The sequence below is a fragment of the Pantoea sp. MBLJ3 genome, from assembly GCF_000816655.1.
Classification (GTDB): domain Bacteria; phylum Pseudomonadota; class Gammaproteobacteria; order Enterobacterales; family Enterobacteriaceae; genus Pantoea; species Pantoea eucalypti.
The window spans coordinates 1-115,343 of sequence record NZ_JSUT01000010.1 but is presented as its reverse complement, the minus strand read 5'-3'; the positions used below and the strand labels follow the sequence as shown (position 1 = coordinate 115,343).

At 55.4% G+C, this 115,343-nt stretch carries 107 protein-coding genes, 3 tRNA genes and 1 other RNA gene (1 of these 111 running past the window's edge); 41 read left to right on the top strand and 70 right to left on the bottom strand.

Annotated features, from left to right (window positions below; all coding sequences use genetic code 11):
* The 5 genes in view from garR to NP77_RS15330 are tightly spaced (at most 45 nt apart) and all read right to left on the bottom strand, a layout consistent with a single transcriptional unit that may run on beyond the window.
* On the bottom strand, positions 1-521 hold the 5' portion of the coding sequence (gene garR, locus NP77_RS15350; protein WP_003854621.1) for a 2-hydroxy-3-oxopropionate reductase. Its footprint begins 364 nt before the window's first position; the window shows 521 of its 885 coding nt (coding positions 1-521); it begins with the start codon at positions 519-521; its stop codon lies off the left edge, out of view.
* 19 nt (positions 522-540) lie between these two features.
* Positions 541-1,311 carry a 2-dehydro-3-deoxyglucarate aldolase gene (gene garL, locus NP77_RS15345; protein WP_003854622.1) on the bottom strand — a complete coding sequence of 257 codons (771 nt, stop codon included), beginning with the start codon at positions 1,309-1,311 and terminating at the stop codon, positions 541-543.
* Positions 1,312-1,356: 45 nt separating this feature from the next.
* Complete coding sequence (gene gudD, locus NP77_RS15340) at positions 1,357-2,688, bottom strand: glucarate dehydratase (RefSeq protein WP_039660767.1); 1,332 nt, start codon at positions 2,686-2,688, stop codon at positions 1,357-1,359.
* A gap of 10 nt (positions 2,689-2,698) precedes the next feature.
* A complete protein-coding gene (locus NP77_RS15335; RefSeq protein WP_008927116.1) occupies positions 2,699-4,045 on the bottom strand; it encodes an enolase C-terminal domain-like protein in 1,347 nt (448 codons plus the stop codon).
* Positions 4,042-5,403, bottom strand: a complete 1,362-nt coding sequence (locus NP77_RS15330) for an MFS transporter (RefSeq protein ID WP_003854623.1) — start codon at positions 5,401-5,403, stop codon at positions 4,042-4,044. Before NP77_RS15330 ends, NP77_RS15335 begins: the two co-directional genes overlap by 4 nt.
* A 574-nt stretch (positions 5,404-5,977) precedes the next feature.
* Here NP77_RS15330 and garD point away from each other — a divergent pair.
* Positions 5,978-7,537, top strand: coding sequence for a galactarate dehydratase (gene garD, locus NP77_RS15325; protein WP_039660765.1), 1,560 nt, complete (start codon positions 5,978-5,980; stop codon positions 7,535-7,537).
* 67 nt (positions 7,538-7,604) lie between these two features.
* Here the strand turns inward: garD and NP77_RS15320 are convergent, their stop codons facing one another.
* The 4 genes from NP77_RS15320 to syd all read right to left on the bottom strand — a co-directional run bounded on the left by NP77_RS15320 (position 7,605) and on the right by syd (position 10,308).
* Positions 7,605-8,051: a flavodoxin gene (locus tag NP77_RS15320; protein ID WP_033763211.1), complete on the bottom strand. Its 447-nt coding sequence runs from the start codon at positions 8,049-8,051 to the stop codon at positions 7,605-7,607.
* Between the two features lie 12 nt (positions 8,052-8,063).
* Complete coding sequence (gene truC, locus NP77_RS15315; RefSeq protein WP_033763214.1) at positions 8,064-8,843, bottom strand: tRNA pseudouridine(65) synthase TruC; 780 nt, start codon at positions 8,841-8,843, stop codon at positions 8,064-8,066.
* Positions 8,843-9,172, bottom strand: coding sequence for a YqcC family protein (locus tag NP77_RS15310; protein ID WP_003854625.1), 330 nt, complete (start codon positions 9,170-9,172; stop codon positions 8,843-8,845). The genes truC and NP77_RS15310 overlap by 1 nt, the downstream gene beginning before the upstream one ends.
* Positions 9,173-9,759: 587 nt before the next feature.
* Positions 9,760-10,308: a SecY-interacting protein gene (gene syd, locus NP77_RS15305; protein ID WP_033743633.1), complete on the bottom strand. Its 549-nt coding sequence runs from the start codon at positions 10,306-10,308 to the stop codon at positions 9,760-9,762.
* Positions 10,309-10,370: 62 nt separating this feature from the next.
* On the opposite strand from syd, the gene queF reads away from it, so the two are divergent.
* The 3 genes from queF (at position 10,371) to xni (ending at position 13,540) form a co-directional block, all read left to right on the top strand.
* Entirely contained in the window at positions 10,371-11,216 is an 846-nt protein-coding gene (gene queF, locus NP77_RS15300; protein ID WP_003854628.1) for an NADPH-dependent 7-cyano-7-deazaguanine reductase QueF, read from the top strand.
* Positions 11,217-11,385: 169 nt separating this feature from the next.
* Complete coding sequence (gene ppnN / locus NP77_RS15295; RefSeq protein WP_003854629.1) at positions 11,386-12,750, top strand: nucleotide 5'-monophosphate nucleosidase PpnN; 1,365 nt, start codon at positions 11,386-11,388, stop codon at positions 12,748-12,750.
* 34 nt (positions 12,751-12,784) lie between these two features.
* Entirely contained in the window at positions 12,785-13,540 is a 756-nt protein-coding gene (gene xni / locus NP77_RS15290; RefSeq protein WP_003854630.1) for a flap endonuclease Xni, read from the top strand.
* Between the two features lie 24 nt (positions 13,541-13,564).
* Here the strand turns inward: xni and rlmM are convergent, their stop codons facing one another.
* From rlmM to NP77_RS15270, 4 genes are all read right to left on the bottom strand, one after another.
* Positions 13,565-14,665, bottom strand: coding sequence for a 23S rRNA (cytidine(2498)-2'-O)-methyltransferase RlmM (rlmM, locus tag NP77_RS15285; protein ID WP_003854631.1), 1,101 nt, complete (start codon positions 14,663-14,665; stop codon positions 13,565-13,567).
* Complete coding sequence (locus tag NP77_RS15280; protein WP_003854633.1) at positions 14,658-15,053, bottom strand: DUF423 domain-containing protein; 396 nt, start codon at positions 15,051-15,053, stop codon at positions 14,658-14,660. Before NP77_RS15280 ends, rlmM begins: the two co-directional genes overlap by 8 nt.
* A 50-nt stretch (positions 15,054-15,103) precedes the next feature.
* Positions 15,104-16,021: a transcriptional regulator GcvA gene (locus NP77_RS15275; protein WP_003854641.1), complete on the bottom strand. Its 918-nt coding sequence runs from the start codon at positions 16,019-16,021 to the stop codon at positions 15,104-15,106.
* Positions 16,022-16,356: 335 nt separating this feature from the next.
* Positions 16,357-16,578 carry a YgdI/YgdR family lipoprotein gene (locus NP77_RS15270; protein WP_003854643.1) on the bottom strand — a complete coding sequence of 74 codons (222 nt, stop codon included), beginning with the start codon at positions 16,576-16,578 and terminating at the stop codon, positions 16,357-16,359.
* Positions 16,579-16,787: 209 nt separating this feature from the next.
* On the opposite strand from NP77_RS15270, the gene csdA reads away from it, so the two are divergent.
* Positions 16,788-17,996 (top strand): cysteine desulfurase CsdA, encoded by a 1,209-nt coding sequence (gene csdA, locus NP77_RS15265; RefSeq protein WP_039660763.1) that lies wholly within the window; start codon positions 16,788-16,790, stop codon positions 17,994-17,996.
* 2 nt (positions 17,997-17,998) lie between these two features.
* The gene (csdE, locus tag NP77_RS15260; RefSeq protein ID WP_039660761.1) at positions 17,999-18,454 is read left to right on the top strand and encodes a cysteine desulfurase sulfur acceptor subunit CsdE; all 456 of its coding nucleotides are present in this window, start codon (positions 17,999-18,001) and stop codon (positions 18,452-18,454) included.
* Here the strand turns inward: csdE and tcdA are convergent.
* Entirely contained in the window at positions 18,433-19,245 is an 813-nt protein-coding gene (gene tcdA, locus NP77_RS15255; RefSeq protein WP_003854645.1) for a tRNA cyclic N6-threonylcarbamoyladenosine(37) synthase TcdA, read from the bottom strand. The genes csdE and tcdA overlap by 22 nt on opposite strands.
* A gap of 48 nt (positions 19,246-19,293) precedes the next feature.
* On the bottom strand, positions 19,294-20,442 hold the full coding sequence (mltA, locus tag NP77_RS15250; protein ID WP_003854646.1) for a murein transglycosylase A: 1,149 nt from the start codon (positions 20,440-20,442) through the stop codon (positions 19,294-19,296).
* 203 nt (positions 20,443-20,645) lie between these two features.
* On the opposite strand from mltA, the gene NP77_RS15245 reads away from it, so the two are divergent.
* From NP77_RS15245 to NP77_RS15235, 3 genes are all read left to right on the top strand, one after another.
* A tRNA-Met gene (locus NP77_RS15245) sits at positions 20,646-20,722 on the top strand.
* Between the two features lie 65 nt (positions 20,723-20,787).
* Positions 20,788-20,864 (top strand) — tRNA-Met (locus NP77_RS15240).
* Positions 20,865-20,918: 54 nt separating this feature from the next.
* A tRNA-Met gene (locus NP77_RS15235) sits at positions 20,919-20,995 on the top strand.
* Between the two features lie 111 nt (positions 20,996-21,106).
* Here the strand turns inward: NP77_RS15235 and amiC are convergent.
* On the bottom strand, positions 21,107-22,351 hold the full coding sequence (gene amiC / locus NP77_RS15230) for an N-acetylmuramoyl-L-alanine amidase AmiC (RefSeq protein ID WP_039660759.1): 1,245 nt from the start codon (positions 22,349-22,351) through the stop codon (positions 21,107-21,109).
* 232 nt (positions 22,352-22,583) lie between these two features.
* On the opposite strand from amiC, the gene argA reads away from it, so the two are divergent.
* Positions 22,584-23,912, top strand: coding sequence for an amino-acid N-acetyltransferase (gene argA, locus NP77_RS15225; RefSeq protein ID WP_003853937.1), 1,329 nt, complete (start codon positions 22,584-22,586; stop codon positions 23,910-23,912).
* A 49-nt stretch (positions 23,913-23,961) separates the two neighbouring features.
* Here argA and recD read toward each other — a convergent pair whose 3' ends face one another.
* The 12 genes from recD to rppH all read right to left on the bottom strand — a co-directional run bounded on the left by recD (position 23,962) and on the right by rppH (position 42,286).
* The gene (recD, locus tag NP77_RS15220; RefSeq protein ID WP_039660757.1) at positions 23,962-25,803 is read right to left on the bottom strand and encodes an exodeoxyribonuclease V subunit alpha; all 1,842 of its coding nucleotides are present in this window, start codon (positions 25,801-25,803) and stop codon (positions 23,962-23,964) included.
* Positions 25,800-29,339, bottom strand: coding sequence for an exodeoxyribonuclease V subunit beta (gene recB / locus NP77_RS15215; protein ID WP_039660756.1), 3,540 nt, complete (start codon positions 29,337-29,339; stop codon positions 25,800-25,802). Before recB ends, recD begins: the two co-directional genes overlap by 4 nt.
* Positions 29,336-32,227: a pitrilysin gene (ptrA, locus tag NP77_RS15210; protein ID WP_008925650.1), complete on the bottom strand. Its 2,892-nt coding sequence runs from the start codon at positions 32,225-32,227 to the stop codon at positions 29,336-29,338. The genes recB and ptrA overlap by 4 nt, the downstream gene beginning before the upstream one ends.
* A gap of 106 nt (positions 32,228-32,333) precedes the next feature.
* On the bottom strand, positions 32,334-35,711 hold the full coding sequence (gene recC, locus NP77_RS15205) for an exodeoxyribonuclease V subunit gamma (protein ID WP_039660754.1): 3,378 nt from the start codon (positions 35,709-35,711) through the stop codon (positions 32,334-32,336).
* 101 nt (positions 35,712-35,812) lie between these two features.
* Positions 35,813-36,148: a prepilin-type N-terminal cleavage/methylation domain-containing protein gene (locus NP77_RS15200; protein WP_008925652.1), complete on the bottom strand. Its 336-nt coding sequence runs from the start codon at positions 36,146-36,148 to the stop codon at positions 35,813-35,815.
* Positions 36,099-36,503 (bottom strand): DUF2509 family protein, encoded by a 405-nt coding sequence (locus NP77_RS15195; RefSeq protein WP_033743127.1) that lies wholly within the window; start codon positions 36,501-36,503, stop codon positions 36,099-36,101. The genes NP77_RS15200 and NP77_RS15195 overlap by 50 nt, the downstream gene beginning before the upstream one ends.
* The gene (locus NP77_RS15190) at positions 36,500-37,033 is read right to left on the bottom strand and encodes a prepilin peptidase-dependent protein (protein WP_033763051.1); all 534 of its coding nucleotides are present in this window, start codon (positions 37,031-37,033) and stop codon (positions 36,500-36,502) included. The genes NP77_RS15195 and NP77_RS15190 overlap by 4 nt, the downstream gene beginning before the upstream one ends.
* Positions 37,024-37,494: a prepilin-type N-terminal cleavage/methylation domain-containing protein gene (locus NP77_RS15185; protein WP_003853948.1), complete on the bottom strand. Its 471-nt coding sequence runs from the start codon at positions 37,492-37,494 to the stop codon at positions 37,024-37,026. The genes NP77_RS15190 and NP77_RS15185 overlap by 10 nt, the downstream gene beginning before the upstream one ends.
* A gap of 190 nt (positions 37,495-37,684) precedes the next feature.
* Positions 37,685-38,479 carry a thymidylate synthase gene (thyA, locus tag NP77_RS15180; RefSeq protein ID WP_008925655.1) on the bottom strand — a complete coding sequence of 265 codons (795 nt, stop codon included), beginning with the start codon at positions 38,477-38,479 and terminating at the stop codon, positions 37,685-37,687.
* A complete protein-coding gene (lgt, locus tag NP77_RS15175) occupies positions 38,476-39,357 on the bottom strand; it encodes a prolipoprotein diacylglyceryl transferase (protein WP_003853950.1) in 882 nt (293 codons plus the stop codon). The genes thyA and lgt overlap by 4 nt, the downstream gene beginning before the upstream one ends.
* A 142-nt stretch (positions 39,358-39,499) precedes the next feature.
* On the bottom strand, positions 39,500-41,746 hold the full coding sequence (gene ptsP, locus NP77_RS15170; RefSeq protein WP_003853951.1) for a phosphoenolpyruvate--protein phosphotransferase: 2,247 nt from the start codon (positions 41,744-41,746) through the stop codon (positions 39,500-39,502).
* 12 nt (positions 41,747-41,758) lie between these two features.
* A complete protein-coding gene (gene rppH / locus NP77_RS15165) occupies positions 41,759-42,286 on the bottom strand; it encodes an RNA pyrophosphohydrolase (protein ID WP_003853952.1) in 528 nt (175 codons plus the stop codon).
* Between the two features lie 684 nt (positions 42,287-42,970).
* Between rppH and mutH the strand changes: the two genes are divergently transcribed.
* The 4 genes from mutH (at position 42,971) to NP77_RS15145 (ending at position 45,976) form a co-directional block, all read left to right on the top strand.
* Entirely contained in the window at positions 42,971-43,648 is a 678-nt protein-coding gene (gene mutH, locus NP77_RS15160) for a DNA mismatch repair endonuclease MutH (RefSeq protein ID WP_008925657.1), read from the top strand.
* Positions 43,649-43,747: 99 nt separating this feature from the next.
* Positions 43,748-44,458 carry a TerC family protein gene (locus NP77_RS15155; RefSeq protein ID WP_003853954.1) on the top strand — a complete coding sequence of 237 codons (711 nt, stop codon included), beginning with the start codon at positions 43,748-43,750 and terminating at the stop codon, positions 44,456-44,458.
* Between the two features lie 118 nt (positions 44,459-44,576).
* Positions 44,577-44,795: a YgdI/YgdR family lipoprotein gene (locus tag NP77_RS15150; RefSeq protein ID WP_003853956.1), complete on the top strand. Its 219-nt coding sequence runs from the start codon at positions 44,577-44,579 to the stop codon at positions 44,793-44,795.
* A 140-nt stretch (positions 44,796-44,935) separates the two neighbouring features.
* Positions 44,936-45,976 (top strand): NADP(H)-dependent aldo-keto reductase, encoded by a 1,041-nt coding sequence (locus tag NP77_RS15145; RefSeq protein ID WP_003853957.1) that lies wholly within the window; start codon positions 44,936-44,938, stop codon positions 45,974-45,976.
* 40 nt (positions 45,977-46,016) lie between these two features.
* Here the strand turns inward: NP77_RS15145 and NP77_RS15140 are convergent, their stop codons facing one another.
* From NP77_RS15140 to NP77_RS15120, 5 genes are all read right to left on the bottom strand, one after another.
* Positions 46,017-46,469: a GNAT family N-acetyltransferase gene (locus NP77_RS15140; protein ID WP_039660750.1), complete on the bottom strand. Its 453-nt coding sequence runs from the start codon at positions 46,467-46,469 to the stop codon at positions 46,017-46,019.
* Positions 46,466-47,239: an FCD domain-containing protein gene (locus NP77_RS15135; protein ID WP_003853961.1), complete on the bottom strand. Its 774-nt coding sequence runs from the start codon at positions 47,237-47,239 to the stop codon at positions 46,466-46,468. The genes NP77_RS15140 and NP77_RS15135 overlap by 4 nt, the downstream gene beginning before the upstream one ends.
* 96 nt (positions 47,240-47,335) lie before the next feature.
* Positions 47,336-47,653, bottom strand: coding sequence for a PTS sugar transporter subunit IIB (locus tag NP77_RS15130; protein WP_003853964.1), 318 nt, complete (start codon positions 47,651-47,653; stop codon positions 47,336-47,338).
* A gap of 15 nt (positions 47,654-47,668) precedes the next feature.
* Complete coding sequence (locus tag NP77_RS15125; protein ID WP_039660749.1) at positions 47,669-49,096, bottom strand: glycoside hydrolase family 1 protein; 1,428 nt, start codon at positions 49,094-49,096, stop codon at positions 47,669-47,671.
* Complete coding sequence (locus NP77_RS15120; protein ID WP_003853969.1) at positions 49,093-50,442, bottom strand: PTS sugar transporter subunit IIC; 1,350 nt, start codon at positions 50,440-50,442, stop codon at positions 49,093-49,095. Before NP77_RS15120 ends, NP77_RS15125 begins: the two co-directional genes overlap by 4 nt.
* Before the next feature lie 178 nt (positions 50,443-50,620).
* On the opposite strand from NP77_RS15120, the gene NP77_RS15115 reads away from it, so the two are divergent.
* Positions 50,621-50,929: a PTS lactose/cellobiose transporter subunit IIA gene (locus NP77_RS15115; protein ID WP_003853971.1), complete on the top strand. Its 309-nt coding sequence runs from the start codon at positions 50,621-50,623 to the stop codon at positions 50,927-50,929.
* Between the two features lie 32 nt (positions 50,930-50,961).
* Here the strand turns inward: NP77_RS15115 and lysA are convergent, their stop codons facing one another.
* Positions 50,962-52,218, bottom strand: coding sequence for a diaminopimelate decarboxylase (gene lysA / locus NP77_RS15110; protein WP_039660748.1), 1,257 nt, complete (start codon positions 52,216-52,218; stop codon positions 50,962-50,964).
* Between the two features lie 102 nt (positions 52,219-52,320).
* On the opposite strand from lysA, the gene NP77_RS15105 reads away from it, so the two are divergent.
* Positions 52,321-53,241 carry a LysR family transcriptional regulator gene (locus tag NP77_RS15105; RefSeq protein ID WP_039660797.1) on the top strand — a complete coding sequence of 307 codons (921 nt, stop codon included), beginning with the start codon at positions 52,321-52,323 and terminating at the stop codon, positions 53,239-53,241.
* Here NP77_RS15105 and NP77_RS15100 read toward each other — a convergent pair.
* Positions 53,238-54,401 (bottom strand): MFS transporter, encoded by a 1,164-nt coding sequence (locus tag NP77_RS15100; RefSeq protein WP_003853977.1) that lies wholly within the window; start codon positions 54,399-54,401, stop codon positions 53,238-53,240. The genes NP77_RS15105 and NP77_RS15100 overlap by 4 nt on opposite strands.
* Positions 54,402-54,761: 360 nt before the next feature.
* Here NP77_RS15100 and NP77_RS15095 point away from each other — a divergent pair, with 360 nt between their 5' ends.
* Entirely contained in the window at positions 54,762-55,388 is a 627-nt protein-coding gene (locus tag NP77_RS15095; RefSeq protein ID WP_039660745.1) for a serine protease, read from the top strand.
* A gap of 304 nt (positions 55,389-55,692) precedes the next feature.
* On the opposite strand, the gene lysS is transcribed toward NP77_RS15095, so the two are convergent.
* The 5 genes from lysS to xerD form a co-directional block, all read right to left on the bottom strand.
* Positions 55,693-57,213: a lysine--tRNA ligase gene (lysS, locus tag NP77_RS15090; protein WP_003852896.1), complete on the bottom strand. Its 1,521-nt coding sequence runs from the start codon at positions 57,211-57,213 to the stop codon at positions 55,693-55,695.
* A 2-nt stretch (positions 57,214-57,215) separates the two neighbouring features.
* A protein-coding gene (prfB, locus tag NP77_RS15085) for a peptide chain release factor 2 (protein WP_099257461.1) occupies positions 57,216-58,314 on the bottom strand; the annotation gives its coding sequence in 2 pieces (ribosomal slippage) (positions 57,216-58,238 and positions 58,240-58,314; 1,098 coding nt in all).
* A 231-nt stretch (positions 58,315-58,545) separates the two neighbouring features.
* On the bottom strand, positions 58,546-60,282 hold the full coding sequence (gene recJ, locus NP77_RS15080) for a single-stranded-DNA-specific exonuclease RecJ (RefSeq protein WP_039660743.1): 1,737 nt from the start codon (positions 60,280-60,282) through the stop codon (positions 58,546-58,548).
* 3 nt (positions 60,283-60,285) lie between these two features.
* Positions 60,286-60,999, bottom strand: a complete 714-nt coding sequence (gene dsbC, locus NP77_RS15075; protein WP_003852889.1) for a bifunctional protein-disulfide isomerase/oxidoreductase DsbC — start codon at positions 60,997-60,999, stop codon at positions 60,286-60,288.
* A gap of 21 nt (positions 61,000-61,020) precedes the next feature.
* The gene (xerD, locus tag NP77_RS15070) at positions 61,021-61,914 is read right to left on the bottom strand and encodes a site-specific tyrosine recombinase XerD (RefSeq protein WP_003852887.1); all 894 of its coding nucleotides are present in this window, start codon (positions 61,912-61,914) and stop codon (positions 61,021-61,023) included.
* A 102-nt stretch (positions 61,915-62,016) separates the two neighbouring features.
* Here xerD and fldB point away from each other — a divergent pair, with 102 nt between their 5' ends.
* On the top strand, positions 62,017-62,535 hold the full coding sequence (gene fldB / locus NP77_RS15065; protein ID WP_003852885.1) for a flavodoxin FldB: 519 nt from the start codon (positions 62,017-62,019) through the stop codon (positions 62,533-62,535).
* Between the two features lie 78 nt (positions 62,536-62,613).
* Here fldB and NP77_RS15060 read toward each other — a convergent pair whose 3' ends face one another.
* Complete coding sequence (locus NP77_RS15060; protein ID WP_039660742.1) at positions 62,614-63,024, bottom strand: protein YgfX; 411 nt, start codon at positions 63,022-63,024, stop codon at positions 62,614-62,616.
* Positions 62,999-63,265: an FAD assembly factor SdhE gene (gene sdhE, locus NP77_RS15055; RefSeq protein ID WP_003852881.1), complete on the bottom strand. Its 267-nt coding sequence runs from the start codon at positions 63,263-63,265 to the stop codon at positions 62,999-63,001. The genes NP77_RS15060 and sdhE overlap by 26 nt, the downstream gene beginning before the upstream one ends.
* Before the next feature lie 226 nt (positions 63,266-63,491).
* On the opposite strand from sdhE, the gene ygfZ reads away from it, so the two are divergent.
* The gene (gene ygfZ, locus NP77_RS15050) at positions 63,492-64,478 is read left to right on the top strand and encodes a tRNA-modifying protein YgfZ (protein WP_008925670.1); all 987 of its coding nucleotides are present in this window, start codon (positions 63,492-63,494) and stop codon (positions 64,476-64,478) included.
* A 49-nt stretch (positions 64,479-64,527) separates the two neighbouring features.
* Here ygfZ and NP77_RS15045 read toward each other — a convergent pair whose 3' ends face one another.
* Complete coding sequence (locus tag NP77_RS15045) at positions 64,528-65,193, bottom strand: hemolysin III family protein (protein WP_039660741.1); 666 nt, start codon at positions 65,191-65,193, stop codon at positions 64,528-64,530.
* A gap of 169 nt (positions 65,194-65,362) precedes the next feature.
* Here NP77_RS15045 and NP77_RS15040 point away from each other — a divergent pair, with 169 nt between their 5' ends.
* Positions 65,363-66,082 carry a MurR/RpiR family transcriptional regulator gene (locus NP77_RS15040; protein WP_003852874.1) on the top strand — a complete coding sequence of 240 codons (720 nt, stop codon included), beginning with the start codon at positions 65,363-65,365 and terminating at the stop codon, positions 66,080-66,082.
* Positions 66,083-66,197: 115 nt separating this feature from the next.
* Positions 66,198-67,637: a 6-phospho-beta-glucosidase gene (locus NP77_RS15035; RefSeq protein ID WP_039660740.1), complete on the top strand. Its 1,440-nt coding sequence runs from the start codon at positions 66,198-66,200 to the stop codon at positions 67,635-67,637.
* 30 nt (positions 67,638-67,667) lie between these two features.
* Here NP77_RS15035 and NP77_RS15030 read toward each other — a convergent pair whose 3' ends face one another.
* The 8 genes from NP77_RS15030 to NP77_RS14995 form a co-directional block, all read right to left on the bottom strand.
* The gene (locus NP77_RS15030; protein ID WP_039660739.1) at positions 67,668-68,411 is read right to left on the bottom strand and encodes an SDR family oxidoreductase; all 744 of its coding nucleotides are present in this window, start codon (positions 68,409-68,411) and stop codon (positions 67,668-67,670) included.
* A 66-nt stretch (positions 68,412-68,477) separates the two neighbouring features.
* Positions 68,478-71,351 carry an aminomethyl-transferring glycine dehydrogenase gene (gene gcvP / locus NP77_RS15025; protein WP_039660738.1) on the bottom strand — a complete coding sequence of 958 codons (2,874 nt, stop codon included), beginning with the start codon at positions 71,349-71,351 and terminating at the stop codon, positions 68,478-68,480.
* Positions 71,352-71,431: 80 nt separating this feature from the next.
* Positions 71,432-71,818 (bottom strand): glycine cleavage system protein GcvH, encoded by a 387-nt coding sequence (gene gcvH, locus NP77_RS15020; protein WP_003852867.1) that lies wholly within the window; start codon positions 71,816-71,818, stop codon positions 71,432-71,434.
* A 23-nt stretch (positions 71,819-71,841) separates the two neighbouring features.
* A complete protein-coding gene (gene gcvT / locus NP77_RS15015; protein WP_039660737.1) occupies positions 71,842-72,939 on the bottom strand; it encodes a glycine cleavage system aminomethyltransferase GcvT in 1,098 nt (365 codons plus the stop codon).
* A gap of 432 nt (positions 72,940-73,371) precedes the next feature.
* Positions 73,372-74,574 (bottom strand): FAD-dependent 2-octaprenylphenol hydroxylase, encoded by a 1,203-nt coding sequence (gene ubiI, locus NP77_RS15010; protein ID WP_003852862.1) that lies wholly within the window; start codon positions 74,572-74,574, stop codon positions 73,372-73,374.
* Positions 74,575-74,587: 13 nt separating this feature from the next.
* Complete coding sequence (gene ubiH / locus NP77_RS15005; protein WP_039660734.1) at positions 74,588-75,766, bottom strand: 2-octaprenyl-6-methoxyphenyl hydroxylase; 1,179 nt, start codon at positions 75,764-75,766, stop codon at positions 74,588-74,590.
* On the bottom strand, positions 75,763-77,085 hold the full coding sequence (pepP, locus tag NP77_RS15000) for a Xaa-Pro aminopeptidase (RefSeq protein ID WP_082040847.1): 1,323 nt from the start codon (positions 77,083-77,085) through the stop codon (positions 75,763-75,765). Before pepP ends, ubiH begins: the two co-directional genes overlap by 4 nt.
* 46 nt (positions 77,086-77,131) lie before the next feature.
* Complete coding sequence (locus tag NP77_RS14995; RefSeq protein ID WP_003852855.1) at positions 77,132-77,710, bottom strand: YecA family protein; 579 nt, start codon at positions 77,708-77,710, stop codon at positions 77,132-77,134.
* Between the two features lie 170 nt (positions 77,711-77,880).
* On the opposite strand from NP77_RS14995, the gene zapA reads away from it, so the two are divergent.
* The 3 genes from zapA (at position 77,881) to NP77_RS14985 (ending at position 79,118) form a co-directional block, all read left to right on the top strand.
* The gene (gene zapA / locus NP77_RS14990) at positions 77,881-78,210 is read left to right on the top strand and encodes a cell division protein ZapA (protein ID WP_008925677.1); all 330 of its coding nucleotides are present in this window, start codon (positions 77,881-77,883) and stop codon (positions 78,208-78,210) included.
* A gap of 39 nt (positions 78,211-78,249) precedes the next feature.
* Positions 78,250-78,432: non-coding RNA, 6S RNA (ssrS, locus tag NP77_RS23040), on the top strand.
* A gap of 92 nt (positions 78,433-78,524) precedes the next feature.
* Complete coding sequence (locus NP77_RS14985) at positions 78,525-79,118, top strand: 5-formyltetrahydrofolate cyclo-ligase (RefSeq protein WP_033743153.1); 594 nt, start codon at positions 78,525-78,527, stop codon at positions 79,116-79,118.
* Between the two features lie 256 nt (positions 79,119-79,374).
* Here the strand turns inward: NP77_RS14985 and serA are convergent, their stop codons facing one another.
* The gene (serA, locus tag NP77_RS14980; RefSeq protein WP_003852850.1) at positions 79,375-80,613 is read right to left on the bottom strand and encodes a phosphoglycerate dehydrogenase; all 1,239 of its coding nucleotides are present in this window, start codon (positions 80,611-80,613) and stop codon (positions 79,375-79,377) included.
* 279 nt (positions 80,614-80,892) lie between these two features.
* Positions 80,893-81,552: a ribose-5-phosphate isomerase RpiA gene (rpiA, locus tag NP77_RS14975; protein WP_003852846.1), complete on the bottom strand. Its 660-nt coding sequence runs from the start codon at positions 81,550-81,552 to the stop codon at positions 80,893-80,895.
* A 181-nt stretch (positions 81,553-81,733) separates the two neighbouring features.
* On the opposite strand from rpiA, the gene NP77_RS14970 reads away from it, so the two are divergent.
* Positions 81,734-82,639 carry a LysR family transcriptional regulator ArgP gene (locus NP77_RS14970; protein ID WP_008925678.1) on the top strand — a complete coding sequence of 302 codons (906 nt, stop codon included), beginning with the start codon at positions 81,734-81,736 and terminating at the stop codon, positions 82,637-82,639.
* A gap of 30 nt (positions 82,640-82,669) precedes the next feature.
* On the opposite strand, the gene NP77_RS14965 is transcribed toward NP77_RS14970, so the two are convergent.
* From NP77_RS14965 to tkt, 7 genes are all read right to left on the bottom strand, one after another.
* Positions 82,670-83,395 carry an oxidative stress defense protein gene (locus NP77_RS14965; protein ID WP_003852844.1) on the bottom strand — a complete coding sequence of 242 codons (726 nt, stop codon included), beginning with the start codon at positions 83,393-83,395 and terminating at the stop codon, positions 82,670-82,672.
* A gap of 144 nt (positions 83,396-83,539) precedes the next feature.
* On the bottom strand, positions 83,540-84,163 hold the full coding sequence (gene argO, locus NP77_RS14960) for an arginine exporter ArgO (protein WP_003852843.1): 624 nt from the start codon (positions 84,161-84,163) through the stop codon (positions 83,540-83,542).
* A 125-nt stretch (positions 84,164-84,288) separates the two neighbouring features.
* The gene (gene mscS / locus NP77_RS14955; protein ID WP_003852840.1) at positions 84,289-85,170 is read right to left on the bottom strand and encodes a small-conductance mechanosensitive channel MscS; all 882 of its coding nucleotides are present in this window, start codon (positions 85,168-85,170) and stop codon (positions 84,289-84,291) included.
* A gap of 208 nt (positions 85,171-85,378) precedes the next feature.
* Positions 85,379-86,458, bottom strand: a complete 1,080-nt coding sequence (gene fbaA, locus NP77_RS14950) for a class II fructose-bisphosphate aldolase (RefSeq protein ID WP_003852838.1) — start codon at positions 86,456-86,458, stop codon at positions 85,379-85,381.
* Between the two features lie 105 nt (positions 86,459-86,563).
* The gene (gene pgk, locus NP77_RS14945; RefSeq protein WP_003853361.1) at positions 86,564-87,727 is read right to left on the bottom strand and encodes a phosphoglycerate kinase; all 1,164 of its coding nucleotides are present in this window, start codon (positions 87,725-87,727) and stop codon (positions 86,564-86,566) included.
* A 51-nt stretch (positions 87,728-87,778) separates the two neighbouring features.
* Positions 87,779-88,798, bottom strand: a complete 1,020-nt coding sequence (gene epd, locus NP77_RS14940; RefSeq protein WP_003853362.1) for an erythrose-4-phosphate dehydrogenase — start codon at positions 88,796-88,798, stop codon at positions 87,779-87,781.
* Positions 88,799-89,112: 314 nt separating this feature from the next.
* Positions 89,113-91,107, bottom strand: coding sequence for a transketolase (gene tkt / locus NP77_RS14935; RefSeq protein WP_008925680.1), 1,995 nt, complete (start codon positions 91,105-91,107; stop codon positions 89,113-89,115).
* A 271-nt stretch (positions 91,108-91,378) separates the two neighbouring features.
* Here tkt and NP77_RS14930 point away from each other — a divergent pair, with 271 nt between their 5' ends.
* On the top strand, positions 91,379-92,137 hold the full coding sequence (locus NP77_RS14930; protein WP_003853364.1) for a M48 family metallopeptidase: 759 nt from the start codon (positions 91,379-91,381) through the stop codon (positions 92,135-92,137).
* 64 nt (positions 92,138-92,201) lie between these two features.
* Here the strand turns inward: NP77_RS14930 and NP77_RS14925 are convergent, their stop codons facing one another.
* The 3 genes from NP77_RS14925 to speA form a co-directional block, all read right to left on the bottom strand.
* The gene (locus NP77_RS14925) at positions 92,202-92,612 is read right to left on the bottom strand and encodes a YidB family protein (RefSeq protein WP_008925681.1); all 411 of its coding nucleotides are present in this window, start codon (positions 92,610-92,612) and stop codon (positions 92,202-92,204) included.
* Positions 92,613-92,804: 192 nt separating this feature from the next.
* The gene (gene speB / locus NP77_RS14920) at positions 92,805-93,725 is read right to left on the bottom strand and encodes an agmatinase (protein ID WP_003853366.1); all 921 of its coding nucleotides are present in this window, start codon (positions 93,723-93,725) and stop codon (positions 92,805-92,807) included.
* A gap of 170 nt (positions 93,726-93,895) precedes the next feature.
* The gene (gene speA / locus NP77_RS14915) at positions 93,896-95,872 is read right to left on the bottom strand and encodes a biosynthetic arginine decarboxylase (protein ID WP_039660728.1); all 1,977 of its coding nucleotides are present in this window, start codon (positions 95,870-95,872) and stop codon (positions 93,896-93,898) included.
* Positions 95,873-96,712: 840 nt separating this feature from the next.
* On the opposite strand from speA, the gene metK reads away from it, so the two are divergent.
* Both metK and NP77_RS14905 read left to right on the top strand, forming a co-directional pair.
* Entirely contained in the window at positions 96,713-97,864 is a 1,152-nt protein-coding gene (metK, locus tag NP77_RS14910; protein WP_003853369.1) for a methionine adenosyltransferase, read from the top strand.
* A 534-nt stretch (positions 97,865-98,398) separates the two neighbouring features.
* The gene (locus NP77_RS14905) at positions 98,399-99,796 is read left to right on the top strand and encodes a sugar porter family MFS transporter (RefSeq protein ID WP_003853371.1); all 1,398 of its coding nucleotides are present in this window, start codon (positions 98,399-98,401) and stop codon (positions 99,794-99,796) included.
* Between the two features lie 80 nt (positions 99,797-99,876).
* Here the strand turns inward: NP77_RS14905 and NP77_RS14900 are convergent, their stop codons facing one another.
* The 3 genes from NP77_RS14900 to NP77_RS23705 are packed head-to-tail and all read right to left on the bottom strand — an operon-like array spanning position 99,877 to position 102,497.
* On the bottom strand, positions 99,877-101,109 hold the full coding sequence (locus NP77_RS14900) for an O-antigen ligase (protein WP_082040846.1): 1,233 nt from the start codon (positions 101,107-101,109) through the stop codon (positions 99,877-99,879).
* Positions 101,110-101,134: 25 nt separating this feature from the next.
* On the bottom strand, positions 101,135-102,283 hold the full coding sequence (locus tag NP77_RS14895; RefSeq protein WP_052250648.1) for a glycosyltransferase: 1,149 nt from the start codon (positions 102,281-102,283) through the stop codon (positions 101,135-101,137).
* A 55-nt stretch (positions 102,284-102,338) separates the two neighbouring features.
* Complete coding sequence (locus NP77_RS23705; protein ID WP_039660724.1) at positions 102,339-102,497, bottom strand: hypothetical protein; 159 nt, start codon at positions 102,495-102,497, stop codon at positions 102,339-102,341.
* Between NP77_RS23705 and NP77_RS14885 the strand changes: the two genes are divergently transcribed.
* From NP77_RS14885 to ruvX, 6 genes are all read left to right on the top strand, one after another.
* Positions 102,496-103,008, top strand: coding sequence for a SprT family zinc-dependent metalloprotease (locus tag NP77_RS14885; protein WP_072040366.1), 513 nt, complete (start codon positions 102,496-102,498; stop codon positions 103,006-103,008). The genes NP77_RS23705 and NP77_RS14885 overlap by 2 nt on opposite strands.
* Positions 103,009-103,083: 75 nt before the next feature.
* Positions 103,084-103,788 (top strand): deoxyribonuclease I, encoded by a 705-nt coding sequence (gene endA, locus NP77_RS14880; RefSeq protein ID WP_039660720.1) that lies wholly within the window; start codon positions 103,084-103,086, stop codon positions 103,786-103,788.
* Between the two features lie 70 nt (positions 103,789-103,858).
* Complete coding sequence (gene rsmE / locus NP77_RS14875; RefSeq protein WP_039660718.1) at positions 103,859-104,590, top strand: 16S rRNA (uracil(1498)-N(3))-methyltransferase; 732 nt, start codon at positions 103,859-103,861, stop codon at positions 104,588-104,590.
* Between the two features lie 87 nt (positions 104,591-104,677).
* On the top strand, positions 104,678-105,622 hold the full coding sequence (gene gshB / locus NP77_RS14870) for a glutathione synthase (protein ID WP_003853383.1): 945 nt from the start codon (positions 104,678-104,680) through the stop codon (positions 105,620-105,622).
* 87 nt (positions 105,623-105,709) lie between these two features.
* Positions 105,710-106,273 (top strand): YqgE/AlgH family protein, encoded by a 564-nt coding sequence (locus NP77_RS14865; RefSeq protein WP_039660716.1) that lies wholly within the window; start codon positions 105,710-105,712, stop codon positions 106,271-106,273.
* Positions 106,273-106,692 carry a Holliday junction resolvase RuvX gene (gene ruvX / locus NP77_RS14860; RefSeq protein WP_003853387.1) on the top strand — a complete coding sequence of 140 codons (420 nt, stop codon included), beginning with the start codon at positions 106,273-106,275 and terminating at the stop codon, positions 106,690-106,692. Before NP77_RS14865 ends, ruvX begins: the two co-directional genes overlap by 1 nt.
* On the opposite strand, the gene NP77_RS14855 is transcribed toward ruvX, so the two are convergent.
* Positions 106,686-107,693: a type IV pilus twitching motility protein PilT gene (locus NP77_RS14855; protein ID WP_003853390.1), complete on the bottom strand. Its 1,008-nt coding sequence runs from the start codon at positions 107,691-107,693 to the stop codon at positions 106,686-106,688. The genes ruvX and NP77_RS14855 overlap by 7 nt on opposite strands.
* A 14-nt stretch (positions 107,694-107,707) precedes the next feature.
* On the opposite strand from NP77_RS14855, the gene NP77_RS14850 reads away from it, so the two are divergent.
* From NP77_RS14850 to hemW, 4 genes are read left to right on the top strand one after another with little or no spacing between them, the layout of a single operon-like run.
* Positions 107,708-108,415: a YggS family pyridoxal phosphate-dependent enzyme gene (locus NP77_RS14850; RefSeq protein ID WP_039660712.1), complete on the top strand. Its 708-nt coding sequence runs from the start codon at positions 107,708-107,710 to the stop codon at positions 108,413-108,415.
* Between the two features lie 12 nt (positions 108,416-108,427).
* Positions 108,428-108,982, top strand: coding sequence for a YggT family protein (locus tag NP77_RS14845; RefSeq protein ID WP_003853395.1), 555 nt, complete (start codon positions 108,428-108,430; stop codon positions 108,980-108,982).
* Positions 108,983-109,003: 21 nt separating this feature from the next.
* Entirely contained in the window at positions 109,004-109,597 is a 594-nt protein-coding gene (locus NP77_RS14840; protein WP_039660709.1) for an XTP/dITP diphosphatase, read from the top strand.
* Positions 109,590-110,729, top strand: coding sequence for a radical SAM family heme chaperone HemW (gene hemW, locus NP77_RS14835; protein ID WP_003853400.1), 1,140 nt, complete (start codon positions 109,590-109,592; stop codon positions 110,727-110,729). The genes NP77_RS14840 and hemW overlap by 8 nt, the downstream gene beginning before the upstream one ends.
* Positions 110,730-110,779: 50 nt before the next feature.
* Here hemW and NP77_RS14830 read toward each other — a convergent pair whose 3' ends face one another.
* From NP77_RS14830 to trmB, 3 genes are all read right to left on the bottom strand, one after another.
* Positions 110,780-111,496 carry a DUF2884 domain-containing protein gene (locus NP77_RS14830; protein ID WP_003853402.1) on the bottom strand — a complete coding sequence of 239 codons (717 nt, stop codon included), beginning with the start codon at positions 111,494-111,496 and terminating at the stop codon, positions 110,780-110,782.
* Between the two features lie 65 nt (positions 111,497-111,561).
* Positions 111,562-111,888 (bottom strand): YggL family protein, encoded by a 327-nt coding sequence (locus tag NP77_RS14825; RefSeq protein WP_003853403.1) that lies wholly within the window; start codon positions 111,886-111,888, stop codon positions 111,562-111,564.
* Positions 111,888-112,607, bottom strand: coding sequence for a tRNA (guanosine(46)-N7)-methyltransferase TrmB (trmB, locus tag NP77_RS14820; RefSeq protein WP_003853405.1), 720 nt, complete (start codon positions 112,605-112,607; stop codon positions 111,888-111,890). The genes NP77_RS14825 and trmB overlap by 1 nt, the downstream gene beginning before the upstream one ends.
* A 154-nt stretch (positions 112,608-112,761) precedes the next feature.
* Between trmB and mutY the strand changes: the two genes are divergently transcribed.
* Genes mutY through mltC form a run of 3 tightly spaced genes read left to right on the top strand, consistent with a single transcriptional unit; the run spans position 112,762 to position 115,253 of the window.
* A complete protein-coding gene (gene mutY, locus NP77_RS14815; RefSeq protein WP_003853407.1) occupies positions 112,762-113,847 on the top strand; it encodes an A/G-specific adenine glycosylase in 1,086 nt (361 codons plus the stop codon).
* A complete protein-coding gene (locus tag NP77_RS14810) occupies positions 113,847-114,119 on the top strand; it encodes an oxidative damage protection protein (RefSeq protein WP_003853409.1) in 273 nt (90 codons plus the stop codon). Before mutY ends, NP77_RS14810 begins: the two co-directional genes overlap by 1 nt.
* Before the next feature lie 54 nt (positions 114,120-114,173).
* Positions 114,174-115,253, top strand: coding sequence for a membrane-bound lytic murein transglycosylase MltC (gene mltC / locus NP77_RS14805; protein ID WP_003853410.1), 1,080 nt, complete (start codon positions 114,174-114,176; stop codon positions 115,251-115,253).
* The last annotated feature ends 90 nt before the right edge of the window (positions 115,254-115,343 follow it).

The following is a 115,343-nucleotide window of genomic DNA, read 5'->3' as shown; positions in this document are numbered from 1 at the left end:
TGGTTAGCCAGCTTAGTTACGTTGCCCGCACCGATGTCGCCGGTATGCACCACCGAGCCCGCCATCGCTTTCATGATGTCGTAGCAGGAATCGAACACGGCTTTGTCACCGCCGACCATCACCGAAAGCGTTCCTTCAATCGCTTTGGGTTCGCCGCCACTGACCGGCGCATCGAGCATTTTGATCTGCTTTTCTGCCAGCGCATCGTGTACCTCACGGCTCGCCAGCGGCGCAATGGAACTCATGTCGATGACCACCAGACCTGGCTTCGCTCCTTCGATAATGCCGTTTTTCCCCAGGCAGACGTCAATAACCTGTGGTGAGTTGGGCACCATGGTAATCACCACATCGCACTGCTCAGCCACCTCTTTTGGCGTTTTCGCCACGGTTGCGCCCAGTTTAGCCAGTTCCGCTTCGTTTTCGGTGTTGTTGTCGCGCACTACCAGCGAATACCCGGCTTTCACCAGATTTTTACTCATGGGTTTGCCCATGATGCCCAGGCCGATAAATCCAATTTTCATGACGTTTCCCCTTAATCGATTAGCGCTTAAATTTGTCGCATAACGCCTGCGAGGCGTTGCGGAACATCCCGACATCGCTGCCGACAGCCACAAAGGTGGCGCCCCACTCCAGATAGCGACGCGCGTCCGCTTCTACCGGTGCCAGAATGCCGCTCGGCTTACCGGCGGCTTTGGCTCGTTCAAAAATGTGCTTAATCACTTTCAGTACTTCAGGATGTGCGGGCTGACCGAGATAGCCCAGCGCAGCGGAGAGATCGCCCGGCCCGACAAAAATGCCGTCGACACCGTCCACCGCTGCGATGGCATCAATGTTGTCAACCGCCTGCTGAGTTTCGATCTGCACCAGCACCGTGATGTTGTCATTGATGGTGCTGTTGTAATCCGGCAGCGTGCCGTACATGTTGCTGCGATGCGACACCGAAACACCACGAATCCCGGCTGGCGGATAACGGGTTGAGGCAACAGCCCGCAGGGCTTCCTCTTCGGTTTCGACAAACGGCACCAGAAGATTGTTAAACCCGATATCCAGCAGACGCTTAATGATCACCGGCTCGTTGCAGGGCGGACGCACCACGGGCGCACTGTGGCTGCCTTTCAGCGCCATCAGCTGCGGTACAAAGGTGGTGATGTCGTTGGGCGCGTGCTCTCCATCCAGGACCAGCCAGTCGAAACCGGCCAGCCCCAGAATTTCAGTCGAGATCGGACTGGCCAGCGCGCACCAGCTGCCAATCAGGGTATCGCCCGCTAACAGGCGACGACGAAATCCATTGGGCCAGGCTGCATTACTCATGGTTGAACTCCTGTGACGATGGCTCCGCTTGGGGAGCCGAAAAGGTTAACGAACCAGGCACGGGCGCTTATTGTCGAACGTCCATCCCGGCACTAAAAACTGCATCGCTTCAGCATCGTCACGTGCGCCCAGTCCCTGCTTCTGATAGAGCGCATTGGCCTGCATCACCTGATCCATATCCAGCTCTACGCCGAGACCCGGTTTCTGCGGCACCTGCACCATACCGCCTTTAATCTGGAACGGCTCTTTGGTCAGACGCTGATTGCCCTCCTGCCAGATCCAGTGGGTATCAATGGCGGTAATCGCACCCGGCGCGGCAGCGGCAACGTGAGTAAACATCGCCAGCGAAATGTCGAAGTGGTTATTGGAGTGCGAGCCCCAGGTCAGACCGAAGTCGTGACACATCTGCGCCACGCGCACCGAACCCTGCATGGTCCAGAAATGTGGGTCAGCCAGCGGAATGTCGACTGACTGCAGCGACAGGGTATGGCCCATCTGCCGCCAGTCGGTGGCGATCATATTGGTGGCCGTTGGCATGCCGGTGGCGCGGCGGAACTCAGCCATCACTTCGCGACCGGAGTAGCCCTGTTCGGCTCCACAAGGATCTTCTGCGTAGGCCAGCACATCTTTAAGCTGTTTGCCGAGCATGATCGCCTCGTTGAGCGACCAGGCTCCATTGGGATCGAGGGTGATACGGGCTTCAGGAAAACGTTTTGCCAGCGCGGTAACGGCTTCAGCCTCTTCGCCGCCGCGCAGCACGCCACCTTTGAGTTTGAAATCGTTAAAGCCATATTTCTCATAAGCCGCTTCCGCCAGACGCACGACCGCATCCGGCGTGAGCGCCTCTTCATGGCGCAGGCGATACCAGTCGCACGGATCGTTCTGCTGGTTCTGATAAGAGAGCGAGGTTTTATTGCGGTCGCCGATGTAGAACAGGTAGCCGAGCATCTCCACGCGGTCGCGCTGCTGACCGTCACCCAGCAGCGAGGCGACGTTGACGCCCAGGTGCTGACCCAGCAAATCAAGCAGCGCCGCTTCGATACCGGTCACCACATGGATCGTGGTGCGCAGATCAAAGGTCTGGTTACCGCGCCCGTTCGCATCGCGGTCAGCAAAGGTGCTGCGCACCAGGCTGAGGGTATTTTTGTACTCACCCAGCGTTTTGCCGATCACCAGCGAGGCCGCATCTTCCAGCGTCTGGCGAATCTTCTCGCCGCCCGGAATTTCGCCAACACCAGTGTGTCCGGCGTTATCTTTGATAATCACAATGTTGCGGGTAAAGAATGGTGAGTGAGCGCCGCTGAGGTTTAGCAGCATTCTGTCATAGCCTGCGACCGGAATAACCTGCATGGCGGTCACTTTCGGTGTTGAACTCATCTCTTGCTCCTTATGCTGTTGCACGGCCAAATGCCGGACGCTTGCGATCAAAAGTCCAGCCAGGGACCAGATACTGCATCGCCGTGGCGTCGTTACGCGCACCGGCGGGCAGTGACTGATAAAGCTGATGGGCTTTGTTTACCTGCTCCCAGTCGAGCTCAATGCCCAGGCCAGGCGCATCCGGTACGGCAATTTTGCCGTTGCGGATTTGCAGCGGATTTTTCGTCAGGCGCTGATCGCCCTCCTGCCAGATCCAGTGGGTATCAATCGCGGTCGGGTTGCCTGGCGCTGCTGCACCCACATGGGTGAACATCGCCAGCGAAATATCAAAGTGGTTATTGGAGTGACAGCCCCAGGTGAGGCCCCATTCATCACACAGCTGCGCGACCCGAACAGCACCACTCAGCGTCCAGAAATGCGGATCGGCCAGCGGAATATCGACCGCATTGACCATCACCGCGTGGTTCATCTCGCGCCAGTTGGTGGCGATCATATTTGTGGCGACGGGCAGGCCGGTTGCGCGCCGGAACTCAGCCATCACTTCCCGGCCCGAATAGCCCTGCTCCGCGCCACAGGGGTCTTCGGCGTAGCTCAGCACATCCTGCATTCCTTTACACAGCGCGATGGCTTCATCCAGCAGCCAGGCTCCATTAGGATCGACGGTGATACGGGCATCGGGAAAACGCTGCTTGAGCGCCGCCGCCGTGGCGATCTCCTGCTCACCCGGCAGCACGCCACCTTTGAGCTTGAAATCTTTAAAGCCATATTTATCCTGTGCCGCTTCAGCCAGGCGCACGACAGCATCGCTGGTCAGTGCTTCCTGATGACGCAGGTGATACCAGTCGTGGCTGGCCTGATCACCGCTAAGATAGGGAAGATCGGTTTTACGGCGGTCGCCAAGATAGAACAGGTAGCCCAGCACCGTGACTTCATCACGCTGTTTGCCCGGCCCCAGCAGTTCAGCCACCGGTACGCCCAGACACTGTCCCAGCAGATCGAGCAGCGCGGCTTCAAGCGCAGCCACCGCATTGACCCGCAATTCAAAGGTCCATGCACCGTTACCGAAAGTGGTGAAGTCGGCGGACTGATTGCCTTTGTGTACCTGCTGCACCAGACGATTCATTCGGGCAATCTGCTGGCCTTTCACCTGCGGAATCGCCTCCACCAGCGTCTGATAGATGGTGTCGCCGCCCGGCGCCTCACCGACGCCGGTGTGACCGGCACTATCAGTGAGCACCACAATGTTGCGGGTAAAACAGGCGTTGTGTGCACCGCCAATATTGAGCAGCATACTGTCGTAACCGGCGACCGGGATAACCCGCATGTCAGTAATCACCGGCGAACTTTGCGTATTCATGATGCATCCTTACCAGGCCAGGTTTTCAGTTCGACACGTTTGATATCCCCGGCAATGACCAGGAAGCTGAATGCCGCGACAAAGGCGTGAATCCCCACATAAACCAGCGCGCCTTCAAATGAACCGCTGGTGGCAATGATGTAACCGATGGCGATAGGCGTGACGATGCCGGAGAAGTTACCGAACATGTTGAACAAACCACCGCTCAGGCCGCTGATCTCTTTCGGCGCGGTATCTGCCATCACCGCCCAGCCCAGCGCGCCGATGCCTTTACCAAAGAAGGCCAGTGCCATAAAGAACACCACCATCCATTCGGTATTGGTGTAGTTACACATCACCATTGAGATAGAGAGCAGCATGCCGAGAACGATTGGCGTTTTACGTGCGATATTCAGCGAGCCGGTTTTACGCATCAGCCAGTCAGAGATCACCCCGCCCAGTACGCCGCCGAGGAAGCCGCACACCGCCGGAATCGACGCAACAAAGCCCGCTTTAAGAATCGACATGCCGCGCGCCTGTACCAGATAGACCGGGAACCAGGTGATAAAGAAGTAGGTTAAGGCGTTAACACAGTATTGACCGAGATAGATGCCCAGCATCATGCGTGACGTCAGCAGCTGTTTGATCTGGAACCACTTCTCGCTCCAGCTCACTTTTCGGGTGTTCTTTTTGACATCCATGTTGATGAGCGCGCCGCCCTGTTCCATGTACTCCAGTTCAGCTTTATTCACGCCAGGATGATCGGTGGGATCGTGTATCACTTTGAGCCAGATGAAACTGAGGATGATGCCCAGGCCGCCCATGAACCAGAACACGTGCGCCCAGCCCACGGAAGAGACCAGCCAGCCCATAATCGGTGCGAAGATCACGGTGGCAAAGTATTGGGCCGAGTTGAAGATCGCCACCGCCGTGCCGCGTTCCTGCGCCGGGAACCAGGCTGCGACTATGCGGCTGTTGCCCGGGAAAGAAGGTGCTTCAGCCAGGCCGACCAGGAAACGCAGAATAAACAGCGACATGATGATGCCAAAGCCGCTGAACAGATCGACGAACCCTTGCAGAAAGGTAAACAGCGACCAGGTGAAGATGCTCCAGAAGTAGACGCGTTTTGAGCCGAAGCGATCGAGCAGCCAGCCGCCCGGAATCTGACCAATGACATACGCCCATGAGAACGCTGAGAAGATATAGCCAAGTCCGACCGAATCGAGGCCGATATCTTTGGACATCGCCGAACCGGCAATTGAAATGGTTGCGCGGTCACCGTAGTTGAATGAGGTGACGATAAATAACATCACCACAATCCAGTAACGGGCATTGGTGCGCTTCTGCACCGTTTCCGCGGTCTGGCTGAAACTATTCATGATGCACTCCTGAAATATAGCGTGAGCTACATCCGCTCTGACTGCATACACATCGCGTTGGGTATCAGAGAGAAATTGGGTTAAACACGGCGATCTTTTTGTTTTGGCAAACTTTTATTTATTCATCCGGCTGCTGACAGCTGCGGTCATTAACGCGCCTTTGCCCCTGCATCAGATGAGGAATACGTCGTGACAGATAACCTGACTTTGGCTAACGAAACTCAGTATAAGAACAGCCCGTAGCGATCACATTGGCGTATCGCCCTGGAATAAACTTATTAATGAAGTGATTATCTTGCGGATGCACAAAAGGCTGCGGTGTGGCTCACGAAAGTGGCAAATACCATGGCGAAATTAGCCGCTGACGACGCTTTACCCCGCTGTTTGTGAGGCTCTTCACTTGCTTTTGGATAAGCGACCCAAAACAACGCGGTGAAATACCTCAATGGTGGTCATTTGCACAATGCGCCACGTGCGACGCCTCCCTATACTGAAGCTGGCAAACACGCGTGTGACAGATCAGAACATTACAACGTGCCGCACAAGTACGGCACGACAGACAGGAAGGTGAGCGATGAAACCCAATACAGATGAACAACCGCTCTATATCAAAGTCCATGAGCATGACAATGTCGCGATTGTGGTCAACAGCATGGGTCTGCCAGCCGGCACGCAGTTTGCGGATGGCCTGACGCTTACTGAACATGTGCCGCAGGGCCATAAAGTGGCGCTAAGCGCCATTAACCAGGGTGCAGAGATTGTGCGATATGGTGAAGTTATCGGCTATGCGCTGCGGGATATTGCCCAGGGCAGCTGGATTGATGAATCTCTTGTTGCGCTGCCGGAAGCCCCTCCGCTGGAGAGCCTGCCGTTAGCCACGCAGGTTCCGCCTGATTTGCCGCCGTTAGAAGGTTACACCTTTGAAGGTTACCGGAATGCGGATGGCAGCGTGGGTACGCGTAATCTCCTCGGCATCACCACCAGTGTCCACTGCGTGGCGGGTGTGGTGGATCATGTCGTGCAGATCATTGAACGGGATCTGCTGCCACGCTTTCCGAATGTGGATGGCGTCGTCGCCCTGAACCATCTTTATGGCTGTGGTGTGGCGATCAACGCGCCTGCTGCGGTGGTGCCGATTCGCACCATTCATAATCTGGCACTGAATGCCAATTTCGGCGGCGAAGTGATGATCGTCAGTCTGGGTTGCGAAAAGTTGCAGCCTGAGCGCCTGCTGACCGGCACGCCTGACGTGCAGGCCATTTCACTGGACGACCATGACATCGTGCGTTTGCAGGATGAAAAGCTGGTGGGTTTCGGTGCGATGGTGAATGAGATTCTGCAGGTCGCAGAACGTCATCTTCAGCGGCTCAATGCGCGCCAGCGCGAAACCTGCTCCGCTGCAGAATTGATTGTGGGTATGCAGTGTGGAGGCAGCGATGCGTTCTCAGGCGTAACGGCGAATCCGGCGGTGGGCTTCGCCTCTGATCTGCTGGTGCGCTGCGGGGCGACCGTGATGTTCTCTGAAGTCACTGAAGTGCGTGATGCCATTCACCTGCTGACGCCACGGGTGATCAATCAGGAAGTTGGTAAGCGCTTACTGGAGGAGATGGCCTGGTATGACAATTACCTCGACCAGGGCCAGACTGATCGCAGCGCTAACCCGTCTCCCGGCAACAAAAAAGGCGGCCTGGCCAACGTAGTGGAAAAAGCACTGGGATCGATCGCCAAATCGGGACGCAGCGCCATTGTCGAAGTGCTCTCGCCGGGTCAACGGCCTACGCGGCGTGGATTAATTTATGCGGCGACGCCCGCCAGCGATTTTGTCTGCGGCACGCAGCAACTGGCATCCGGTATCACGTTACAGGTGTTCACGACCGGGCGCGGAACGCCTTACGGTCTGGCCGCGATTCCGGTGATCAAGATGGCGACGCGCAATGCGCTGGCAGAGCGCTGGCACGATCTGATGGACATCAATGCCGGAACGATTGCGACGGGTGAAGAGAGTATTGAGCAGGTGGGCTGGCGACTGTTTGAGTTGATTCTGGACATTGCCAGCGGCAGGAAGCAGACCTGGTCCGATCGCTGGGGTATCCGTAATCAGCTGGCGGTGTTTAACCCGGCGCCTGTCACCTGATATCGTCGCCAGTGCAGGCCAGGCTTATCATTACGCTGCGAAGGCAGAGATAAGCCTGGCACCACAATCAGAGCTGTGCGCCCCAGGCTTCAACCCATGGAGAGGTGACCGCTTCCGGCTCAGGGTTTTCAGTGGCATCAACCAGTAATACTTCGCCAACCCGCTGAGCGCCCTGCTCCTGCAGCAGCGCATCAAACGCTTTGCCCGCGCCACAGAAATGGTCATAACTGCTGTCACCCAGCGCAATCACGCCGTAGCGCAGCGCAGGCTGATGACCCAGCTTATCTTTGATCGCATGGAACAGACCGGAAATCGAATCGGGCAAATCGCCCTGGCCGGTGGTTGAGGTGACGATTAACGCCACATCGCCGGCACCGTTCTGCCAGTCTGCCAGCGTCGGATCATCAAACACGGTGACGCTGTGCCCCTGCTGTTGCAGTAACGGCTCCGCTTCTTCCGCCACCAGCAATGCATTGCCGTATACCGTACCTACAAAAATGCCAATCTTTGCCATCTGCTTTCTCCCTTATTCTGAAACGCTATCCTGTCCTGGCGCTGCGTCAAACTCAACCCGCGGCACCTCAGGAATCTGATCCTGCCAGCCAAACTGATTCATCAGATTCTGCCAGACGCCATCCAGTCCGGCGCGAATCAGCAATGGTTCACCGGTCACCGGATGGGTCAATGCCAGGCTGCTGGCGTGCAGCATCAGTCGGTTAGCGCCGAAATGTTCGGCGGCACCCCGGTTCTGACGCAGGTCACCGTGCGCAGAATCACCAATAATCGGATGACGCAGGTGTGACATATGGCGACGCAGCTGATGCTTGCGACCGGTTTTAGGGGCCATCTCTACAAGGCTGTAGCGCGACGTGGGATAACGACCAATGCCGACCGGCATCTCAACGGTGGCCAGTGACTGATAATCGGTGACGGCGGGCTGTGCGGTGCGCGCTTCAGTGGCGTGTTTATCGGCAATTTTATCCAGCTCTTCCACCAGCGGATAATCGAGCGTTCCACTGCTCTCCAGCCAGCCACGCACCACGGCGTGGTAGGTTTTCTGCATCTGGTGCTGTTCAAACTGCAGGGAAAGCAGACGTCCGACTTCACTCGAAAGCCCCATCAGCAGCACGCCTGACGTGGGTTTATCCAGTCGATGCGCGGTAAAGACATGCTGTCCGATCTGATCACGAACAGTCTGCATCACAAACACCGTTTCATGGCGATCCAGCCAGCTGCGATGAACCAGCCAGCCGCTGGGCTTGTTAACGGCAACCAGCCACTCATCCTGATAGAGTATCTCCAGCATCAGTGGGCAGCATCCTTCATCAAGGCATCCAGCTGACGCAGGGTCAGCAGCAGCGGCGCAATGCCGGGCTGGTCAGGTACCAGCGCCACTTCATAATAAGGGGCAACGGCAAAGTTTTGCGGCAGCGGATGTCCCGCGGCAATCAGGGCATGCATCCGCGGGACTAAGACCCACTGGAGCCACTGCAGCGGTTCCAGTGTATCCACGCAAAAAGGTTCCTGGCTCTTAAGCGCACCCTCGGCCGGAGGAGTACTTTGCCAGAGATGGTGCTCACGCATCACCGCTTCCAGTTGCTCCAGCCGTTGCGTAATTAATTGTTCAGGCGTCATGCGCCACCTCCAGCGAGCAGTCAAAAATGGGCGGCAAGCATATCACTTGTTGGCACAGGCACAAAAAAAGGGAGCACTGTATAAACAGTGCTCCCGGTTCGTTTGCAGCTATCCTGCTACGTTTATGCTCCCTGCTCTTCCATGACAACTTGTCCAGTGCGAACTCCTGTCGCGCATCGTCCTGATGTATCCTTAGCCTCCTGGCCCACCGCCTCTTCTGAGGGGTTCTCGTTCTCCATCCTGGAGGTGTCCCTTACTCAATCCTGAGCGATCCTGTTTCGTCCTGAAACCTTCACTGTGCCGTAAGCTCCGTTACGTTCCTGCCTCATGGCTTACCATCATCCTGACGATATCTGTTTCCTGAGCATCCTGCAGTGAGAAACATTTTGACAGAAACCGTTACGCAAACAAGGTACTCAGAAGGGAACTTTACGAAATGTGCTGCAGATATTCAGAGAAACGCCATTAAGTTTATGATTCACAATATTTTTACATTTCAGTTTTCCGAATATCTCATCTGTTATATGGCAATCTCTCACAGAAGATGTAAGAGATATCTCACAAGGTCAGCAGCCGATCACTGCAAATCAGTTGATAACCGGTTGTAATGACTTAAGAAATATCTCAAGACTTTCGGCTAATACCGCACGCTGTTTGCGGCCAGGCTGCTCCAGAATCACTTCACCACTGAGATTAGAAAGCGAGATGATCTCCTCTTCTGAATCGGTTGTGGCAATAAACAGCGTAGGCGACTGCCTGAGGCGGCGCTGCATCACCAGATGGCCAATCAGGTTCTCCTGTAACCGCAGGAAATCCTCTTCACTCCACACCTGCAACAGTGTCAGCTGATTCTCGCCAAAAGTGGCCTGCATATCCCCGGCAAACTGCGCGGTATAAAAATCTGTGACCGACGGCTGAAGCTGGATATCGATCGCCCGTTCAACGGCATCCAGCGTCGGTGGCAGACTAAAAGGCTGCGGCTGCCAGAGCACACGCTGGTCGCGATCCTCAAGTGCGCAGGGCGAGGGAACGCCATAAAGATCGCTGCTGGCCGGCGCATGTCCCGCCTGCTGAAGCCAGTGCTGGCAGTATCGGGTAGTAAAGTCGCGCAACGCGGCGGCAGTTTGCTGCATCATTCATATTCTCACTTCTGATGGGTTACACTTAGCCACTTTGATTAATTTTGGTGGTAACCGCAATGACTACTCACGAACAGGATCAGGCACTCAGTAACCTGACGCTGGGCAAACCCACAGCCTATCACGATCAGTATGACAACAGCTTACTGCAGTCGGTGCCACGCAGTCTGAACCGTGAACCGCTGGGCCTGTTTCCCGACAGCCTGCCCTTTACCGGCAGCGATATCTGGACTCTGTATGAACTCTCGTGGCTCAACAGTAAAGGGCTACCCCAGGTTGCCGTCGGCGAAGTGGTGCTGGATGCACAGAGCCGCAATCTGATCGAGTCGAAAAGCTTTAAGCTTTACCTTAACAGTTTTAACCAGACCCGCTTTGCGGACTGGGGCGAGGTCCGTCAGACGCTGGAGCGGGATCTGAGCGCCTGTGCAGAAGGTGAAGTGCAGGTTGCGCTGTTCCGTCTTAGTGAAATTGAAGGTCAGCCTGTCGGTCATTTTGACGGTTGCTGTATTGATGAGCAGGATATTGCTATCGACGATTATCGCTTCAATGCCGACTATCTGGCGGATGCCGCAGGCAGCGAAATCGTTGAGGAGACGCTGGTCAGCCATCTGCTCAAGTCAAACTGCCTGATCACCAATCAGCCTGACTGGGGCTCGGTGATGATCCGCTACACAGGCCCGCGTATCGACCGTGAAGCGCTGCTGCGCTATCTGGTCTCATTCCGCCAGCATAACGAATTTCACGAGCAGTGCGTCGAGCGCATCTTTAATGATGTGATGCGTTTCTGTCATCCTGAAGCGCTGACCGTTTATGCACGCTACACCCGCCGTGGCGGACTGGATATCAACCCGTGGCGCACCAATGTGCCCTTCTCACCCGGTTTTTCACGGCTGGTTCGTCAGTAGTTTGCGAGACTTCTCGCAGGCTGCGTGCTGTATGCGCAGTTCCGCTTGAGCTGTGCAGGCCGACAAGGCTACTCTGATGAAGGCGGCAATCTGCGGATTGCCGACCAGGGATTTTCGTCACTGCGGTTGCAGTGCCAACAGGCACCCAGGCGGGTGTAAAGGAGTTCATTTGATTACCCATATCAGTCCACTTGGCTCAATGGATCTGCTCTCGCAACTGGAAGTCGATATGCTCAAGCGCACAGCCAGCAGCGACCTCTACCAGCTGTTTCGCAATTGCTCTCTGGCAGTACTCAACTCCGGCAGCCAGACTGACAGCAGCCACGAACTGCTCTCCCGCTTTGAGAATTTTGACATCAACGTGCTGCGCCGTGAGCGCGGCGTCAAACTGGAACTGATCAATCCACCGGAAGAGGCGTTCGTTGATGGCCGCATCATCCGTTCCCTGCAGGCAAATCTGTTTGCGGTGCTGCGTGACATCCTGTTTGTCAGCGGCCAGCTCAACATGCCGGGCCGTTTCACGGCAGCCGAAGAGAACGATTCCGCCACGATCACCAACACCGTGTTTTCCATTTTGCGTAATGCACGGGCACTGCACATTGGCGAGTATCCCAACACCGTAGTGTGCTGGGGTGGACACTCAATCAACGCCGTTGAGTACCAGTATTGCCGCAATGTTGGTACGCAGTTGGGTCTGCGCGAGCTGAATATCTGTACCGGCTGCGGGCCGGGCGTGATGGAAGCACCAATGAAAGGGGCCGCCGTTGGCCACGCCCAGCAGCGCTATCGTGACAGCCGCTTTATCGGCCTGACAGAACCCTCCATCATTGCGGCCGAACCGCCGAATCCGCTGGTGAATGAGCTGATCATCATGCCAGACATCGAAAAACGTCTGGAAGCGTTTGTGCGTATCGCCCATGGCATCATTATTTTCCCGGGCGGGGTCGGCACGGCAGAAGAGCTGCTCTACCTGCTGGGCATTCTGATGAATCCGCAGAACAACGACCAGGTACTGCCGCTGATCCTGACCGGACCAGAAGAGAGCGCCGATTATTTCCGTGTGCTGGATGATTTCATCGTCAACACGCTGGGTGAACAGGCGCGTAAGCATTATCAGATTATTATCGATGATGCGGCAGAAGTGGCGCGTCTGATGAAGAAAGCGATGCCGCAGGTTAAAGAGAATCGTCGCGAAACCGGCGATGCTTACAGCTTTAACTGGTCGATTCGCATTGAACCCGATCTGCAGGTGCCGTTCCTGCCCACCCATGAAAATATGGCTAACCTCAATCTCTACACGAATCAGCCTCCTGAGAAGCTGGCCGCCGACCTGCGCCGCGCCTTCTCAGGCATCGTCGCGGGTAACGTTAAAGAGATGGGCATCCGCGAAATCCGTGAGAAGGGACGCTTTAAACTGCATGGCGACCCCGACATCATGCACCGCATGGATGAACTGCTGCAGGGATTCGTTGCCCAGCAGCGCATGAAGCTGCCAGGCACTGCTTACATCCCCTGCTACGAAATTATCAAATAAACCAGGAGGCAGCCCCCGGGCTGCCCATACTCTCATGGCTTTTCATCTTGTTATTGTTGACGCATTGAATCTGATTCGCCGTCTGCATGCGGTACAAGGCTCCCCCTGTGTCGACGGCTGTGTGGCTGCGCTGCGCCAGGTACTGGGTCACGCCCGTCCGACCCATGCCGTGGCGGTATTTGATGGCGAAGCGCGTCATCAGGGCTGGCGGCATCAGCTGCTTCCCGACTACAAAAGCGGTCGTCCGCCGATGCCAGACGATTTGCAGGCAGAGATGCCGGCGTTACAGGAGGCTTTTCGCGCAGCAGGCGTAAGCTGCTGGATTGCGGGCGAGGATGAAGCGGATGATTTAGCGGCGACGCTGGCGGTTAAAATGGCCCAGGCCGGACATCAGGCCACCATTGTTTCCACTGACAAAGGCTACTGCCAGCTGCTGGCACCCGAGATCCGCATCCGCGACTACTTCCAGAAACGGTGGCTCGACCTGCCTTTTATCGAGGCAGAGTTTGGCGTGGCGCCCCAGCGGTTACCTGACTACTGGGGATTATGCGGCATCAGCAGCAGTAAAATTCCGGGCATCACCGGCATCGGCCCTAAAAGCGCAAAGCAGCTGCTGACAACGTTTCAGACGCTTGAGGGAATCTACCAGCAACTGGACCAGGTGCCCGCCAAATGGCGGGAAAAACTCGCTGAAGGGCAGCATATGGCAGAGATTAGTCGTCAGGTGGCCACACTGAAGCAGGATCTGGTGTTGCAGGGAAATCTGAACACGCTGCGTTATACAGGCTGAGAGCAACGGCACTCAGCCGGTCGATTAGCGCTCGTCGCGACGGCCACCGGTCGCAGCCCACATGCGACGCACATGAACCGTTACCTCTTCGCGGTCATGATAGAGCTGACGGGCGCGAATCTGCACGTTGATGCCATTCTCATCAAACCGCTCCTGCATCATGGCCAGATTCTGCGTGACCTCTTCATAGCGCTTTTTCATCGGCAACTTAAGGTTGAAGATCGCTTCGCGGCACCAGCCGTTGACCAGCCAGTCGGTCATCAGGTTAGCCACGCGAACCGGCTTCTCCACCATGTCACACACCAGCCAGCTGATGTTGGTGCGTGGCGGACGGAATTTAAATCCATCCGCTTTCTCGTGCATCACCTGGCCGGTATCCATCAGGCTCGGTGCCATTGGTCCATTGTCCACCGCATAAACCATCATGCTGCGCTGGACCAGTTGATAGGTCCAGCCGCCCGGACAGGCTCCCAGATCCACCGCGTACATGCCGCTGGCTAAACGCTCATCCCACTCATCCGCAGGAATAAAGACGTGGAATGCCTCTTCCAGCTTAAGCGTCGAACGGCTTGGCGCATCAGAAGGAAATTTAAGGCGTGGAATACCCATATAAAACGGCGAGCTGTTTTCCCGAATGGAGTAACCGACGTAACAGGTGCCAGGTGCGATGAAAAACACATGCACAACCGGGCGTTTCGGGCTTTCATAGTTCAGCAGGATTTTGCTTTCACGCAGTGCTGAACGCAGCGGCACGGTGAACTTGCGGCAGAATTTGGTCAGCTCTTTGGCTTCGTTGGTGTCAGGCACTTCAACACGCAGTTCGCCCCCCTTCTCCACCACGCCGGTCAGCATGCCGACAATCGGGGTGATACGATCTTCCTGAGGCAGGTCACGCAGCATTTCGCCGACGACCAGCATCTGACGGGCAAAGATCAGCTCGTCAAATGGCAGCTCACGCGCCAGGCGATCAGCATCTTCGAACTGATAGCACTCAAACAACACGTAGCCGGAGTCATCTTTAACGCGGGGAAAGCCGTAGATTTCGCGTTCCGCGGCTTTAGCGCTGATTTCTGCCGCGCACTCTTTTTCAAAACCGGGGCGACAATAGAGTAAAACTTTATTCATGGCGTTCTGCCTTTCGTTTAAGACGCAAAGCGCCAATCAACATCAATACCCAACCGGCGAGGAAACAGACTCCACCCACAGGTGTGATAAAAACCCAAAACTTAAGATGTGACAGCGCCAGACAATAGAGGCTGCCACTGAACAGCACGGTGCCGAGCGCCATTAACGCACTGCTCCAGTAAAACCAGATATTGGCGCGACGTAACATCGCAGCGCCCAGCCCCATCACCGCTAAGGTGTGATAAGCCTGATATTCCAGCCCGGTATGAATCCAGGCCATTTCAGCCGCACCAAGCGACTGACTCAACACGTGGGCACCAAATGCGCCAAAAGCCACCAGCAGAAATCCGCTGATAGCCGCAAAAACAAACATGGCACGACTGGACATGAACTGACCCTCAGGGTGCTTTTGCATCTGAATGCAAATAAATCAATACGTTATTGTTGATAGCGAAAGCGGAATTTTTCTTGTTCGGTTGCAGCTTTTTCCAGAATCCACTGTCGGAAGGCGGCTATTTTACCCAGTTCTGCCTGACTGTCATGACAAACCAGATAAAAAGCGTTTTTACTGACTAATACATCATTAAATGGGCAGATTAATCGTCCGGCTTCTATTTCACTCTGCGCCATAACATTGTTGGCCAGCGCCACGCCCTGACCATGAATCGCCGCCTGCAGAACCATCGCGCTGTGGCTGAAAATTGGCCCCTGCTGCACATTAATATGCTGCAGGCCCAGCTGCCGGATATAGGATTGCCAGTCGCGGCGGGAGGCATCATGCAGCAGGGTAAAACGCGACAGATCCATCGGCGTTTTCAGCGGATTATCCCCGGTCATCAGCGACGGCGAGCAGACCGGCAACAGATATTCGGCATAGAGTTTTTCCACCCGCAGTCCGGGCCAGTTGCCCCGTCCGTAAAAAATCGCCACATCGACATCGTCTGCCAGTTTCTCTTCGTCACGGTCTACCGCCTGGATGCGCACATCAATTCCCGGATAAGCCATATTAAAGCTGGAGAGGCGGGGAACCAGCCACTGAATGGCAAAGCTCGGCAGTAAACTGACCGTCAGCGCCCCCTTGGCACTGCGGGCCTGCAATTTGCGCGTCGCTTCGTTTATCGCCGAGAAAATCTCTTTGATGTCGAGATAGTAGCTTTGTCCTTCCTCGGTCAGTAACAGCGAACGATTCCTCCGGCGAAACAGCTTTAACCCCAGAAAATCTTCCAGAGATTTTATCTGATGGCTTACAGCAGCCTGGGTGACAAACAGCTCTTCAGCCGCTTTGGTAAAGCTTAAATGGCGTGCAGCTGCATCAAAAACACGCAGTGCGTTAAGAGGAGGAAGGCGTTTCGACATGGTTTTCCGTATCCGGATCGGCGAAAAATACGCAGGCTAATACAAAGCGTTTACGTATTAGAATTTTTAATCCGAGGCATTATAATTTGTCCGTTGAGGAACCTCCAGCAAATACCTATAGTTGCCACACTTCCTGAGCCGGAACGAAAAGTTTTTAGATTTGTGAATGAGTTCGCAGATTTTCTGAAAGCTTTTGGCTTGTGGTCGTGATGTTGTGTTTGCAAATTTTTGATCCGACGATTGCGGATCGAGCGCTTAATTCCTGTAGATTTACCCTGTCTGTCCATAGTGATTTTTAAATAGCACCGCAAATTGCGGTGCTTTTTTTTTGCTGCTTACTTTGACTCGACCATTTCTTTGACGTCTGAGCGGTTAATCTGCTGCTCGTTGCCATTCGCATCTTTATAGCTGATCATGCCGGTATCATTATCAACTTTAGGCTTGCCGGCAGCCACGATAGTGCGGCCATCGTTGGTATGCATCACGTAATTACTTGAACAGGCACTCAGTGTAAAAGCAAGAGTACACACGGCCAGAACTGCGGTAAGTTTTTTCATCTGCTATCTCCTTGTAGATTGATTGCATCAAACCACCCGCGCTACGCTAACCAGAGGCAGCCGATAAGTGAGATCGACTATTAAACGTCCACTCGTTATGCGGGTTTGGTTCAAACCTTGCAATATTCAGCATAACGCGCTTTTCCAGCTTTGCCAGACGCAGACCATTCTTTCAGTGTGGTCCTAATTTTTCTTATCATGGACCCGGCATGATCCCATTTAACCCTAGCGACTTTCGCCAGCAGTTTCCCGCGCTCGCCGACGCCGGCGTTTATCTCGATAGCGCCGCGACCACGCTGAAGCCGCAGGCCGTCATTGACAGTACACAGCAGTTTTACAGCCTCAGCGCAGGGACGGTTCATCGCAGCCAGTTTGCCGCTGCGCAGGCCTTAACCCATCGCTATGAACAGGCGCGTCATCAGGTTGGCCGCTGGCTGAATGCCGCAGACGATCGTGAGATTATCTGGACGCGCGGCACCACCGAAGCAATAAACCTGGTGGCGAACAGCTGGCTGCGCCCGCGCCTGCAACCCGGTGATGAGATTGTGGTGAGTGAGGCTGAGCACCACGCCAACCTGGTCCCCTGGCTGATGGCTGCACAGGCATGCGGTGCCCACGTCATAAAATGGCCGTTAGGGCCAGATCGCCTGCCCGATATCAGCCTGCTACCCAAGCTGCTTAATAACCGTACCCGCCTGCTGGCTATAGGCCAGATGTCGAACATCACCGGAGGGTGTCCCGATCTCGCCAGAGCGATTCCGCTGGCACACGCCGTGGGTGCGAAAGTGATGGTCGATGGCGCGCAGGGGGTGGTGCATTGCCCGCCTGACGTACAGGCGCTGGATATCGACTTTTACGCTTTTTCCGGCCATAAGATTTACGGCCCGATGGGCATTGGCGCGTTATATGGCAAAGCGGACCTGCTGGAAGCGATGTCACCCTGGCAGGGTGGCGGAAAAATGATAACGGATGTCGATTTCAGTGGCTTCACACCACAGCCAGTGCCCTGGCGTTTTGAGGCAGGTACTCCGAATGTGGCGGGCGTAGTGGGCCTGAGTGCAGCACTGAGCTGGCTGGCGCAGTACGATCTGGCCGAAGCGGAGCGCTGGAGTCAGCATCTGGCGACACTGGCGGAGGAGCAGCTGGCAGAATTGCCTGGCTTCCGCAGCTTCCGCAGTGGCAACGCCAGCCTGCTGGCCTTTAAATTTGCTGGCCTGCATCACAGCGATCTGGTGACGCTGCTGGCTGAGCAGGGAATCGCCCTGCGCGCTGGCCAGCATTGTGCGCAGCCGTTGCTGGCAGCGCTGGGCGTCAGCGGCACGCTGCGGGCTTCTTTTGCACCCTATAATAGTTTGCAGGATGTTGATGCGCTGGTGCGCGCCATGAAAGGTGCCATCTCGCTGTTATCGGAGTTTTGATTATGTGTTCATCGCTGTTAGCGCCACACCCGTTTGGCGAACAGATTACTGTTGCCAGCCTGAAAGAGAGCTTTGGCCGCTTTCATCAATGGGAGGATCGTTATCGTCAGCTGATTCAGCTGAGCCGACAGTTACCTTGGTTGCCGGAGGAACTGAAAACCGCAGAAATTGAACTCAGCGGGTGTGAAAATCGGGTCTGGCTGGGCAGCCAGTTATGCGAGGATGGCACGCTGCATTTCTATGGTGACAGTGAAGGACGGATTGTGCGCGGCCTGCTGGCCGTGCTGCTGACTGCGGTTGAGGGCCAGACGCCACAACAGTTACTGGCCAGCGATCCCTTAACGCTGTTTGACGAACTGGGCCTGCGCGCCCAGCTCAGCGCTTCCCGCAGCAGCGGCCTGCAGGCGCTGGCTACCGCCGTGGAGCACGCCGCGCGTCAGGCGCTGACGGCATCCTGACGAACAGCGCGCGCCAGAAACTTCTTCAGCGCATGTGAAACGGCAACAAAGCCAAACGTAGCGGTAACCATGGTTGCCGCGCCAAAGCCGGATGTGCAATCCATCCGCTTCGGACCTTCCGCCGTGCTGCGTGAAGCACAGACGCTGCCATCTGCCTGCGGATAAACCAGCGCTTCAGTTGAAAAAACACAGTCGATGCCGAGTTTACCTTTGCTGTTTTTCACCACGCCCAGGCTTTTCAATCGTTCGCGCAGCTTCGCCGCCAGGGGATCCTGAATGGTTTTCGCCAGATCGGCGACCTGAATTTGCGTCGGATCAATCTGCCCACCCGCACCACCGGTGGTGATTAACGGGATCTTATTCCGGCGACACCAGGCGATCAGCGCCGCTTTAGGCCGCACGCTGTCGATAGCGTCGATCACGTAGTCAAAACCGGCAGCCATCAGTTCAGCAGTGTTCTCCGGCGTAATAAAGTCATCTATGCAGATCACTTCGCAGTCAGGATTGATCGCACGCAGCCGCTCTGCCATCACGTCCGTTTTGGCTTTGCCCACGTTGCCCTGAAGCGCATGAAGCTGCCGGTTGGTGTTGGTGATACAGACATCATCCATATCAATCAGGGTAATTTTACCAATCCCGGTGCGCACCAGAGCTTCCGCCGCCCAGGAACCGACGCCGCCAATACCGATGACGCAGAAGTGTGCGTCAGCAAAACGTTGCAGCGCATTCTGACCATAGAGACGCGCCGTGCCGCCAAAGCGCTGATGCCAGGCGTCGTTTAACACTTTCATAGTTGAACCTGTTACGTCGTGCGGGCCCGAAGGCCCGCAGAGAAGAAATTAGTTAGCGCCGAGAAGCAGTGAACCATTATTACCGTTTTGCGTGCCGGAGAACAGCGGCTGTCCGGCACCCGGTGCAGCTTTGAGTACCCAGACGCGGCCATAGTGATTATAGAAGCCGGCGAGATGCGCAGCGTCCGGGCCGATACCCTGATAGATATCAAAGTGCTGGCCTTTAATCGCGCCACCCACGTCGAGTGCGACCATCAGGCGCATCTCATATTTGCCGTTGAATTTGCCCTTCTCATTTAACTGCGGCACTTCAGCCAGCAGTACGGTGCCCGCCGGAATAATTGAGCGGTCAGAGGCAACCGAGGCTTTTGCTACCAGCGGAACGGCGCTGGCTCCACGCACCGGCGTAAACGGTTCAGCTTTAAAGAAGACAAACGATGGGTTGGTTTCCAGCAGTGCGCGAACTTCCTGCGGTGAGTGCTCCTGCGCCCACTGGCGAATGGCCTGCATCGACATATCTTCGCGTTTCACTTCGCCGCGATCGATCAGCTCTTTACCAATACTGTGGTAGCCCCAGCCATTTTTACCGGCGTAACCGAAGAAGGTCATCGGGCGGCCATCGCCAAAGTCGACATAACCACTGCCCTGCACATCCATCATGAAGTTATCAATCAGCGAGTTGCTGTAGGCAATGACATAGCGGTCATCGAGTCCGCCACTATAGATAGAAGCGCGGCTCGGTAATTTTTCTCCGCGTTTGCGCGGCGGCATGCGGTAGATCGGATACTGGAACTCACCCTGACGGGTGTAACGCGCTTCCACGACCGGCGTGTAGTAACCCGTGAACTGCACGTTACCGTAGTTGTCCGTGCCCTCCATCTGCCAGGCGTTCAGGCCATACTGACGAAGCTGTCGGGTATCGGCTCCCGCCATCAGCCAGCTTTCAATTGCACTATAGGTGCCGTTCTGACGACTATAAAGGGCAGATGAGGCGGACTGAATCTGGCGCACCTGATCGCCAAAGTCTTTACCATTAACTGGCGCACCTTTGGCATTGGGCTGATTTACCAGCGCCAGCGGCTGTTCCAGTTTGCCATCTTTATATTGCTGACCGCGATCGGTCGGTTTAGAGCTACAGGCCGCCAGCAGCGTAATTAACGCGCCAGTGAGTGCATACTTCACCCAATGTGATTTCATTATCTTCTCTTTTTATAACTGTTCGCCCCGCGACGATAGCAAAGCCCCCGACAGAATGAAATGCATCCGCTTTGACCTGGTGCATATCAGTTCAATAATTAATCAGATGGTTGAATCCTTCAGCAACTGGCTGTTAATTTGGCTTTTATCTTCAAAAAGGGGTTGCATGAATTAGCGCGGAGAGTATAGTGCGCTTCCACGGACGCGGGGTGGAGCAGCCTGGTAGCTCGTCGGGCTCATAACCCGAAGGTCGTCGGTTCAAATCCGGCCCCCGCAACCAATACTTCTGCAGCAGTTTTACAGAAGTCACAGTGTGAGAAGTAAAAGTAATAGAAGCAATACGGACGCGGGGTGGAGCAGCCTGGTAGCTCGTCGGGCTCATAACCCGAAGGTCGTCGGTTCAAATCCGGCCCCCGCAACCAATACTTCTGCAGTTGTTTTACAGAAGTCACAATGTGAAAAAAGTATGATACGGACGCGGGGTGGAGCAGTCTGGTAGCTCGTCGGGCTCATAACCCGAAGGTCGTCGGTTCAAATCCGGCCCCCGCAACCAATCATTTAAACACCTGAAAGGGTGTTTTTTTGTTTCTGACGTTCCTGAAACCTCGTTAGTCTCTCTCCTGCCCTGAAAAGTGCACGGATAGCCGTAACTACCCGCAAACCGTTACCGATGGGCCAGCGCCGCCCCACTCTTCACATAAGCCTTAATGCCGTCCAGAATCGCCTCCGCAACCTGATGCTGATAGCGGGTGGTTCGCAACTTACGCTCCTCTTCCACATTACTGATAAACGCGGTCTCGACCAGAATAGACGGGATATCCGGGGCTTTCAGCACCGCAAATCCAGCCTGATCCACGGTACGTTTGTGCAGATGATTGATGCGCCCCATGCGATGCAGCACCTCTTGCCCAAACTTCAGGCTGTCATGAATCGTCTGGCGCTGCACCATATCGAACATGGTGTGATCAAGATAGCGGTCGCCGCTTTTGCTGACGCCACCAATCAGATCGGATTCATTCTGGGTCTGCGCCAGGAAACGGGCTGCCGCCGAGGTCGCACCGCTGGTTGATAAGGCAAACACTGACGAGCCGCGAGCTGCACGGCTGGTAAAGGCATCCGCATGGATCGAGACAAAAAGATCAGCGCGCTGTTTTCGGGCTTTCGCAACCCTGACGCGCAGCGGAATAAAGACATCTTCATTACGCGTCATATAGGCTTTCATATTGGACTCTTTGTCGATCAGCGCTTTGAGCCGCCGTCCAATCTTCAGCACAATATCCTTCTCGCGGGTCTTATATTTGCCGTGCGCACCCGGATCTTCCCCGCCGTGACCGGGATCGATCATGATAATGATCGGACGATCGCGCCCCGCTTTACCTGGCAAGGGTGCCTGCACGCCTTCATCTTTCTCCAGATCACCCTGGTTATAGTCTTTCAGCAGGGCCAGAAGAGGATCATCTTCTATCGGGTTCTGACTCGGATAGAGGTCGACCACCAGCCGGTGATTGATCCCGGCGACCGGCGAAAGGTTAAAAATCTTTGGCGCAACGTTGCGCTTTAACTCCAGAACGACGCGCACTGTATTGCTGTCGAACTGGCCGACCCGGGCATTTTTAATAAAAGGATCGTCGACCCGTACCTGCTTATCCACCCCTTTCAGGGCCGAATTGAGATGCAGGCCCTGAATATCTATTACGAGCCGTTCGGGATTGCTCAGCGCAAACTGCTTGTATTTCAGCGCGACGTTTGACTCCAGCGTCATCCGCGAGTAAGTGGATGAGGGCCAGATACGCACCGCCACAATGTGGTTTTTTGCCGCCAGTCCTGTGCGGCTGACGCTTAACAGCAGTAAGGCGCCCGTCCCCTGTAAAAATCGTCTGCGTGAAAAATGGGAATTAACGTCTGACATGCCGCTCCAGCTGCTGTGTTATGTCTAAAAAAGCGCCAGTTAATAAAATGGCGGCGAAAACTTTATCCAATCCGTAGCATGATGTCACCCCGGAAACCCTAAATAATGCAGGCTGTTAGCGGCTTTGACACCCATAAAAACGTAAATTTTCGTCAGGATTAAGACTTGCAAAACAGAACGTAAAAGCATAAAAATACAAAAAATACGAATAAACATTCACTGAGGGTTGGCCGTGAAGGAACGTAGTACCGAACTGGTTCAGGGTTTTCGCCATACCGTTCCCTATATCAATGCCCACCGGGGTAAAACCTTTGTCATCATGCTGGGTGGCGAAGCGATTGAGCATGAGAACTTCTCTGGCATCGTTAATGACATCGGCCTGCTGCACAGCCTGGGCATCCGCCTGGTGGTGGTTTATGGTGCCCGACCGCAGATTGATGCCAGCCTGGCGCAGCAGCAGCTGGAGCCGGTTTATCATAAATTTACCCGGGTGACCGACGCGCAATCGCTGGAGCTGGTCAAACAGGCCGCCGGCCGGCTGCAGCTGGATATCACTGCCCGCCTCTCTATGAGTCTCAACAACACCCCGCTGCAGGGCGCACATATCAATGTGGTCAGCGGCAACTTCATTATTTCACAGCCGCTGGGCGTGGATGATGGCGTGGATTACTGCCATAGCGGGCGTATCCGTCGTATCGATGAAGAGGCGATTCATCGCCAGCTGGATAACGATGCCATTGTGCTGATGGGCCCAGTGGCGGTGTCTGTTACGGGCGAGAGCTTCAACCTCACCTCGGAAGAAGTGGCCACGCAGCTGGCGATTAAGCTGAAAGCGGAAAAAATGATCGGCTTCTGCTCTGAGCAAGGCGTCCTGAATAGCGAAGGTGAAATCATCTCTGAGCTGTTCCCGAATGATGCGCAGGCCCGTATCGACGAGATTGAAAAGGAAGGCGATTATCTTTCCGGCACGGTCCGCTTTCTGCGTGGCGCGGTGAAGGCCTGCCGAAGTGGTGTGCGCCGCAGCCATTTAATCAGCTATCAGGAAGATGGCGCGCTGTTGCAGGAACTTTTCTCACGCGACGGTATCGGCACGCAGATCGTTATGGAGTCGGCAGAGCAGATCCGCCGCGCCAATATCAACGATATCGGCGGCATCCTCGAACTGATCCGGCCGCTGGAGCAACAGGGCATTCTGGTGCGTCGCTCTCGCGAGCAGCTGGAAATGGAGATCGATAAGTTCACGATTATTCAGCGCGACAATCTGACCATCGCCTGTGCCGCACTCTATCCGTTTATGGATGAGAAGATTGGCGAGATGGCCTGTGTGGCGGTTCATCCTGATTATCGCAGCTCCTCACGCGGAGAGATGCTGTTGCAGCGCGTGGCGTTGCAGGCAAAGCAGATGGGACTGGAAAAGCTGTTTGTGTTGACCACCCGCAGTATCCACTGGTTCCAGGAGCGCGGCTTTACGCCGGTTGATATTGAGTCACTGCCCGAAAGTAAAAAAGAGATGTATAACTATCAGCGCCGTTCAAAAGTGCTGATGGCCGACCTCACCTGATTCACCGCAGAAGGGACAATCACCCACATCGTGATCTGTCCCTCTCTTCTCAGCGCGTTTCCGCCAGTCGCTCTACCAGACCGCTGCGCCGCTGCGTTTGCTGCTGCACGGCACGCTGAAACACGCCAGGTTCACTGTAAATAGTCAGTTGTTTACGCGCACGGGTAATCGCGGTATAGACCAGTTCACGGGTCAGAACCGGCAGCAACTGCGTGGGCATCACAAGCGCGGTGTGATCAAACTCCGACCCCTGCGATTTATGCACCGTCATCACCCAGGCGGTTTCATGTGAAGGCAACCGGCTCGGCTGAATTGCCTTGATCGACCCATCGGGTAGCGGGAAAAAGACTTTCAGGTTGCCCTCTTCATCCCGCAGCGTAATGCCGATATCGCCATTAAACAGGCCGAGTGCGCTGTCGTTTCGGGTAATCATCACCGGACGACCTTCATACCAGCGGCTACCCATGCCAGGACGCCGGATGCGCTGCAGTTGCATCAGTCGCTGCTCAATACGCTGGTTCAGACCCTGAACGCCAAAGGGTCCGTCACGTAACGCGCACAACAGCTGATAACGACCAAAAGCGGTTATGATCTCAGCGGGTGGTGCGTGCTGCCTGATGAGCTGCAGGAAGGGCTGGTAGCCCTGTGCGACTTCGTCCAGCATCCCCTGATACGCTTCCGCGCTGTTCAGCGGCTGGTAACTGACATCTTTATGGGCCGCTGCAAACACCGCTCTGACCTGGTCGGCATCACCCTGATTAATCGCTTTTGCCAGCTGGCCGATGCCGGATGCGGCGTCAAACCGATAACTCTTTTGCAGCAGGCAGATGCTGTCGCGCACTGCCGGTGCCTGCGCATCATCACTGCCCTGTAACGTGCAGCCGGTCAGCAGGGCGAGCTGTTCTGCCCGCGCCAGGCTGTAGCCGCTTTCCGTGCAGCGGCAGATATCGCCCAGCACCGCACCGGCTTCAACAGAGGCCAGCTGATCGCGATCGCCCAGAAACACCACGCGGGCATGGGCAGGCAGCGCGGCGATCAGTTTTGCCATCATTGAGAGATCGACCATCGACGCTTCATCGACAACCAGCACATCCAGATGCAGCGGATTACCGGCATGGTAGCGTAGCCGCTGGGTATCCGGCTGAGCGCCCAGCAGGCGATGCAGCGTAGTGGCTTCGGCAGGAAAACGCTGCCGTTCTTCGTCGCTGACGGCCAGATCCTGCAGTGCCCTGCCCAGTGACTCGGTCAGCCGCGCGGCAGCTTTGCCCGTCGGTGCCGCCAGCTGGATGCGCAGCGCGCCCGGATTCAGGCGAATCAGGGCGGCGAGCAGTTTCGCTACGGTGGTGGTTTTGCCTGTGCCTGGCCCGCCGGAAATGACTGCTGTTTTGCGGGTCAGCGCCACTGCTGCAGCAATTTTCTGCCAGTTCTCTGGCTGGTCGTCAAACAGGCTGTTAAGGACATCTCCTGCGGCACGGATATCAAACGCGGTTTTCACTTCATGGGCAGCAAAAAAATCGACAACGCGGCCTTCGCTTTGCCAAAGCCGATGCAGATATAAACGCTGGTTGCTGAGCACCAGTGGTGTCACCCGGCTTCCATCACTCACCGCCGGCCAGTCAGCGAAGTGTGATAACCAGTCATCCGGCGCGCCAGCAGCCTGCCAGATCGCCTGGGCCAGCGCAGGCTGACGTCCGGCAAACAGGTGCGCCTCACAGAGATTGCTCAGCGGAAAACAGACGTGCCCTTCACCTGCCTCAGCGCTGACGCAGGCGGCAGCGAGCAGCCGCGCAGGCTGTGATTCCGGCACCACGAGTTGTGCAAACTGAATATCGAGCGGGCGCAGGAGACGCTTCTCTACTGCCTGCTGCAGCAGACTCAGCATGTCACTCATAACACCTCTCCGGTTTCACCAAACAGTGCATCGATCGCTTCCACAAAGGCTTCGCCAGGTCGGGTGGCAAAAATGCCGTTGTCCGGCGAGCTGCCGTCCATCCCGCGTAAAAACAGATAAAAGACGCCGCCAAAATGTTGCTCATAGTGGTAGTCCGGCAGGCGATGTTGCAGATAGCGATGCAGCGCCAGCGTATAGAGCTGGTATTGCAGATCATAACGGTGGCCGATCATGGCCTGCGCCATCGCCTCGGGTGTGTAAGCGGCATGGCTATCGCCCAGCCAGTTCGATTTGTAATCGAGCAGATAATATTTTCCCTGCCAGCGGAATACCAGATCGATAAAACCCTTGAGCATGCCGCGCACCTGACGAAAATCCAGCGGGGCGGCCTGCAGAGAGAGGCTGTCGTGCTGGCGCAGCAGATCGTCAAGATCGGCCGCCGTCAGCAGATTGTTGATCGGCAAATAGAACTCCATTTCGATCAGTCGTTCGCTGCTTTTAATTGCCGATAGCGTCAGCCCTTCCGCGTTAAGCGGCGTATGCAATACCCGCTCAATCCACTGTTCCAGGACCGGTAACCAGTCTGACGGATAGCCATTATGCTGCAGCTGATCCTCCAGCCAGACGCGATCCGGCAGTTCGGTAAAGTCGATCGACTCAAACAAACCGTGCAGGAAGGTGCCCGGCGCCGCACCGCGCGGAAAATGGTGCGGTGTCAATGCAGCCTCTTCACCACTCTCGTCCTCGCCCGCCGCATCAATATCGAAGTTTGGCAATGCATCAAGAAGTGACGAGCTGTGATGCTGTTGCAGGCCGGAATAGCTGGTGACCCGCCAGGCATCCGCCAGTGCGCGGGTCACGTCGCGACTGCTCAATACCTCATTGCCGTGCTCAGCGTCCTGCCACCTTTCTCCCGGCATCAGATCGGCTTCAACCAGCGCAATCCCCTCACCGGTCAGCGCATTCAGTTTCTGGCTGAGCTGCTGCGCATCCGCCGCCTCACCCTGCTGCACCAGATACCCGAGCGCGCTTTTGTGCAGATCGCTTTCGCCCTCTTTTTTTCGGGTGCCTTTAATCAGCGGTGCAATGCCGACGCTGCAGTGATAGATCGAGCGGGTCAGCGCCACATAGAGCAGACGCAAATCTTCCGCCAGACGCTCCTCTTCGGCTAACGCCAGACTCTGTGCATCGCCCTGCACATCAAGCAGCGCCATGAAGTTGTCACGATCGTGATAAAGCGCGCTGGCCGCCTCGCGGAATCCGGCAGCAAACGGCAGCCATACCAGGGGATACTGCAGCCCTTTCGATTTGTGGATGGTGACGATTTGCACCAGATGGCGGTCGCTTTCCAGACGCAGCTGCTGGCTGGCGGCCTGGCTGTTTGGTCGGGCAATCTGCTGCGCCAGAAAACGCACCAGGGCGTGAGGACTCTCCAGCTGTACTGAGGCTTCCTGCAGCAGTTCACCCAGATGCATCAGGTCCGTCAGGCGACGTTCCCCGTTCTCTGAGGCCAGCATATTTTCCGCCAGCTGCCGCTTGATCATGACATCACGCAGCATCGGTAAAACGCCGTGCTGGTGCCACAACTGCTGCCAGACGGCAAACTGCTCCACCAGCGCATCCCACTCGCGTTCATTCTGTGTCAGCGCATCCAGCGTCGCGGCATCAATAGCAAAAATAGAGGTCGCCAGTGCGCTACGCAGCAGCCGTTCCTGTTCAGGAGCCTGAATCGCCTGAAGTAACCAGAGTAATTCGCGCGCTTCCGGCGTGGTGTAAACGCTGTCCCGGCTGGAGAGATAGACTGAGGGAATTGACAACGCATTCAGCGCGTCGCGAATCAAACCAGCCTCATTGCGGCTGCGCACCAGCACGGTAATATCAGAAGCCCGCACCGGCTGTAGCGCGTCGCCTTTGCCCAGACAGGCACGTCCCTGCTGTCCGGCCACCAGCCAGCGGCTGATATCCGCCGCACACTGTTGCGCCATAAACTGCTGGTAATCGCTGTTGCCGACGCCCTCACCGGGCTGCAGCCAGAACCGTAACGCCGGTTGCTGCTGCTCGTCAAAAATCAGCTTCAGTGACTGGTTGGGCGCAGCGGGCATTACCGGCTGAAAGGGGATCGCCGAGAACAGAAAAGGCGAATCGATCTGAGAAAAGAGGCGGTTAACGCTCTCGACCATCTCAGGTGAAGAGCGCCAGTTAGTATCAAGAGTGTAGTGAGCACTGACTTCGTTTCTGGCCCGCAAGTAGGTAAAAATATCCGCTCCGCGAAAGGCATAGATGGCCTGCTTGGGGTCGCCGATCAGAAACAGCGCCTGTTCTGGCTGATTAATATAGAGCGTACGGAAGATGCGATACTGCTGTGGATCGGTATCCTGAAATTCATCAATCAGTGCCACCGGGAAACGCGCCCGGATAGTTTCAGCCAGCAACACGCCGCCCGGCTGCTGCAACGCTTCATCCAGCTTACTGAGCAGGTCATCGAAACCTAACAGCGCACGTAACCGTTTCTCGCGCTGAACTGTGGCTCGTACATCGGTCAGCGCCTGCGCAATGATCACATCCCGCAGCGACAGCGGTTCTGCCAGAAACTGATCAACAGCCTCAAACAGCGCATGGCGCGGGGCCTCACCCTTTTTCGTTTTCTCATCAAGCACCTGCTGTCCAAAACGCGCCAGCTCTTTAGGCAGCTGATAATCACGCGTTTCGCTGCTGGCCCACTGCGTGACGCGGGCGACCCAGTTGGGCAGGTGTTTACTGTTGTAGCTACGCTTATCAACGCCAGATGCGCTGATCATCCCTTCAACATCGGCGCTCAGCGCCTGCCACTGCTGCTTCATGGCGTTGATGCGCGCCAGATTGCGGGCGTGACGTGACGCCAGATCCTCATCGGCAGCGGGCGGCCGTTTGAGCACTGGCGACTCACCCTGTAGCCAGGGGCGCAGTGTCGTCAGCAGGCTGTCGGGTCCGCTCCACTCTGCGGCGATAATCCGTGCCACATCCAGACTGAGTGGATAGCACTGACGCCGCCAGAAATCGGCAGTGGACTGCTTGAGCAGTGCCTGTTCATCTTCTATCAACTCCTGCTCGAATAGCATGCCCGATTCAAACGCGTTGAGATTCAGCATTCGCTGACAGAAGCCGTGAATGGTGAAGATGGCGGCTTCATCCATCTGGCGTTCGGCCGCCAGCAGCTGCGCAGCGGCCTGACTCAGATCGGGCATCTGCGCCAGCAGCAACTGGTGCATCGGATTGCGGCTTTCGCCGCGAATACAGGCCAGCCGCAGCTGATGAATATTTTCGCGGATGCGGCCGCGTAACTCCGCCGTCGCGGCCTCGGTGAAGGTCACCACTAAAATTTCTTCTACCGAGAGTGGCCGGCTATACGCGTTTTCGCCGCCGAGCCCCAGCAGCAGGCGCAGATAGAGCAGACCAATGGTAAAGGTTTTTCCGGTGCCTGCTGATGCCTCAATCAGCCGCTCGCCTCTGAGCGGCAGCGTTAAGGGATTCAGCGATACGGGCGGTAACTGCGTCATTGGGTCTCACTCTTAACCGGCAGCGACTGCTGCAGTTTCGCCAGTTCTTTCCAGGTTTTCCAGCCAGGCTGGCGGGCAAATTCAACCTTGCCGTTGCCGGTGCCGGCAATCTGTGACGTCATCACCATGCCCTTGTGTTCGATCACCGCCTGCCGGAAAAAGTCAGCCAGGCTGGCCGGGGTTAAGCGCGCCACCTGCTCGGCCATTTTTTGCCGGGTGTTAAACAGATCATTCTGTCGATCAAAGTCGCGGCTATAACGGTCCGCTTCCTCAAAGAGCGTCTGAGGACGCTGCTGCAAATCATTGATCATCGCCTGCTGATACTGAACAAAGTCTGCCTGACTCATGCTGCGAAGACGCTTTTCTGCCTGCGGATAGAAGGCCTGATAGCGCTGCAATAGCCAGCCCGGTTGCTTGCTATTACTCTGCAGCAGGAAACCGATGCCCCACTGACGGCCCACTGGCATCTGGAAGGCAAAGACGGCATAACCGAGCTGCTCTTTGGTGCGCAACTGATTGTAGAACCAGGGCTGCACAATCTGACTCAGCATAGAACTGTGCGCCATGCTCTGATATTCGCTGTATCCCAGTGGAACATAGAGCGCGGCAAGGGCGGAGTCAGTGCTGCTGCCCTGCTGTTGCAGGTTGGCTTTCATCGGTTTTTTAATGGCCACATACTGGCTGTGCCAGTCGCGGGTCGCATTACTCTGCACCTGCTGTTTAAGCTCATGTCCCAGTTGCTTCACACTCTCCGCACTGAGATTACCCACCACCAGCATCTCCGGGGTCGCGTCGCGGAACAGCGAGTCGCGATAGGTCGTTACATCCTTCAGTGTGAGCGTGCTCACCAGCTTGCGACGGGTTTCGCGCTGGGTATAAGGCAACTGTGAGAGCAACTGCATCGGCTGAATCGCCTGTTCAAACGCCTTGCCTTTCTCCGCCGCGTCCAGCCGCTCCAGATACCAGGATTTAGCCTGCGCCAGCTGCTGTTCTGTCGGCTGGAAGGTGGCATAACCTTCTACCAGTTTCTTCAGCAGCGTGGGCAGGCGTTGAGTAAAGCCACTGGCGCTGAACACCAGCCCGTCATCCTCACCAGTTGAGAAGCTGATGCCGCCCACCGAGGCCTGTGAGTTTAACGTGTCCAGTGCCAGACTTGAGAGGTAGTCATTGAGGCCAAACAGCACCTGCTGACGGGCATCGCTGATAGCATGCCGGTTACGTAACGCGAGGGTTATGGCGGCTTTGGGCTCGCTGGCATAATAGCGGCTGGGCATCCAGTAAATGCGCATACCATCTTCGTTATCCAGCTTCACCGGATGCTGATACGTTTTACCGTCTGATGGCAACAGGGTGAAGTCATCCGGGATATAGGGGTTCAGCACCGGCATCGCCAACGAAATCTGACTGGCGCGCTGCTGCCAGTCGGCAAACGTTTGTGGCGTGATCTTCTCAACCTGATAAGGCGCTTCCACAAAATAGGCGGTTTTATTGTGCGGCTCCTGCGGACTGATGTACCAGATTCGCGCATGCTGCGGGGTCATCTCTTCAAGCCGGGATTTGATCGCCGCGGCATCGTACTGATCCGCCAGATAAGGTGCATCCAGCGTATCTTCCACCGGCACGCGCAGCATGGTATCAACCAGCCATTCAATATAATCCATATCGCGGGTAATAGAGGGGTAGCGGAAGTCGAGTGCCAGCACGTGTGAAACTTCGTCGAAATAACGCTTATCATCGCCCTGCTGACGCAGCAGATTGATGTAGCTGAAGATCGCCGCCACCACGTCATCACGCTGTGCCAGGCCTTTATCCGTGAGTGAGACGGTAATAGCAAACACGCCGCTATTACGCTCGGTCATTGGGTCCGCGCCTGCATTCACTCCATCAGCCAGTCCCTGTTTTTGCAGCCAGTCGGTGAGCGTGTTTTTACTGCGATTACTGATTAAGTAGCTAATCAGCGTGTCGGTTTTACTGCGGAAGCGATCGCTGTTGTTGGCAATGCGGAACTCAATTTTAAGCTGCTTGCGCGGCTGTGCAGGAACGTAATGAATAATGACGCCCTGCTGGGCATCGGTCACCACCGGCACCGTAATGTCTGGCACGCTGGCATTATGATTTTGTACCCGCCCAAAGGTTTTAGCTGCAATTGACGCCATTTCCGGCAGCGGTTTATTGCTGTAGATCACCGCCTTCATCAGGTTGGCGGAGTAATGAGTATGGTAAAAATCGAGCAGCGCCTGGTGCAGTTTGCTGCCGGGTTTATCTTTCAGGGTTTCAAGATTGCCGCCCGAGAAACGTGATGCCGGATGTGCCGGGTTCAGGGTTTCAGCACCGACCTGTGCCATACGCAGGCCATCACGCGAGCGGGCCATGGTCAGTTCCGCATTCACAGCATGGCGCTCACGGTCGGCATTAACCGGATCCAGCAGCGGCTCGGCCACGGCATCCGCCAGGCGATCTACCGCAGGCTCCAGCGAATCGTTTTCCACTTCAAGATAAAAAGCGGTGCGGTAAGAGGCCGTGCTGGCGTTGTGGCTGCCGCCATGCTTTTTCAGGAATTCAGCCAGATTGTCGGGTTGCGGATAATGTTTTGAGCCCATCAGCACCATATGCTCAAGGTAGTGAGCCAGCCCCGCCTGCTGATCGGGATCGTCCAGCGATCCTATCGGCAGCGTCAGCGCCGCCAGCGATTTCGGCGCCACAGGATCGGAAACCAGTAACACCGTCATCCCGTTGTCCAGCCGGATAGCCTGATAATGACGAGGATCCTGTTCACTTTTGTGAATGGTGTCGTTAACTGGCTGCCAGCCTGAAGATGTCTGCGCCTGTGCCGTGCAAGCCACCAGGCTTAACATTAGCGCCGCTATCCAGCGTGCGTGTACCCGCATGTAAACCCCTTTCATTTCCCGATAAGCCGCCAATATCGGACGCGGCGGCTCAAAGCAGAGCAAAATTGCTGTGTAATGAATCAGTTAGCAAAACGCTTTCTGATGGCTATTCATCATCCTGATGTGCAGCCAGCACCGGTAAATACCAGCGCTGTGCCGCCTCAGTTATCTGTTGTAATTGTGGCACATCCAGTACCCGGCAAAGACGTTGCAGATAGGGATCGCTGCCTTCACCCTCAACCTGATAGTTGCCAGACCAGGCCGTCAGCAGGCGATTGCGCGCCTTGAGCTGAGTCGCCTCATCAGTCAGCAACTGCTGACTTTTTTTGTCATAGCTGGCGGTGAGCCATGCGCCGCCGCTCCTGTTGAGCAGCATCAGCGGCTGACGCATACCGGCAAGATAGCCAGCGACATACTCATTCAGGGCAGCGATCGCCTCTTGTTGCGGTACGGCAAGGAAACACCAGCGGCTTTGCTGCCGGCCAAACATCCGGCTGCTGCCGGTGCCTCCCAGCGCGCAGTAAACCAGGTGCTCCAGCCAGAGCAGCAGTCCGTCGTTCATATTGAGCACGCCAGGTCGCCAGCGCAGTAATCCATCACCCTGCACCTGTGTCAGCCAGCCGGTTAAGCTGACCTGCTCAAGTTGCAGATTCACTTCCCAGCTCTCGCCGTCGCTGCGTTGCGTCACGACTTCTGCCGCCACTTCCTGCATCTCATCACGCTGCGCCTGCCAGAACAGCTCACCGAAGGCGCCATAAGGCAGATTGCCGGCCGCACGATGGTATGTATAGAGCCGCTGCGTATCCTCGCCTTCGACCAGAGCATTCAGCAATTGTGCGTTGATCTGATAACGTTCCAGGTTGTCGAGCGCAAACGGCTCGCTGTCAGGCAGTTCGTCCTCCTCCAGCCAGAAGCTCACGCCAAGCCGCTGATGAAACCAGGCACGCACCGGATGCCGCCAGAAGCGCAGAAGCGCCTCCAGTGTCAACGCATCCGTTACCGGCGCCTCAAGTGGCTGAACAAAATCGGGCTGGGGCTGCCCCATTCCCTGCGCGGCAGGCAGCCATTCACGCGCGAAACTCTGCAGTCTGGCCGCGGGCTTAAAGTTCTCCGCAGCAAAGGGCATCCGGCTGTGCAGGTGCTGCAAATGCATCCGCACCCGTTCAGCACTTTCATCCAGCTCAAGGTGCCCATCACCGTCCAGATAAAAACTTTGTCCGATGTACTCCAGTAATTCTGTGACCAGCACCGAAGGGTAGCGTTCCGTATTATCCTGAATCGCCCGGCCGATGTAGCTGATATAGAGCTGCCGCTGTGCCGAAATCATCGCTTCCAGGAAGAGGTAGCGGTCATCATCGCGGCGACTGCGATCGCCTTTGCGGGACTGTTGCTGCATCAGATCAAAGCCTAATGGCGCCAGGGTGCGCGGATAGACGCCGTCATTCATGCCCAGCAAACAGACCAGCTGAAAAGGGATGGAGCGCATCGGCATCAGGGTACAGAAGTTAATCTGTCCTGCCAGGAATCGCTGGCTGATGCGTTGCTGATCAAGCCGGCTACGCAGATCATCGCGCAACAGCGCCACCGGAATCGCCTCTTCAAACCGTGCATCCATGCCATATTCAATCAATTGCTGCCACTGCTCTTCCACCAGCAGCAAGGCGGCCTCGGTTTCTGCATCGGGGCTGAAAAAGGCGTTCAGCAGTTCCCGGCACAGGGGCAGCCAGGCCGCCAGTGGCCGCGGTTCAGCCAGCCGCTGTCGCCAGTGATTAAGCCGGGAGAGCAGCTCTGCCAGATGGCCCGCCAGTTCGCCTGCCAGACCGCCCGACTCGTCATAAGGCAGAATCCCCTCCCAGTCTCCATTGTGGCTCTCCATCGCATAGCCCAGCAGCATACGCTGCAGGCCAAAACGCCAGGTGTGCTGCCCGGTGACAGGAAGTGAAAGGGCTTCAACACTGGCATCATCCAGCCCCCAGCGCACACCCGATTCGCTGACCCAGCGCCGCAGTAAGCGCAGGCCGCTTTCATCAATGGCGAAGTGGGAGGCCAGCGCCGGAACATCCAGTAGCGCCAGTACATCCTCTGAAACAAAACGGCTGTCCGGCAGTGCCAGCAGATGAAGAAACGCGACAATGGCCGGATGCGCCTGACTGGCACGGCGATCTGAAATGGCAAACGGCAGGTAGCGATTGGCAGGGGCGTTGGCGAACACAGCCTGAATAAACGGGGCGTAGGCGTCGATATCCGCCACCATGACGATGATGTCACGCGCTTTCAGCGTCGGATCGGCCTCCATCATCGCCAGCAGATGATCCTGCAATACTTCAACTTCACGCTGGGCGCTGTGACAGACCTGCACCGCAATTGAGCGATCCGCCGGATCCAGGCAGCGCTTCTGATCGCTGTGCGCCAGTTCCGCCGCATTCAAGCCGATAACGGCGTTATCCTGCAGATTGAGAAGATCGTGCTGCATGCAGTGCAGCAGGTTGTCTGGCTCGACATCCACAAACGCATCGATATCGTCGTTAGAGTCCATTTGACTGAGCAGAAACAGGTTATCGCGCCCCAGCTTGCCCCATGAGGCGAGCAACGGATTGGTCAGCTGCTGTTCACCCGCGTCGTTAAACAGCGCGGGTGCCTGCTCTGCATCCCGGAAGAGTCCGCGAGATTCATCAGCACCATGACGTCGGCGCTGACGGCTTTGCAGTTTTGCCAGAAACGCATAGTCCTGAATGTCGCCCCAGTAATCGCGGCAGGGATTGGTGAACAGCAGATGGATGTCGATGTGCCGTCCCAGCGCCTGCAACGCCTGCAGGTAAACCGGCGGCAGCGCAGAGATGCCACAGATGAAGACGCGTTTGGGCAGATTTTCCGGCGTGCTTTTCGCCTGCTCAAGCGTCTGGATAAATCGTGAATAGAGGTTGGCACGGTGCCATTCAGGCTGCCCCAGCGCCTGGGTATAACTCACCAGATCGCGCCACAGTGCGGCCTGCCAGCGCTGCGCCTCGCCCAGCCCCTCAATGGTTTCGCCACGCTCCCAGCTATTGAGCCAGTCGGCGCGATAGACCAGATACTGGTCGAACAGATCGGCTACGCGGGCGCTGAGCTGAAACAGCTTTCGCTTATCCCCGTCGTCATGGAGATAGTGGCGTAAAGAGGTGAACTCTTCCTGCTCCAGCATCACCGGCAGCCGGTGCATCAGCTTCCAGCCCATGCTGGCCTTACTGAAGGCACTTTCAACCGGAACATCAGGCAGAACGCGGACGAACATCTCCCAGATAAAACTGGCAGGCAGCGGGAATTCGATATTGGCCGCAATACCAAAGGTTTGCGCCAGCTCCATTTGCAGCCACTGCGCCATCCCCGGGCTCTGCACCAGCACCATTTCTGAGGCGAAAGGATCATCAAGAGGATCATGTTTAATCACCGCAGCCGCCAGAATTTTCAGAACATCAAGCTGATTTGAGTGATAAACGTGAAACATGAAAACTCCTGTGATAACTCAGAACATGACTGCGGTATTGCGGCACTCTCACTTTACCGCGTATCGCCGTTGAAACCCATCAAAAGGGCGACCCGCGACGTTTAACAACGCAGGCGTGTCAGGCTGGCACTACGCTGATAAGGCCCCGTTACGTCAGCCCGCTCCAGAGTGCAGCCTGAGGGACTGCTCTGCTCTTGCAGCGTGGATTTCCAGCCTGCCACTTCATGCCCTGCCAGACGTTGCTCAGCAACCCGCCATGCCTCACGCTGATACCATTGCTGGCTGAATCCCACTGCCAGTGCGCGATGATAGTGCAACAGGGTGCTGCTGCTTAATGCCATTAACAGCAGAGCAAACAACACTTCCGGCAGGCTGAATCCATCGCGCTTACAAACAGGCTGCCAGAGGCGTGAGCGGGCAATAGTCGATCCAGCCATGCGGCAACGCGGTAATCTGATTGCCCTGTAGCCGGACCCAATGCCAGACCGCCATGCCACTGCCGCTTGCCTCACCTTTAAGCAGACCTTCATCCTTTTCTCCTCGTTGTAAACAGCTGCGCCAGCCCTGGCGATCATCCTGCTGACAGCGGGCCGCCTCACTGGCTGGCCAGTTCAGGGATAAACCCCATTGCAGCGCCGACTGCGCCCGCCAGAAATCCTGCACAAACTGCTGCTCATCGGCCAGCAGTCGCATTCCCTGCTCTGACATCTTTCGGCTGGCGTGCAGCGTAAAACTCCCGATGACCATAATCATTAACACCATGCCCATGGCGCTGCTGCCTCGCTGCTTCACAGGTTCTCTCCCTCAATCCAGCTCTCCACGGTTTCAAGCCAGCGACCAGCCCGACCCTGCAACACTATCCTGACCTGCCTGCCCTGCTGGCTCACGCTGAACTGCTCCAGCGTCATAAACGCGGGATCGGAGAGCCGCTCCCAGCCTGCTGACTGACACTGCTCAACACCACGCTGCATCTCAAGCTGCTGTTGTCGCAGGCGATAACCGTAATAGTCACTCTCTGCATGGCTTACCCCTTCCCATTGACCGTTGCTGTTTTCATCCCAGCGCAGCAGCAGGCAATTTTCACTGATTTTCAGTGCCTCCTTGCCACACTCACCGTGACAATAACCCGCACGCCGCACCGACTTTTCCAGCGTTGCCATCATCTGCTGTAACTCCTGACGCAGCTGTGCCCGTTGCAGCACGCCAGCGTTCTCTGCCAGCAGCAATGGCAGAAAACGGCCAACACTGAGCATGATGACGGCGCTGATTGCCATGGCGATCAGCATCTCCAGCAGGCTGAATCCTGCGATTTTCAACGGCATGTTTCCTCATCGATCATGCAGAGGCGAATACGGGCTCTGGCTGAGATAATCAGACGTATGCGTCCGGCGCGATTTCCCAGTTCAATGCTGCCCGCTCTGGCGACATTGCGGCGGCCATAGAAACCCGGTTCACCCCGGATGCCATAGAGCACAACATCCGGGTGCGGCGCGATGAAATGCAGCCGTTTCCCGTGACCGCAACCCGTCACAGGGCGGCTTCCGGCACCGATACACCAGGGCTCGCCAGGCTGTGACCATAGCACCAGGTCGCTATTCTGCCGGTTGGCCTGGGCGCGCAGCCGTAGCAGGAATCCCTGCAGTTGCTGAGCGCTGTCAAGTAGCGCCTGCCGCTGTTGCCAGCGCTGCCAGCCATTCATCGCAGCAAGACTCAGCATGCCAGCAATGACCATCACCAGCAGCAGTTCCGGCAGAGTAAAACCACGTAAGTATGCTGTTTTCATCACCGCAGAGTGCGGGGTACAAAAAGCTGAAACAAGGCGTGTTTTAGCAGACTGGAAAGCGCATTGCAGAGAATATGCCCCATCAGCAGACAGTGGCAAAAAAGAACGAGCGGTGCCGCAGATTTGCCGGTTTGCAGGCAAAAAAAGCCCCGGCGAGGTTGCCAGGGCGTTATTTTCTATCTATCGCAAATCAGACAGCGACAGGGGCTTTGATCGCAGGATGGGGATCGTAGCCTTCAATCTCGAAATCGTCGAACTGATAATCAAACAGTGATGCCGGTTTGCGTTTGATAACAAGTTTTGGCAGCGGACGTGGCTCACGAGTCAGCTGCAGACGCGCCTGTTCCAGATGGTTGCTGTAGAGGTGCGTATCACCGCCGGTCCAGACGAAATCGCCCACCTGCAGATCGCACTGCTGCGCCACCATATGCACCAGCAGCGCATAGCTGGCAATGTTAAACGGCAGGCCCAGGAAGATATCGCACGAGCGCTGATAAAGCTGGCAGGAGAGCTTGCCGTCCGCCACGTAGAACTGGAAGAACGCGTGGCAGGGAGCCAGCGCCATCTCACTGAGTTCACCGACGTTCCAGGCTGACACGATAATCCGGCGAGAGTCAGGATCGCGCTTTAGCTGCTCCATCACCTGACTTAACTGGTCAATTTCCTGACCGCTGGCTGTTCCCCAGCTACGCCACTGCTTACCATAGACCGGGCCGAGATCGCCGTTCTCATCCGCCCACTCATCCCAGATTGAGACCTTGTTTTCCCTGAGATAAGCGATGTTGGTGTCACCTTTCAGAAACCACAGCAGCTCATGAATAATGGAGCGGATATGGCATTTTTTGGTGGTGACCAGCGGAAAACCATCCTGCAGATTGAAACGCATCTGGTGGCCAAAAATTGAAAGCGTACCGGTGCCGGTACGGTCAGCTTTTGGTGTGCCTTCGTGCAGCACATGTTGCATTAAATCCAGATACTGTTTCATTTTTCCTCGCGAAATTGTGGCTGCGGGCGACGACGATACGCCCAGATCATCATAATAATACCGGCAACAATCATTGGCACAGAGAGGATCTGTCCCATACTGATTCCGCCTTCAAACAGGCCAAGCTGGGCATCCGGCTGGCGGAAGAACTCAACGATAATACGGAAAGCGCCGTAACCAATCAGGAACAGGCCAGAGACGCTACCCATCGGGCGTGGCTTACGGATAAACAGGTTCAGGATGATGAACAGCACCACGCCTTCCAGCGCCAGTTCATAGAGCTGGGAAGGATGACGCGGCAGTACGCCATAGGTGTTGAGCAGCGCCTGATATTGTGGATTGGTGGCGGCCAGCGCGACATCTTCGCTGCGGGAGCCCGGGAACAGCATAGCGTAACGGAAGCCCGGATCGACACGGCCCCAGAGCTCGCCGTTAATGAAGTTACCGAGACGACCAGCACCCAGACCAAACGGGATCAGCGGCGCAATGAAATCAGCAACCTGGAAGAAATGTCGTTTGGTACGGCGGGCAAAGACCAGCATCACCACAATCACCCCGATCAGGCCACCGTGGAACGACATGCCGCCATCCCAGACTTTAAACAGATAGAGTGGATTTTCCAGAAACAGCGGTAAGTTGTAGAAAAGCACATAGCCGATACGTCCGCCCAGGAATACACCCAGGAAACCTGCATAAAGCAGATTCTCAACTTCCTCTTTTTTCCAGCCGCTGCCAGGCTGATTGGCACGACGTACAGCCAGCCACATGGCGAAAACAAAGCCCACCAGATACATCAGACCGTACCAGTGAAGCGAAACCGGTCCGAGCGAGAAGATCACTGGATCGAACTGCGGAAATGCAATATAGCCGTTATTCATCATTCACCGTCTATTTTTCAACCCTGAAAAGGGGCGTTGTCAGGCACATAAATTAAGGCTGCGCATAATAGCACAGCCGGTTTTCTGAATTGTCTTGCAAATGTAAACGCGGATAACGCGCAAAGCCTGAGCCGGTGTGGTACTAACGACCACCGCGAATCAGCCCGCCTAATCCACGCCGCTCCATAAAGGCCGAGACCAGATGGCGCACTTCCGTGGCGGTGTCGGCCTTCATCCCCTGCTCGCTGAGCTTCTGCGCTTCTTCGTGATCCAGATGGCGCAGCAGGTATTTAACGCGCGGTACGTTTTTACCGTTCATGCTGAGATGGTGATACCCCAGGCCAACCAGCAGTGCGACACACATCGGATCGCCCGCCATTTCACCACACAGGCACAATTCCAGATTGGCCAGGCGGGCTTCCTGTGCAATCGCATTCAGCGCGCGCAGCATCGCCGGATGCAGCGAGTCATAAAGGTTTGCAACACGGGTGTTATTGCGGTCCACCGCCAGCAGATACTGCGTCAGGTCGTTGGTGCCGACCGAGACAAAATCGACGCGTGACGCCAGATGCGGGATCATAAACAGCATCGATGGCACTTCGATCATGATCCCGATTCGCGGTCTGGGAATCGGGAAGCCCAGCATCTCTTCCACTTCGCGACCGGCGCGATCGATCAGCTCTTTTGCATCATCGATTTCGTCGATATGACTGATCATCGGCAGCAGAATACTGAGGTTGCCAGAGGCGGCGTTGGCGCGCAGCATTGCGCGTACCTGCACCAGGAAGATTTCCGGCTGATCCAGCGTCAGGCGAATGCCGCGCCAGCCCAGGCAGGGATTCTCTTCACTGATCGGCATGTAAGGCAGCTGTTTATCGGCACCCACATCCAGCGTTCGCAGCGTCACTGGCTTGTTGCGAAACAGCTGCAACATACCCTGATACTGAGCCACCTGCTCCTCTTCCGACGGGAAGCCATTCTGCAGCATAAACGGGATTTCGGTGCGGTAGAGACCGATGCCATCCACCCAGTCGCCCACCGTCTGCTCATGTTCCGGGCTTAAGCCAGCGTTGAGCATCACCTGCACGCGCTCGCCACTTTTCAGCTCACCCGGCTGATCGACCACGCCTTCCGCCATTTTGCTCAGCGCGTTCTCTTCGCTGATCAGCCGCTGATACTCCTGGACCAGCACCGGCTCAGGATCGATCAGCAGCTCACCGCGATAACCGTCGACGATCAGCAGGCGTTTGTTGAGCTGATGAGGCTGGATGTCAGCGCCCATGACTGTCGGGATCCCCATCGCGCGGGTCAGGATCGCCGCATGGGAGTTGGCTGCACCGTCACGCACCACTACGCCCGCCAGCCGCTCCTGCGGCAGCTCAGCTAAGGTCGTGGCGGTCAGCTCATCGGCCACCAGCACAAAGCGTTCCGGCCAGGCATTGGTGCCGACCAGGGTGTCATCGAGGTGGAACAGCAGGCGCTGGCCCAGCACCCGCAGATCGCCTGCGCGTTCACGCAGGTAGTTGTCAGTCAGGCTGGCGAACTGTTCAGCAAACTTCTCGATCACCTGTTTCACCGCCCATTCCGCGACCGATCCACGCTCGATCTCATCGAACAGATCTTTCTTCAGACGGGCATCGGTTAACAGGTGAGAGTAGAGATCGAAAATGGCCGCGCTCTCTTTTTGTGCGCTGGCGCTGAAACGTTTGCTGAAACGGCGAAATTCATTGGTTGCTTCGCTCATGGCGAGCGACAGACGCTCACGTTCACGATGAACATCCAGCGTTGAGGCAGCGGAGACCTGATCGAGCAGAGGCTGCGTCTCATCGACCCAGCCCGGTGCTACCGCCACGCCAGGCGCTGCCGCAATCGCACGCACCCGGGTCTGGCGGAACTGACCAAACAGCTGGCCCATTTGAGATTGCGACAGCAAAGCCGCCATCTGCGTAGCCAGCGTGACCAGAAACGACTCTTCGCTTTCATCAAACTGACGGTGTTCGCGCTGCTGCACCACCAGCACGCCAAGGAGCTGGCGGCGGCTGATAACAGGCACGCCGAGGAAGGAGCGATAGCGCTCCTCTTTCACTGCGGGGATATATTTGAAGCTGGGATGGCTTTGGGCGTCAGCAAGGTTAATTGGTTCGGCCAGACGGCCCACTAAACCGACGATACCCTCGTCAAAAGCCAGCGTTACGGTGCGGCCACGCGGTTTTTTGAGTCCGCGCGTCGCCATAAGGTAATAGCAGCGACGGTCCTGGTCGGCGAGGTAAACGGAACAGACTTCCGTATCCATCGCCAGACAGATCTCATTGACCAGGATGTCGAGTGCTTCATTGAGACGCGGCGCACTCGCCACTTTTTCTACAATTTCACGCAACTGAGTGAGCATAAAGGGCGTGGCCTATCCTCTCTTACGACGATGGGCAGGATTATTTCGCTGCCCCGCACTCTCCTGCATAGACATCACCACGCCAGCGAATTCCTTCATCACCCGACGATAAACATCGCGCTTGAAGGAGACAACCTGACGCACCGGATACCAGAAGCTGACCCAGCGCCAGCCATCAAATTCAGGCGTGCTGCTGCGCTGCACATTGATATCCGCGTCATTACACATTAACTGCAGAAGAAACCACTTTTGTTTCTGGCCGATACATACCGGCTTTGTGTCCCAACGCACCAAACGTTTTGGCAACTTGTAACGTAACCAGTTGCGGGTAGAGGCAAGTATTCGAACATCTTTCCGATGCAATCCGACTTCTTCGAACAGTTCGCGATACATCGCCTGTTCTGCGGTTTCACCGGGATTGATGCCTCCCTGAGGAAATTGCCAGGAGTGCTGTCCAAAGCGCCTGGCCCATAACACTTGTCCCTGCCGGTTACAGATTACGATACCAACATTCGGGCGGTAGCCATCATCATCGATCACCGGACTACCTCAAAGCAAAATTTGAATGGGCTGATTGTTTCACACTCCTTACAGGCGGTAAACCACTGGATTCATGGGGTATCAGACCATCAAATGCGGGATAACTCACAGAAAACGGCAAAGTTATAAACAAACAGCGTGAAAAAGATCGATCTTATTCACTTTTTCTGTGGATAGCTTTGTGCAGAACGCGGGAGTTAACTGAATAACATTTTCACTGCTCGCAGAATGACTCAAAAGATCCAACAACGCATCCTTATGATACTTAATGAAAATAAATCATTCTGGCTCTCCCTGAGACTTTCATAAACTGCCAATATTCTCGCGACAACTGACAATTGATTAAAAGATAACCACACCCTTTTTTATCCACAGATAATCGCTCAGGGTTAGGTCAGAGCGGCGAAATTATGCTCAGACAAAGAAAAGTCAAGGCTGTAAATGGAACCAGTACCGCACCAATACGGGGGTTATCCCATTTTTCTGTGGATAACCGGGATGGAGATCCTGTTCATTGTTGCGCGTAAGCTGGGATAACAATGCCTGCCTGATGATGGCGCAAGGGTTATCCGTTAAAAAAAGTGCGATCTATCATGTTATTATCGATCCCTGATGCGGTGAATTTTAGTGAAAGGATTTCCTCACCCTCAACTGTATAAATTTTAATCATTGCGAGTTATCAACATGAGTTACCTGCCAGGACCACCTGAAGATGAAGCCAGCCTGCTGGCGCGTGCGCAGGATTTAGCCGGCTTAACACTGGAAACGCTGGCCGCTCGCGCCGGGCTGCCCATGCCTGCGGATCTTAAACGTGATAAAGGCTGGGTCGGCATGCTGCTGGAGTTACATCTTGGTGCCAGCGCGGGCAGCAAAGCGGAACAGGACTTTGCCCATCTGGGTATCGAACTGAAAACCATCCCGATTGATGCGCAGGGAAAACCGCTGGAAACCACCTTTGTCTGCGTCGCCCCGCTGACCGGCAACAGCGGCGTCACCTGGCTCACCAGTCATGTGCGCCATAAACTGGCGCGGGTATTGTGGATTCCGGTTGAAGGCGGGCGTGAGATTCCGCTGCGGGAACGTCGTGTGGGCGCGCCGCTGTTATGGAGCCCGGATGCAGAAGAAGATGAGATGCTGCGTCAGGACTGGGAAGAGTTGATGGATATGATTGTACTGGGACGCGTTGAGCAGATTACCGCACGGCATGGTGCCTGGTTGCAAATCCGCCCGAAAGCCGCCAACAGTAAGGCACTGACAGAAGGTATTGGCGATCAGGGCCAGCCAATTATGACCTTACCGCGCGGCTTCTACCTTAAAAAAAGCTTCACCGGGCCACTGCTGGCGCGGCATTTTCTCTTATGAATCGCGCCACTCGCGCTGGCTAATCGCAATTTTGTGGGAGTTCGGTGAATTGAATGCGTATAATCGCCGTTTACTTTTCGTTTAGGATTGAATGTCGGTATGTTTGAGTGGATTTCTGATCCCAACGCCTGGCTGGCGCTGGGCACCCTGACCATCCTTGAGGTGGTGCTGGGTATTGATAACATCATTTTCCTGTCGCTGGTGGTCGCTAAACTGCCAAAACACCAGCAAGCCAGCGCACGTCGCATTGGTCTGATGGGCGCGATGCTGATGCGTCTTGGCCTGCTGGCCTCTATTGCGTGGGTTGCCCGTCTGACTAATCCGCTGTTTACGCTGATGGATCATGCGTTTTCGGCGCGCGATCTGATTCTGCTGTTTGGTGGACTGTTTCTGCTGTGGAAATCGAGCATGGAAATCCATGAAACGATCGAAGGCAGTGAAGGCGAACATAACACCCGCGTTCATTCGTTCCTCGGCGCGATTGTACAGATTATGATGCTCGACATTATTTTCAGTCTCGACTCTGTTATCACCGCTATCGGCCTCTCCGATCATCTGTTCATTATGATGGCAGCCGTCGTCATTGCGGTGCTGATGATGATGTTCGCCGCGCGCGCCATTGGTGAGTTTGTTGAACGCCATCCGTCGGTGAAAATGCTGGCCCTCTCCTTCCTGATTCTGGTCGGTTTTACCCTGATTCTGGAGAGTTTTGCGGTCCATGTACCAAAAGGTTACATTTATTTCGCGATGTTCTTCTCGATGGCGGTTGAGTGTCTTAACCTGATGCGCAGTAAGAAAAAGCACGCCTGATAAAGTCAAGGGCGAGCCTGCTCGCCCGGTTACTTTCAGATTTCTGCGATTAACCCTGCCGGCAAAAACATTTATTACTACACTGTTTGCACGTGACCATTTGTGAGGATAAGGCGTGATGAAAGGGTTGGCAGGAGTAGCACTGGTGATGGTAACCGCAGCATTCTTAAGTGGATGCAGTTCTGATTATGTCATGGCGACTAAAGATGGTCGTATGATTATGACCGAAGGTAAGCCAAGCATTGATAAAGAGACCGGTCTGGTTGAGTACACGGATCAGACGGGTCACATGGTGCAGATTAACAGCGATGAGGTTTCAACAATCATTGAACGTTAAGTGCCCTGTTTAATCGCCTGCCATCAATTCCCCGCTGGCAGGCGATTTCCCCGACTTTTCCCCCTTCCTTCCCCGCCATTGCTCGCGCTATAGTCCCTGAGAACACAACATTCCATTCCATAAAGAAAAGGAAGCTGGCAATGCACTATCATCGTATTCCTCACAGCACGCTGGAAGTGAGTCAGCTGGGATTGGGTACCATGACGTTTGGCGAACAGAACAGCGAAGCCGACGCCCATGCTCAACTGGATTTAGCACTCCGTTCCGGCATCAACTTTATTGATACTGCCGAGATGTATCCGGTGCCACCGCGCCCGGAAACCCAGGGTCTGACCGAACAATATATTGGCAGCTGGCTCAAACAGCGCGGCAGCCGCGACAAAATCATTCTGGCCAGTAAAGTCGCCGGACCGTCGCGCGGCAATGATGCGTCCATTCGCCCTGATATGGCGCTGGACCGTAAAAATATCCGCGCCGCGCTTGATGCCAGTCTGAAGCGCCTGAATACCGACTACCTTGATCTTTACCAGCTGCACTGGCCTCAGCGTCAGACCAACTTTTTTGGCAAGCTTGGCTATCAATACAGCGAAACTACCGCACAGGTCACACTGCTGGAGACGCTGGAAGCGCTGGCCGAACAGGTGCGCGCCGGTAAGATTCGTTATATTGGCGTGTCGAATGAAACGGCATGGGGCGTGATGCGTTATCTGCAACTGGCAGAGAAGCATGAGCTGCCGCGCATTGTCAGCATTCAGAACCCCTACAGCCTGCTGAACCGCAGCTTTGAAGTGGGTCTGGCCGAAATCAGCCAGCATGAAGGCGTGGAGCTGCTGGCCTATTCCAGCCTGGCGTTTGGTACGCTAAGTGGCAAATACCTGAATGGCGCGCAGCCTGCGGGCGCACGTAACACGTTGTTCAGCCGCTTTACCCGCTACAGCGGCGAGCAGTCACAGCAGGCCGTTGCAGAATATGTGGCGTTAGCGCAACAGCATCAGATTGACCCATCGCAGATGGCTTTAGCCTATGTGCGTCAGCAGCCGTTTGTGGCCAGCACACTGCTGGGTGCCACCACGCTTGAACAGCTGCAGATTAATATCGACAGTTTCAATCTGACCTTAAATGCCGAGATTCTGGAAGGCATTGAGGCGATTCATCGTCGCTATACCTATCCGGCGCCATAAGTGCGTCTTTGCCAGCTGCCGCCCTGGCGGCTGGCCTCTTTTACAGGTCGCGATAATAGAGTTTTACTGGTTTATCCGGATACTCCAGCGCCTCTCCCTGGGGCAGCCAGCCAGACCGTTCGTAGTAGCCCCCAAACGTTGACCATAACCACAACCGTGGATAGCCACGCGCCTGTGCATAAGTCATCACATGCTGCTGCAGCGCCTCGCTGACACCTTTGCCGCGCGACGACTCATCAACATAGAGCGCCGCCAGCCACGGGAAAAGATCCTGACGGCTGATCAGGTCGCAGCGCCAGAATCCTACAGTGCCGACCGCCCTGCCCGCCTCCAGAGCGACAAAGGTTACGGGGAAGTCAGCACCGTTCAGGCTGCTGTTCACCACACTGGCAAAGAACGCGTGGCTACTGGCTTCACCAAATGCGCGCCACTGCCAGTCAATAATCTGATCGGCAAACTGTGGGGCATCACTGAGCGAGACAATCTCAATCACATCAGTTTCCCCTGAAAGATCGGGACTGAATCAAACAGGTAGCCATCAAAATCAGGCGCATCGGCGTCGGAAAGCTCCAGCAGCGTATTTTTGACATTCTCAAGGTGCTGCCAGGTCGACTGCCACGCCCCCATCACATCGCGCCGACGCAGAGCAGCCAGGATAGTCTGGTGATCGCCGAGCCACTTCAGGCGATAGGCGCGGGTTTCAAACTGCGGGCGCAGCTGCTGCCAGAGCGGGCTGCTGTCGTGATGCCGCCAGATACTGGTAACGGTATCGAGCAGCATCTGATTCTGACTCGCACCCGCCAGCAGCAGATGAAACAATTTGTCGTTGTCCTGACTGCTGTCGTTGGCGGCGATGGCACGTTGCTCCTGTTCCAGCGTACGTCGCAGATTTTCAATGTCCGCTTTAGTCGCCATTTTTGCGGCAAAGGCGGCAATATTGCTCTCCAGCAACTGACGCGCCTGTAGCATTTCAAACGGGCCTACGTCGCTGCGGAAAAAGGCCTCTTCTTCATCATCACTGGCGGAAGGAATACGCATTACATAGACGCCGGAGCTCTGACGGATATCCACCGTACCTTCCAGCTCAAGCATCAATAATGCCTCGCGCACGATGGTCCGGCTGACGCCCCAGGTTTCAGCCAGCTGACGTTCAGGCGGCAGGCGCGATCCCACCGGATAGTGTCCGTCACTGATCTGCTGACGCAGGTGCTGACCAATTTCCTGGTACTGCTTTTTTTCTTGCGGCGCTTCGGCTTTGTCCACACTTTTACCCTTTGCAATCAACGTGCTAACGGCATTGCCGCCGTTCCCTGCGCGACAATGCCCGCGAACCGGAGAGGCTGGCTCGCAAACTGGGGCTCAGTGTATCAAAGCCAGCGCCTGATCGAGTACCTTTGCACCATTCAGCGTGCCGTAAGCAACCGTATCGATTACCGCGATAGGCAACTGATAGCTGTCAGTGAGTTTTCTGTTCTCCTCCAGTTTGAAGCGCACCTGAGGCCCGAGCAGCACCACCGCCACCTCGCTGCCGTAGTTTTGCAGCTCTTCACGCAGGTTTTGCTCCGGAATAGCGTAGATCTGAAATGCCAGTCCGCGAGCGGCGACCTCTTTTTCCATCCGCGTGACCACCATTGAGGTCGACATGCCCGCAGCACAGGCCAGAACAATTCGTTTCATGCTCGTTTCCTCGCGTTATTTCGGCTCATCATCAAGCCACAGGGTAAATTGCTGCGTGTCACGCAGCGTACGGAACCAATGGGCAGATTTCTTCATACGGCGCTGACGGTGCTTATCTAAGTCGATTTCGATCAGACCATAGCGGTTTTTAAAGGCATTCATTGGTGAGACGTTGTCGGTAAACGCCCACAGCATGTAGCCCTGACAGTTAATGCCCGCCTGGCTGGCGCGTATCGCCTGATGCAGGTGTTCGCTGATAAACGCGATACGGTAATCGTCCTGAATTTCCCCACCGGCATCTTTGAATTGGGTTTCGTTCTCAATGCCCATACCGCTTTCCGCCACAAACCACGGGATATTGCCGTACTCATCGCGCATTCGTTGTGCCATATCCCAGATAATTTCAGGCTGAATTTCCCAGCCGCGCGAACGATTCATCCGCCGCCCAGGCAGTTCAAAGTGTTCGTAATACCAGGCAGGATGAAAGGGTGTCTCGGGATGCCAGGCGCGGGACGGCGCCTTAACGCGATGGGGATAGTAGAGATTAAGGCCGACCTCATCGACGGTATTGGCAGCAATAATCGCCAGCTCTTCCGGCGTGGTTTCCCACTCAATCTGATGCTTATCAAGCAGCGCCAGCAGCTCCGCCGGATACTCGCCTTTAATCGCGGGGTCGAGAAACACCCGGTTGTAGAACAGGTCATAAATATGCGCCGCCTTCTGGTCGTGCGGGGCGGATGATCGCGGATAGGTGACCTCCGGGTTAAGAATGGTACCAATGCGACCGGCATAGCCACGCTTGCGGAAAAGCTGCACTGCCCGGGCAGTCGCGAGATTTTTATGGTGGTTCCACTGCATCCATTTATGCGTGTTCTGCTCATAAGGCCAGCGCAGCGCGTCGAGATAGACGCGGGTCTGCACCACAATGGGCTCATTAAACACAAACCAGCGTGTGACCCGACCGGCATAACGTTTAAAAACCTGTTCGACATAACGAATAAACAGTTCAACCACATGCTTTGACTGCCAGCCTCCATATTGCTCAAGCAGCAAGGCTGGCAGCTCGTAATGCTCCAGACAGAGCATCAGTTCAATGCCCTGACGCTGCATTTCATCAATCAGCCGGTCATAGTAAGCGGCATATTCCTCATCGACCGTGGCGGTTTCATAATCGATCAGGAAACGCGACCAGTTAATGGAAGTCCGGTAGTGGGTCAGCCCGCTGGCCTTCATTAGCGCCACATCTTCACTAAAGCGATTGATAAAGTCAGTGGCAACCGCCGGGCCATAGCCGTTATGCCAGACGTGACGATCCTGCTGATACCAGGCGTCAGGCCAGGAGTCCTGGCCCGGCTTTTTTCCGCTCCAGCCTTCCGTCTGCCAGGCGGAGGCAGCAGCCCCCAGAATGAAATTCTCAGGTATGTGGACAGTCTGACGACTCATAACACCTCCGTTCGGTTGGGGTTCAGCTCAGGTTGCAGGCTCTTTGCTTCCGCTGCATCCGCGCGGCGGGCTGCGACTTTCACAAAGGGCAGATAGATGAGTACTGACACCAGAATGCAGACGATCTGCGTCACCACTGCGCCCATCGATCCAGCCGTTGAAAGCCAGGCATTGATAATCGGAGGCGTGGTCCAGGGCACCATCACCACGGCTTTCCCGGCAAAGCCCATCACCGTCGCGAAGTAGCCAATAGAACCTGTCACCAGCGGTGTGATGATGAAAGGGATAGCCAGAATCGGGTTAAGCATAATCGGCATACCAAATATAACCGGTTCGTTGATATTGAAAATGCCTGGGCCGAACGACAGTTTGGCAATTTCACGCATCTCTTTGCGTCGCGTCGCCAGCATTACGGCAGTGAGTAGCCCGATGGTCAGGCCGGAGCCGCCGATGCTCATATAGACATCCCAGAACGGCATGGTGATGATGTTCGGTGCCTCTTTTCCCTGCTCAAAAGCGGTCATGTTGACCAGAATTGCGCCCAGCAACAGTGGCTCACGAATCGGTTTCACCATCTGGTTGCCGTGAATACCAATCACCCAGAACAGCTGGGCAACGAACATCAGAATCAGAATGCCCCACAGACTCTGCACCACCGACTCCAGCGGCTGCTGCACCACCTGGTATACCGCGTCGTAGAGGTACATGCCGGTAACGCGATGGAAGATAAAGCCAAAGGTCGCTACCAGCGTCACAGTAATAATTGAGGGGATAAGCGCAGAGAATGAGGCGGCCACATTGGGCGGCACAGTGTCGGGCATTTTGATTTTCAGCCGCTCAACCTGTTCAAGGCGGCAGTAGATCTCTACCGACAGAATGGCGATAAACATGCCGAGAAACAGGCTCTTGGTATCGGAGAATTGTTTGGCCAGCACATCGGTGACCAGATGCATCTGCCCATCGACCATCATCTGTAAGGTGGTCGGCGTTACGGATACAAAGCAGATGATTGCCAGCAGACCGGGAAACAGCGTTTTTATACCGTTGATGCGCCCAAGCTCAATACCAATCAGGAACACCGCACCAATGTTAAGAAAGCTGAGCGTGGCGTAATTGATACTGCTGGTGATGGGCTTGAGGTCAGCTAAGAAAGCCAGAGCGGCAAAGCTGGCAAGGCCATTTTTGCTGTCCAGCACCATGTTAGAAATCAATACCGAGAAGGCGCCAACAATGATTACCGGCATCAGGGTAATGAACGAGGCTTTAATCGCCATGATATAGCGATAACTGTTAAAGCGGGTGGCGAAGCTGCCCAGGGAATCGATAAGGCGGTCCTGTAAAGACATGATCAATCCTCAGAGATGTAAGATCGGTAGTCCTGTAATCATCATGATCTTCCTTGTTAGTGGCATACCAAAATGACGAATATCATCAGTTTTTTCTGTGACGAACTTCCCGGAAACGTCTTTTGGCATTCCGGTATGATTAAATTCGCCAATTTGGCATACCAATAGCGGAGGCGTTATGGATTACGAACAGACTATGATGGAATTACTGATCAATGCGGGAGAAGCACGCTCGTCGGCGATGATGGCGATTCAGTGCGCGCGCAAACGCGACTGGGCCGGGGCTGATGCCGGGCTGGCAGCCTCTGATACTGCGGCAAAAGCGGCACATAAAATCCAGACCGCGTTGATTGGCGCAGACGAAGGAAGCGGAAAATTACCGGTCACGCTGATTCTGGTACATGCGCAGGATCATCTGATGAATGCCATGCTGTGTCGCGAGCTGGCAGAGGAATTGATCATGCTGCGAAAAGAGATCTATAGCTGACAGGCGGCGGCCTCGCCGCCCGAGTGAGGTGATTAGCTGATTTCCAGCGCCAGTAATGACTCAATCGTCTGCGCGCGGCGGATTTCGCGCGGCTGGCCCTGCTCAAACAGCACTTCCGGGATCAGCGGACGGCTGTTGTAGTTAGAAGACATGGATGCGCCGTAAGCACCGGTGTCGTGGAACACCAGATAATCGCCCACTTTCGCCGCCGGAATCGCGCGCGGTTCGACCATGCCGCCCTCCAGCTGGGTAAAGACATCACCCGATTCGCACAGCGGACCTGCAACCACCGTGTCGATCGTCTGCTGCTCATCAATCGCCCGCCCATCGCCCGCCATCAGCGAGATATGGTGATAGCTGCCATACATGGATGGGCGCATCAGATCATTGAAGCCGGCATCGACCAGCACGAAGTGACGGCTGCCCATCGACTTCACCGCCCGAACCTGCGACACCAGCACGCCCGCTTCGGCCACCAGGAAACGGCCCGGTTCGATCTCCAGTTTGACCGCGTGCCCCAGATGCTGAGCAATGCGCTGCCGGGCTGCATCCCACAGGCCGAAATAGTGCCCGGTATCGATCGCCTCTTCGCCGTAGCGATAAGGAATAGAAAGTCCACCGCCCGCAGAGATCGCCGTCAGATCCTGACCCGATGCCATTACCAGTTCCACCATCGCATCACAGACGTGTTGCAGATGCGCATAATCGACGCCTGAGCCGATATGCATGTGAATGCCCACCAGGTTCAGGCCGTGCTGTTTAATGGCCGCCAGCGCCTCGGCTAAGTCACCGTGCCAGATACCGTGCTTGCTGTTTTCGCCACCAGTATTGGTTTTCTGACTGTGGCCGTGACCAAAACCAGGGTTGACGCGTAGCCATACCGCGTGTCCCGGTGACACCGCACCGAGTTGATGCAGCATATCGATCGAACCGGCATTCACCGGCACCTTTAACGCAGTCACCCGCTCAAGTGTCGGTTGATCGAACAGATCAGCGGTAAAGACGATCTCATCACCACCAGGCTGATAACCGGCGGCCAGCGCACGTTCAATCTCACCCAGCGATACCGAGTCCACTTTCACGCCCGCCGCGCGCATCAGGCGCAGGATATGCGTATTCGAGCAGGCTTTCTGCGCAAAGCGCACCACATCAAAGGCCTGCAGCTGAGCAATACGCGCCTGAATAATCTGCGCATCATAGGCCCAGAACGGTCCACTATAACGACGTGCCAGTGGCAGCAGGTTAGTGGCGTTGAGTGCGGTTTCGGTATTCTGTAAGGAACGTGGCATAACAATTCTCCTGTGGCGTTAACCGCATTAAGCCAGATTCGTGTCATAGCGAAAAATATCTGTTTTAATAGCATCTATGCAGAATGGATATGGATAAACGGCGTGGCAAACATTAACTGGCGGCATATCGAAATTTTTCATGCGGTGATGACCAGCGGCAATCTGACGCAGGCCGCCACGCTGCTGCACACCTCACAGCCTACCGTGAGCCGGGAGCTGGCACGTCTGGAGCAGCAACTGGGATTAAAGCTGTTCGGGCGGGTACGCGGTCGCCTGCAGCCGACGGTGCAAGGGTTGCGTCTGTTTGAAGAGGTTCAGCGCTCCTGGTATGGCCTGGACCGCATCATGGAAGCGGCAGAAGGCCTGCGCCAGTTTCGTCAGGGCGAGCTGTCGATCGCCTGTCTGCCCGTTTTTTCGCAGTCGCTGCTGCCGCCGCTGTGTCAGCCCTTTTTACAGCGTTACCCGGATCTGAGTCTGAATGTGATTCCGCAGGAGTCGCCGCTGCTGGAGGAGTGGCTGTCGGCGCAGCGCTACGATATCGGCTTAACCGAAACCCAGCACGCGCCGGCCGGAACTGACCGCCTCGCCCTGCTGACCTGCGATGAAGTGTGCGTGTTGCCGCAGAATCACCCCTTAAGTCAGCGTGAGGTGCTGACGCCGCACGACTTTGCGGGTGAAAAGTATGTGAGCCTGTCGCGCAGCGACAGCTATCGTCAGCTGCTGGATGCGCTGTTTCAGGAGCAGGGAGTGGAACGGCGGCTGGTGATGGAGACACACAGCGCCGCTTCGGTATGCGCAATGGTCAGGGCGGGCGTGGGGATTTCGATTGTGAATCCGCTGACGGCGCTGGATTACGCCGACAGCGGTGTGGTGATGCGTAAGTTCAGCGTGGCAGTTCCGTTTACCGTCAGCCTGGTGAGACCGCAGCACCGCCCTGCGTCGGCGCTGGTGGATGCCTTTGTCAGCCATCTGCAGCAACAGGTGGCTGACTTTCCGGCACGCATCGCCGCCCGTCTGGCTTAAGCGCGAACCCTGGCGGTCGTATGGCCCGACTTACGAAAGGTAATCAGACAGACCAGCAGACCGATGGCGGCCAGCGCAGCCGCAGCAACCGGCACCGCCGTCAGGCCGAATCCCCGGCCAATCACTGCGCCACCGACCCAGGCACCCAGCGCATTACCCACGTTGAATGCTGAAATGTTAAGGGTTGAGACCAGGTTCGGTGCTTCTTTGCCGTGACGCACTACGTTAATCTGCAGACCCGGCACCGTGGCAAAGGTTGCCATCGCCCAGAGGAACAGGGTGATCTCCGCCAGCCACAGCGCATGGCTGGTCCAGCTGAAGAGCAGCGAGAAGATCGCAATCAGTGAGAAGCTCAGGATCAGGCTGAAAGAGACTTTCCAGTCAGCCAGTTTTCCGCCGAGAATATTGCCAACTGTCAGGCCCGCACCTATCAGGAACAGCGTCCAGCTGACGCCGCGGTCGCTGATGCCCGTCACCTCTAACAATAGCGGCGCAATGTAGCTGAACAGTGCAAACATCGCCGCCGCAAAGCACACCGTCATCAGCAGCGACAGCCACAGTTTGCCGTTGGCCAGTGCGCCAATTTCACTCGCCAGATGAACCGGTTTTTCCTGTTTGTTGTTGGGCAGACTGACGATCAGGGCGATAAACGCCAGCACGCCGATCACCGCCACGCCCCAGAATGTCGCTCGCCAGCCAAACATCTGTCCGAAACTGGTTCCCAGCGGCACGCCCAGCACGTTAGCTAAGGTCAGCCCTGTAAACATCAGTGCCACAGCCGAAGCCTGACGCCCGGCAGGCACCAGACTGGCGGCGACAACCGCGCCAATCCCGAAGAAGGCACCATGACAGAGTGCGGTAACGATTCTGGCCAGCATCAGCAGGTTGTAGTTGTAAGCCAGCGCACACAGCAGGTTGCCGACAATAAAGATCACCATCAGCAGAATCAGCGTTTTTTTACGCGGTAGTCTGGCGGTCAGCAACGCCATTATCGGCGCACCAATTGCTACCCCCAGCGCATAGCCGCTGATTAGCCAGCCCGCCGACGGAATCGACACCTGAAGGTCACGCGCCACCTCCGGCAGCAATCCCATAATGACAAACTCGGTGGTTCCGATGGCAAACGCACTTAACGCCAGCGCCATTAATGCTACAGGCATAACACTCTCCCGGTTTCATTTGCAGGTGAACCGCGCGGACACGCAGCCCCTCGACGCTTATTAATTTTGATCTGCGTCACAGTGAGTATTACAGCATAGCGCTGGTGCACGACATAGCCTGTATGCAGCAAAGGATTATTGCTGAGGCCGCAATAATCGTGTCGCTGTGCCTGTCGCAACTTTCTTTCTCTGCCTGCGGACCCTACCTGAAAGACCCTGGCGAACCCGGGCAAGGTTGTCATTTTCCGTGAACCGATTACGCTTTTTAATGCGTATTTAATTAATAAATCCTTAACGTTGCCGATATATCCCTAATGAATTGCCAGGTGATGTAATCAACTGCTGACGCAGGGAGAGAGAATGCAACGACTCATAGCCTTAATGGTTTTAGGCTTAACCGGCTGCTCGGTGGGGCATTATGAGTACAGTAAAGAAGCGGAAAAACGCGTTGATATGACCGTGACCGGCATTCCTACCGTGCTGGGGTTAGGCACGCTGGGTACTACCATCCCGCTGACGCCGGAGTACAGCCTGACCGCTGCGCACGTGGCGAAGTTCTCTCTTTACCGGGTTAAAGCCTGGCACCCGCAATGCGATCTGGCCGTGGTCTACCATAAAAACAGCGAAATGAATCTGCCACCCAGCTTTCGCAACAGCCATATTGGCGACCAGGTGAATCTCTATGGCTACAGTTTTATTTCGGCCATGCCGGTCAGTTCCAGCGGACAGAACCTTATCAATACCACGCTGGCGAACAGCTGGAATAAGCCGGACTGTGTTGTAGTCGCGGCGAATGCAGGTGTGGTGAAAGGGATGTCAGGCGGTGCGGTCTATAACGCCTCTGATGATACGCTGGCGGGTGTGATTATTGGCTACAGCAATAACATCAATGACAATGTCAGCGGTAAGACACTTTATAAGAACGTTGCGCTCTATGTGCCCTATTCCCGCTTTCAGAACTGGTTGAATCAGGCGATTAAGTCCTGATGTTTGCTGAATGGACAGTGGTAAAAAAGGCCGGAACTTCCGGGCTTTTTCGTGCTGACAACGCCGAATCAGAGTGCATCTGACAGCAACGGATAAAGTAAGCGCGCAGGGAATACGGTCAGAAAAGGAAAGCGTCCCGCGCCAGGGATGGCGTGGGCCGAGCGGTCATGGATGACGGCTTTTGCGTCTTTCCGATCTGACCGTATTCCCTGAGCAGGCTCGATCTCATAGCGAACCGGGCCATACTCTTTCAGCAGACATAAAAAAGGCCGGTATGCCCGGCCTTTTCTGAGAACAGTCAGACTTACTTGCTGCCTGGACGCAGTGCCGGGAACAGAATCACATCGCGGATCGTGTGGCTGTTAGTAAACAGCATCACCATACGGTCAATCCCGATACCCAGACCGGCGGTTGGCGGCAGGCCATGTTCCAGCGCGGTAACATAGTCTTCGTCGTAGAACATCGCTTCGTCGTCACCGGCATCTTTGGCATTCACCTGCTGCAGGAAACGCTCAGCCTGATCTTCCGCATCATTAAGCTCGGAGAAGCCGTTACCGATTTCACGACCGCCAATGAAGAACTCAAAGCGATCGGTGATTTCCGGGTTCTCATCGTTACGACGGGCGAGTGGCGAGACTTCAGCCGGATATTCAGTGATGAAGGTTGGCTGAATCAGATGCGCTTCAGCCGTCTCTTCGAAGATCTCGGTCACGACGCGGCCCAGACCCCAGCTCTTCTCCACTTTGATATGCAGGGATTGTGCAATCGCCACCGCTTTATCAAAGTCTTCCAGATCGGCCAGATCCGTTTCCGGACGGTATTTCTTGATCGCTTCACGCATGGTCAGTTTTTCAAACGGCTTGCCGAAATCAAACTCCTGCTCGCCGTAAGGCACGACCGTGCTGCCCAACACATCCTGCGCCAGAGTACGGAACAGGCTTTCGGTCAGTTCGATCAGATCTTTATAATCCGCATAGGCCATATAGAGTTCCATCATGGTGAACTCTGGGTTATGACGTGGCGAAATACCTTCGTTACGGAAGTTACGGTTGATCTCGAACACGCGGTCGAAGCCACCCACTACCAGACGCTTCAGGTAAAGCTCTGGTGCAATACGCAGATACATATCGATATCCAGCGCATTGTGATGGGTGATGAACGGACGCGCAGAGGCACCGCCCGGGATCACCTGCATCATCGGGGTTTCCACTTCCATAAAGTCGCGGCCTACCATGAACTGGCGAATGCCGGCCATGATCTGCGAACGAATTTTGAAGGTGTTGCGTGACTCTTCGTTGGCGATCAGATCAAGGTAACGCTGACGGTAACGGGTTTCCTGATCGGCCAGGCCGTGGAATTTGTCCGGCAGCGGGCGCAGGGCTTTGGTCAGCAGGCGCAGTTCTGAACAGTGAATCGACAGTTCGCCGGTCTTGGTTCTGAACAGTTTGCCACGCGCACCCAGGATATCGCCGAGGTCCCATTTCTTGAACTGCTCGTTGTAGATGCCTTCAGCCAGATCGTCACGAGAGACGTAAAGCTGAATCCGGCCGCCCACATCCTGCAGAGTAACGAAAGAGGCTTTACCCATGATACGGCGGGTCATCATGCGTCCGGCGACGCTGACCTCGATATCCAGCGCTTCCAGCTCTTCGTTGCTCTTCTCGCCATAGCTTTCGAGCAGCTGGTTTGAAAGGCTGTCACGACGGAAGTCGTTGGGAAACGCCAGACCGTTGGCACGCAGCGCACTCAGCTTTTCGCGGCGCGTTTTCAGTTCGTTATTTAACTCAACGGCGGCATCAGCGCTCTGCGGTTGTTGTTCAGACATGTCTATAACCCTGCTTTTAAACTAGCTTCAATGAATCGATCCAGATCGCCGTCCAGCACCGCCTGGGTGTTACGCGTCTCTACGCCGGTGCGCAGATCTTTGATGCGTGCATCATCGAGAACGTAAGAACGGATCTGACTTCCCCAGCCAATGTCGGACTTGTTGTCCTCCAGCGCCTGTTTCTCAGCATTTTTCTTCTGCATCTCAAGCTCGTACAGCTTCGCTTTCATCTGCTTCATCGCCTGATCTTTGTTCTTATGCTGAGAACGGTCATTCTGACACTGGGTGACAGTACCGGTTGGAATATGGGTAATACGTACCGCAGATTCCGTCCGGTTAACGTGCTGGCCGCCCGCACCCGACGCACGATAAACGTCAATGCGCAGATCGGCTGGGTTGATGTCGATATCAATATCGTCATCCACTTCCGGGTAGATAAAGGCAGAGCTGAATGAGGTGTGACGACGGCCGCCTGAGTCAAACGGGCTCTTACGCACCAGGCGATGCACGCCGGTTTCGGTGCGTAACCAGCCAAAAGCGTAGTCGCCTGACACGCGAATAGTGACAGACTTGATGCCTGCAACTTCACCTTCAGACTCTTCAATAATTTCAGTTTTGAAGCCTTTCGCTTCGGCCCAACGCAGATACATACGCATCAGCATGCTGGCCCAGTCCTGCGCTTCGGTGCCGCCGGAACCCGCCTGCAGATCGATATAGCAGTCGGCGCTGTCATACTCGCCAGAGAACATGCGGCGGAATTCCAGTTCGCCCAGCTTGCCCTCAAGGACGTCCAGCTCGGCAACCGCTTCGTCGAAAGTCTCTTCGTCTTCCGCTTCTACAGCCAGTTCAAGCAGACCCTGCACATCTTCCAGGCCCTGCGACATCTGATCCAGCGTCTGCACGATCGCTTCCAGCGAGGAGCGCTCTTTGCCCAGCGCCTGAGCGCGCTCAGGTTCGTTCCAGACATCGGGCTGTTCCAGCTCGGCGTTTACTTCTTCGAGGCGTTCTTTCTTGGCATCGTAGTCAAAGATACCCCCGAAGAACGTCGCTGCGCTCACTGAGGTCCTGAATACGGTTTTTGACCGGGTTAATTTCAAACATGGCTTTGGCGTCTTTCTTATGTTCGATGGGACAGGAAAATTAACGCACAAGTTTACCCGAAACTGGCGGCAGATTGTAGCGCTGAGACAGCGGGCTGATGCCTGGGTTGCGTGACGTGTCGCATTTGCTTATCGGATCGCGGTGACATCCTCACGCGCAGCAGAATAACGCAGAAAATAATCGGGCGGTCGCGCATCTGCCGTAGACGGAGACGCGCGCGCCCTGTTTAACTCAGTTCAGCGGCCAGATATGGTCGATGATCAGCTGCACCGAACGGTTACCGCGATACTCATTGATATCCAGCTTGTAGGCCAGTTCAACCTGACGAATGCTGCTGTCGGGCCACAGCGTGGTATCAACATTAAAGGCGATACCGTCGATCAGCGGCCCCCCGTCCAGCGGCTCAACCATCACTTTCAGATGCCGCTCGCCCACCAGTCGCTGTTGCAGCAGCTTAAATTTGCCGTCAAAAGCGGGCTCCGGGAACGCCTGGCCCCAGGGGCCGGCTTCGCGCAGCATTTCGGCGGTCTGCAGGGAAAACTCCTGCGGCTGCAGGGCGCCATCTGACCAGATGATGCCCTGCAGCGATTCGCCATCCAGCCACTCTCCGACCAGATCGGCAAAGCGCTGACGAAACTCCTCGTAGCGTGCGGTCTCCAGCGATAAGCCGGCCGCCATCGCGTGACCGCCAAACTTCATCATCAGACCAGGATGCAGCGTATCCAGACGCTCCAGCGCATCGCGCAGATGCAGTCCGGCAATCGAGCGGCCCGATCCTTTCAGTGTGCCGTCGCCCGCCGGAGCAAAGGCAATTACCGGACGATGGAAACGCTCTTTCAAACGCGAAGCGAGAATACCCACCACGCCCTGATGCCATTCGGGATGATAGAAGGCCAGGCCCAACGGCAGATCGCTCTGCTCGCGCTCCAGCGCCTGACACAGCGCCAGCGCTTCGCTCTGCATGCCCTGCTCGATCTCTTTACGCGTCTGATTCAGCGCGTCCAGCTCGCTGGCCAGCATGCGTGCCTGGCTGAGATCGTCGGTCATTAACAGCGCCACGCCCACCGACATATCATCGAGCCGGCCTGCGGCGTTGAGCCGTGGCCCCAGCGCAAAGCCGAGATCGCTGGCCGCCAGCTGACGGGCATCGCGATTAGCAATTTCCAGCAGCGCCCGGATGCCTGGCCGGCATTTTCCGGCCCGGATACGGCTGAGCCCCTGCCACACCAGAATGCGGTTGTTGACGTCGAGCGGCACCACATCGGCAACCGTACCGAGCGCGACCAGATCAAGCATCTCCGCCAGATTCGGTTCCGTGCGAGTGGTGCCAAACCATCCCTGGGTGCGCAGATGGGCACGCAGCGCCAGCATCAGATAGAAAGCAACGCCCACGCCCGCCAGCGCGCGCGAGGGAAAGTTACAGTCCGGCAGATTGGGATTCACGATCGCCTCAGCGGCCGGTAAGGTCTCGCCGGGCAGATGGTGGTCGGTAATCAGCACCGGAATCCCATGCTGATGGGCAAAATCAACGCCAGCGTGGGAGGAGATGCCGTTATCGACGGTCAGGATCATCGCCGCGCCGCGCGCACGCGCCTGCTCAACCACTTCCGGGCTAAGGCCATAACCATCTTCAAAGCGGTTAGGGACCAGATACTGCACGTTGCCGCCGCCCATGCTGCGCAGCGCCATGACCGTCAGCGCGGTACTGGTCGCGCCATCGGCATCAAAGTCGCCCACCACCATAATGCGACGCCCATCCAGCAGCGCCTGATGCAGCAGTTCCACTGCACTCTCAATTCCGCTTAAAGACTGGTACGGCAGCAGGTTTTTCGCACCGCGCTCCAGCTCTGCGGCGTCACGCACGCCGCGTTGCAGATAGAGCCGCTTCAGCAACGGCGGCAGCGTGGCCGGTAGCGCATCGTCAACCGTCACCTCACGGCGACGCAGTTCCACTTCCTGTTTTACCACCGATTAACCACCACGCTTCTGATTGTCCAGCACCTGCTTCAGCTCCTGCGGCGACTGATAACCCGGGATCATCATGCCGGTGTCAGTCAGCATCGCAGGGGTGCCCTGAATGCCAAACAGCACGCCCAGTTTGTAATGCTGAGAAATATCGATTTTGCAGCTGTCTGGTGCGGCCATCTTCGGCGCATTGCCTTTCATCGCCTCATCAAACGCTTTATTGCGGTCAGCGCTGCACCAGATCGCCTTCATTGCCGGTTCGATCTGACCATTCAGTCCCTCTCGCGGAAACGCCAGGTAGCGCACGGTAATGCCCAGCGCATTGTAGTCCGCCATCTGCTCGTGCAGCTTGTGGCAGTAACCACAGGTGATGTCGGTGAAGACGGTGATCACATGCTGCTCTTTCGGGGCTTTGTAGACGATCATCTCCGGCACCAGCGCCTCGACTTTTTTGTCCAGCAGCTGGTTGGTGACGTTGACCGGCTGTTTGCCGCTGACGTCATAGAGCGGGCCCTGGATCATATGTTTGCCGTCATCGGTAACATAGAGCACGCCGCTTTCCGACAGCACGGTTTTAAAGCCAGGCAGCGGGGATGGACTGATCTCCGTCTGGTTCAGACCGAGCTTTTTAAGGGATTGCTGAATGGCGCTGTCATCGGCCTGTGCGAGACCGGAAAAGGCGCTGGCTAACAGGGCCAGCATGGCAAAATGCTTGTTCATTTTTATCCTTATGGCCGCGAATCAGGCTCGCGGATGGTGTTGTTGATGCAACTGACGCAGGCGCTCAGTGGCGACGTGCGTATAAATTTGGGTGGTGGAGAGATCGCTATGTCCCAGCAGCATCTGTACGACACGCAGATCTGCACCGTGGTTCAGCAGATGGGTCGCAAAGGCATGACGCATTACATGCGGCGATAACTTTTCGCTGTCGATCCCCGCCAGCGTGGCGTAATGCTTGATGCGATGCCAGAAGGTCTGGCGCGTCATCTGCTGCGCCCGATTGCTGGGAAACATCACGTCCAGCGTCTGCCCATTGAGCAGCCACGGACGACCATGTTCCATATATTGCTCCAGCCAGTAAACCGCTTCTTCACCTAAAGGCACCAGCCGCTCTTTATCGCCTTTACCGATAACCCGGACAACGCCCTGCCGCAGGCTGATGTCGCTGAGCGTCAGGCCAATCAGTTCGGAGACACGCAGGCCGGTGGCGTAGAGCAGCTCCAGCATTGCTTTGTCGCGTAGCTCCAGCGGAATATCGATATTCGGCGCCTGCAACAGTCGTTCGACCTGCGCTTCACTGAGATCTTTCGGCAAACGCTGCGGCAGTTTTGGCGCGGACAGCAGTGCGCTCGGATCGTCCGGTCGCAGCTTTTCGCGATAAAGATACTGGAACAGGCGACGCATGGCGCTGAGCAACCGCGCTGAGCTTGTCGCTTTGTAACCGCCCTCCAGCCTTTCGGCCAGGAACTGCTGCAGATCCAGTGGCGTCACGCTGAGCAGCGTTAGCTGATGATGCGCCAGCCAGCCGGTCAGCGTCTGAAGATCCTGACGATAAGAGGAGAGAGTATTCTGCGCCAGATTGCGTTCAATCCAGAGCGCATCAAGAAACTGTTCTGTCAGATCGCTGTCCTGCACGTTGTCTCCGCCGTCTGGTGTAAAATCATGCTCATTATGCCTGATTCAGCAGCGCTTCTGGTACAATTGCGCCAAAGTCAGTATTTACAGAGTGTTATCTGCATGAAAATCGGTCTTTTTTACGGTTCAAGTACCTGTTACACCGAAATTGTAGCGGAGAAAATTCGCGATTTTATTGGCGAAGAGTTAGTGACGCTGCATAACGTGAAAGATGACGACCCACGCCTGATGGAACAGTACGATTTGCTGATCATGGGCATCCCGACCTGGGATTTCGGTGAGTTGCAGGAGGACTGGGAGGCGATCTGGACGCAACTGCCCGCGCTGAATCTGCAAAACAAGATTGTTGCGCTGTATGGCATGGGCGATCAGATTGGCTATGGCGAGTGGTTTTTAGATGCGCTCGGCATGCTCCACGATTTGCTGCAGCCCATGGGCGTGCGGTTTGTCGGCTACTGGCCGCTTGAGGGCTATGAGTTCACCAGTCCTAAACCGCTGAGTGCCGATGGCTCGCAATTTGTGGGTCTGGCGCTGGATGATGTGAATCAGTTCGAGGTCACCGATGAGCGCGTTGAGCAGTGGTGCGAGCAGGTATTAACCGAAACCGCTGCACTGCTCTGAACGATTCCGTGCTCTGGATTGCCGCTCTAGACACGAGCGCCTGCAGATGCCGGCAGATAATAGTCTGCCCTGTTGCCATTAATGTCGCGCTTTGCTGAAACAGCAGGCGCGTAATGCTCGCCATTCGCCGGGCTGCATATTGTCCCGCATCAGCCACCATCGTAGCGTAGCGCCCTTTTCACTCCTGGCCACCAGCAAGACGCCAATCGGTAACCAGCGCAGCGGCTGGGTCGGTCGCCAGCGTTTTCCCTGCCAGATCCAGCAATGACCGCCTTCCCGCTGTAACTCACCGCGCCGCTGACGCAATCGTCGGAAGCTGCACCAGCCTTCAGCCAGCAACAACAGAATAACCGGCACTTTAATCAGCCAGCCGCCCACCGGCAGCGGCATCAACACGACGCCAGTCACGGCTGCCACCAGCCAGGCGCACAGACATCCGCACGCCAGGCGGGAGGGCTGCAGCTTACATTGCCACGGGGCCGCGATCATGGTTACGCTGCTGGATCAAATTCACCATCCGCTTAAGCTCTGGATCTTTTGGCTCACCGTGATTCATCAGCCAGTTAAACAGGTCGGGATCGTCACTCTTCAGCAGGTTAACAAAGACCTGCTTATCAGTGTCATTAAGCGTGTCATACTCAAATTTGAAGAACGGCATAATAGCCACATCCAGTTCCAGCATGCCGCGACGGCAAGCCCACTGAATACGTGATTTATCATTAATATCCATGCATCAATTTCCACAATTCACAACGTGGCCGCTAGTGTAACCTGGTTTAATGCAGCTCGCAGGCGCAGCGTCGCAGGCTGTGCAACCTGCCACATTTCAGATTGTAGCTTTTCAGGGTTATCACGCCTTTTGTGCGCCGTTTTCCGTAAACAGGTTGCATTGCCAGTCGGCTCTTTTAACATTGAAGACAATGTTCCGGATGAACCTTCTAATACAGGATATCTCCATGCCCACTTTTACTTTACCGCCGCGCCAGCCTGCCGCGTCGTCTCGCCTGCCATTAACCCTGATGTCACTGGATAGCTGGGCGCTGGTTTCCATTACCGGTGCTGACAGTACCGCTTACCTGCAGGGTCAGCTAACGCTAGATGTCGCGGCGCTGGATGCAGACCACCATTCGCCCGCCGCACACTGCGATGCCAAAGGCAAAATGTGGAGTAATATGCGCCTGTTCCATCGCGGCGAAGGCTATGCCTATCTGATCCGCCGTGAACTGCGCGACACCCAGCTGACTGAGTTAAAAAAATACGCGGTGTTTTCGAAAGTGACGATGGCAGCTGACGATGAGTGCGTGTTGCTGGGCCTGGCCGGTTTTCAGGCCCGCGCCGCGCTGGCAAATCTGTTTGATAACCTGCCCGACAGCGAAAAACCAGTGGTGCAGCAGGGAGAAACCACGCTGCTGTGGTTTGCCCAACCCGCCGAACGTTTTCTGATTGTTACCTCGCTGTCACAGGCAGAAGCGCTGAAACAGAAGCTTAATGACGATGCTCAGTTTAATGACAGTCAGCAGTGGCTGGCGCTGGACATTGAAGCGGGCATTCCGGTAATCGATCCGGCCACCAGTGTGCAGTTTATTCCTCAGGCCACCAACCTGCAGGCGCTGGATGCTATCAGCTTCAAAAAGGGCTGCTATGCCGGTCAGGAGATGGTCGCCAGAGCGAAATATCGCGGTGCCAATAAACGCGCGCTCTACTGGCTGGCGGGTCAGGCAAGTCATCTGCCCGAAGCCAATGCTCCGCTGGAGTTACAGATGGGTGAGCGCTGGCGTCGTACCGGAAGCGTGCTGGCTGCGGTGCAGTTAGATGATGGAATCAGCTGGATTCAGGTGGTGCTGAATAACGATCTGGAGCCGGACAGCGTGCTGCGGGTTGAAGGTGACGAAGGCGGGCATCTGACCATTCAGCCGCTGCCCTACTCGCTGGCTGAAGAGTGATGTAACCGCATGGCCCTTTCATTAACGGAAGGGCCATGCCGCAATCTACTCAGCGCACATAAAAATAGATGGCGCAGAAGTGGCAGAGACTGCCGCCCAGCACAAACAAATGCCAGATGGCGTGGTTAAAGGGAATGCGGCGTGCCACATAGAAAATCACCCCAAGCGAATAGATAATTCCGCCTGCGGCCAGCAGCCAGATGCAGCCCGGCGGCAGGATCATCGCCAGCTGATAAACCACAATCAGCGACAGCCACCCCATGCAGAGATAGGTCACCAGCGACAGCGCTTTAAAGCGATGTGCAATCGTGAGCTTGAACACAATACCCGCCAGCGCCAGCCCCCAGATCACCGCCATTAAGCCATACGCCAGGGGCGTCCTCAGTCCGACCAGCAGAAACGGCGTATAGGTCCCCGCAATCAGCAGATAGATGGCACAGTGATCGAGCTTTTTCAGCCAGGGTCTGGCGGGCCCATCCGGGATTGCGTGATAGAGCGTTGAGGCCAGAAACAGCAAAATCATGCTGCCGCCATAGAGGCTGTAGCTGATAAAGGTGATGGTGTCAGCCTGCCTCTCAGTGGCCTGATGGAGCATCAGCACCAGCCCGACGATGCCAGAGAGGCAGCCAAGACCGTGACTGATACTGTTGGCAATCTCCTCGGTAATGGAATAGCCCGCAGAGGGTCGATGTTTTTGAGAGAGTGTGGTGGTCATATTAGTTTCCTGAACAGCGCCATAGCAGTAGTCACTGTTATCCAGCCTACCCAATAATTTTTTCAGTGTACACGTGTACGCTAAAAATGCTCACAGAAATTCACTATCCCTTAAACCACGTACTGAATCTGGTAAACTGACCTTCGGTCAACTGTTCAATGAGTCATTCATGTTTTCGCATCGCGATCTCGCCCGCCTTAACGATCTGGAAATGCAGGTCTATCAATTCATCATTAAGCACCGCGAGGGCGTCAGCTATATGACGATTCGCGAGCTGGCTGAGCAGGCTGCCGTCTCCACCACCACCGTGCTGCGCTTCTGCCGCAAGATGGATTGTGAAGGCTGGTCAGAGTTCCGCATCCGCCTGCGCTTAAGCGAGCAACAGCGTGCACCGCTGCTCAACACGGCGGGCGTCAGTGAAATGCTGAGTTTTTTCAAGAGTATTAATAACCCGGAGTTTGAACAGCTCATCACGCAGGCTGCGCAGAAAATTAATCAGGCGGATCGGGTTTTCTTTATTGGCGTCGGCACCTCCGGCAGTCTGGCAAAATATGGCGCGCGGTTTTTCTCTAACCTCGGTAAATTCAGTCACGCCATTGACGACCCCTACTATCCGGTCAGCACTGACCTGTATGAAAATGCCGTCGCCATTATTTTATCGGTCTCCGGCGAAACGGAAGAGATCCTGCGCATTGCCAGTCAGTTCAGCCTGAAGAAGTGCAAAATCATTGCGATAACGAATACAGAAAGCTGCTCTCTGGCGAAGATTGGTGATTTTAACCTCTGCTATCACGTGCCGATTATTCGCATGGCCGACAATTCTGACATTACCACTCAGGTGCCGGTGACCTATATTATTGAAGCAATAGGCCGCCAGCTGGGGAAATAAAACAGCCTGTTTTTTGGATGTAACAAACGTAATTCCAGGCGCGCTGTTATATCGTGACTTTCAATATTGCCTTGCTACACTCAGCTCAATTTCAATATCCGTAATGGAGTAAAGCATGAGTGCAGAATTGCAGTTACCAAAAGGCTTTCTTTGGGGCGGTGCGGTCGCGGCGCATCAGGTTGAAGGTGGCTGGGATCAGGGCGGCAAAGGCGTCAGCATTGCTGACGTGCTGACCGGCGGTTCACACGGCGTTGACCGCGTAATCACCGACGGCGTGCAGCCTGGTCATTTCTACCCGAACCACAAAGGCGTGGAGTTTTTTTCTCATTATAAACAGGATATCGCGCTGTTTGCCGAGATGGGCTTTAAATGCTTCCGCACTTCCATTGCCTGGACCCGCATCTTCCCCAACGGAGATGAGCAGCAGCCTAATGAAGCCGGCCTGCAATTCTATGACGATCTGTTTGATGAACTGCTGAAATATGGCATTGAACCGGTCATCACGCTTTCGCACTTCGAAATGCCTTATCACCTGGTCAAAGAGTATGGCGGCTGGCACAACCGCAAAGTGGTCGACTTCTTTGTGCGCTTCAGCGAAGTAGTGCTGAACCGCTATAAGAACAAAGTGAAATACTGGATGACCTTTAACGAGATCAACAACCAGCGCAACTGGCAGTATCCGCTGTTTGGTTACTGCTGTTCAGGTGTGATCTTTACCGAGCATGAGAAACCTGAACAGGCAATGTATCAGGTCATGCACCACCAGTTTGTTGCCAGCGCTAAAGTGGTGAAGCTCGGTCACGACATCAATCCTGACTTCCAGATTGGCTGCATGATCGCCATGGTCCCTGTCTACCCGTTCTCCTGCCACCCGGACGATGTGGTGCTGGCGCAGGAGTCGATGCATCAGCGCTATGTGTTCAGTGACGTGCAGATGCGTGGCTACTATCCGGCCTACACGCTCAGGGAGTGGGCACGTAAAGGTTATGACATTCAGATGGAAGCGGACGATGCTGAGACGCTGCGCCAGGGCTGTGCAGACTATGTCGGTTTCAGCTACTACATGAGCAACGCCGTGAAGAGCGATGCCAGCGGCGTTGACGATCCCATCACCGGCTTTGAAGGTGTGGTGAAAAACCCGCATGTGAAAGCGTCAGACTGGGGCTGGCAGATCGATCCGGTCGGCCTGCGTTATGCCATGAACGAGATGTATGAGCGTTACCAGAAGCCGCTGTTTATTGTCGAAAACGGCTTTGGTGCGATCGATAAGCCCGGCGCTGACGGCCTGATTGAAGATGATTACCGCATCGACTACCTGCGTGCGCACATCGAAGAGATGAAGAAAGCCGTAGCGTATGATGGTGTGGATTTAATGGGCTACACACCATGGGGTTGCCTGGATTGTGTCTCTTTTACCACCGGCCAGTACGATAAGCGCTACGGCTTTATTCATGTGAATAAAAACGATGATGGCAGCGGCGACTTTTCTCGTGCGAAGAAGAAAAGCTTCAGCTGGTATCAGCAGGTTATCGCCAGCAACGGCGAAAACCTCTGATTCCTGAAGCCGCATAAGCTACGAAGTGAGTTAACGACCACCGGCAGCGTCAATGATGCTGCCGGTGACGTATGAGGCCGCATCGCTGGCCAGCCAGACAATCGCTTCCGCTACCTCTTCTGCCTCACCGCCGCGCCCCATCGGAATCGCGCTGGCAAGTCTGTCTACCCTGCCCGGCTCTCCACCATCGGCATGCATCTCTGTATAGATAAATCCCGGACGTACGCCATTGACCCGAATCCCCTGCTGCGCCACTTCCAGCGACAATCCTTTGGTCAGCGTATCCATCGCCCCTTTTGAGGCGGCGTAATCAACATATTCGCCAGGCGCACCGGTACGCGATGCGGCCGACGAGACGTTTACAATCGCGCCGCCCTGACCGCCGTGATGCGTGCCCATCCGCTTAACCGCCTCACGACAGCAGAGAAAGGATCCGATGACGTTGGTCGCAAAGACCTTTTGCAGTCGCGCCGCCTCAAGCTGTTCGGTGCGGCATTGCTGAAACAGAATCCCGGCGTTGTTCACCAGCAACGCCAGCGGCATAGAGTGCTTGTCGAGCTGCGCAAACATCGCCATCACCTGCGCTTCATCACTGATATCCGCCTGAACCGCAAAGGCTTCACCGCCCTGCTGCTGGATCTGTGCCACCAGCTGTTGCGCTTCGGCCTCGCGCTGACGATAGTTCACTGCAACCCGATAACCCCGGGCTGCCAGTAATAGTGACGTGGCCCGCCCGATACCGCGGCTGCCACCCGTAACCAGTGCCAGTTTCATGCTGATTCTCCATAACAAAGGGCCGACGAATCGGCCCCTGATGATTAACGCTTGCCCGTAGGGAGATTACTGATAATCGCTCATCGGCACGCAGGAGCAGAACAGATTGCGGTCGCCAAACACATCATCCAGACGTTTTACTGTCGGCCAGTATTTGTTATGGCTGCCCGCCGGGAAGACCGCCAGTTCACGGCTGTAAGGATGTGACCATTCACTGACGATTTCCAGCTGGGTATGCGGCGCATTAACCAGTGGGTTGTCGTCCAGCGGCCATTCCCCTGCCGCCACCCGGTCAATTTCCATACGGATCGCCAGCATTGCGTCAATAAAGCGATCCAGTTCGATTTTGCTCTCTGACTCGGTCGGCTCCACCATCAGCGTGCCCGCCACCGGGAAGGACATGGTCGGCGCGTGGAATCCGTAATCGATCAGGCGCTTAGCAATATCCAGCTCACTGATGCCGGTCTGCTCTTTCAGCGGACGGATGTCGAGAATACATTCGTGCGCCACACGGCCATCGCGGCCGGTATAGAGCACCGGATAAGCAGACTGCAGGCGGCTGGCAATATAGTTAGCATTCAGAATCGCGACCGAACTGGCCTGTTTCAGCCCTTCGGCGCCCATCATGCGAATATACATCCAGCTGATCGGCAGAATAGAGGCGCTGCCAAACGGCGCTGCGGAGACCGCGCCCTGCTGCGTCAATACACCGTCGATCTGCACCACGCTGTGTCCCGGAACAAACGGAGCCAGGTGCGCTTTTACGCCAATCGGTCCCATACCCGGACCACCACCGCCGTGCGGAATGCAGAAGGTTTTGTGCAGATTGAGGTGCGAGACATCTGCGCCGATGTAGCCTGGCGTGGTGATGCCGACCTGCGCATTCATGTTCGCGCCATCCAGATACACCTGGCCGCCATACTGATGCACGATCTGGCACACTTCACGGATGGTCTCTTCATAGACACCGTGTGTGGAGGGATAAGTCACCATGATGCAGGAAAGTTTGTCGCCCGCCTGCGCCGCCTTTTCACGCAGGTCGCCAAGGTCGATGTTGCCCTGTTTGTCGCACGCGACCACGACCACATCCATACCCGCCATCTGGGCTGAGGCCGGGTTCGTACCGTGTGCCGAACTCGGGATCAGACAGAGATGACGATCGCCCTCGCCGCGACTTTCGTGATAGCGGCGGATCGCCAGCAGCCCGGCATATTCCCCCTGCGCGCCAGAGTTAGGCTGCATGCAGAGTGCATCATAGCCGGTGAGCTGCACCAGCCACTGCGACAACTGGCCGATCATCTGCAGATAGCCGGTAGCCTGTTCAGCCGGGCAGAATGGATGCAGCTCAGCAAACTCCGGCCAGGTGATCGGGATCATCTCAGCGGCAGCGTTGAGCTTCATGGTGCAGGATCCGAGCGGGATCATCGCCTGATTCAGCGCCAGATCCTTTTTCTCCAGGCTGTGCATATAGCGCATCATCTCGGTTTCGCTGTGATGACGGTTGAACACCGGATGGGTCAGGATCTCGCTGTGACGCTGCAGGCCCGCAGGAATCGCGTGGCTTTCACTGGCGACTTCGCTGTCGAGTTTTTCCAGATCCTGGCCATGTTCATCACCCAGCAGAATAGCAAACAGCGCCAGAATATCTTCGCGGCAGGTGGTTTCATCCAGCGTGATGCCAACGGCATTATGGATGTCGCTGCGCAGGTTAACGCCAAAGCTCAAAGCGCGGTTCAGCACAGCGGCTTTATCCGCCACTTCCACCGTCAGCGTATCGAACCAGTGCTGATGGCGCAGTTTCAGGCCGCCCTGCTGCAGTCCGGCTGCCAGGATGCTGGTGAAGCGGTGAATGCGTGAGGCAATACGTTTCAGACCAGCCGGGCCGTGGAAAACTGCATAGAGACCCGCAATGTTTGCCAGCAGCACCTGCGACGTACAGATGTTGGAATTAGCCTTTTCACGACGGATATGTTGTTCACGGGTCTGCATCGCCATGCGCAGTGCTGTGTTGCCTGCGGCATCACGTGACACACCGATGATGCGGCCTGGCATAGAGCGTTTATGCTCGTCGCGGCTGGCGAAGAAGGCAGCGTGCGGACCGCCGTAACCCATCGGCACGCCGAAGCGCTGAGCGGAACCAAAGACAATATCTGCGCCCTGCCTGCCTGGCGCTTCCAGTAACACCAGCGACATAAAGTCTGCCGCCACGCTTACCACGACTTTGCGTGCTTTCAGCCCGGCAATCAGCGCGCTGTAATCGTGCGCGTTGCCCGTCGTTCCCACCTGTTGCAGCAGCACACCAAACAGGTCGTCGTGATCCGCTGCCTTGTCGGCGCTGTCGATGATCAGTTCAAAACCGAACGTCTCTGCACGAGTCCGGACCACATCCAGCGTCTGCGGATGAATATCGTCGGCAATGAAGAATTTATTGGCGTTTTTGAGCTTGCTGACGCGTTTTGCCATCGCCATCGCTTCGGCTGCAGCCGTGGCTTCATCCAGCAAAGAGGCGGACGCAATATCCATGCCGGTAAGATCCAGCGTCAGCTGCTGGAAGTTCAGCAGTGCTTCCAGGCGGCCCTGCGAGACTTCAGGCTGATACGGGGTATAGGCAGTGTACCAGCCCGGATTTTCCAGCATATTACGCAGGATAACCGGCGGAGTGATGACCGCGCTGTATCCCATACCAATCCAGGATTTGTAACGCAGATTCTGACTGGCAATGGCTTTCAGTTCGGCCAGCGCCTGCTGTTCAGTCGCGGCTTCGCCAACGGCGGGTGGACCCGGCAGCTGAATGTCTGCCGGCACAATCGTGCTGATTAACGCGTCCAGCGAACGGGCACCAATCGCGTCAAGTATCTGCACCTGCTGCTCAGGTGAAGGACCGATATGGCGCTCAATGAATGCACCGTTGTGTTCAAGCTGGCTGAGAGTCTGAGTCATTAGCAGTAAATCCTGAATCGGGCTGGGGGAACCGGAGAGCAAACAGAAATCTGCGGCCTCTGTCTGAGGCCGCCTGACGATTACTCGTCGATGGAGGCTTTATAAGCATCCGCATCCAGCAGCGTGTCGATTTCAGACGCGTCACTGGCTTTGATTTTAAATAACCAGCCGCCGTCATAAGGCTCGCTGTTGACCTGCTCCGGTGAGTCAGTCAGGGCATCGTTGACCGCCACAATCTCACCGCTAATTGGCGCATAGATATCTGACGCCGCTTTAACGGACTCTGCCACCGCGCACTCTTCACCGGCGGCAAACGTCGCGCCCACTTCCGGCAGATCGACAAATACCATGTCGCCCAGTAACTCCTGCGCATGTTCAGTAATACCCACGGTGTAGCTGCCATCGGCTTCTTTGCGCACCCATTCATGGCTGTCGCGGTACTTCAACGTATTCGGCACATTGCTCATTGGCCATTTCTCCTGAATAAAATTTACTGAGCGACCGGTTTACCGGCGCGGACAAAAACGGGACGGGTAACCTGGACGGGCATCTGGCGGTTACGGATCTCAACGATGGCGGTGCTGCCGACCGAGGCCGGTACGCGCGCCAGGGCGATGCTGCAACCCAGCGTCGGTGAGAAAGAACCACTGGTGATGATCCCCTCCTGTGGCTGCCCCTGGTCATCGGTGAAACGCACCGGCTGGCCGTTACGCAGCACCCCTTTTTCTGTGAGGATCAGCCCCACCAGCTTTTCTGTGCCGCGTTCACGCTGCAGTTCCAGCGCTTCCCGGCCAATGAAATCGCGGTCAGAAGGTTCCCAGCACACCGTCCAGCCCATGTTGGCGGCCAGCGGTGAAACGCCTTCGTCCATCTCCTGACCATAAAGATTCATTCCGGCTTCCAGGCGCAGTGTGTCGCGTGCGCCCAGTCCGGCAGGTTTTACGCCAGCTGCCAGCAGGCGCTGCCAGAAATCGGCTGCCTCACCGGCGGGCATCGCAATTTCATATCCTGCTTCGCCGGTGTAACCGGTGGTCGCGATAAACAGGTCACCTGACTGCACACCAAAAAACGGCTTCATGCCAGCCACAGCCTGACGCTGCTCCTCGCTGAACAGCGTCTGCGCTTTCTGCTGCGCCTGCGGACCCTGCACAGCAATCAGCGCCAGGTCATCGCGTTCCGTCAGCGTAATGCCATAACCCTGCGCATGTTGCGTGATCCAGGCGAGATCGTTTTCACGGGTCGCGGAGTTCACCACCAGCCGGAAGAACGATTCGCTCATAAAGTAAACAATCAAATCGTCAATGACGCCACCCGATGCATTCAGCATCCCGGTGTAAAGCGCTTTGCCTGGCTGCGTCAGTTTTGCCACATCATTCGCCAGCAGATAGCGCAGGAATTCGCGGGTACGCGGTCCTGTCAGGTCGACGATGGTCATGTGAGAGACATCAAACATCCCGGCGTCAGTGCGCACCACATGATGTTCATCCATCTGGGAGCCATAGTGCAATGGCATCATCCAGCCATGAAAATCCACCATGCGGGCACCGCAGGCCTGATGCTGTTCGAACAGAGGTGTTTGCTGAGTCATAACCATCCTGTGCAGAAGCGAGTGAGGGCAAAATTGCGCCGGAATTGAGTGCCGACGCAAACGTTCTCTTACGACTGACGTTACCACCGAATCTGACGATTAACCATAAGCAAACCGGGGTCGAACGCAGATGCACAGCCTAACCAGAAACAGCCTGTGACAGGATAAAAAACTGCAATTTTGTGATTAATCGCGCAATAAATGCAGGGACTTTAAATATACACAGCAAATTTATGCGGCAAGGCGTTCAGGATGTTAAAAAAATCCCGCTGCCCGCGAAGAGATGAATGAGAAAAAGTAATGCGAAATTGCTAGCAAAATTAGAATAAATCAAACGAAGACCCGGACTGGTGCAGCATTGCCTTTTGGTGGTGCAGAGGGATTCAGACATAAAAAAAGCCAGCAGACGCTGGCTTATCAAAAGGCGAGAATTTAGCGTAGCCAGGCGGGTAAATCATTCAGGCCCATCGCCTGCTTCAGCATCATAGGTTTTACCCCTGGCAGGCGATCAGCCAGCTTCAGACCGACGTCACGCAGCAGTTTTTTCGCCGGATTATTGCCGGCGAACATCTCCCGGAAGCCCTGCATGCCTGCCAGCATCATTGCGGCGCTGTGTTTACGGCTGCGCTCGTAGCGACGCAGATAGAGGTGCTGACCAATATCTTTGCCCTGCTGATGCAGACGGCGAATCTCGCCAATCAACTCGGCGGCATCCATAAAGCCAAGGTTTACGCCCTGCCCCGCCAGCGGATGAATGGTGTGAGCCGCATCGCCCACCAGCGCCAGACGGTGTGCCGCAAAGTTGCGGGCATAGCGCGCTACCAGCGGGAACGATTTGCGCTCGCTTTCCAGCTGACACAGGCCGAGGCGCATATCAAACGCCACTGAGAGCTGCTGATTGAACAGCGCTTCCGGCATGGTTTCCAGACGGCTCGCTTCCTGTGGCGAGAGCGACCAGACGATGGAGCTCAGATGCGGATCCTGCATCGGCAGGAAAGCCAGAATACCGTCGCCGTGGAACACCTGGCGGGCCACAGCGTCGTGCGGCTTCTCAGTGCGGACGTTAGCCACTAACGCACGGTGATCGTAATCCCAGAAAGTCAGCGGAATATCGGCTTTGTTGCGCAGCCAGGAGTTAGCACCGTCAGCGGCAATCAGTAATCGCGCGCTTAACATACTGCCATCCTGCAGCGTAACAAAGGCTTCGTTGTCACCAAATGCCACCTGCTGTAACTGCGAAGGTGCCATTATCGTCACGTCGCTGCAGGCGCTGGCACGTTGCCAGAGCGCAGTGTGAATCACCGGGTTTTCGACGATATGGCCCAGATGTGACAAGCCCTGCTGCTCATCATCAAAAGCGATGGAGCCGAAGCTGTCCTTATCCCACACTTCCATGCCGTGATATGCGCGGCAGCGCAGCGAAAGAATGGTCGACCAGACATCCAGCTTCTGCAGCAGCCGTTCGCTGGCGGCGTTTATCGCCGACACGCGAATCGACGGTGACGCACTCAGCGCCAGCGGTGGCTCCGGCGATTTTTCCAGCACGGCGATGCGCAGTCCGCTGCCCTGCAAGCCGCAGGCCACCGCCAGCCCCACCATACCGCCACCGGCGATCACCACATCAAAAGTTTGCATCTGAGCCTCTTTATTAACGCTTAACCCAGCCAAGCGTACGCTCAGCCAGTTGATTTCGTAGCCACGGCAGATGATCCATTGCCAGCAGGCCCAGGTTACGTCCTGCCACCAGTGGACCATACTGGTTTGCAAAAACGCGCACCAGTCCGTCGGTGATGCCGATAGTGGCGGCGCGATCGGGCTGACGACGCTGCTGATAATGATGCAGCACGGCATAGCTGCCGGGATCCTGCTGATGACGATGGGCGGCTGCCAGCGTTTCAGCCAGCGACATCACATCGCGCAGGCCAAGATTGAAACCCTGCCCGGCAATGGGATGCAGCGTCTGTGCTGCATTGCCCACCACCGCCACACGGTGCGTCACCGGCGACATCGCCCGGTGCAGCGCCAGCGGGTAGTATTCTCGCTGACCCGTGTGAGTAAATTTGCCCAGTCGCCAGCCAAAGGCACGCTGCAGCTGACTCAGGAATTCAGCCTCGCTCCACTGCTCAATGCGTTCGCGCTGCGAAAGCGGATGACACCAGACCAGCGAGAGACGGTTGCCAGACATCGGCAGTAGCGCCAGCGGGCCATGCTCGGTGAAACGCTCGAAAGCGCGGCCCTGATGGGGCAGCGCAGTGGAGACATTGGCAATTACCGCGAGCTGCTGATAGTCGTCTCTTTGCCACTGAATACCGCACGAGGCGGCCAGGGCAGAGCGCGTGCCATCCGCGGCCACCAGCAGCTTGCCGCTGAGTTGTTCGCCACTGTCCAGTGTCACCTCAACCTGCTGGTCGCTTCGGTGAGCCTGGGTAACGCGTGCAGGACAGCGCAGCGTCACGCCTGGCGCTTTTTTCAGTTCCGCAAACAGCCGCTGACCGACATCAAACAGCTCGACAACCTGCCCCAGCGCCGGAATGTCATAATCAGCCGCCGCCAGTGACACAAAGCCCGCGTGACCGCGATCGGAGACATGGATATGGGTAATCGGCGTGGCACAACTGGCAATGCGCTGCCACAGGTTGATATCCGCCAGTTGCTGGCAGGTTCCGGCCGCGAGGGCAATCGCGCGGCCGTCAAAACCGGGATGCGCCCGGCTGCCTGGCTCGCTGCTTTCAATCAGCGTCACCGGCAGTGTGCCCTGGGTGAGATGGGAGATCGCCAGCGCCAGCGTCGCCCCGGTCATGCCGCCTCCGGCAATCAGAATTGTCATGCCTGTTTTGCCGCCGCCATCAGTGCTTCAATCTCATCGGCTTCTTTCACGACGCTGTCGGTGAGATTCTCAATGCCCTCTTCCGTAATCACAATGTCATCTTCGATTCGGATGCCAATGCCGCGATATTGCGCGGGTACATCCGCATCCGGCCCGATATAGAGACCCGGCTCAACGGTTAACACCATGCCCGGCTCCAGAATCCGATCGCGACTCGGGGTGCCGTAGTGACCTACGTCGTGAACGTCCAGCCCCAGCCAGTGGCCCAGGCCATGCATATAGAACTGGCGATGTGCGTCTTCGGCGATCAGGGTATCGATGTCACCCTCCAGGATACCCAGCTCCACCAGACCGGTGATCATAATGCGCACCACTTCGTCATTCACTTCGCGAATGCTGACGCCAGGCCGGAACATCTCAAGCGATCGCTTCAGCGAAGCCAGAACGATGTCATAAATCGCGCGCTGCGCCGGGCTGAATCGGCCGTTAACCGGGAAGGTACGGGTGATATCACCGGCATAGCCGTGGAATTCACAGCCTGCATCGATCAGTACCAGATCGCCGTCGCGCATCTCACTTTCGTTTTCGGTGTAGTGCAGAATGCAGCCGTTCTCGCCGGCCCCCACAATGGTGTTATAGGAGGGATAACGCGCGCCGTGACGGGTAAATTCGTGATGGATCTCCCCTTCCAGCTGATACTCAAACATGCCCGGCTGACAGGTTTGCATCGCGCGAGTATGCGCCAGTGCACTGATTTTCCCGGCGCGGCGTAACAACTCAATTTCATCCGCATCTTTAAACAGGCGCATCTCATGCACCCATGGACGCCAGTCAGTGACGGTGGCTGGCGCGCTAAGATTCTGGCGGAAACCGCGACGCAGTTTATCCAGTGCGCTGAACACCAGAGTGTCTGCGTGAGCATATTCGCCCTGCGCATGGTAAATCACATCCAGGCCATTCAGCAGCAGGTGCAGCTGTTCACCAATATCGGTCGAGGGTAAGGCACGATCCACGCCGAGTTTATCGGGCGCGGCCTCCTGACCCAATCGACGACCAGACCAGACTTCCGCTGCGGGGTCACGCACGCGGTTAAACAGCACGCTGTGGTTGTGATTTTCATCGCTTTTGATCAGCACCAGCAATGCCTGCGGCTCATTAAAGCCGGTGAAATAACTGAAGTCGCTGCTCTGGCGGAAGGGATATTCGGTGTCGTTACTGCGCGTCACTTCAGGCGCAGCAAAAATCAGCGCTGCGCTGCCAGGCACCATCTTCGCCAGCAGCGCCTGACGACGCTGCAGGTATCGTTCCAGTGAAATCATCTCTGCACTCCCTGTAAACTGACCGGTTAAACGCGTTGACCTGAAATTAGTGTAGCGTCGGTTTTTGCACTTCTGGCGCGGTTGGCTGCGGACGGGTGAAGGTATCGTGGCACAGCAGTGCAGCGACACGCACATATTCAATCACCTCTTCCAGCGACTGCTCCAGTTCTTCCTGGTCTTCATCCTCTTCGTAACCGAGTTGGGCAATCGTACGCAAATCATCGATTGCTTCGCCGGTTTCGCCGGTGACTTTATCCAGTTTAGGCTGTGTTACGCCCAGACCGAGCAGAAAATGGTTAACCCAGCCTGCCAGCGCATCAGCACGGTCAAATACGGTGATGTCGTCGTCCGCAGGCAGCATGAGCTGAAACAGGAAACCCTCATCTTCCAGCGTAGTGGCCGTGTGCTCGTGCAGCGCCGCCAGCGGGACCGCAAGCGTGTGTGAAAACGCCATGCCTTCGTTAGCCAGATCGTGTACCAGCGTCTTCCAACTGGTGTCCTGGTTACCGCCGCAGAGGATGCCGCTTAGCAGGCCATGCATTTCTGCAGGCGTCATACCAACACCCTGCTGTGAGAGCACTGCCGCAAGCGCGTTGTAATCGGGGGTTGCGTTCTGTAAGGACATAAGTTTTCATCGTCGTTGGCAGAATAAGTTCGTGTTATGCTACCACTAGCTGCCTCAAGGTTTCCAGAAAAGGGGTTGTATCTTATTTCGTGGGTCTATATAGTTGCCCGCCTCCCAAGCCATTGACAGCTAAGGGAGTTGCGAGCGAAGTAATCAGTCAGGAAGGTGGCATGTCTGCACAACCGGTAGATTTACAAATTTTTGGTCGTTCGTTGAGAGTGAATTGTCCGCCAGAGCAGCAAGATGCGCTCAATAGCGCGGCTGAAGATCTCAATCAACGGTTGCAAGATCTAAAAGTTCGCACTAGAGTCACCAATACAGAACAACTGGTGTTCATCGCCGCGTTAAACGTCTGCCACGAGCTGGCGCAAGAGAAAGTGAAAACGCGCGATTATGCTGCTAATATGGAACAGCGTATCCGTATGTTGCAGCAGACGATTGAACAGGCATTAGTTGAGCAAGGTCGCATCTCTGAGCGTGAGGGTGCGAAGTTCGAATAAAACTTCATGGTTGCTATACTAAAGTAACGGTGAGGTAAATTTTCTCTGAGATGTTTGCATGTGGGCCAGTCCCCTGAGCCGATATTTCGAAAAAACAGAATGTGACGCTCGTAACCTGTGTGCATGCTCGGTTCGTCCGAGAAGCCTGATGGTTATGACGGCATGTTCACCTTGAACCAAGGGTTCAAGGGTTACAGCCTACGGCGGCATCTCGGAGATCTCTCTTCCTGCAGTCCTGCTTTCATCCCCATACCGACATGTTATAGTCGCTGTTCAGCGACTTATCAGGCGGGGAAATCATGTCTGAATCTTCCATGTCATCACCTTCAATGATACAGCGTCAGGTTATCCGTCAGCAGGTACGCCATTTGCGCCGTGCAATGACTGAAGATCAGCAGGCCCAGGCGGCTGAACAGCTCGCTGAACTTGCCCTTAACTATGCGCCGATTACTCACGCGCGCAACATTGCCCTGTTCCTGTCAGTTGATGGTGAGCTGAATACCCGTCCGCTGATTGCCAGGCTCTGGCATCTGAAGAAAGCGGTCTATCTGCCCGTTTTGCATCCCTTCTCGCCCGGTCATTTACTGTTTCTGCGCTACACGCCCGATACCCCATTGCATATCAATAAACTACGTATTCCTGAACCGCCGCTGGATATCCGGCAGTTGATCACGCTTGATCAGCTGGATCTGATGATGGTGCCATTGGTGGCGTTTGATCAGCATGGGCAGCGTCTGGGCATGGGCGGCGGCTTCTACGATCGCACCCTGCAGAACTGGCGACAGCACGGCTTTTTGCCGGTTGGTCTGGCCCACGATTGTCAGCAGGTCGATAGCCTGCCGGTGGCAGAATGGGATGTACCTTTGCCGGCGGTAATGACGCCGTCAAAGCTCTGGCAGTGGGAGTAGAAGAGCCGCTGTTATGGGCTTTTTCAGACGGATCAGCACCCCGAATCAGGGCGAATTTTGCAACAATGAAATAGCACCACGCGAAGGGGACACGGTAAGAAGAGGAAAGCGGCCCCCGCGCGGGCCAGGCAGTCAGGAATGACGTGTTTGCGACTTTCCGATCTGACCGTTTTTCCTGAGCAGGCTCAGCCTCACAGCAGATCGTACCTGATAGCACGAAGTGGCGCTATTTAGCGCCACTTCGTGTCTGCATCGCTTAGTAAAGCAGACGGGCGCGGATAGTACCCGGAATCGCCTTCATCAGCTGCAGCGCGTTCTCGGCCACTTCTGGCTCGGCATCAATGTCGATAACCACATAGCCCATAAACGGCGAGGTTTGCAGATACTGGGCGGCGATGTTGATGCCCTGCTCTGCGAAGATCTGGTTGATGGCTGTCAGCACGCCTGGACGGTTCTCATGGATGTGCAGCAGACGACTGGCGCTGATACCGTGAATCGGCAGTGAGACTTCCGGGAAGTTAACAGCTGACAGCGTCGAGCCGTTATCGGAATATTTCGCCAGCTTGCCCGCCACTTCAATCCCGATGTTCTCCTGCGCTTCTTCCGTCGAACCGCCAATGTGCGGCGTCAGGATCACGTTGTCAAATTCGCTCAGTGGAGAGATAAACGGCTCGCTGTTGGTGGCGGGTTCTGTCGGGAAGACGTCGATGGCCGCGCCACCAACATGTTTACTGGCCAGCGCATCACACAGCGCCGGGATATCGACTACGGTACCGCGTGAGGCGTTAATCAGCAGCGCACCGGGCTTCATCTGCGCCAGCTGTTCTGCACCGATCATATCCTGTGTTGAGGCAGTTTCCGGCACGTGCAGGCTGACAACGTCGCTCATGTTGAGCAGATCGGCCAGATGGCGTACCTGGGTAGCATTCCCCAGCGGCAACTTGTTTTCAATGTCGTAGAAGAAAACATGCATGCCCAGGCTTTCTGCCAGCACGCCCAGCTGCATCCCGATATGACCGTAACCGATGATACCCAGCTTTTTGCCACGTGCTTCAAATGAGCCTTTGGCAATCTTGTTCCAGATGCCACGGTGCGCTTTCGCGTTCGCTTCCGGGATGCCACGCAGCATCAGCAGCATCTCACCAATCACCAGCTCCGCAACCGAGCGGGTATTGGAGAACGGCGCGTTGAACACCGGAATACCCCGGCTGGCAGCAGCCTGCAGATCAACCTGGTTGGTGCCGATACAGAAACAGCCAACGGCGACCAGCTTTTCAGCCGCCGCAAAAATCTCTTCAGTGAGCTGGGAGCGGGAACGGATACCAATGAAGTGCGCATCGCGAATCGATGCTTTTAACGCGTCGGAGTCCAGCGCGCCCTTGTGGAATTCGATGTTGGTATAGCCTGCAGCCCGCAGGTTATCCAGCGCGCTCTGATGGACACCTTCCACCAGCAGGAACTTAATCTTATCTTTTTCCAGTGATACCTTTGCCATTTCCCAATCCTATTCAGCATTCAATGAGGACTACCATAAGCCAGCCTTCTGTCAAAATATCAAAAAAATCGCGTCCGGCAATACAAACGATTGCCCGGCAGCCAGCACGGCAGCGGCTGCCAGCAGTACATTGCCGGACAAAATCATGAGAGAGGCAAAGAAGAGAGAACGAACCCGCTGCCGATGACGCTTATGTGACATAAGTCACCAAATTTCACCAGTGTGAGAAAAGATGATTTTCAGGCAGAAATAACTGACGCCTTTACGGCGCCAGACAGATCATTTTTTGATAGTTTTGACCCCATCAGGTCCGCCAATCAGTGCAATATCGGCACCGCGCGCGGCAAAAAGGCCGACAGTGACGACGCCAGGCAACGCATTGATGGTTTTTTCCAGCTCAATCGGATCCAGGATACGCAGATTATGCACGTCGAGAATAATGTTACCGTTATCCGTTACCACGTTCTGACGATACTCCGGTAAGCCGCCCATTTTCACCAGCTGACGCGCCACATAACTGCGTGCCATCGGAATCACTTCAACCGGCAGCGGGAAGCGGCCCAGTACATCCACCTCTTTCGAGGCGTCAGCGATACAGATAAAGGTTTCAGCCACTGCAGCCACAATCTTTTCACGCGTCAGCGCCGCGCCGCCGCCTTTAATCATCTGCATCTGCGGGTTGATCTCATCCGCGCCATCGACGTAAACCGACAGCACATCAATCTCATTCAGGTCAAAAACCTGAATGCCCAGGCTTTTCAGCTTCTGGGTGGAGGCATCTGAGCTGGAGACGGCACCGTCGATCTGATGCCTGACCGTGGCAAGCGCATCGATAAAGTGGGCAGCGGTGGAGCCGGTGCCTACGCCAACAATGGTGCCCGGCTGCACGTAATCAAGTGCAGCCCAGCCAACGGCTTTTTTCAGTTCATCCTGGGTCATGGTATGTTTAAAACCTGTGCGACAACGAAGTGCGCGTAGTATAAAACAAGGCTTGCTGAAAATGCTCGGCTGACCGACGTGGATTTATCGCTTTGCAAGCCAGTCCACAAAAACAAGAGAACCATCACAGATAACAGTTTTGTGGCATAGTGACGTCCATCCTGAAGGAGAATGAATATTAATGAAACGCCCGGATTATCGAACGCTTCAGGCGCTGGATTCAGTGATCCGCGAACGCGGATTTGAGCGTGCCGCACAAAAATTGTGTATCACTCAGTCTGCAGTTTCACAGCGAATCAAGCAGCTGGAGAACCTGTTTGGTCAGCCGCTGCTGGTGCGCACTGTGCCGCCGCGCCCGACCGAACAGGGCCAAAAACTACTGGCGTTACTGCATCAGGTGGAATTGCTGGAAGAGGAGTGGCTGGGCGATGAGAACAGTGGCACCACGCCGCTGCTGCTGTCGCTGGCGGTCAACGCCGACAGTCTGGCGACCTGGTTGCTGCCTGCGCTAAAAGATGTGCTGGCTGACTCCCCCGTTCGCCTGAATCTCCAGGTTGAAGATGAAACACGCACTCAGGAGCGTCTGCGTCGGGGTGAAGTGGTGGGTGCGGTGAGTATTCAGCCGCAGCCGCTGCCGAGTTGCCTGGTGGATCAGCTGGGTGCGCTCGACTACCTGTTTGTGGCGTCACGCGACTTTGCTGAACGCTTCTTTCCAAACGGCGTTACCCGCTCTGCCCTGCTGAAAGCGCCTGCCGTGGCTTTTGATCATCTTGATGATATGCACCAGGCTTTCCTGCAGCAGAACTTTGACCTTTCACCTGGCAGTGTGCCCTGCCACATTGTGAACTCGTCTGAAGCCTTTGTGCAGATGGCCCGACAGGGATCGACCTGCTGTATGATCCCACATCTTCAGATTGAACGTGAGCTGGCGAGCGGTGAGTTAATCGATTTGACGCCGGGATTGTATCAGCGCCGGATGCTCTACTGGCATCGGTTTGCGCCTGAAAGCCGGTTAATGCGTCGGGTGACCGATGCGCTGATTGCACATGGACATCGGGTGCTGCGTCAGAATGACGTCGCCGCCTGAAAACAAAAACGGGGCAAAAGCCCCGTTTTTTTATTGTGCCGCGTTGGGCTTAATCTCAAACACTACATCAACCTGATCGTCAAAGTTGATGCTCTGCTGGTCATAAGTCTCCTGCGCCGAGGTATCTGCCGCTGCCGCCGCTTTGTACATGCGGTTCATCGGCATTGGCTGATAGTTGGCGACCTGATAACGGATGCTGTAGATCGATCCCAGCTTCGCGTTAAAGCCTTCAGCCAGTTGCGATGCCTGCTGAGTGGCGTTTTTAATCGCCGCTTTACGCGCCTGCTCTTTATAGCTTTCCGGGTTTGCCACGCCTAACTCGACGCTACGCACCTCATTCAGACCGGATTTCAGTGCTCCGTCCAGCAGATCATTCAGCTTGTCCAGCTGACGCAGGGTGACCTGTACCTGACGCACAGCACGATAGCCTTTCAGTACGGATTTACCCTCTTTGGTGTAGTCGTACTCTGGCTGCGTGCTCAGGTTAGCCGCATCGATATCTTTTTTCTCGATGCCATTCTTCTGCAGAAAATCGAAATATTGCGCAACCCGGCTATCTGCCTGTTTTTTCGCATCTGCGGCATCTTTCGATGACACGTTCACAACGATAGAGAGGGTCGCGATATCGGGACGAGCATCGACCGTTGCCTTGCCTGAGGTCACCACGTGCGGTCCGTTCGGTAACTCATCAGCGTGTACGCCAGGCAATGCCCCGGCGCTCATGATTGCGGCCAGAGCCAATGCTTTCAGTTTCATGAAAGTCCTCCTTGAAAAGGTCACTATGACGGCTTCCAACCGGCGAAGCCCAACAGCGCATCGGTATGCGCCATGCTTTGAGTGGTCATTATGCCAAAAGTTCGTCCGCAGCGCGGCAATTACCGCCCGGGATCGAGGCTAAGATCAAAAACCGGCAATACCCTGACGCGCCAGTTGCAGGGCGATAAACCACATTACCGCGCCGACCAGCAGGTTAATCACACGCTGTGCTTTCGCGGTGCGCAGGCGCGGTGACAGCCACGCGGCCAGCAGCGCCAGGCCGAAAAACCACAGGATCGACGCGCTGACGGTGCCCAGCGCGAACCACTGACGCGCCGTGGTGCTGGGCAACTGGCCGCCAAGACTGCCCAGCACCACAAAAGTGTCGAGATAGACGTGCGGATTGAGCCAGGTTACCGCCAGCAATGTTGCGATAATGCGTCCCCTGCTCTGCTTCAGTGGCTCGCCATCCGCCAGATCGGCGTTGCCACGAAAAGCGCTTCGCAGCGCACCCCAGCCATACCAGAGCAGAAAGGCTACGCCTGCCCAGGTGATGACCATCAGCAGCAGCGGAGACTGGCTTAGCAGGGCGCTGCCGCCAAAGATGCCGCCGCATATCAGCAGAATATCGCTCAGTGAGCAGAGTGCCGCCGTCATCAGATGATACTGACGTTTCACGCCCTGATTCATCACAAATGCGTTTTGTGGCCCCAATGGCAGGATCAGCGCAGCGCCCAGGGCAAGCCCCTGAAAGTAGAGAGATATCACAGAATTACGTCCTCACATGGTCAGATGTGGGGAAGTATAAAGAGAGGAGATGATTAGCGGAAATTGAAAAAATTAATCCACGATTAGCAAAATTAATGGGCGACAGACGCCGCCCATTGAACAAATTACTGCGGCTGTGTCTCTGGTGCAGGTGTATCTGACGGTCTGACGCGGTGCAGATGCACATCCATCTGCGGATAAGGAATACCAATTCCTTTGCCATCCAGCGTACGCTTGAAGTTCTTCATCAGATCCCAGTAGACGTTTTGCAGGTCTCCACTGTTGCTCCAGCAGCGCACGACAAAATTCATTGAGGATGCGGCTAACTCATTAAGCCCAATCTGGATACCCATATCTTTTAGTACACGTTCATCTGCTTCAACGACTTCCCGCAGCAGCGTCAGAACCTGATCCACATCGGCATCGTAGGAGACGCCGATAATAAATTCATTGCGGCGTACCGGCTCACGGGAAAAGTTAACGATGTTTCCGGCAAGGATTTTACCGTTCGGCACCACCACGCGCTTGCCATCCGCTGACTTGAGCGTCGTAGAGAAGATCTGCACGTTCATGACTGTACCCATGATGCCACCCAGATCCACAAACTCACCGGTGCGGAAGTGGCGGAAGATCACCAGCAGTACGCCGGCAGCCAGGTTTGACAGTGAATCTTTTAAGGCCAGACCCACAGCCAGACCGGCCGCACCGAGGATGGCAATAACCGAGGTGGTCTGTACGCCAATGCGACCCAGCGCCGCGATAAGTGTGAAGGCGATAATGCCGTAGCGCACCAGCGCCGACAAAAAGTCAGCAACGGTCGTATCAATATGACGTGCGCACAGCAGACGATTAACGGTGTTGGAGATGATGCGTGCAACAATCATACCCACAAAGATAATCGCAATAGCTGCGACAATGTTCACCGCATAGCTTATCAGCAGCTCCTGATTGCGTACTATCCAGTTACCTGCGTTGTTAAGCTCATCAAACATACCCGTATCCTGCATGGAACCATCCTGTAATTAAATTCCCAAGGGAAGTAACAACAGATTGTCAGAACAGCTCTGACAATCCCTGACAAAAGGGTAAACAATAAATGCCGGTGTGCCAAACCTGCATGACCTTTGACGCAAATCCGTCGAAAAAAGATCAAAAAAAAGGCCCTTTCGGGCCTTTTTTATACAGAAGACAGTTTATACCGTAACTCAATATCAGTTACAGAACGTCGACAGCGTTGAGCTCTTTGAAAGCCTGCTCCAGACGCACGACCATTGAGGCCTGGGCTGAACGCAGCCAGACGCGTGGGTCGTAGTATTTTTTGTTTGGCTTGTCGTCGCCTTCCGGGTTACCCAGCTGCGACTGCAGATAGCCTTCATTCTTTTTGTAGTACTGCAGGATGCCGTCCCAGGTTGCCCATTGGGTATCGGTATCGATGTTCATCTTGATCACGCCGTAGCTGATAGACTCTTCGATTTCTGCAGCTGAAGAACCTGAACCGCCGTGGAAAACGAAGTCCAGCGCGTTGTGCGGCAGGCCATGTTTTTCACACACGAATTTCTGCGAATCACGCAGAATGGTTGGGGTCAGTTTCACGTTACCTGGCTTGTAAACGCCGTGTACGTTGCCGAATGAAGCCGCAATGGTGAAGCGCGGGCTGATAGCATTCAGTTTTTCGTATGCGTAGTTCACATCTTCTGGCTGGGTGTAGAGAGCAGATGCGTCCATATGGCTGTTATCCACGCCATCTTCTTCACCACCGGTGCAGCCCAGTTCGATTTCCAGCGTCATGTCGAGTTTCGCCATGCGCGCCAGATACTTGCTGCTGATTTCGATGTTCTCTTCCAGTGACTCTTCTGACAGGTCGATCATGTGAGAAGAGAACAGTGGCTTACCGTTTTTCTGGAAGTACTCTTCGCCCGCGTCCAGCAGACCATCGATCCACGGCAGCAGTTTCTTCGCGCAGTGGTCAGTGTGCAGGATAACCGGCACGCCATACTGCTCTGCCATCAGGTGAACATGGTGTGCACCGGCGATAGCACCGAAGATTGCCGCGCCCTGTGGTTTGTCAGTCTTGAAGCCTTTACCGGCGATAAATGCAGCACCACCGTTAGAGAACTGGATGATGATTGGCGCTTTCACTTTCGCTGCCGCTTCCAGTGCCGCATTGATGGAGTCGGTGCCGACGCAGTTCACGGCTGGCAGTGCGAATTTGTTCTCTTTCGCAACTTTGAAGATCTTCTGTACGTCATCACCAGTGACAACGCCGGGTTTTACGAAATCAAAAATTTTAGACATGATTGTGTCCTGTTTCGTGACCGTTGTTCCCTTAAAGGAACGTCGATTTAAACGCCCAGATGGGCAAGACTTCAGACGATGCCGCGAGGCATCGCCCCCAAAGGATTACTGCTTCGCACGCTCTTCCAGCATGGCAACTGCTGGCAGTTTTTTGCCTTCCACGAACTCCAGGAACGCACCACCGCCGGTAGAGATGTAGGAAATTTTGTCTTCGATGCCGAACAGGTCGATAGCCGCTAAGGTATCGCCGCCGCCTGCAACAGAGAAGGCATCGCTGTCTGCAATCGCGTTAGCCACGATCTCGGTGCCTTTACGGAAGTTAGGGAACTCAAACACGCCCACCGGGCCATTCCACAGGATGGTTTTAGCCTCTTTCAGGATGGCAGCCATGGCCTGAGCGGTTTCATCACCGAAGTCCATAATCTCTTCGTTATCTGCTACTTCCGAAACCTTTTTCACGGTCGCTGGCGCAGTTTCAGAGAATTCTGTGCCGACGCGAGAGTCAGTTGGAACCGGGATACCGTGCTGATCGCGCAGGCCTTTAGCCGCTTCAACGAAGTCGGGTTCATACAGTGACTTGCCGACATTGTTGTCGATAGCCACGAAGGTGTTCGCAATGCCGCCGCCGACAATCACGGTGTCCGCGATTTTGACCAGAGACTGCAGCACATCAAATTTGGTAGAGACTTTAGAACCACCAACAACAGCCACCAGCGGACGCTCAGGGTTGCTCATGACCTTACCCAGCGCTTCCAGTTCTGCAGAAAGCAGCGGACCGGCACAGGCGATAGGGGCAAATTTGCCAACGCCGTGGGTAGAAGCCTGCGCGCGGTGCGCAGTACCAAACGCGTCCATCACAAATACGTCGCACAGGGCGGCATATTTTTTAGACAGCGCTTCGTCATCTTTCTTTTCGCCTTTGTTAAAGCGAACGTTTTCCAGCACAACCAGTTCGCCAGCGCCCACTTCAACGCCATCGAGGTAATCTTTTGCCAGGGTCACAGTGGTGCCGCTCAGCTTCTCTTTCAGGTAGTTAACTACCGGCAGCAGCGAGAACTCTTCGTTGTATTCACCTTCGGTCGGACGACCCAGGTGAGAGGTAACCATTACTTTCGCGCCCTGTTTCAACGCCGCTTCAATGGTTGGCAGAGAAGCACGGATACGTGCATCAGACGTCACTTTACCTTCTTTAACTGGTACGTTCAGATCGGCACGGATCAGAACGCGTTTACCAGCCAGATCCAGATCGGTCATCTTAATTACAGACATGGTGAATCCTCTCGTTGATTCTCATAAGTTTTGCCAGACGCAAACCGCGTCTTACCTGAAACCGCTTGCGGCCATCGCTAACGTCGTGTCGAGCATTCGGTTAGCAAAGCCCCATTCATTGTCACACCAGACCAGTGTCTTGATAAGGTGTTGACCGCTGACCCGCGTTTGTGTTCCGTCCACAATGGCACTGTGCGGATCATGGTTAAAATCTACTGAGACTAACGGTAATTCCGTGTAGTCAACTATACCACGAAATGCCCCTTCTGCCGCGCTTCGCAACAAGGTGTTAACGTCACATGCCGTTACCGCGTTATGCACAGAAACGCTGAGATCAATGGCCGTCACGTTAATCGTCGGGACGCGAACGGCTATCGCCTCAAAGCGATCGTTGAATTTCGGAAAAATACGGGTGATGCCTGCCGCCAGACGCGTATCCACTGGAATGATGGACTGACTGGCCGCACGGGTCCGGCGCAGATCGCTGTGATAGGCGTCGATCACCTGCTGATCGTGCATCGCCGAGTGGATCGTCGTGACGGTGCCGGATTCGATACCAAACGCATCATCCAGCAGTTTAATGACCGGAATAATGCAGTTTGTGGTGCAGGACGCATTGGAGACGATGCGATCGCTGGCGGTGAGATCCTGCTGGTTAACACCGAACACGACAGTCGCGTCGAGATCGTTTCCGCCAGGATGAGAGAACAGCACTTTTTTGGCACCCGCCTGCAGATGGGCTTCGCCATCAGCCCGTGAGCCATAGACGCCGGTACAGTCCAGCACCACATCCACATCGAGTTCACGCCACGGCAAATCGGCTATGTCTGCACGGTGCAAAATGCGCAGGGTATCGCCACCCACCCACATAACATCGCGCTCCTGACGAACGTCGAAAGCAAAACGGCCATGGCTGGTATCGTATTTCAGCAGGTGCGCCATACCGGTGGCTTCAGCCAGCTCATTAATCGCGACCACGGTAATCTCTGCACGTCGGCCCGTTTCATAGAGCGCGCGCAGGACATTGCGTCCAATCCGGCCAAAACCATTTATCGCTATCCGTACCGTCATTTCTCTCCTGCCACGTCAGACTGAAAAAACGTGCCGTTAGCCTGAGCGCTTCACTGCATTTTGTACAGGAGATTCTTGCCCGGCATTGTCCGAAATCAGGGCGGCTGGCCCGACGACTGAAACGGTTCAGCCAGAATAATAGAAGGAAGGAATAACAGGAATGATTGCGATCAATCTGACTGCATAAATTTGGATCTGCGTCACAAATTTAAGCCAGAAAGTGTTATTACTGCAGGAATAAAAGAACAAAAGGGACGAAAGGATCGCCCCTTTAATTTCACAACCAGGCGGGAGCAGACCCGCCTGGCCAGTTATTACGCCAGCAGCGCTTTCGCTTTCGCGACGACGTTGTCAACGGTAAAGCCAAACAGCTCGAACAGCTGATCTGCAGGTGCAGATTCACCGAAGCTGGTCATACCCACGATAGCGCCATTCAGGCCCGTGTATTTGAACCAGTAATCAGCGATGCCCGCTTCAATAGCAACGCGAGCGCTGACGGCTTTAGGCAGCACAGATTCACGGTATTCATCGCTCTGCTTGTCGAAAGCATCGGTTGACGGCATCGAGACCACGCGCACTTTGCGGCCTTCGCTGGTGAGTTTGTCCCAGGCACCGACAGCCAGTTCAACTTCTGAACCGGTTGCGATCAGGATCAGCTCAGGGGTGCCGTCGCAATCTTTCAGCACGTAACCACCGCGCGCCACGTTAGCCAGCTGTGCAGCATCACGTTCCTGCTGCGCCAGGTTCTGACGGGAGAAGATCAGTGCCGTTGGGCCATCCTGACGTTCGATAGCATATTTCCACGCCACCGCAGATTCTACCTGGTCACATGGACGCCACAGGCTCATGTTTGGTGTGGTGCGCAGGCTCGCCATCTGCTCAACCGGCTGATGCGTCGGGCCATCTTCACCCAGACCGATTGAGTCGTGAGTGTAGACCATGATCTGACGGATCTTCATCAGTGCCGCCATACGCGCTGCGTTACGCGCATACTCAACGAACATCAGGAAGGTAGCGGTGTATGGCAGGAAGCCGCCATGCAGTGCCAGACCATTGGCGATAGCGGTCATACCGAATTCACGCACGCCGTAATGGATGTAGTTACCCGCAGCATCTTCGTTGATTGGCTTAGAACCAGACCAGATAGTCAGGTTGCTCGGCGCCAGGTCAGCTGAGCCGCCCAGGTATTCCGGCAGAATTTTACCAAAGGCTTCGATAGCATTCTGTGACGCTTTACGGCTGGCGATCTTCGCCGGGTTCGCCTGCAGCTGTTCAACGAACTTCTGAGACTCTTCCTGCCAGTTAGCTGGCAGTTCGTTGCTCACGCGACGTTTAAATTCAGCAGCCAGCTCAGGATGGGCCTGCGCATACGCAGCGAATTTCTCATCCCATGCCGCTTCTTTCGCCTGGCCCGCTTCTTTCGCGTCCCACTCAGCGTAGATGTCTGAAGGAATAACGAACGGTGCGTGGTTCCAGCCCAGCTGTTTGCGGGTCAGTGCCACTTCGTCATCACCCAGCGGCGCGCCGTGTGAATCATGGGTGCCCGCTTTGTTCGGTGAACCGAAGCCGATAACGGTTTTGCACATCAGCAGTGAAGGCTTGTCGCTGACGCTCTTCGCTTCGTCGATCGCTTTAGCAATCGCATCTGCATCATGGCCGTCTACGCCGCGCACGACATGCCAGCCGTACGCTTCAAAGCGCTTAGCGGTGTCATCAGTGAACCAGCCATCAATGTGACCATCGATGGAAATACCGTTGTCATCATAGAAGGCAACCAGTTTGCCCAGCTTCAGCGTACCCGCCAGTGAGCAGACTTCGTGAGAAATACCTTCCATCATGCAACCATCACCCATGAAGACATAGGTGTTGTGGTCTACGATGTCATGACCCGGACGGTTAAACTGCGCGGCCAGTGTGCGTTCAGCAATGGCGAAGCCGACGGCGTTGGCGATGCCCTGCCCCAGCGGACCGGTGGTGGTTTCAACGCCCACGGTGTAGCCATATTCAGGGTGACCTGGAGTTTTTGAGTGCAGCTGGCGGAAGTTTTCCAGTTCGCTCAGTGGCAGATCGTAGCCGGTCAGGTGCAGCAGGCTGTAGATCAGCATTGAGCCGTGACCGTTAGAGAGGACGAAACGGTCGCGGTCGGCCCACAGCGGGTTGGTTGGGTTGTGGTTCAGGTAGCCGCGCCAGAGTACTTCAGCGATGTCCGCCATGCCCATTGGGGCACCCGGATGTCCCGATTTCGCTTTCTGTACTGCATCCATACTTAACGCACGAATGGCGTTGGCAAGCTCTTTACGAGAGGGCATTTTCTACTCCAGGTCGGATTAATGCTTCGCACCTTAACTGATTGTTATTAATGAGTTACCGGGCAAAACAAGGAAAAAGTTGCCCATCAATGTACATGAAAGTCAGGTCAAAAGTACATGTTGTAAAACGCTAAATGTCACCGCTTCGTATGGCTTTTTCGGCCAGGTCTGCTAGCAAAGTGCAGACTGGCACGCTATAACCAAATCGTTTATTCATCTGAGTGAGTTTCAGGTGTTTGTTTTTCTTACCTTGTTATGGATGGGATACAGCATGAAAACCAAAAAAATGGTGTTAGCACTTGGCTTGACGGCGATGCTCAGCGGCTGTCAGGGTTTAGACAATAATGCGCTGATGCAATCTGGCGCACAGGCCTATCAGGCTTATAGCCTGAGCGACGATCAGGTAAAGCAACTGAGCGATAAATCCTGTGAGCAGATGGACAAGGATAATCAACTGGCGCCCGCTAACAGTGAGTATCAGCAGCGTCTGAATAAGATTGCAGCCGCACTGGGCGATAATATCAATGGCGTTCCGGCGAACTACAAGGTTTATCAGACCAAAGATGTCAATGCCTGGGCGATGGCAAACGGCTGTATCCGCGTTTACAGCGGCCTGATGGATATGATGACTGACAATGAGGTGGAAGGCGTGCTGGGCCATGAGATGGGCCACGTTGCATTGGGTCATACGCGTAAAGCGATGCAGCTGGCGTATGCCACAACCGCCGCCCGCACGGCAGCCGCATCAGTTGGCGGCGTGATCGGTTCACTGTCGCAGTCGCAACTGGGTGAGATGGGTGAAAAACTGGTTAACGCACAGTTCTCCCAGACTCAGGAATCGCAGGCGGATGACTACTCCTACGATCTGATGAAGAAGCGCAACATTAATCCTGAAGGCCTGGTGACCAGCTTTGAGAAACTGGCGAAGCTGGAACAGGGACGTCAGAGTTCGATGTTTGACTCGCACCCCGCTTCTGAAGCGCGTGCCGAGCACATCCGTGAACGTATTGCGGCAGACGCGAAGAAGTAAGGGCTGATGCAGGCGCATGCACGCAGCATGCGCCTGCAGTACGGATCAGGTCAGAATCACTGACCTAACGTTTGAATATCTGATCCACCATCGAACCTAAATCGAGTTTATTCTCGTGCAGCGACGCCTCATCCATATGCCCCTGAGGTGACATTTTGTCGATCAGCTGCGGCAGAATAACCGCCAGCGTGCCCGCGGCGCCCTTAACGTCGGTTCCCAGCTTATCCGCCAGTGACTGTAGCTCAGCCTGACCAAATGCAGAGTGGATATCGCTGTGTTCTACCGGCTGATTCGCCCCGGTGCCGATCCACGAACCAAACACCTCGCCCAGCCCGCCCTGCTGGAATTTTTGTAGCAGCACTTCAATACCGCCCTGCTCCTGCACCCAGTGCCAGACCGCCTGCAGTTGTCCGGGCAGATGCCCATCACTCTGCGCGCCCTGTAGCGATCCCGCCAGTTCATCAAGAAAGCCCATGATTGCCTCCACGTTGAGAATTGATATCAATGAGTTTAGCTGCTGATGCGCGGTTACGCCTGAGCAGTGGGCGTCGCGATAAAGGGAAACAATCCTGAGGAGGAAAACCGGATGGAGGTCGTTACTGGCACTGTGCCGCATTAGCCGGCGGCGCAAAACCTGCCAGGTTAACCCGGCAGGCTCAGGACGGGATTAACCTTTGTTTGCAGCCTGAACATGCAGCATATCCAGCGCCAGCGTTGCCGCCGCCAGTGCTGTCAGATCAGCATGATCGTATCCCGGTGCCACTTCCACCAGATCCATGCCGACAATGTTCATGCCCTGCAGGCCACGGATCAGCTTGGTCGCTTTATCCGTGGTCAGGCCGCCAATCACTGGCGTGCCGGTGCCAGGCGCATGCGCCGGATCCAGACAGTCGATGTCGAAGGTCAGATAGATCGGCAGATCACCAACGGTGCGTTTCACTTCCGCGAGGATATCGTCAACGCTGCGGTCGTTGACCTGCGCCGCATCCAGCACGTTGAAGCCAAGGCTCCTGTCGAATTCGGTGCGGATACCGATCTGCACAGAATGCTGTGGATCGATCAGACCTTCTTTCGGCGCGGTAAAGAACATAGTGCCGTGGTCGAAGGTCGGGCCGTTGGAGTAAGTGTCGGTATGCGCATCGAAATGCACCAGCGCCATCTTACCGAAGTGTTTTGCATGGGCGCGCAGCAGTGGCAGCGTAACGTAGTGATCGCCGCCAAAAGTCATCATGCGCTTGCCACTGGCCAGCAGTTTTTCCGCGTGAGCCTGCAACTTGTCGGAAAGATCCTGCGAATCACCGAAGGCGTAAACCAGATCGCCACAGTCGACCACGTTCAGACGCTGACGCAGGTCGAAATCCCACGGCCAGCGGCAGCCTTCCCAGGCCAGATTGGTGGAGATCTGACGAATCGCGCCCGGACCCAGGCGGCTGCCCGGACGGCCCGATGTTGCAGCATCAAATGGCACGCCAGTGATAACCCACTCGGCGTCGCTGTCGTAAGGCTGGAAATTCAGCGGAAAACGCATGAAACCAAAGGCGTTAGAAACCAGGGAGTTGTCATACTGATTGCCAAGGGTGTTATACATAATTGCTCTCTCTATGTGCGTTAGTCAGGCCAGGCCCGCAAGCCATTAAGGTTGAGATGAAAAAAATCCCCTCCGCGTCGTTAGGCCCGACGAGGAAGGGATTGAGTGGGTCAGATTATCGGCATAGTTAACGGCAACTGCAATATGCGATTGCAGGCTGCCAGCGCCGATTATTCATCTTCTAAATAGGTGTAACCGTAGAGGCCGCTCTCAAACTCTTCCAGGAACTGCGCGCGCAGCTCTTCGTCGACATCGGATGCCTGCACCTGATTACGGAACAGCGCCATCAGCTCGTTGGGATCAAGCTGCACGTAACGCAGCATGTCCGCCACGGTATCGCCTTCATCAGAGAGCTGGACTTCCACATCGCCATTTTCGCGTGCGTAGACATCTACCGCCTCGGTGTCACCGAACAGGTTGTGCATGTTGCCCAGAATTTCCTGATAAGCACCGACCATGAAGAAGCCCAGCATTGGCGGGTTATCCAGGTCATATTGCGGCATCGGCATGGTCGTTGCGATACCGTCGCCATCCACATAGTGATCGATGGTGCCATCGGAGTCACAGGTGATGTCGAGCAGCACGGCGCGGCGCTCCGGCTTCTTGTTCAGCCCTTCCAGCGGCAGTACCGGGAACAGCTGGTCGATACCCCACGCATCCGGCATGGACTGGAACAGCGAGAAGTTAACGTAGATCTTATCTGCCATGCGCTCCTGCAGTTCGTCGATGATCGGACGGTGCGCACGGTTACTGGGATCAAGATGCTGCTGAATATAGTGGCAGATGCTCAGATAGAGCTGCTCAGCCCATGAACGCTGCTTCAGATCGTATGTACCGGAGGCGTAGCCGGTATGGATATCAGACAAATCCATCTGACTGTCGTGCAGCCATTCACGCAGCGAACGGCGGGTGCTTGGCTCATGCATCTCCTGCCAGGTTTCCCACATGCTGAGAATCGGGCGCGGCGCATCCGCATCCGGCGTTTCAGGTTCGCTGAACTCGTTACGCTCGACACCAATGATATTGGAGACCAGTACCGTGTGGTGCGCGGTCACAGCACGACCCGACTCGGTAATGACGGTCGGATGCTCGAGACCGTGCTCATCACAGGCCGCACCAATCGCCCAGATCACGTTGTTGGCATACTCATTCAGGCCATAGTTGACCGAGCAGTCAGACTGCGAGCGTGTGCCTTCGTAATCGACGCCCAGACCGCCGCCGACATCGAAACATTTGATGTTAACGCCCAGCTTCGCCAGTTCGACGTAGAAACGCGCCGACTCACGCACGCCGGTGGCGATGTCGCGAATGTTGGACATCTGCGAACCCAGATGGAAATGCAGCAGCTGCAGGCTGTCGATGCGACCCGCTTCGCGCATGATCTCAACCAGTTTCAGCACCTGCGTGGCGGAGAGGCCAAACTTCGATTTTTCGCCGCCGCTCGACTGCCATTTACCGGAGCCTTGCGAAGCCAGACGCGCACGGATGCCAAGACGCGGCACGACATTCAGACGCTCCGCTTCTTCCAGCACCAGCCGCACTTCCGTCATCTTCTCCAGCACCAGATAGACCTTGTGGCCCATCTTCTCGCCAATCAGTGCCAGACGAATATATTCGCGATCTTTGTAGCCGTTACAGACGATCACTGAGCGGGTCTGACCGGCATGCGCCAGCACGGCCATCAGCTCGGCTTTCGAGCCTGCTTCCAGTCCCAGCGGTTCGCCAGAGTGAATCAGCGACTCAATAACGCGTTTGTGCTGGTTAACTTTGATCGGGTAAACCAGGAAGTAGTCGCCTTTGTAGCCGTAAGATTCGCGCGCGCGTTTAAACGCGGCGTTAATCGAGCGCAGACGGTGTTGCAGAATCTGTGGGAAGCAGAACAAGGCGGGGAGACGCTGGCCCTGTGCTTCGCGCTCTTTAACCAGGCGGGCTAAGTCGACGCGCACATCCGGACGATCCGGATCGGGGCAGACACTGATGTGGCCCAGTTCGTTAACGTCATAATAGTTGTTGCCCCACCAGGCGATGTTGTACGTACGCAACATTTTGCTCGCATCCTGATCGTTCATTGCCACCTCCTGCATGGAGCGGAGTGCACCCTGTTCGCCAGCTGACGAACCTTTGATATTCTTCATGTCGTCAGACATCGCGAACCTCAATTTTCCGTTGAAAGATAGAACTGCTAACCGGCTTTATGGCCGCTAATCTGAAAACCTGTTGCCACATTAAACACAATGTCCTGTTCACCTGACGTTGCCGTCAGCGCGATTCACGCATGAGAGTTAAGTGTAAAACACCCTGGCCATCTCCGTTTAAACAGAGAACATTTAGTTATGTATTGACCATGGATAACCTGCGTCGTTCCGCTACGCGGGCGCAGAGAAGAGACCAAACCAGCAGAACAGAGATAAAGATTAGCCGGCGCCTGTGTCGGTAAAATTACCGCATCGGACATAGTGTCGGCAGGACAAAGAAACAGATGGGAGGCAGGAGAGAGCCAGTGCAGCGCCGCAGCGCAAGGAACCGGAAGAAGAAAAAGCGTGGTTCATTACTTGTATCACCTCCGCATATGCCAGGGGCACATGGAAAACAACCTGGGTGAAAGCCAGACCAGAGTCTGACAGGCGCGACGCAAACAGTGGCGTCATCCTTGCTGCTGCTATCGAAGCAGCGGCGTTTTATACAGTTTACAGCGCTAAAATGCAAAAAGATTATCCGGGAATTGCGTGCAGTGTCAGCAAATTATGCCGATAACGGTTACAGGTTAAGCGCTTAAACAGAAAAAGGGCTGGTAATTGGTTTATCCTCTATCCTAAAATAGCCGTCCAGATGGTTTTCCATCTAAACAGGTTACTATCCAGGCGGTGTCAGCCTGCTGTGCTGATACTACCTCACTGCTCGCGGCTTTGCCTGAAGGGGCGTCAGGTCAGACAACCTCACTGGCGCTATGCAGTCGTACTCAAACCATATTTAAGGTAAAGAACAGAATGGCTAAACACCTTTTTACGTCCGAGTCCGTATCAGAAGGACATCCCGATAAAATCGCCGACCAGATCTCCGATGCTGTGCTGGATGCGATCCTCGAACAGGATCCTAAAGCGCGCGTGGCCTGCGAAACTTACGTTAAAACCGGAATGGTTCTGGTTGGCGGTGAAATCACCACCAGCGCCTGGGTCGATATTGAAGAGATCACCCGTCAGACCGTACGTGACATCGGCTATGTTCATTCCGATATGGGCTTTGATGCCAACTCCTGCGCGGTATTAAGCGCCATTGGCAAACAGTCTCAGGATATTAATCAGGGCGTTGACCGCACCGATCCGCTGGAACAGGGCGCGGGTGATCAGGGTCTGATGTTCGGCTATGCCACCAACGAAACTGACGTGCTGATGCCTGCGCCGGTGACCTACGCGCACCGTCTGGTTCAGCGTCAGGCTGAAGTACGTAAAAACGGGACCCTGCCGTGGCTGCGTCCGGATGCCAAAAGCCAGGTCACTTTCCAGTATGACGATGGCAAAATCGTTGGCATTGATGCAGTCGTCCTGTCTACCCAGCACGCTGAATCCATCAGTCAGAAAGATCTGCAGGAAGCGGTGATGGAAGAGATCATCAAACCGGTTCTGCCAACAGAATGGCTGAGTGCCTCGACCAAATATCACATTAACCCAACCGGTCGCTTTGTCATTGGCGGTCCGATGGGCGATTGCGGTCTGACCGGCCGTAAAATCATCGTCGACACCTACGGCGGTATGGCACGTCACGGTGGCGGTGCGTTCTCGGGTAAAGATCCTTCTAAAGTTGACCGCTCTGCCGCCTATGCAGCGCGTTACGTGGCAAAAAACATCGTGGCGGCGGGTCTGGCTGACCGTTGTGAAATTCAGGTCTCCTACGCTATTGGCGTGGCTGAACCGACCTCCATCATGGTGGAAACCTTCGGCACCGAGAAAATCTCAACTGAACAGTTGACGCTGCTGGTACGCGAGTTCTTCGACCTGCGTCCATACGGTCTGATTCAGATGCTGGACCTGCTGCACCCAATCTATAAAGAGACCGCAGCTTACGGTCACTTTGGTCGCGAACATTTCCCATGGGAAAAAACCGACAAAGCTGCCCTGCTGCGTGAAGCAGCTGGCCTGTAAGGTTAGCGGCTGCTGATAAAAACCCTGCCCCGGTGGCGGGGTTTTTTATCGCCCGATCAGCCCCATTGCTCACCAGAGAATGCTTGCCCCCGCCCGGCACCGGAATACGATAACCCTGCTGTTTATTCCAGACATCTGAAGACGAAAAAAACGAACCTGAATGACATCCTCTTTACTCTGCAGCAAATTTTCAGTTCTCAGCTACACTTCCTTTCGCTTTTTCTGACGACAAAATGTTAACGATTACAAATCGAAATGCTTTGTATATCTGACATTTAAGAATTAACGCACGTAGTTATTATGCTGAAAATGCGTTATTTTCAGCGTCGTCTGATAGCCACTAAATAGAGCATTGTCAGAAACTTAATGAGTGCTATACCTCACTGGTTAATTAATCTTTCCGGGAAAAATATGCTGAATTTCAGGGTTTCAGCGTGTGTAAGCGATTACACTGATGTGATCAGGCTCACTTTTTTCCCGCAAATGGTTTTTTAACATTGATAAAAACAATGATGGATAAACCTGGAGGCTACAATGCCTGGCAATACACACAAAAGCAGAACTTCAAATAAGGCGATGACCTTATTTGTCTGCTTTCTGGCGGCCCTTGCGGGACTGCTGTTCGGTCTGGATATCGGCGTTATCGCCGGTGCTCTGCCGTTTATCGCAAAGGACTTTAACGTCACCCCTCATCAGCAGGAGTGGATCGTCAGTTCCATGATGTTTGGTGCGGCGGTCGGTGCTATCGGCAGCGGCTGGATGTCATCCCGCCTGGGCCGTAAGAAAAGCCTGATGGCTGGTGCGATTCTGTTCGTGATCGGTTCACTCTGGTCAGCAATGTCGCCAAACCCGGAAATGCTGATCAGCGCCCGCGTTCTGCTGGGTCTGGCTGTCGGTATCGCCTCTTATACCGCCCCGCTTTATCTTTCTGAGATCGCACCGGAAAAAATTCGCGGCAGCATGATTTCGCTTTACCAGCTGATGATTACTATCGGTATTCTGGGTGCTTACCTGACCGATACCGCATTCAGCTTTACCGGCAACTGGCGCTGGATGCTGGGTATCATCACGATTCCGGCACTGCTGCTGCTGGTCGGTGTTTTCTTCCTGCCAAACAGCCCGCGCTGGCTGGCGGCGCGAGGCAACTTCCGCGATGCACAACGTGTACTGGATCGTCTGCGTGACACCAGCGAGCAGGCAAAACGTGAGCTGGAAGAGATTCGTGAGAGCCTGAAGGTCAAGCAGTCTGGCTGGGGTCTGTTCACCAGCAGCAGCCACTTCCGTCGCGCGGTCTATCTCGGCATCCTGTTGCAGGTGATGCAGCAGTTTACCGGCATGAACGTCATCATGTACTACGCGCCAAAAATCTTTGAAATCGCAGGCTTCACTAACACCACCCAGCAGATGTGGGGCACGGTGATTGTGGGTCTGGTCAACGTTCTGGCCACCTTTATTGCTATTGGTCTGGTGGATCGCTGGGGTCGTAAACCTACGCTGATTCTGGGCTTTATGGTGATGGCAGCCGGTATGGGCGTGCTGGGTACAATGCTGCACTTCGGTATTCACTCAGCAGGCGCACAGTACTTTGCGATCGGTATGCTGCTGATGTTTATCGTTGGCTTTGCCATGTCAGCCGGTCCGTTGATCTGGGTACTCTGTTCCGAAATTCAGCCGCTGAAAGGCCGCGACTTCGGTATCACTGTCTCTACGACCACCAACTGGATCGCAAACATGATCGTGGGTGCAACCTTCCTGACCATGCTGAATACGCTGGGCAATGCGAACACCTTCTGGGTCTACGCACTGCTTAACCTGTTCTTCATTCTGCTGACGCTGATGCTGATTCCTGAGACCAAAAACGTCTCGCTGGAGCACATTGAACGTAATCTGATGGCAGGTAAGAAACTGCGCGACATCGGTTCACGCGACTAACGTTACGTCGTAAAAATCGCGGTAATAAAAAGGCGGGGTTTCCAGAGAAACCCCGCCTTTTTTATAGGTTCAGACAGAGACTATGCAGCGGTGACGTGCGTGACCGGCAGCGGCCGCCGTATACAGCAGAGCGCCAGAGCCATAATAAAAATGGTGGCAGTCTGATTATAAGGCAGTACCGAATCGGTCAGTCCGCAGATAAACAATCCCAGCATCGGCAGCGCAACACCGCGCAGATCGCACTTCTTCAGCACGCCTGCCAGCACGGTCAGATAGAGCAGCGCCAGCGACAGCGCACCCAGCCAGCCCTGCAGCGTCGTCACTTCCAGAAACTCGTTGTGCATGTTGTATTTAACGTTGGTATAGCCCTCAGTATTGTGAGGATAGTGCGCCGTGATGAACTGTCGGGCCTCGGTGGTGCGCGCATCCGGCGTCGCAAAACCGCCATGATGCTCAATAAAATTCATCGCCCCGCCCCAGATAGCCACACGTGCGCCCAGGGAGGTTGAGCTGTTTGAGCCATAGTTCTCGATATCCTGCACACCCTCCACCCAGCGGTTACTGGTCATCAGGATCAGCACCGCCAGCACGCCCACCAGCAAAGCACTAATCCGCCAGTTGGTCAGCAACGATAGCCGATAAGTCTGCACCAGGAACAGCAATCCTGCGGCAATCAGCGCAATCAGGGTCACCCGGGTGCCACATAGGTAGAGCAAGGCAAAGGTCACCGCCAGCGCAACGACATCAGCCACCTTCCAGTACGAGTGCGTCACAAAGCGGCTCAGCCATAGCCAGGCACAGTAGATAAAAAGAATCATGTAGGAGGACATCGAGGCCGCTTCGGTGGTGAGTTTGATGCGGATATTTTCGGTATAAAGATGCTCGTGAATACCAAAGCCCAGCGTAATCAACAGTCCCACCAGAATTAACACTTTTCCGATGCGCAGCGTGGTAGCAGAGACCCGATGACCATAAATCGCCAGACTGAGCAGCACAAAGGCGCCCAGTAACAGTCGCTTCGCCCCCAGCAGATAGTTGCCGATATTGGTGATGGCATCTTTTGAGGGCGCGGTTTCGATCCCTTTAGCGTGTATCGCCCAGAAGAGACGGATCAGGGCAAAAATAATCAGTACAGCAAACAGGGCGATATAAAAACCGTTCTCTTTAAAGTCCTCTCGCCTGCGCACCAGGCCATACAACACGGAGGCAACGGAGAGATAAGAGACCAGATAGAATATTTTTTGCGGCAGGCCGGTAACAAACATATTCAGTGACAGCGCCAGACAGAGCGCAATAACTGAAAAATTAACCATTAACGTTAATCCATCGCGACTGGTTCTATTCGTCATGCTTAACCTCAGTTAGGCGGTTAAACACACTCATCAGGTGCTTCATATAATTTTCCTCATAAAAACCGGTAATGCTCGCTTTAATAACCTGATGATCAGGAAAGTGAAAATCCCCGCTCATGGTGTTGAGAATAGCGGCCAGTGCCATGCTGTCATTAGTGGGATAGAGCTGACCATTGAGACCATTCTGAATAATTTCTGACGGGCCGCTGATGCAGTCGGAGGAGACGCAGTAGACGCCACGCGATATCGCCTCCAGCAGAATCAGCGGGAAGCCTTCGAAGTTAGAGGTCATCACCAGGCAGGTGACCTGTTTAATATGGCGGCTGACATACGCCCAGGCGTTCTCCTGCCAGCCATGCCAGGTAATGCGATCCTGAATCCCGAGTTCCGCCACGTAGTGCTGACAGCGCGTCAGATCTTCGCCGTCCCCCACGATCTCCAGCGTCCAGGGCGTATCGAGTTTCTGCAAGGCATCAAACAGGTCTTTGAGCTGTTTCTGTCGCTGAAAATGGACGCGACCAATATAGAGAAACTTCAGCGCCTGCGGTCTGCCGATAACCTCATCATTGCGCCTGATGGGGTTATAGATGACATCAACGTCAGAGGCACGGGCGCCTAACTCAACCAGCTGCGCTTTGATCTCATGACTGATAGCAAAATGGTGATCGGCCCGCAGCAGATAATGTGGGCGATATCGTTCGCGCGGTGGCAGGTGCATCCAGCTCGAAAGCACGATTTTGCGGCCTGAAAGCGTAATAGCCCGACGCGTCATCAGACAGGGAATGGTGTTGAGGGTCAGAACATGATCGGGTTGATAGCGACGAAAGAAAGCAGCCATTCTCAGCGTGTGAATAAGATTTTTAATTTTCTTATTCCGCAGCGTGCAGACGCTCTCTGCCAGTACGGCATTGGCGGTCCAGGCGCGGGAGTGGCTCTCCTCTCCGCTGTTAATAATAAACAGCCCCGCTTCCGTTCCGGCTTCCGCATTCAGGGCGGTGATCAACTGACAGGTCACATTTTCCATACCACCGCGACCGGCCATCAAATCCGTCACCAGCACAATCCGTTGTTTCCTGACGTTATCATTATTTTTCATTGCTTTATCCATGCTCTGTGCCGTTCGCTTTTCATCCATTCACTCGCCAGTGAATGTCTGCAATAGAATATTCTAAAAAAGGCCATAACTATATTTAATCCAGCAATTTCAGCCGATGGGGTTCGCCATTCCCGACCATCGGCAGGACGGCGTATTGCTTATCCGGAGACAGCTGGCGAAGTATAGACTCTGCGCCGCCCTGTTTGCGGCTAACGTTGAGTTCCTGCGCGGCGGCGATTATTCTGAGCACCATGAAAACACCTCGTCTCCCCATTGCCCTGCAGCAGGCCGTTATGCGCTCACTGCGTCAGTCGCTTGAGCGCGCAAATCAGGTACTGAAAACCGCTTATCCGGAACCGAAACTGCTCTATCAGCAACGCGGAACGGCGGCGGGCACCGCCTGGCTGACCGCCTGGGAAATCCGCATCAATCCGGTGCTGCTGCTGGAAAATCAGCAGGCATTTATCGATGAAGTGGTGCCGCACGAGCTGGCGCATCTGCTGGTCTGGAAGCAGTTTGGTCGCGTCGCACCCCATGGCAAAGAGTGGAAGTGGATGATGGAGGATGTGCTGGGCGTTCCGGCACGACGCACCCATCAGTTTGAGATCGCCTCCGTGCGCAGCAACACTTTCGCTTACCGCTGTCAGTGCCAGCAACATCAGCTGACGGTGCGCCGCCACAATCGGGTGCTGCGCAAAGAGAGTGAATATCGCTGTGTGCACTGTGGCAGCCTGCTGGTCGCAGGCGAGTTTATCGCCTCCTGAGAACACTCCCCATTCCGCCCTATTCCACATTCTGTTAACCTGCCGCCCTTTTTCGTATTAGGTAGAAGCTGGAATATGTCTCGCATTTTAAGTCTGGCGGTTGCACTGCTGTTTGTCCCCGCCGCTGACGCCCTCAACCTGAATAACTATCATCAGAATAACTTTCAGCAGGCCAAAACCTTTGCGGCGGCGATCAATGCCGATGCGCCAGGTTCGTTTTATTGCGGCTGTAAAATTCAGTGGCAGGGAAAAAAAGGCACGCCCGATCTCAGCAGCTGTGGTTACCAGGTGCGCAAAAATGCGAACCGCGCTGCACGTATTGAGTGGGAACATGTGATGCCGGCATGGGAATTCGGTCATCAGCGCCAGTGCTGGCAGGAGGGAGGCCGCAAAAACTGCAGTAAAGATCCCGGCTATCGCCGCATTGAAACTGACCTGCACAATCTGGAACCTGCGGTGGGTGAAGTGAATGGCGACCGTGGCAACTTCGCCTACAGTCAATGGAACGGCAGCGAGAAGCAGTACGGCCAGTGTGAGATGAAGATCGATTTTAAACTCAAACAGGCAGAGCCACCCGCTCGTGCGCGTGGCGCCATTGCCCGCACCTATTTCTACATGCGCGACCAGTATCATCTGCGCATTTCGCGCCAGCAGACGCAGCTGTTTACCGCCTGGGACAGGCTCTATCCCGTCACCCAATGGGAGTGCGAACGCGACCAGCGCATTGCAAAGGTTCAGGGCAATCACAATCCTTATGTGCAGCAGGCTTGCCAGCGCTAAAATCCCTGCCCTACACTAGCTCTTTTTCCCATGACGCCGCTGCAGCGCGGCGTCCGGTCTCAGGAATCTTATGCGCATACCTCGCATCTATCACGCCGGGCCCCTGGACATCGGCAGTGAAATTACCCTGGATGAAGATGCATCCAATCATGTAGGCCGCGTGCTCCGGATGACGGCAGGTCAGCGTCTGGAACTCTTTGATGGCACTAATCTGACTTTTGCAGCAGAGATCACGCATGTTGATAAAAAGCGTGTAAAAGTATCCGTCACAGAGAGCCAGCCGGACGATCGCGAGTCGCCTTTACATCTGCATTTAGGTCAGGTGATGTCGCGCGGTGAAAAAATGGAATTCACTATCCAGAAATCGATCGAACTGGGCGTGAATATCATTACACCCTTGTTTTCCGAGCGCTGTGGCGTAAAGCTTGATGCTGAGCGTCTGGCGAAAAAAATCCAGCAGTGGCAGAAAATTGCGATTGCCGCCTGCGAGCAGTGCGGACGTAATCGCGTGCCGGAGATTCGTGAAGCGATGACACTGGAAGCCTGGTGTGCGGAAGCTGACAGCGGTTTAAAGCTCAACCTGCATCCCCGCGCCAGTCACAGCATCAACACGCTGCCACAGCCTGTTGAGCGGGTACGACTGCTGATTGGTCCTGAAGGCGGTTTGTCTGCGGACGAAATTGCGATGACGGCGCAGCACGATTTTACTGACATTTTGCTTGGCCCACGGGTATTACGCACCGAAACTACCGCGCTGACGGCCATTACGGCACTTCAGGTGAGGTTTGGCGACCTGGGTTAAGCGATACTTTCAGCGGTCCTGACTCATCGGCCCACTGCAGACCGAACCAGACGAGGCGGTCAATGCCGCCTCACCGAGGAGATAATAATGATTAAACTTGGCATCGTGATGGACCCTATTTCGTCCATCAATATTAAAAAAGACTCCAGCTTCGCCATGCTGCTGGAAGCACAGCGCCGTGGTTACGAAATTCACTACATGGAGATGCACGATCTCTCCATGCGTGGTGGCGTGGCGTCTGCCCGCACCCGCCTGCTGACCGTTGAGCAGAACCCTGAGAACTGGTTCCAGTTCGGCAGCGAGCAGGTGATCCCGCTGGCTGATCTGAACGTGGTGCTGATGCGTAAAGATCCGCCATTCGATACCGAGTTCATCTATGCGACCTACATTCTGGAGCGCGCTGAAGAGCTGGGTACGCTGATCGTGAATAAGCCGCAGAGCCTGCGCGACTGTAACGAAAAGCTCTACACCGCCTGGTTCGCCGAGTTTACGCCGGACACCCTGGTCACCCGCAGCAAAGCGCAGCTGCGTGATTTCTGGCAGGAGCATGGTGATATCATCATGAAGCCGCTGGATGGTATGGGCGGTGCGTCTATTTTCCGCGTGAAGAAAGACGATCCTAACTTTGGCGTGATTACCGAAACCCTGACCGAGCATGAGAGTCGTTTCTGCATGGCGCAGAACTACATTGCGGCAATCAAAGAGGGTGACAAACGCGTGCTGGTGGTGGATGGCGAGCCGGTGCCTTACTGCCTGGCACGTATTCCGCAGGGCGGTGAAACGCGTGGCAACCTCGCGGCTGGTGGGCGTGGTGAAGCACGTGCGTTAAGCGAAAGCGACTGGGAAATTGCACGTCGTGTTGGCCCGACGCTGAAAGCAAAAGGACTGATTTTTGTCGGTCTGGACATCATCGGTGATAAACTGACAGAAGTTAACGTGACCAGCCCAACCTGCATACGTGAAATTGAGGCTGCGTTCCCGATCTCCATCACCGGCATGTTGATGGATGCCATTGAGAAACGCCTGGGCTGAGCAAAACGCCGGGGCGAGGCTCCGTGATCAACCCAATACCGGTGCGGTCGTCGCGTGCCGGTTATTTTTTTGGTACATCGTGTGACAATGAATTTACAACATCACTTTTTGATTGCCATGCCTTCATTGCAGGATCCTTTCTTCAAACGTTCCGTAGTCTATATCTGTGAACATAACGAAGAGGGTGCAATGGGACTGATCATTAATAAACCCATGGAAAACCTGACGGTTGAAGGCATTCTGAAGAAGCTGAAAATCTCTGCTGAAGATCGCGATCCGTCGATCAAGCTGGATAAACCGGTGTTTACCGGCGGGCCGCTGGCAGAAGATCGTGGCTTTATCCTGCACTCAGCCCAACGCACGTTTACCTCCAGCATTCGTGTGTCCGATAACACGATCATCACCACGTCCCGTGACGTGCTGGAGTCCATCGGCACGGCGTCTCAGCCCACCAATGTGCTGGTCGCGCTGGGTTACTGTGCCTGGGAAAAAGATCAGCTGGAGAATGAGCTGATGGAAAATGCCTGGCTGACGACGCCAGCTAACAGCAACATCCTGTTCCAGACGCCGATTTCAGAGCGCTGGCGCGAAGCGGCGCGCAGTATTGGCGTCGATATTCACAACATGGCCAGCGACGCCGGACACGCCTGATGTCAACTCAAACTCTGTTAGGTTTCGATTTCGGCACCAAAAGTATTGGTGTCGCCGTAGGGCAGCAACTCACTGGCAGCGCCCGACCGCTGACCGCCCTGAAAGCGCAGGATGGCATTCCGGACTGGCTGGTGATCGAAAAGCTGCTGAAAGAGTGGCAGCCCGATTTCGTGGTCGTCGGCTTACCGCTCAATATGGATGGCACTGAGCAGCCGTTAACTGACCGCGCGCGTAAATTTGCTAACCGTCTGCACGGTCGCTTTGGCATTCGTGTAGAGCTTCAGGATGAACGACTCAGCACGGTAGAAGCGCGTGCTGGCCTGTTTGAACGTGGTGGTTATCGCGCGCTCAATAAAGGGTCGGTTGATTCACAGTCTGCTGCCATCATTTTGCAGGACTGGTTCGAAAACCATTACTGACCTTCCGGCTTAATCAGCCCGTCAGCCTGACGCGCCAGCCTGCTCTGCTCGAACGTCTGCATACCGGCCTGTGCGCCGGTCTGTAGCATTGCCGGGATCTGGTGCATCTTGCCTTCCCTGATCAGATTCGTAATGCCAGGCGTGGCAATCAGTAGCTCAAACAGTCCAATGCGCGACCCGGCAGCAGACGGCACCAGTTTCTGTGCAATCACCGCTTTCAGGCTGCCTGCCAGTTGAGTGCGCACCAGATGCTTCTCCTCCGCCGGGAAGACATCCACCAGCCGATCCACCGCCTGTGCTGCGCCACGTGTGTGCAGTGTTGCCAGCACCAGATGGCCGGTCTCTGCCGCCGTTAGCGCCTGTCTGATCGTGTCGCTGTCGCGCAGTTCGCCCAGCAGAATGACGTCAGGATCTTCACGCAGTGCCGCCTTTATCCCCTGGGCGAACGAACTGCAGTGCAGGCCGATTTCGCGCTGCTGAATCAGCGACTGCTGGCTGTGGTGAATAAATTCAATCGGGTCTTCCAGCGTAATGATATGGCGCGCCTGCTGTCCGTTCAGCGCATCGACCAGCGCCGCCAGCGTGGTAGATTTACCGCTGCCCGTGGCACCGGTCACCAGAATCAGCCCATCCTGCTGCGTCAGTAACGTCGGCACAATAGCAGGCAATTGCAGGCTCTCCAGCGTCGGGCACACAGAGGCAATAATGCGCAGCGCCAGTGACAGGCCGTTACGCTGCTTAAACAGGTTTGCGCGCAGACGCTGGCCGCAGGCCAGGCTCAGGGCGAAATCGAGCTGCCCTGTGCTCGCCAGTTCCTGACACTGCGGGTCACTGAGCCAGCGGGCCATAAACTGCGCCATCCAGTCAGCAGAGAGCACGGCCTGCTGTGGAATCGCCTCCAGCCGTCCCTGCCGTCGCCAGTAGGGCAAATGTCCGCTGCAAAGGTGCAGATCGACGGCATTATGCTTTACACTAAGCTCCACCATTTCATCCAGATTCATAATTTCTCCTGACTATGACCTCAATCCAGCAGAACCTACAGCAAGTGCGGCAGCGAATCGCCGCCGCTGCCGCGCAGTGCGGCCGCGCACCAGAAGAAATTACCCTGCTTGCAGTCAGTAAAACCAAACCTGCGAGCGCGGTCGAAGAAGCCTTTGCCGCAGGCCAGATTGGCTTTGGTGAAAATTACGTTCAGGAAGGGGTTGAAAAGGTCCAGGCACTGGCCGCACATCCTGAGCTGGAGTGGCACTTCATCGGCCCGCTGCAGTCCAACAAAAGCCGTCTGGTGGCAGAAAATTTCGCCTGGTGTCACACCATTGACCGCCAGCGTATTGCGCAGCGGCTCAGCGATCAGCGGCCCGCCTCGCTGCCACCGCTGAATGTGTTAATTCAGGTAAATATCAGTGACGAGAACAGCAAATCTGGCATCATGCTGGAGGCCGTTTCCGGGCTGGCGGAGCAGATTGCTGCGCTGCCGCAACTGCGGCTGCGGGGATTGATGGCGATTCCGGCTGCGGAGAGCGATTATCAGCGTCAGCTGGCAGTGTGTCAGCAGATGGCGGAAGCCTTCCGGCAGTTGCAACAGCAGTATACGGATATTGATACGCTTTCACTGGGAATGAGCGATGACATGGAGGCGGCAATCGCCGCAGGCAGTACGATGGTGCGTATCGGCACCGCCATTTTTGGCGCACGAGATTATGCGCACAACTCACAACAATAATAGAGGAACTTCATGTTAACACTGACGTTTTTAGTAAAAACGCTGATCGATCTCTACGTCATGGTGCTGCTGTTACGCATCTGGATGCAGTGGTCCCGCTGCGATTTTTACAATCCAGTGGCACAGTTTGTCGTTAAAGTGACACAGCCGGTTGTTAAGCCACTGCGCCGCATACTGCCGGCTCTGGGGCCGATTGATACTGCTTCACTGCTGCTGGCCTTTGTGCTGACCACGCTGAAATACCCGATTTTATTGCTAATCCAGGTGGGTGTGTTCTCGGTCGATCCGACTAATCTGCTGGTCGGCCTGCTGTCGCTGGTTAAATCCGCCGGCTATCTGGTCTTCTGGGTCATCATCGTACGCTCTCTGATGAGCTGGATTAGCCAGGGTCGGGGTCCTGTCGATTATCTGCTGGTGCAGTTAACCGAGCCGATGATGGCACCGATTCGCCGTATTCTGCCTGCGATGGGCGGCATCGATTTCTCAGCGATGATCGTCATCCTGGTGCTGTATGCCCTGAACTTTCTCGGCATGGACCTGTTCCCGGGTCTCTGGTATCTGCTGTAAATGAATCAAACTGGAACTGTTATGCAAAAAGTTGTCCTCGCAACCGGCAATCCCGGCAAAGTGCGTGAGCTGGCGGAGTTACTCTCCGCCTTTGGTCTGGATATCGTCGCGCAGACTGACCTTGGGGTTGAATCGGCGGATGAGACCGGCCTGACCTTTATTGAGAACGCGATTCTCAAGGCGCGTCACGCGGCACAGATCACCGGATTACCAGCTATTGCCGATGACTCCGGCCTGGCCGTGGATGCGCTGGGCGGCGCGCCTGGCATCTACTCTGCGCGCTACGCCGGTGAAGAGGCCAGCGATCAAGAGAACCTGGAGAAGCTGCTGCAGGCGCTGGAAAATGTGCCTGACGGTCAGCGCCAGGCGCAGTTTCACTGCGTGCTGGTCTATCTGCGTCATGCGGAAGACCCGACCCCGCTGGTGTTCCACGGCAGCTGGCAGGGTGAGATTACCCGCTCCGCCTCTGGCACCGGTGGCTTTGGTTACGACCCGATTTTCTTTGTCCCGGCGCTGGGTAAAACAGCGGCCGAGCTGAGTAAAGCGGAAAAAGGTGCAGCTTCTCACCGGGGTAAAGCATTGACGCTGTTGCTGGAAGCCATGCGTAATGCCTAATCTGCCGCCGTTAAGTCTCTATATCCACATTCCGTGGTGCGTACAGAAATGTCCCTACTGTGATTTTAACTCCCATGCGCTAAAAGATGAGGTGCCGCACGTTGAATACGTACAGCACCTGCTGCGCGATCTGGAGATCGACCTGCCGCTGATCGGTGACCGTGAAGTGCGCACGATCTTCATCGGTGGCGGCACGCCCAGCCTGCTGAGCAGCAGCGCGATGCAGATGCTGATGGATGGTGTGCGGGCGCGTCTGACGCTCTCCCCTGATGCCGAAGTGACCATGGAAGCCAATCCGGGCACCGTGGAAGCGGACCGGTTCAGTGCCTATCAGCGCGCCGGTATTAACCGTATTTCGATTGGCGTGCAAAGTTTCAGCCCGCAAAAGCTGCAGCGTCTTGGCCGCATTCATGGCCCGGAAGAGGCCGTCCGCGCCGCTGAACTGGCGGAGTCTCTGTCGCTGCGCAGCTTTAACCTCGACCTGATGCATGGCCTGCCCGATCAGTCGCTGGAAGAGGCGCTTGATGATTTACGTCAGGCGATTGCGCTGAATCCGCCGCATCTCTCCTGGTATCAGCTCACTATCGAACCCAACACCCTGTTTGGCTCACGCCCGCCGGTGCTGCCGGATGATGATGCGCTGTGGGATATTTTCGAACAGGGCGATCAGTTGCTGCAGGCGGCCGGTTATCAGCAGTATGAGACCTCCGCCTACGCGAAGCCGGGTTATCGCTGTGAACACAACCTCAACTACTGGCGCTTCGGCGACTATCTGGGAATTGGATGTGGCGCGCACGGCAAGCTGACGCAGCCAGATGGCCGCATTGTTCGCACGGTGAAAACCCGTCATCCGCGTGGGTTTATGCAGGGCAACTATCGCGAAAAGCAGTACGACGTTGCCGATAGCGACAAGCCGTTTGAATATTTTATGAACCGCTTTCGCCTGCTGGAGGCCGCGCCGCGTGACGAATTCTGCCGCTACACCGGCTTGTCAGAGCAGGTGATTCGTCCACAGATGGATGCCGCGATTGCCGCCGGTTACGTGATAGAAACCGCTGAGCAGTGGCAGATTACGGAGAAAGGAAAACTCTTCCTGAACTCGCTGCTGGAGCTGTTTTTAGCGGAAGAATAGGCGAGGAAGGGTTAAAAAAAACGCCTCAGCCCGGCAGGCTGAGGCGTTTTTTATTTTTTCAGTGCGCCCGTAAGCTGTTTACGCTGATCTTCCAGCGAAATAACGCGATTACACACCTCGTGGCCGAAGTTCTGGAAATCCTGCTCCTGTTTGCTCCACTCAGCCTGAATCGACTGCTGCAAACCGCCAAGATTCCCCATAATCGCCTGCAGGGGATTACTTCCACCGCTGCCCTGCTTACTGCCCATCTCATTCAGACTATCCTGCATCACGCCGCCCAGCGTCGACTGCACCAGCCTTTCACCTTCGGCGCGCACCTGATCAATCGCCTGATGGTGGAACGTCAGCCCGTCTTCACGGTGTTCAATAATGCGATTCATCTGCTGTTTCAGCTGGCCATTCAGTGTGGTCAGGCGATTGCGCACGTTGCTGTCGGTGCCCAGTTTCTCAACGATGACCCGATCCAGTGCCGCCCGCCCTTTCTCCAGACGTGACGTCGCCCCGCTGTCGATCCACGGCAGATCGCGACGCAGCGCGTTCTGATAGTCGATCGCTTTCTGGCGCTCAGCATTATCCAGCGTGACCTTCTGTCCATTGAACTGCACGTCGCCCTGCGGCGAGATTTCCATATTGCCGTTGGCACCGACCACCTGCACACTCTGTGGTCTGATGACCACATCGTCCTGAGGCTTAACGCTGCATTCATAGGCTGCCTGAGCCTGAGTTGCTGCTACCAGCAGCACAGCAAGAAGCGTTTTACGCATCATATCTACTCCCTAAGATCGGGTCTGAAACCCTTTGATCGGGCCTCAGCCCGACACGGTGTGACGACTTAGTCCCACCAGACGTCAAAGAGTTCAGTCATCTGCACGTCCTGCAGCTTGCGGTCTTCAAGCCATTTGCGAACCAGCGCACGATGTTCATCAGTACATTTGCCGGTTTTCTGCAGGCAAACCAGACCTTCCCACACCAGGTAACCGCTGCCATCGAAAGCCAGACCGTTAGGATCGATCGCTTCGTTGATGAACTGGTTCAGCGTCTCATCAATTTCGCTTTCGCTGGTGCCTTCCGGGAAACGCCAGGCAACCGAGAAGCCCAGTTCCTGAAACTCATCGATGTGCAGTTTTTTACGTAAACGGCGGCTGCGTTGTGTGGCCATTATTTCACCCTCTCAAACATTAAATCCCATACGCCGTGGCCTAAACGCTGCCCGCGCTGCTCAAACTTGGTCAGTGGACGCGTCTCAGGACGCGGCACGTAATTGTGTTGTTCTGACTGGTTGCGGTAGCCAGAAATGCTGTTCATCACTTCCAGCATATGTTCCGCGTAGGCTTCCCAGTCGGTCGCCATGTGGAAAACGCCGCCCAGCTTCAGTTTACGCATCACCAGCTCGGCGAAAGGCACCTGAACGATACGGCGTTTATTGTGGCGCGCTTTATGCCATGGATCGGGGAAGAAAAGCTGAACCATACGCAGTGAGTTATCCGGAATCATCTTCTCCAGCACTTCCACCGCGTCATGACACATTACCCGCAGGTTCTGCACATCGGCTTCTTTCGCGGAAGCCAGACAGGCACCTACGCCTGGCGCATGCACTTCAATACCCAGGAAGTTCTGATGTGGCGTGTTCTGCGCCATAGTGACCAGCGAGGCACCCATGCCAAAGCCAATCTCCAGCGTCACCGGGGCTTCGCGGCCAAACAACGCGGGCAGATCGACAGGCTCCGGCTGATATTCCACCCCCATGATCGGCCACAGGGTGTCCAGCGCCTGCTGCTGGCCTTTTGTTAAGCGACCCTGGCGGCGCACAAAGCTACGGATCCGGCGCAATGGCCGCCCGTTCTCATCAAATTCTGGGGTGATGACGTCATTAATCATGTAAAAGCCTGCTGGTTAGCCTGTTCCGGGAAACGGGCATTATGCAAAGTTCATAAGCAGAAGCAAGCCTTTGCAATCTTCCGGTTTACACCCAGGTGCGCATGTGCTGGAATTCCTGCCTGAGTGTAGAGTAAACACGGAAAATTTCCTTCTTATGATGCAAGCGCCGCAGTTCGCGCAACAGGTGCTGGACTGGTATCAGCGCTTTGGTCGCAAAACCCTGCCGTGGCAGCTGGAGAAAACGCCTTATAAGGTGTGGCTCTCCGAAGTGATGCTACAGCAAACCCAGGTTGCCACGGTAATCCCCTATTTTGAACGCTTTATGGCGCGCTTCCCCACGGTTACCGATCTGGCTGCGGCACCGCTCGATGAGGTGCTGCATCTCTGGACCGGGCTGGGCTACTACGCCCGTGCGCGTAATCTGCATAAAGCCGCAAAGCAGATTGTCGAGGTGCATCAGGGCGAGTTCCCACGTAATTTTGATGATGTCTCTGCCCTGCCCGGCGTTGGCCGCTCCACGGCCGGCGCGATTCTGTCGCTGTCACTGGGCCAGCACTTCCCGATTCTGGATGGCAACGTCAAGCGTGTGCTGGCTCGCTGCTATGCCATTGGCGGCTGGCCGGGTAAAAAAGAGGTCGAAAAACGTCTCTGGCAGATCAGTGAAGAGGTCACCCCTGCCGAGGGCGTCAGCCAGTTTAATCAGGCAATGATGGATCTGGGTGCTCTCGTCTGTACCCGATCGAAGCCGAAGTGTGAAATCTGTCCGCTTAACAGCGGCTGTGAGGCGTACGCCAGCAGCAGCTGGGCGAGCTATCCCGGCAAGAAACCTAAGCAGGTGCTGCCGGAACGCAGCGGCTGGTTCCTGATGATGCAGGATGGCGATGATGTCTGGCTGGAGCAGCGTCCGCCTGTGGGCCTGTGGGGCGGTCTGTTCTGCTTCCCGCAGTTCACCACCGAAACGGCGCTCACCGACTGGCTGACGGCGCGTGGCATCCATGCAAAACCGCAGCAGCTAACCGCGTTTCGTCACACCTTCAGCCATTTCCATCTTGATATCGTGCCAATGTGGCTGTCATGGCCTTCTGCCGGGGCGGCGATGGATGAAGCAGGCGGTCTCTGGTATAACTTAGCGCTGCCACCATCTGTGGGATTAGCTGCACCCGTTGAGCGCCTGTTACACGAGCTGCGCCATCCCCGACAACTGGCTTTGGACAGTTGTGAGATTAATGAGGAAGAGTAATGAGCCGCACCATTTTTTGTACTTTTTTACAGCGCGACGCGGAAGGTCAGGATTTTCAGCTCTATCCGGGCGACCTGGGTAAGCGTATTTACAACGACATCTCCAAAGAAGCCTGGCAGAAGTGGATGGCGAAACAGACCATGTTGATCAACGAGAAAAAGCTCAACATGATGAATCCCGAAGATCGTAAAGTGCTGGAGAAGGAGATGATCAATTTCCTGTTCGAAGGTAAAGACGTTCATATCGAAGGCTATACACCGCCAGAAGCGTAAACATTCCGGGCCTCATCACTGAGGCCGGTTATCCAGGTCAGGCTTGCATTCCCAATGAATAAAAAATTAATCGCCCTGCTGGTGATAGCACCACTTCTGGTTTCCTGCTCCGGGTCAAAGAAGCAGCAGACCCACGAGGAGTGGGTAAAAGACACCAACGCCTTTGATATTCTGATGGGGCAGTTTGCTCATAATATTGAGAATATCTGGGGTATCAATGAGGTCCTGATCGCCGGACCAAAAGATTACGTCAAATACAGCGACAACTATTACACCCGCAGCCACATCAACTTTGAAAGCGGTAAGCTGACCATCGAGACGATTTCTGGCACCGATCCGATGGCCAGTCTGCGTCAGGCGATCGTGACCACGCTTTTGATTGGTGAAGATCCGGGTAATGTCGATCTCTATTCTGACGCCAACGACATCGAGATCAGTAAAGAGCCGCTGCTCTATGGTCAGGTGCTGGATAACACCGGTCAGCCGATTCGCTGGCAGGGCCGCGCGGAAGCTTTTGCTGACTATCTGATCCAGAATAAGTTGATGCGTCGCACTTCGGGTCTGCATGTGATTTACAGCATTTCGATTCCGATGGTGCCGAACCACCTGGACAAACGTGCGCACAAATACCTGCCGATGGTGCGTAAAGCTTCCGAACAGTATGGTGTCGATGCCTCATTGATCCTGGCGATTATGCAGACCGAGTCGAGCTTTAACCCCTACGCCGTAAGCCACTCTGATGCGCTGGGTCTGATGCAGGTGGTGCAGCACACCGCCGGTGTTGACGTCTTCCGCATGAAGGGTAAATGGGGCAAGCCGAGTCGCAGTTATCTGCTGGACCCAGAAAACAATATCGATGCCGGTACGGCTTATCTGTCGCTGTTGCAGCGCAGCTATCTGGGCGGCATTCAGGATCCGGTATCACGCCGCTATGCGGTGATCACCGCCTATAACGGCGGCGCAGGCAGCGTGTTGCGCGTCTTCTCCAGCGATAAAGATCGGGCGTTTTCGATGATCAACGGTATGTCATCCAGCAAGGTTTACTCGACCCTGGCGAACCAGCACCCGTCGGCGGAGTCGCGTCGTTATCTGTATAAGGTGAGTACTGCGCAGAAGAGTTATCGGGGATTCTGATCGGCCCGCTGAAGCGGGGTTGTTGTTCGCTGCGCGAACGGGGCTTGAGTACGGAGCTGAAGCTGGTGTTTGTTCGCTGCGCGAACGGGC

Bases quoted from the DNA above. Each gene is read 5' to 3' on its own strand.
- garL (WP_003854622.1), bottom strand. From the start codon at position 1,311: ATGAGTAATGCAGCCTGGCCCAATGGATTTCGTCGTCGCCTGTTAGCG.
- gudD (WP_039660767.1), bottom strand. From the start codon at position 2,688: ATGAGTTCAACACCGAAAGTGACCGCCATGCAGGTTATTCCGGTCGCA.
- NP77_RS15335 (WP_008927116.1), bottom strand. From the start codon at position 4,045: ATGAATACGCAAAGTTCGCCGGTGATTACTGACATGCGGGTTATCCCG.
- NP77_RS15330 (WP_003854623.1), bottom strand. From the start codon at position 5,403: ATGAATAGTTTCAGCCAGACCGCGGAAACGGTGCAGAAGCGCACCAAT.
- garD (WP_039660765.1), top strand. From the start codon at position 5,978: ATGAAACCCAATACAGATGAACAACCGCTCTATATCAAAGTCCATGAG.
- NP77_RS15320 (WP_033763211.1), bottom strand. From the start codon at position 8,051: ATGGCAAAGATTGGCATTTTTGTAGGTACGGTATACGGCAATGCATTG.
- truC (WP_033763214.1), bottom strand. From the start codon at position 8,843: ATGCTGGAGATACTCTATCAGGATGAGTGGCTGGTTGCCGTTAACAAG.
- NP77_RS15310 (WP_003854625.1), bottom strand. From the start codon at position 9,172: ATGACGCCTGAACAATTAATTACGCAACGGCTGGAGCAACTGGAAGCG.
- syd (WP_033743633.1), bottom strand. From the start codon at position 10,308: ATGATGCAGCAAACTGCCGCCGCGTTGCGCGACTTTACTACCCGATAC.
- queF (WP_003854628.1), top strand. From the start codon at position 10,371: ATGACTACTCACGAACAGGATCAGGCACTCAGTAACCTGACGCTGGGC.
- xni (WP_003854630.1), top strand. From the start codon at position 12,785: ATGGCTTTTCATCTTGTTATTGTTGACGCATTGAATCTGATTCGCCGT.
- rlmM (WP_003854631.1), bottom strand. From the start codon at position 14,665: ATGAATAAAGTTTTACTCTATTGTCGCCCCGGTTTTGAAAAAGAGTGC.
- NP77_RS15280 (WP_003854633.1), bottom strand. From the start codon at position 15,053: ATGTCCAGTCGTGCCATGTTTGTTTTTGCGGCTATCAGCGGATTTCTG.
- NP77_RS15275 (WP_003854641.1), bottom strand. From the start codon at position 16,021: ATGTCGAAACGCCTTCCTCCTCTTAACGCACTGCGTGTTTTTGATGCA.
- NP77_RS15270 (WP_003854643.1), bottom strand. From the start codon at position 16,578: ATGAAAAAACTTACCGCAGTTCTGGCCGTGTGTACTCTTGCTTTTACA.
- csdA (WP_039660763.1), top strand. From the start codon at position 16,788: ATGATCCCATTTAACCCTAGCGACTTTCGCCAGCAGTTTCCCGCGCTC.
- csdE (WP_039660761.1), top strand. From the start codon at position 17,999: ATGTGTTCATCGCTGTTAGCGCCACACCCGTTTGGCGAACAGATTACT.
- tcdA (WP_003854645.1), bottom strand. From the start codon at position 19,245: ATGAAAGTGTTAAACGACGCCTGGCATCAGCGCTTTGGCGGCACGGCG.
- mltA (WP_003854646.1), bottom strand. From the start codon at position 20,442: ATGAAATCACATTGGGTGAAGTATGCACTCACTGGCGCGTTAATTACG.
- amiC (WP_039660759.1), bottom strand. From the start codon at position 22,351: ATGTCAGACGTTAATTCCCATTTTTCACGCAGACGATTTTTACAGGGG.
- recD (WP_039660757.1), bottom strand. From the start codon at position 25,803: ATGAGTGACATGCTGAGTCTGCTGCAGCAGGCAGTAGAGAAGCGTCTC.
- recB (WP_039660756.1), bottom strand. From the start codon at position 29,339: ATGACGCAGTTACCGCCCGTATCGCTGAATCCCTTAACGCTGCCGCTC.
- ptrA (WP_008925650.1), bottom strand. From the start codon at position 32,227: ATGCGGGTACACGCACGCTGGATAGCGGCGCTAATGTTAAGCCTGGTG.
- recC (WP_039660754.1), bottom strand. From the start codon at position 35,711: ATGTTTCACGTTTATCACTCAAATCAGCTTGATGTTCTGAAAATTCTG.
- NP77_RS15200 (WP_008925652.1), bottom strand. From the start codon at position 36,148: ATGGCTGGATCGACTATTGCCCGCTCACGCCTCTGGCAGCCTGTTTGT.
- NP77_RS15190 (WP_033763051.1), bottom strand. From the start codon at position 37,033: ATGCCGTTGAAAATCGCAGGATTCAGCCTGCTGGAGATGCTGATCGCC.
- NP77_RS15185 (WP_003853948.1), bottom strand. From the start codon at position 37,494: ATGAAAACAGCATACTTACGTGGTTTTACTCTGCCGGAACTGCTGCTG.
- thyA (WP_008925655.1), bottom strand. From the start codon at position 38,479: ATGAAACAGTATCTGGATTTAATGCAACATGTGCTGCACGAAGGCACA.
- lgt (WP_003853950.1), bottom strand. From the start codon at position 39,357: ATGAATAACGGCTATATTGCATTTCCGCAGTTCGATCCAGTGATCTTC.
- ptsP (WP_003853951.1), bottom strand. From the start codon at position 41,746: ATGCTCACTCAGTTGCGTGAAATTGTAGAAAAAGTGGCGAGTGCGCCG.
- mutH (WP_008925657.1), top strand. From the start codon at position 42,971: ATGAGTTACCTGCCAGGACCACCTGAAGATGAAGCCAGCCTGCTGGCG.
- NP77_RS15155 (WP_003853954.1), top strand. From the start codon at position 43,748: ATGTTTGAGTGGATTTCTGATCCCAACGCCTGGCTGGCGCTGGGCACC.
- NP77_RS15150 (WP_003853956.1), top strand. From the start codon at position 44,577: ATGAAAGGGTTGGCAGGAGTAGCACTGGTGATGGTAACCGCAGCATTC.
- NP77_RS15145 (WP_003853957.1), top strand. From the start codon at position 44,936: ATGCACTATCATCGTATTCCTCACAGCACGCTGGAAGTGAGTCAGCTG.
- NP77_RS15130 (WP_003853964.1), bottom strand. From the start codon at position 47,653: ATGAAACGAATTGTTCTGGCCTGTGCTGCGGGCATGTCGACCTCAATG.
- NP77_RS15125 (WP_039660749.1), bottom strand. From the start codon at position 49,096: ATGAGTCGTCAGACTGTCCACATACCTGAGAATTTCATTCTGGGGGCT.
- NP77_RS15120 (WP_003853969.1), bottom strand. From the start codon at position 50,442: ATGTCTTTACAGGACCGCCTTATCGATTCCCTGGGCAGCTTCGCCACC.
- NP77_RS15115 (WP_003853971.1), top strand. From the start codon at position 50,621: ATGGATTACGAACAGACTATGATGGAATTACTGATCAATGCGGGAGAA.
- lysA (WP_039660748.1), bottom strand. From the start codon at position 52,218: ATGCCACGTTCCTTACAGAATACCGAAACCGCACTCAACGCCACTAAC.
- NP77_RS15100 (WP_003853977.1), bottom strand. From the start codon at position 54,401: ATGCCTGTAGCATTAATGGCGCTGGCGTTAAGTGCGTTTGCCATCGGA.
- NP77_RS15095 (WP_039660745.1), top strand. From the start codon at position 54,762: ATGCAACGACTCATAGCCTTAATGGTTTTAGGCTTAACCGGCTGCTCG.
- lysS (WP_003852896.1), bottom strand. From the start codon at position 57,213: ATGTCTGAACAACAACCGCAGAGCGCTGATGCCGCCGTTGAGTTAAAT.
- dsbC (WP_003852889.1), bottom strand. From the start codon at position 60,999: ATGAACAAGCATTTTGCCATGCTGGCCCTGTTAGCCAGCGCCTTTTCC.
- fldB (WP_003852885.1), top strand. From the start codon at position 62,017: ATGAAAATCGGTCTTTTTTACGGTTCAAGTACCTGTTACACCGAAATT.
- NP77_RS15060 (WP_039660742.1), bottom strand. From the start codon at position 63,024: ATGATCGCGGCCCCGTGGCAATGTAAGCTGCAGCCCTCCCGCCTGGCG.
- sdhE (WP_003852881.1), bottom strand. From the start codon at position 63,265: ATGGATATTAATGATAAATCACGTATTCAGTGGGCTTGCCGTCGCGGC.
- ygfZ (WP_008925670.1), top strand. From the start codon at position 63,492: ATGCCCACTTTTACTTTACCGCCGCGCCAGCCTGCCGCGTCGTCTCGC.
- NP77_RS15045 (WP_039660741.1), bottom strand. From the start codon at position 65,193: ATGACCACCACACTCTCTCAAAAACATCGACCCTCTGCGGGCTATTCC.
- NP77_RS15040 (WP_003852874.1), top strand. From the start codon at position 65,363: ATGTTTTCGCATCGCGATCTCGCCCGCCTTAACGATCTGGAAATGCAG.
- NP77_RS15035 (WP_039660740.1), top strand. From the start codon at position 66,198: ATGAGTGCAGAATTGCAGTTACCAAAAGGCTTTCTTTGGGGCGGTGCG.
- NP77_RS15030 (WP_039660739.1), bottom strand. From the start codon at position 68,411: ATGAAACTGGCACTGGTTACGGGTGGCAGCCGCGGTATCGGGCGGGCC.
- gcvP (WP_039660738.1), bottom strand. From the start codon at position 71,351: ATGACTCAGACTCTCAGCCAGCTTGAACACAACGGTGCATTCATTGAG.
- gcvH (WP_003852867.1), bottom strand. From the start codon at position 71,818: ATGAGCAATGTGCCGAATACGTTGAAGTACCGCGACAGCCATGAATGG.
- gcvT (WP_039660737.1), bottom strand. From the start codon at position 72,939: ATGACTCAGCAAACACCTCTGTTCGAACAGCATCAGGCCTGCGGTGCC.
- ubiI (WP_003852862.1), bottom strand. From the start codon at position 74,574: ATGCAAACTTTTGATGTGGTGATCGCCGGTGGCGGTATGGTGGGGCTG.
- ubiH (WP_039660734.1), bottom strand. From the start codon at position 75,766: ATGACAATTCTGATTGCCGGAGGCGGCATGACCGGGGCGACGCTGGCG.
- pepP (WP_082040847.1), bottom strand. From the start codon at position 77,085: ATGATTTCACTGGAACGATACCTGCAGCGTCGTCAGGCGCTGCTGGCG.
- NP77_RS14995 (WP_003852855.1), bottom strand. From the start codon at position 77,710: ATGTCCTTACAGAACGCAACCCCCGATTACAACGCGCTTGCGGCAGTG.
- zapA (WP_008925677.1), top strand. From the start codon at position 77,881: ATGTCTGCACAACCGGTAGATTTACAAATTTTTGGTCGTTCGTTGAGA.
- NP77_RS14985 (WP_033743153.1), top strand. From the start codon at position 78,525: ATGTCATCACCTTCAATGATACAGCGTCAGGTTATCCGTCAGCAGGTA.
- serA (WP_003852850.1), bottom strand. From the start codon at position 80,613: ATGGCAAAGGTATCACTGGAAAAAGATAAGATTAAGTTCCTGCTGGTG.
- rpiA (WP_003852846.1), bottom strand. From the start codon at position 81,552: ATGACCCAGGATGAACTGAAAAAAGCCGTTGGCTGGGCTGCACTTGAT.
- NP77_RS14970 (WP_008925678.1), top strand. From the start codon at position 81,734: ATGAAACGCCCGGATTATCGAACGCTTCAGGCGCTGGATTCAGTGATC.
- NP77_RS14965 (WP_003852844.1), bottom strand. From the start codon at position 83,395: ATGAAACTGAAAGCATTGGCTCTGGCCGCAATCATGAGCGCCGGGGCA.
- mscS (WP_003852840.1), bottom strand. From the start codon at position 85,170: ATGCAGGATACGGGTATGTTTGATGAGCTTAACAACGCAGGTAACTGG.
- fbaA (WP_003852838.1), bottom strand. From the start codon at position 86,458: ATGTCTAAAATTTTTGATTTCGTAAAACCCGGCGTTGTCACTGGTGAT.
- pgk (WP_003853361.1), bottom strand. From the start codon at position 87,727: ATGTCTGTAATTAAGATGACCGATCTGGATCTGGCTGGTAAACGCGTT.
- epd (WP_003853362.1), bottom strand. From the start codon at position 88,798: ATGACGGTACGGATAGCGATAAATGGTTTTGGCCGGATTGGACGCAAT.
- tkt (WP_008925680.1), bottom strand. From the start codon at position 91,107: ATGCCCTCTCGTAAAGAGCTTGCCAACGCCATTCGTGCGTTAAGTATG.
- NP77_RS14930 (WP_003853364.1), top strand. From the start codon at position 91,379: ATGAAAACCAAAAAAATGGTGTTAGCACTTGGCTTGACGGCGATGCTC.
- NP77_RS14925 (WP_008925681.1), bottom strand. From the start codon at position 92,612: ATGGGCTTTCTTGATGAACTGGCGGGATCGCTACAGGGCGCGCAGAGT.
- speB (WP_003853366.1), bottom strand. From the start codon at position 93,725: ATGTATAACACCCTTGGCAATCAGTATGACAACTCCCTGGTTTCTAAC.
- speA (WP_039660728.1), bottom strand. From the start codon at position 95,872: ATGTCTGACGACATGAAGAATATCAAAGGTTCGTCAGCTGGCGAACAG.
- metK (WP_003853369.1), top strand. From the start codon at position 96,713: ATGGCTAAACACCTTTTTACGTCCGAGTCCGTATCAGAAGGACATCCC.
- NP77_RS14905 (WP_003853371.1), top strand. From the start codon at position 98,399: ATGCCTGGCAATACACACAAAAGCAGAACTTCAAATAAGGCGATGACC.
- NP77_RS14900 (WP_082040846.1), bottom strand. From the start codon at position 101,109: ATGGTTAATTTTTCAGTTATTGCGCTCTGTCTGGCGCTGTCACTGAAT.
- NP77_RS14895 (WP_052250648.1), bottom strand. From the start codon at position 102,283: ATGGATGAAAAGCGAACGGCACAGAGCATGGATAAAGCAATGAAAAAT.
- NP77_RS14885 (WP_072040366.1), top strand. From the start codon at position 102,496: ATGAAAACACCTCGTCTCCCCATTGCCCTGCAGCAGGCCGTTATGCGC.
- NP77_RS23705 (WP_039660724.1), bottom strand. From the start codon at position 102,497: ATGGTGCTCAGAATAATCGCCGCCGCGCAGGAACTCAACGTTAGCCGC.
- endA (WP_039660720.1), top strand. From the start codon at position 103,084: ATGTCTCGCATTTTAAGTCTGGCGGTTGCACTGCTGTTTGTCCCCGCC.
- rsmE (WP_039660718.1), top strand. From the start codon at position 103,859: ATGCGCATACCTCGCATCTATCACGCCGGGCCCCTGGACATCGGCAGT.
- gshB (WP_003853383.1), top strand. From the start codon at position 104,678: ATGATTAAACTTGGCATCGTGATGGACCCTATTTCGTCCATCAATATT.
- NP77_RS14865 (WP_039660716.1), top strand. From the start codon at position 105,710: ATGAATTTACAACATCACTTTTTGATTGCCATGCCTTCATTGCAGGAT.
- ruvX (WP_003853387.1), top strand. From the start codon at position 106,273: ATGTCAACTCAAACTCTGTTAGGTTTCGATTTCGGCACCAAAAGTATT.
- NP77_RS14855 (WP_003853390.1), bottom strand. From the start codon at position 107,693: ATGAATCTGGATGAAATGGTGGAGCTTAGTGTAAAGCATAATGCCGTC.
- NP77_RS14850 (WP_039660712.1), top strand. From the start codon at position 107,708: ATGACCTCAATCCAGCAGAACCTACAGCAAGTGCGGCAGCGAATCGCC.
- NP77_RS14845 (WP_003853395.1), top strand. From the start codon at position 108,428: ATGTTAACACTGACGTTTTTAGTAAAAACGCTGATCGATCTCTACGTC.
- NP77_RS14840 (WP_039660709.1), top strand. From the start codon at position 109,004: ATGCAAAAAGTTGTCCTCGCAACCGGCAATCCCGGCAAAGTGCGTGAG.
- hemW (WP_003853400.1), top strand. From the start codon at position 109,590: ATGCCTAATCTGCCGCCGTTAAGTCTCTATATCCACATTCCGTGGTGC.
- NP77_RS14830 (WP_003853402.1), bottom strand. From the start codon at position 111,496: ATGATGCGTAAAACGCTTCTTGCTGTGCTGCTGGTAGCAGCAACTCAG.
- NP77_RS14825 (WP_003853403.1), bottom strand. From the start codon at position 111,888: ATGGCCACACAACGCAGCCGCCGTTTACGTAAAAAACTGCACATCGAT.
- trmB (WP_003853405.1), bottom strand. From the start codon at position 112,607: ATGATTAATGACGTCATCACCCCAGAATTTGATGAGAACGGGCGGCCA.
- mutY (WP_003853407.1), top strand. From the start codon at position 112,762: ATGATGCAAGCGCCGCAGTTCGCGCAACAGGTGCTGGACTGGTATCAG.
- NP77_RS14810 (WP_003853409.1), top strand. From the start codon at position 113,847: ATGAGCCGCACCATTTTTTGTACTTTTTTACAGCGCGACGCGGAAGGT.
- mltC (WP_003853410.1), top strand. From the start codon at position 114,174: ATGAATAAAAAATTAATCGCCCTGCTGGTGATAGCACCACTTCTGGTT.